Raw genomic sequence first — 114,148 nt, forward strand, 5'->3', positions numbered from 1 at the left:
CCGGCAGTCACAAAACAGTACCCGTCCGTAGGCCGGATAAGACGTTTCACGTCGCCATCCGGCAGTCACAAAACAGTACCCGTCCGTAGGCCGGATAAGACGTTTCACGTCGCCATCCGGCAGTCACAAAACAGTACTCGCCCGTAGGCCGGATAAGACGCTTCGCGTCGCTATCCGGCAATCAGATGAGCGTGATCAGGACACCAGCAACTGGTTCATACGGCGGATAAACTGGTTCGGATCTTCCAGCGTACCGCGTTCAGCGAACAGCGCCTGATCCAGCAGCAGCTCGACCCACTCTTTAAACTGCGCTTCATCCTCGGTATCGGCAGTGCGCTTGACCAGCACATGATCCGGGTTGAGCTCAAAGATGTATTTCACTTCCGGCACGGACTGACCGGCCGCGGCGAACAGTTTCGCCATCTGGGTGCTCATTTCATCCGCATCGGTGGTGACAATCGCCGGCGTGTCGGTTAAACGATGCGTCAGACGCACCTCTTTCACGCGATCGCCCAGCAGGGTTTTGACACGCTCCACGAATGGCTCAAGCGCCTTTTCCGCTTCTTTCGCGTTTTCGTCGACTTCATCCGCCAGTTTTTCGATGGACTCATCGGCTTTAGCGACCGACTGGAATGCTTTACCGTCAAACTCGGTCAGGTAGTTCATCATCCACTCGTCGATGCGATCGGAGAGCAGCAGCACTTCGATGCCTTTCTTACGCAGCAGCTCCAGGTGTGGGCTGTTTTTCGCCGCCGCATAGCTGTCTGCGGTGATGTAGTAGATTTTTTCCTGCCCTTCTTTCATCCGGGAGACGTAATCTTCCAGCGACACGGTCTGGGCGGAAGAGTCGGTATGGGTGGAGGCAAAGCGCAACAGTTTAGCGATCGCTTCCTGGTTGGCGTGATCTTCCGCCGGGCCTTCTTTCAGCACCAGACCGAACTGTTTCCAGAAGGTTTGATATTTTTCCGCGTCGTCTTTCGCCAGTTTTTCCAGCATTTGCAGAACGCGTTTGGTCAGGGCGCTGCGCAGATTACGCGTTACCGTGCTGTCCTGCAGGATTTCACGGGAGACGTTCAACGGCAGGTCATTAGAATCAATCAGGCCGCGCACGAAACGCAGATAGTTCGGCATGAACTGCTCGGCATCGTCCATAATGAACACGCGCTGTACGTACAGCTTCAGACCATGTTTGTGATCGCGGTTCCACAGATCCCACGGCGCCTGCGACGGGATATACAGCAGGCTGGTGTACTCCTGCTTACCTTCCACGCGGTTGTGGCTCCAGGTCAGCGGATCGGTGAAATCATGCGCGATGTGCTTGTAAAACTCGTTGTACTCGTCGTCTTTAATTTCCGACTTGTTGCGGGTCCACAACGCCTGGGCCTTGTTAATTTTCTCCCAGGAAATCACGGTTTCGCCGTCTTTTTCTTCCCGTTTTTCAATCTCTACCGGCAATGCGATGTGATCGGAATATTTGCTGATAATCGAGCGTACGCGCCAGTCATCGAGGAATTCATCTTCGCCTTCACGCAGGTGTAAGGTGATTTCCGTACCACGGTCATTTTTGGTGATATCGGCAACGGTGTATTCGCCTTCGCCTGCCGATTCCCAGAATACGCCATTTTCCGGCTTGTCGCCTGCCGCACGGGTACGTACGGTCACTTTATCGGCCACAATAAACGCGGAATAGAAGCCTACGCCAAACTGACCGATGAGCTGGCTATCTTTCGCCTGATCGGACCCCATTGATTCGAGGAAAGATTTGGTGCCGGACTTGGCAATGGTGCCTAAGTGGTCAATCACCTCATCACGATTCATCCCCACGCCGTTATCGGCAATGGTCAACGTACGCTTATCTTTATCGAAAGAGACGCGCACACGCAGCTCGCCATCTCCTTCATACAGGTCCGGGTTTGACAGAGCGCGGAAACGCAGCTTGTCCGCCGCATCTGAGGCGTTAGAGATGAGTTCACGCAGGAAGATTTCTTTATTGGAATAAAGAGAATGGATCATCAGGTGCAGAAGCTGTTTAACTTCTGACTGAAAACCACGCGTTTCTTGTCCTTTCATGTGGATAGACCTCAACAATGCCATTTTTAATGGTAAAAATACGTTGAGGGTGAGATGGGGACAAGCGGGTGTGATTTCAAGCGGAGGCCGCGAATGCCGCCTCCGTTTGTTCAGAAAATAATCTTATGGCGTCCCGCCAGCGAGTGGGACAGCGTCGTACCGTCGACCATCTCCAGTTCGCCGCCAACCGGCACGCCGTGGGCGATACGACTGGCTTCGACGCCGGCCTCCGCGCACAGCTCGGCAATATAGTTCGCGGTAGCCTCTCCTTCAACCGTCGGGTTGGTCGCGAGGATCAGCTCACTGATTTTTTCTGACGCCAGCCGCTGTTCCAGACGATCGAGACCGATATCATCCGGCCCGATGCCGTCCAGCGGCGACAGGTGGCCCATCAGCACGAAATACCGCCCGGAAAATTGCCCGGTCTGCTCAATGGCGTAGATATCCGCAGGACTCTCCACCACACAAATCTGGCCGTTTTCCTGACGCCGCGGGTTCGAGCAGATATTACAGACATCCTGCTCGGTAAAGGTGCGGCAGTCGGCGCAGTGGCCGATTTCCGACATCGCCCGGGTCAGCGCCTGCGCCAGGCGCATTCCGCCGCTGCGATCGCGCTGCAACAGGGTAAACGCCATCCGCTGCGCCGACTTAGGGCCAACGCCCGGAAGGCAGCGCAACGCTTCCATAAGCTGAGTTAACAGCGGACTGGTTTGCATCAGAATGGCATCTTAAAGCCTGGCGGCAGTTGCATACCGGAAGAGACGGAGGCCATCTTCTCTTTTTGCGTCTCTTCAATGCGGCGCGCCGCATCGTTAAAGGCCGCAGCGACCAGATCTTCCAGCATCTCTTTGTCATCTTCCAGCAGGCTTGGGTCAATTTCCACGCGGCGGCAGTTATGCGCGCCGTTGATGGTAACCTTCACCAGACCCGCGCCGGATTCGCCGGTCACTTCCAGCTGCGCAATCTCTTCCTGCATTTTCTGCATTTTTTCCTGCATCTGCTGGGCCTGCTTCATCAGATTGCCCAGACCGCCTTTTCCAAACATAAGCTCTCTCTCTTGATGGTTCACAATCGCAAGCCAGGCTTACGATCAAATGGGGCGGATACTCTCTTCATCCAGCTCGGCGTCGAAGAATCGACGCAGCGTCTGAATGTTATTATCCGCAATAATTGACTCACGCGCTTGCGCGAGTTTCTCTTCATAAATGGCCTGACGCCATTCCAGCGGCGTACGCACCGCGGGATTATCATCTTCAACGATGGTCAGTTCAACCGTCGTTCCCGTCAGATCGCTGAGCGCTTGCGCCAGCTTTTGCTGCGCGCCGCTGGAATTGAGGTGCCGCTGCGTCGAGCGCAGATGCAGACAAACCGCGTTGCCGTTCTGCTCCTTCCAGGCATTGAGCGCCACCTGCTCCACCAGCTTTGGCAAAGAAAGCTGGCTTACCTGCGCCGCCCACGGATCGCGCTCAATCGCTTCCGCCGCCAGTTTAGCCGCCAGCTCCGGCGTTTTTTCATGCTCCAGAGCTTTCTTAAGCGCTTTTGGCGTAGCCACCACTTCTTTGGTTTGTACTACCGGCGTGGTGGCCTTCCAGCGATAAGCCTCTTTCTTTACTGGCGCCGTTTCCAGCGCAGACGGCGCCGGGCGCGCCTGTACGCGCTCCGAAACCGAGGCCAGCCGCTCCAGCGCAGAGTTATTCACCGGCCGCGCGCGGGATGCGGCTGCCGGTTCACTCTTTTTTGTTTTGGTTACTCCCTGCGCGCGCTGTAGCTGATTGCGCGCCGCCAGCACCTGACTGGTAGACGCCGGCAGCGGCGCTGGCGATGTCTGCGGCGCGGGCGCCGACTGCTGCTGCACCTGTGGCGGCGTCATTACCGCCGTTGGGGCCACGGGCGCAAAAGACTGCCGCGGCGTTTCAGGCTCCGGCAAGGGCATACGCGGGTGAAACGCCAGCGCACGCAGTAACGTCATTTCAACGCCCATCCGCCGGTCCGGCGCCCAGGGCAATTCTTTGCGACCAATCAACAACGTCTGATAGTAGAGCTGAAGATCGCCGGGAGGCACCGTCCGGGCAAGTTCGCGCATCCGTTGCTCGATAGCCGCCATATCGCTGCCTAACGCGGCAGGCGAAAGTTGCACCATCGCAATACGGTGCAGCAGGCTAAGCATTTCGACCAGCAGCGCTTCCCATTCAATACCGCGCGCCGCCGCCTCGTTGATAAGCGACATGACGCGTTCGCCGTTAGCGTCAACCACTGCCTCGACTAATGACAAAGCCTGGTCGTCGTCCAGCGTACCGAGCATGGCGCTTACCGCCTGCGTCGAAACCTGCCCGTCGCCGCTGGCGATCGCCTGGTCAGTCAGACTTAATGCATCGCGCAGGCTGCCGTCAGCCGCACGTGATAACAACTGCAACGCGCGGGGTTCGTGAGCGATATGTTCCTCATTGAGAATATGCTCAAGCTGATGGCGAATCTGTTCAACATCCAGCGCTTTGAGATGAAACTGTAGGCAGCGCGACAAAATGGTCACCGGCAGCTTCTGCGGATCGGTGGTCGCCAGTAAAAATTTCACATGCGCTGGCGGCTCTTCAAGCGTTTTAAGTAGCGCATTAAAGCTGTGGCGCGACAGCATGTGGACTTCATCGATCAGATAGACTTTAAAGCGACCGCGCGCAGGCGCGTACTGGACGTTATCCAGCAGGTCGCGGGTGTCTTCGACTTTGGTACGCGATGCGGCGTCAATCTCAATGAGATCGACAAAACGCCCCTGCTCAATTTCCCGACAATTATCGCAAACGCCGCACGGCGTCGCGGTAATGCCGGTTTCGCAGTTCAGCCCCTTCGCCAGCAGTCGGGCGATAGAGGTTTTACCGACGCCGCGCGTGCCGGAAAAAAGATATGCGTGATGAATGCGCCCTAACGACAAGCCGTTCGCCAGTGCGGTCAGCACATGTTCCTGGCCGACGACGTCAGCAAAGGTTTGTGGGCGCCATTTTCTGGCTAAGACCTGATAACTCATTGGCAGGCTCTGAAACGCTGGAAGGTGGATTCATAGAAGGGTAATGCTAACACAACCTCGCCGATACAGCGAGGTTGTCTCTCTGGCTAAAATAGCAGTGCGAATAGCCTGAATCAATGCCCTGGAAACGGCACCAGGCTATAACAGGTAATCCCCTGCTTTTCCAGACGCTGCTCGCCGCCCAGATCGAACAAATTAATGATGAACGCCGCATCGGTGACTTTCCCGCCCAGACGACGGATCAGCTTCACGGTCGCCTCAATGGTGCCGCCAGTCGCCAGCAGATCGTCCACGACCAGCACGTTGTCGCCAGGTTTAATCGCGTCGACATGGATTTCCAGCTGATCGGTGCCGTACTCTAATTCATAGGTCTCGGCAATAGTTTCACGCGGTAATTTGCGCGGTTTACGTACCGGAACAAAACCAACGCCCAGCCCAAGCGCAACCGGCGCGCCAAACAGGAAGCCACGCGCTTCGGTGCCGACCACTTTGGTGATACCCGCATTTTTATAACGCTCAACCAACAGTTCAATACTGAGCGCGTAGGCTTTCGGGTCTTCCAGTAAGCTGGTGACATCACGGAAAAGAATGCCCGGTTTCGGGTAATCCTGAATGCTTTTGATGCTGTTTTTGAGAAACTCAAGCTGCTGTGCAGTCGCGGTCATGGATATATGCCTGCTAAGTACGGTGTTACTCACGGCGCAATACTTTTCAGTCAGGGGTAACGCTCGGTTACTCTTTGACCGCCTGCGCCTGTGCTCGAAAACGGTCGAATTTACTGGCTGTGAACGACAATTGCAACAGCGATTCGTGTGCTTCAGCGCTTTTGTTGCTTTTCATCAATCACCGGTATCCGCCACATAAAAATCAGCAGGCAGGCCAAAATAACCAATAGCAGCACCCGCACCCACATCATATTCACCAGCCACAGCGATATACCAAAGGTCAGCAATATCAACGCGATCGCTCGCGGTTTCGCTCCCGGCGGCATGGCCCGATAGCGCTGCCAGTGGCGCAGATAACCGCCAAACCATGAGCGGTATAACAACCAGGCATGGAAACGCGGCGACGAGCGGGCGAAACACCAGGCCGCCAGTAAAATGAACGGCGTTGTCGGCAACAGGGGCAAAACCACGCCCAATGTCCCTAATACTACCGCCAGCCAGCCAATGATGATTAAAATAGTACGTTGCATAATGCGAATCGTTATCAAACAGAAGGCTACTGTAGCACAGCCTGTCTTATTTTCATCGGGGTGTTGAATTGAAAACCGCTATGCTGTTACAGACGCTGGAAGAGAGGCTGGCGACGCTACGCCAACGCTGCGCGCCGCTGGCGCAACATGCGACGTTAAGTGCGCGCTTTGACCGACACCTTTTCCGTACCCGCAGTACTCTGTTGCAGGGATATCTGGAAGAGGCTGACGCCAATCTCGCCGCGTTACGTCAGGCGGTAAAACATGAGCAACTGCCGCAAGTCGCCTGGCTGGCGGAACATCTGGCTTCGCAACTGGAGGCGATATCGCGTGAAACCGCCGCCTGGTCGCTGCGCCAGTGGGACACCGCCGCGCCAGGGCTTGGCCGTTGGCAGCGCAGACGAATACAGCATCAGGAGTTTGAACGTCGACTACTGGCGATGACACAGGAGCGCAAAATTCGTCTGGCGCAGGCGACCGGCCTTGTCGAACAACAAACGCTGCAAAAGGAAGTCGAGATCTATGAAGGACGGCTGGCGCGCTGCCGACATGCGCTGGAGAAAATAGAAAACGTACTGGCGCGTTTAACCCGTTAATCCTGGAGAAAGTATGTCGCTTGAAAATGCCCCTGATGAAGTCAAACTGGCCGTGGATTTAATTGTGCTGCTTGAAGAGAATCGCTTACCGGCACGAACGGTGCTACGCGCGCTGGAAATAGTTATGCGAGATTATGAAAACAAGTTAAAAAGTACGGAAGACGACTCGCAAACAGAGTAATTGCCCTCTGGTTTGTCCTCGTTGTCGCTGACAGAGTGGTCGCTACAGTCAGGCAACAAGGGACGGGTCATGGAACGTCTACCCACCACGCCGCACGATGCGGTATTTCGACAGATGCTGATGCAAAAAGAGGTCGCCCGCGACTTTCTGGCTATCCACTTGCCAGAAGACTTTCTTGCAATCTGCGATCTGGATTCACTGAAGCTGGAGTCAGGGAGTTTTGTTGAAGACAATTTACGCAGCCGCTATTCAGATATCCTCTACTCTTTACATACCCAACACGGCCCCGGGTATGTTTACGCGCTCATTGAACATCAGAGCAAATCAGACCGGCTGATGGCTTTTCGCCTGATGCGTTACGCCATTGCCGCCATGCAGCGTCATCTGGATGCCGGTCATGATACCTTGCCGCTGGTGGTGCCAATCCTTTTTTATCACGGTCCGGAAAGCCCGTGGCCATATAGCCTTAACTGGCATAATATGTTTGTGAAACCGGATATGGCGAAGGCCTTATACAGCCGCGATTTTGCGCTGGTCGACCTGACGATAATGCCGGATAATCAGCTTTTGCAGCATCGGCGGATAGCGATGTTAGAGCTCCTGCAAAAACATATTCGTCAACGCGATTTAAGCGAACTGCTCGACCCCCTTATCACGCTTTTAACGCAGGATCATTTGACGGACACGCAGCTCAGTGTACTAATCAACTATATGTTGAAAGCAGGAAACGCCGCAGAACCCGGGGCGCTAATTCGTCAACTGGCGCAGGGCGCGCCGCAGTATAAGGAACAACTGATGACAATAGCGGAATGGCTGGAAGAAAAAGGCCGAACGGAAGGGTTGCAAAAAGGCCTTGAGCAAGGGTTAGCACAAGGCCGTGAGGCCGAAGCGCGCGCTATTGCCCGCAAAATGCTTGCCAACGGGCTGGAACCTGGGCTCATCGCCAGCGTCACCGGCATTACGCCGGAAGAGCTTTCTACGCTTTCGCATTAGCGGCGCCGCGCGCACTCATAAAGCGCGCGGCCCACCGCCTTTTAGCTTGCCGCCGGCGCCAGATCGCCGCCGTTGAGATCGCGCTTCACTTCAGTGACTTCGTCACCCTTCGCGTTATGCAGATGCACCTCAAGCTGGTTAAAGGCGATATTGATATCATTTTCACGGCACAGTCGATCAATCGCGCGGTTCAGTTCATCCACCGTATGGCTACGATCACGCAATTCACGCACGTACAGACGCAGTTCATGATCCAGAGTGCTGGCGCCAAAGGTGGTGAAGAATACGGCAGGTTCCGGATCGTGCATCACCTTCGGATGCTCCATCGCCGCCTGTAGCAGGACTCTTTTCACTTTTTCCAGATCCGAGCCATAGGCCACGCCAAGCCGGATCACCAGACGAGTCGTGGTATCGGAGAGGGACCAGTTAATCAGCCGCTCCGTTACGAACGCTTTGTTCGGAATGATCACTTCTTTACGATCAAAATCGGTAATAGTGGTAGCGCGAATACGAATCTTACTGACCGTGCCGGAGTAGGTGCCGATCGTTACCGTATCGCCAATGCGTACCGGACGTTCGAAGAGGATGATTAAACCCGAGACAAAGTTACCGAAGATCTCCTGTAGTCCAAAACCGAGACCTACCGACAACGCCGCCGCCAGCCACTGGAGTTTATCCCACGAGACGCCGAGCGATCCGAATACTGTCATCGCGCCAACAGCGATAATGACGTAGTTAAGGATCGTGGTGATCGCATACGAAGCCCCCTGGCGCATATTCAGACGTGAAAGCACCAGCACTTCCAACAGGCCGGGTAAGTTGCGGATAAGCGCCCAGGCCACCATCGCGGCAATAATGGCGAATAGCAAGCTGCCCATCGTCACGCTTTTCACCACCGCAGCGCCAGCTTCGGAGCCGTTGTAGTGCCACAGAGTGATGCTATCAAGATAGCTGAATACGGTGATCAAATCGGACCAAATCGCCCAGAACATAACGCCGAACAGGGCAAGCATTAGCAGCATCGTGATACGTAATGTTTGCTGGTTAATCTGCTCCAGCGCGATGGTGGGTTCTTCCTGTGGCTCCGCGCCTTCCGCTCCCTCTTTTACCAGGTTCTGACGACGAGCCAGCGCGCGTCGCCAGGCAATCCGGCGTGCCGCTACGCTTAACCCGCGCAGCACCGTTTGATAAAGCAGGTTCCAGATAATGACCAGATAGACGGTTTCAATCCAGCGTCCCGCCAGGCGCAGGGTGGTATAGAAATAGCCGGTCGCCGTTAATACCATTAACGCCACCGGAATGATGGAAAGAATCGTCACGGTCACCAGTCGAATGCCGTGAGATTCTTTATCGCGCCAGCTTTCCCGGCACAGTGGCCACACCAGCAATGTTATGACCAGCAGATTGAGGAAAATAACCGCCTGCCCCAGCACGTCATCCATCAGATTCAGCGGCGACAACTCCGCCACCACAGACCAAAAGTGCAGCGGCAGCAATGCGAGGCTAATGCGTACAATCTGGCGACGCCAGTGGCTGGTCAACTGCGCTGGCATACCAAAATGGCGTATCGCCACGCCCTCTTTTTCCAGCACCTTCCAGCACAGTCCAAAGACCAGCCAGAACATCGCGAGCTTTTTACTAAAGGCCCAGAGCAGATCGCTGATATTTAGCTGCATGGTCAGCAGGATCAGTCCAAGCGCGAGGATAATCAGGCACACCGGCAGCGCGCGGATCAGATCGATCAGAATAGCTTTTGGCGTATTGAGCTGACTATCGTTACGCAACGATCCCACGGCGGCGGCCAGCTTCTGTTGATACGCTTTTAACCATTTCAGACGCCAGCGGATTAAACCGGCGATGAGCAAGAGCGGCAACCCGGCCAAAAAAGCAATAAATACCGCGGGCCAGGCTTTTTGCCAGTTCACCGTGATTTTCATGGCGCTGAATTGCTCTTTTAACGTTTGGGGGAACGCTTTAAGCCAGTCCCAGTCCATAGGGCGGTTACTGTTCACCCAAAAAATCTGCTGCGTCAGAATGGCTTTCAGATTTTTCGAAACGCTCATCAACTGCTGCTGGTTAACTTGCAGGTTAATCGCCATCATCAGCTGGTTACCCAACTGTTTATTTAGCTGATCCAATAGCTCACGGCGCATCTCCACCACCTGAAGCAACGCATCATGAACTTCATCATTTACCTCGCTGGTATGCCCCTCCTCCAGCTTGTCGACAAAGGCATCGCTTTGGAATAAGGCATCACGCTGCTGGTTGATTTCAAACTGCTCCAGACGCAAATCCGCAATACGGTTGGTCATATCTTCGAGTTCGTCGGCGGAGGGCAGGGTTTGCTGCTGTTGATAAAGAATACGCGACAGCAACAGGCTGCCTTTTAAGACGGCAATCTGTTCTTTGATATTTCTTTCCGACTGCAGCGCGCGATCGAGCCAGTTTTTCACTTTAATGTTTTGCTGCATCAACATATTGCCGTTTTCGGTCGCGACAATCAGACGCTGGCTGAGTTGATGGTTAATATCCAGTTCCTGTTTTACCAGCGGGTTCGCCTGGATACGCGCCGTTTCGTCCGGCGAAATGGCCTCCTGGGCCGTTTTTTCCGTTAGCGTAAGTCGTTTACTGTTGACCGCCTCCTGTAAAAGTTGAAGCTGATGTTCAAGGCGATTACTGTTGGCCGTCACGTAATCGCGCTGTTTTTGCAGGGTGTCCTGCAAAACGGTATTCCCTTCAAGACTCTTACGTTGCTGGTCGATCTGCGCATTAAGCAGCGCCTGCTGTGCCTGTAATAACACCTGTTGGCTGGGGCGAAGCGCGGCTTCCCCGACGTTATTGCCGTCCAGACGGTTACGGATTTGCTGTATTTGCTGCGAGGCGGTATACATGGCGTTTTGCACGCGCTCAGGCTGGGTCTGTAGCGAAACAAGCTGGCTGTTATAAGCGGCAAGATCGTTTTGCGAATTTTGCAAATCATCCAGTACCTGCGCCACGCGCAGCTCAAGCTGACGTAGCGAAAGCGCACTCAGCGTTTTTCGCATTTCATCATCATTATCGACATCGCTCAGCGCATTCAACGCAGCCGTCGCCTGACGCATTTTTTCAGGCGCCTGCGCCACCTTCTGCCGTAGCTGTACGGTCTCCTCTTTCACCCGCTCGATTTTATCCAGCGTAGCTAACGTATCAATAAGGTCTTGCTGGACGAGCTTATCCTGGGCGGAGAGATCTTTTTGCTTATTCAGCGTATCCAGCTGGTTTTGCACATCCGCTTTTGACGGCAGGTCGCCATTCGTTTGCCCCCGGGCAAATGCCAGAGACTGACAGGACAGCAGGATAATAAGGACGCTAATTGTAATAAAAACAAAATGCTGTGAACGTTTATAAAGCTGCAACATAGTCATGAGAATGAAGTGTCTGAACCGGCAAGCAGACCGGAAATAATTGAGTCGCAAGAATATCACGCCTGTAACAAACAGAATAGCGACACAGAAAATGTCCAGGAGTTTTCCTGGAATATTATCAGCGGGAGCCGGTGACCGTCGACGCGCGCAGCGTCGGACACAATTGATACATCTCCAGCAGGATCGTGACGTAGGCGCGAGCTTCTTTTTTTAAATCAAACGATTGCGGAGCAAATAACCAGTTTTCCATGAGCCCTGAAATAAAGCTGCGCATCAGTATCGCCGCACGACGGGTCAGCAGATTTTCAGGCAGCATTTTAGCATTAATACAATGTTTTAACGTTTGTTCAATCCGATCGTAACTTTCCAGACAAAGGCTACGTTGCGCCTGTTGAACCACAACCATTTCTCCGACAAACTCACATTTATGGAATATAATCTCCATCAATAAGCGGCGTCGTTCTTCTGTTACAGTAGCTTCAAGAATATGAACTAAAATTTCTCTTAATACAGATAGTGGATCGTCGGGGAATTTTGCCTGATACTCAATCTCAAGCTCACCAATATTGGATTCTGATAGCTCCCAGATCTCACTGAATAAATCCGACTTATTTTTGAAATGCCAATAGATTGCGCCGCGCGTCACGCCAGCAGCGTTCGCAATCTCCGCCAGCGAGGTTGCCGATACGCCTTGCTGCGAGAACAAACGCAGGGCCACATCCAGGATGTGTTGTCGTGTCTCCAGCGCTTGTTGTTTGGTTTTTCGTGCCATATGTCGGTGAATTTACAGGCGTTAGATTTACATACATTTATGGATGTATGTACCATAGCACGACGATAATATAAACGCAGCAATGGGTTTAAGGACCTTTGACCATTGACCAATTTGAAATCGGACACTCGAGGTTTACATATGAACAAAAACAGAGGGTTAACGCCTCTGGCGGTCGTTCTGATGCTCTCAGGCAGCTTAGCGCTAACAGGATGTGACGACAAACAGGACCAGCAAGGCGGCCAGCAGATGCCAGAAGTTGGGGTTGTCACACTAAAAACGGAACCACTGCAAATCACAACTGAACTTCCGGGTCGTACCGTTGCTTACCGTATCGCCGAAGTTCGCCCGCAGGTAAGCGGCATTATCCTGAAGCGTAATTTCGTTGAGGGAAGTGATATCGAAGCGGGAGTCTCTCTCTATCAGATTGATCCTGCGACCTACCAGGCGACTTACGACAGCGCTAAGGGCGATCTGGCAAAAGCGCAGGCCGCCGCGAATATCGCTGAACTGACGGTGAAGCGTTATCAAAAGCTGCTGGGTACGCAGTACATCAGTAAGCAGGAATACGATCAGGCGCTGGCTGACGCGCAACAAGCGACTGCCGCCGTTGTCGCAGCAAAAGCCGCCGTTGAAACCGCACGTATCAACCTGGCGTATACCAAAGTCACCTCACCGATTAGCGGTCGTATTGGTAAGTCATCCGTAACGGAAGGCGCGCTGGTACAGAACGGTCAGGCGTCGGCGCTGGCGACAGTGCAGCAGCTGGACCCTATTTATGTCGATGTGACCCAGTCCAGCAATGACTTCCTGCGCCTGAAGCAGGAGCTGGCAAATGGTTCGCTGAAGCAGGAAAACGGCAAAGCGAAGGTCGATCTGGTGACCAGCGACGGTATCAAATTCCCGCAGTCCGGTACGCTTGAGTTCTCCGACGTGACCGTTGACCAAACCACCGGATCTATTACTTTGCGCGCCATCTTCCCTAACCCGGATCACACCTTATTGCCAGGAATGTTCGTTCGCGCACGTCTGCAGGAAGGGACAAAACCGACGGCATTACTGGTTCCACAACAGGGCGTTACCCGTACTCCACGCGGCGATGCCACGGTGCTGGTGGTTGGCGCTGATAACAAAGTGGAAACCCGCCAAATCGTCGCAAGCCAGGCGATCGGCGATAAGTGGCTGGTGACTGACGGGTTGAAAGCGGGCGACCGCGTAGTTGTCAGCGGGCTGCAAAAAGTACGTCCTGGCGCACAGGTTAAAGTGCAGGAAATTACCGCGGATAACAAACAGCAAGCCGCAAGCGGTGATCAACCTGCTCAGCCCAGGTCTTAACTTAAACAGGAGCCGTTAAGACATGCCTAATTTCTTTATCGATCGCCCTATATTTGCGTGGGTGATCGCCATCATCATCATGTTGGCAGGGGGGCTCGCGATCCTCAAATTGCCGGTAGCGCAATATCCGACGATTGCGCCACCAGCAGTGACGATCTCCGCAACCTACCCTGGCGCTGATGCGAAAACGGTACAGGATACCGTCACGCAGGTTATCGAACAGAATATGAACGGTATCGATAACCTGATGTATATGTCCTCCAACAGTGACTCCACGGGGACCGTGCAGATCACGCTGACCTTTGAATCCGGTACCGATGCGGACATCGCGCAGGTTCAGGTTCAGAACAAGTTGCAACTGGCAATGCCGTTACTTCCCCAGGAAGTACAGCAACAGGGCGTGAGCGTTGAGAAGTCCTCAAGTAGCTTCCTGATGGTAGTGGGCGTCATTAACACCGACGGCACCATGACCCAGGAGGATATTTCGGATTACGTTGCCGCCAATATGAAAGATCCGATCAGCCGTACCTCTGGGGTGGGCGACGTCCAGCTGTTTGGTTCGCAATATGCGATGCGTATCTGGATGAATCCGACAGAGCTGACCAAATACCAACTGACGCCGGTCGACGTGATTAACGCGATCAAAGCGCAGAACGCCCAGGTCGCAGCAGGTCAGCTCGGTGGTACGCCGCCGGTAAAAGGCCAGCAGCTTAACGCATCGATTATTGCCCAAACGCGTCTGACCTCAACGGATGAGTTTGGCAAAATCCTGCTGAAGGTGAATCAGGATGGCTCTCAGGTTCGTCTGCGGGATGTAGCGAAAATTGAGCTTGGCGGCGAAAACTACGACGTCATCGCGAAATTTAACGGTCAGCCAGCGTCAGGTCTTGGCATCAAACTGGCTACCGGCGCCAACGCGCTGGATACCGCTACCGCTATTCGCGCCGAACTGAAAAAAATGGAACCGTTCTTCCCGCCAGGGATGAAAATCGTCTACCCGTATGACACCACGCCGTTCGTGAAGATCTCTATTCATGAAGTGGTAAAAACGCTGGTCGAAGCGATTATCCTCGTGTTCCTGGTGATGTACCTGTTCCTGCAGAACTTCCGCGCGACGTTGATTCCGACTATTGCGGTTCCGGTGGTGTTGTTGGGAACCTTTGCCGTGCTTGCGGCATTCGGTTTCTCGATAAACACGCTGACGATGTTCGGGATGGTGCTCGCCATCGGCTTGCTGGTGGATGACGCCATCGTGGTGGTCGAGAACGTCGAACGTGTTATGACGGAAGAAGGCCTTCCGCCGAAGGAAGCGACGCGCAAATCCATGGGCCAGATTCAGGGCGCATTGGTGGGTATCGCGATGGTACTGTCGGCGGTATTTATTCCGATGGCCTTCTTTGGCGGCTCAACCGGGGCAATTTATCGTCAGTTCTCTATCACCATCGTATCGGCGATGGCGCTGTCGGTGCTGGTCGCGCTGATCCTGACGCCCGCGCTGTGCGCGACGATGCTCAAACCCGTCGCCAAAGGCGATCATGGCGAAGGGAAAAAAGGCTTTTTCGGCTGGTTTAACCGCCTGTTTGATAAGAGCACGCATCACTACACCGATAGCGTAGGGAATATTCTGCGCAGCACCGGGCGTTACCTGCTGCTCTATCTCATTATCGTCGTCGGTATGGCTTATCTGTTCGTTCGTCTGCCAAGCTCTTTCTTGCCGGATGAAGACCAGGGCGTATTCCTGACAATGGTCCAGCTCCCCGCCGGCGCGACGCAAGAGCGCACGCAAAAAGTGCTGGATGAGGTCACGGATTACTATCTGAACAAAGAGAAAGCCAACGTTGAATCGGTATTCGCCGTCAACGGCTTCGGTTTTGCAGGGCGCGGTCAGAATACCGGTATTGCATTCGTGTCGTTGAAAGACTGGGCCGATCGTCCAGGCGAAAAAAATAAGGTTGAAGCGATTACCCAGCGGGCAACCGCAGCGTTTTCACAAATTAAAGATGCGATGGTCTTCGCCTTTAACCTACCGGCGATTGTTGAACTGGGCACCGCAACCGGGTTTGACTTCGAGTTGATTGACCAGGCGGGACTTGGTCATGAAAAACTGACCCAGGCGCGTAATCAGTTGTTCGGCGAGGTGGCGAAATATCCTGATCTGCTGGTAGGCGTTCGACCTAACGGCCTGGAAGATACGCCGCAGTTTAAAATCGATATCGACCAGGAAAAAGCTCAGGCGCTGGGCGTGTCTATTAGCGACATCAATACCACGCTGGGCGCAGCATGGGGCGGCAGCTATGTAAACGACTTTATCGATCGCGGTCGTGTGAAGAAAGTTTACGTAATGTCCGAAGCGAAATACCGCATGTTGCCGGATGATATTAACGACTGGTACGTTCGTGGTAGCGATGGTCAGATGGTGCCGTTCTCCGCATTCTCCTCTTCCCGCTGGGAATATGGTTCGCCGCGTCTGGAACGCTATAACGGTCTGCCTTCGATGGAAATTCTGGGTCAGGCGGCGCCAGGCAAGAGTACTGGTGAAGCGATGGCGATGATGGAAGAACTGGCCAGCAAGCTGCCGTCAGGCATTGGGTATGACTGGACCGGGATGTCCTACCAGGAACGGTTGTCCGGCAACCAGGCCCCTGCCCTGTATGCTATCTCGCTGATCGTCGTCTTCCTGTGTCTGGCGGCATTGTATGAGAGCTGGTCTATCCCGTTCTCCGTAATGCTGGTTGTTCCGCTTGGGGTTATCGGCGCGCTGCTGGCTGCGACCTTCCGCGGACTGACTAACGACGTTTACTTTCAGGTGGGCCTGCTCACAACCATTGGGTTGTCGGCGAAGAACGCGATACTTATCGTCGAATTCGCCAAAGACTTAATGGATAAAGAAGGGAAAGGTCTGGTAGAAGCGACGCTGGAGGCCGTCCGGATGCGTTTGCGCCCGATTCTGATGACCTCGTTAGCGTTCATGCTGGGGGTTATGCCGCTGGTTATCAGTTCCGGCGCGGGTTCCGGCGCGCAGAATGCGGTAGGTACTGGCGTACTGGGCGGGATGGTAACGGCAACCGTACTGGCTATTTTCTTCGTACCGGTCTTCTTTGTGGTGGTACGCCGCCGCTTTAGCCGTAAAAGCGAAGATATTGAGCATAGTCATTCGACAGAACATCGCTGATTTGCTCACTGTTGATAAGGCCGCGCAAGCGGCCTTTTTTACGCAAAAATCATAAAATACGCTTATTGTTAGATTGATTATTTTTTGCCATATTAATAAAAGGTATAATCCTTACTGCGTTAAAGGCTTTTCTTAGGAAAGTTGGCCATTTCTTAATTCAGCCATTAATTAAGAAATATTAAGAATATTCCTGGCTATTTTCTCCTGTCAGAGTCTATTGTTTTAGCCTGAAAAGCTAAAAAACGTTAACCCAATGATTACACAAACAATAAAACTGGTTCCTTTTTAGGCGACCGACGATCACTGTTAAAATTCGAAAAAGTATGGCAACACGCGGCTTTCACGCAATTGTAATTTTTCGTAATATGACGATGAAAAGTTTTTTAGAGTAGATTATAGTTAAATCATAAGGTGATGTGGGAAGTACCAGGTTAGTTAGTTGTATCCATCCCGAAGGTGTTCGGTTAGTTTAAGCCACTAAAAAGGGGATGCATTATGGACGAATACTCACCCAAAAGACATGATATAGCACAGCTTAAATTTCTTTGCGAAACCCTGTATCATGACTGTCTTGCAAACCTTGAAGAAAGCAACCATGGCTGGGTTAATGACCCGACCTCAGCAGTCAACCTGCAGCTCAATGAGCTGATAGAACATATTGCAACTTTCGCGCTTAATTATAAAATTAAGTACAATGAAGACAATAAATTGATTGCGCAGATAGATGAATACCTGGACGACACCTTTATGTTGTTCAGCAGCTATGGTATTAATACGCAGGATTTGCAAAAATGGCGTAAATCGGGCAACCGCCTGTTCCGTTGTTTCGTCAACGCCACCAGGGCTAATCCTGTTAGTTTGTCTTGTTAAAAATTATTACAATCATAGGTAGAATTTATGTCTGATAAACCATTAACTAAAACTGATTATTTGATGCGTTTACGGCGCTGTCAGACAATTGACACTCTGGAGCGCGTCATTGAGAAAAATAAATATGAATTGTCCGACAATGAGCTGGCTGTATTTTACTCAGCTGCGGATCACCGTCTTGCAGAATTGACAATGAACAAACTCTACGACAAGATCCCCTCTTCAGTATGGAAATTCATTCGTTAATCACGCTACATTACTTTTTAGAGAACACGCAGGTGTTATCTGCCTCCTCGTTCTGGCTAATAACACAACGGGCTATTATAGAACAGTGATATAGATCACATACCAATAACAGGGAACGTTCCCTCTAATACTTTATTATTGCTTCTATTGCGATAATATCCACCAAGGGGAGCGCGCGATGAGTGACGAAAAACAAAAAATGATCGCTGGGGCACTGTATTGCCCGACCGATGAAACTTTATGCCAGGATCGACTGCGGGCGCGTCAACTCATCCATCAATACAATTATACTACGCCTGATGAAATAAATAAGCGTCAGGCGATTTTACGCGACCTGTTGGGTCGATGCGAAGACGCCTATATTGAACCTTCCTTTCGTTGCGACTACGGCTATAATATTTTTCTTGGTCACTCCTTTTACGCTAACTTCGACTGCGTCATGCTTGATGTTTGCCCAATTCATATTGGCGATAATTGTATGCTCGCGCCAGGGGTACATATCTATACCGCCACGCACCCGCTGAACGCCGTCGAACGCAACAGCGGCAGAGAATTCGGTAAACCCGTCACTATTGGAAATAACGTCTGGATAGGCGGACGAGCCGTCGTTAATCCTGGCGTAACCATCGGCGATAACGTCGTCGTCGCTTCAGGCGCTGTGGTGATAAAAAACGTACCGTCAGACGTCGTGGTAGGCGGAAATCCGGCGCGAATCATTAAAAAATTGTAGTCAAAATGATAACTGTTATGCTTATTCGTGGTTAATCTGTTACTTTTTTCACGTTACACCTCCCTTTAAAATGGGCTGTTATTACCCCCTATGTCGCAGAAATCATGAAGGCAAAAGATGACAGAGATACAGCGCCTGCTTAGCGAAACTATTGATGACTTAAACGTCCGTGAAAAACGCGATAACAGGCCGCGTTTTAGTATCAGTTTTATCCGCAAGCATCCTGGGTTATTTATCGCGATGTATGCAGCCTGGTTTGCGACGCTGGCGGTCATGCTGCAATCAGAAACGCTGGTGGGGTCAGTGTGGCTGTTAGTGGTGTTATTTATCGCATTTAATGGCTTCTTCTTTTTCGACATCGCCCCGCGTTATCACTATAACGACATCGATGTGCTGGACCTCCGGGTCTGTTACAACGGTGAATGGTACAACACCCGCTTTGTTCCCCCCACGCTCATTGAGACGATTCTTCAGTCTCCACAGGTGGATAATGAACATAAAGTCCAGCTGCAAAAAATGGTTGCCCGTAAGGGCGAACTTTCCTTCTACGATATTTTTACGCTGGCCCGCGCAGAAGCCAGCCGGTAATAAAAAAGTGCGCACCCTCCCTGGTACGCACTGCTTTCCCTGAACTGTTGGTTTTTTTAACGTCTTTTTTTACGCCCCTGAACCGCCTTAAAACGCGGATTTGTTTTACAAATCACGTATAAGCGTCCTTTGCGTTTGACTATCTGGCAATCCGGATGCCGTTGTTTTGCATTGCGAAGTGAGTTTAACACCTGCATTTCATTTACCCCTTTTAGCGCCGATAAAATGACCGAAACGTTTCTGGAAGCGTGCGGCGCTACTTTCGCTATCAAACGTTTTCTGTCTACCGGTATAAAAAGGATGCGATTTTGATGACACATCAATAGTGACATACGGATATGTCACGCCGTCCAGTTCGATTTCACGTTCAGTTTTGATAGTTGATCCCACTTTCACATATTCATTTACGCTGGTGTCATCAAATACGACGGTGCGGTATACAGGATGAATATCAGGTTTCATTGCGCCCTCTCAATTATGTTATAACATAACAATAAAATACGCTATCAACGTTCCTTTTTCAACCGGTAAACATTCACGATCTCTTCCTGGCGGCAAAAGCAATGTGGCGTAACGCGTTAGTCTGGCGCCTGAATCTGTAAAATCGATAAAATAGCTTTATCATTCGAGGGCGCGATTTACGATCGGATATACTTTCTCTACGCTGTGTTTATAAGGACATCACTGTGACAACACGACATCTGGTCAGCCTGGTAACGGGAGTGCTTATCCTGTCTGTCCTTTTCCCGATAGGATTGAGCCTGTGGCTGGCGCACCGTCAAGTTGAAAAAAGGTTTAACGAAGAGCTGGATATCTTCTCGTCCCGGGTGGCGCTACGTACAGAAAGGGTCAGTGACCAGGCAAAAGCCGCGTTAACGCATATTGCCTCCTTTAAAGGCGAGCCCTGCAGCAGCGCCCATTTACTCGCCATGCGCCGCGTGTCTTATAGCTTTCGGTATGTCCAGGAAGTTCTGTATCTTAAAAATTCGATTCCCGTTTGCTCCTCACTTGAAAAAGAGAGCCATATTCCCGCTTTCCCTCCGCCTATGAAAATCACTCGCGACGGTTATCGCGCCTGGTTTACGGCGCAAAACGATCTGGGTATAAAACGCTATATGGCGGCACTCGGGAGCGACAGCTATATCGTGATGATCGACCCGGCGTCCTTTATCGATGTGATTCCGTTTGGCGCATGGCCGATTGACGTCGCTATTATTGGCCGGGAACGCAATACTGTGGTTGCCAGCAGTGGTAACCTTGACCCCGCTATTCTTCCGCTCATTCACCATGAGACGCCCCTGCGGCTGGAAAACCGAGGCATTCAGTATGCTATTCACCCCTTTCCGGAAATGGGCATTACTATCGTAAGCTGGGCACCGACCGCTCCGCTGGAAAGGAGCTGGTATCGACAGGCATTTATCTGGCTACCGGCGGGCATCGTAACGGGTCTGCTGGCTGCGGCCTTTATTCTGCGTATTTTGCGTCGGCTACAGTCGCCCCGCCACCGTCTCCAGGATGCGATAGATAATCGCGAATTTAACGTACACTATCAGCCTATTGTCTCCCTGAGCAGCGGAAAAATTGTCGGTGCCGAAGCCTTAGCTCGCTGGCAACAGGCGGACGGCACCTTCCTTTCGCCGGAAATTTTTATCGCGCTGGCTGAACAAACCGGGCTCACGGAGCCGCTAACCCGGCTAATCATCGAAACCGTTTTTGAAGACATGGGGAGTTGGTTAAAGTCCCATCCCGAACAACATATTTCAATCAATCTTGAGGCATCCGATCTGGCGTCGGAAACGTTGCCGACGCTGTTAAGCACGCTGCTGAACCGTAGCCAAATTTCTCCGTCGCAAATCGCGCTTGAATTAACGGAGCGCGAGTTCGCCGATCCGAAAACCAGCGCGCCAATTGTCGCCAGATACCGTAACGCGGGACATTCAATTTATATTGATGACTTTGGCACCGGCTATTCCAGCCTCAGCTACTTACAAAATCTGGATGTGGATGTCCTTAAAATTGATAAATCTTTTGTCGATGCGCTGGAATATAAAAACGTCACGCCGCATATTATTGAAATGGCGAAAACGCTCAAACTTAAGATGGTCGCAGAAGGCATCGAAACAACCAGGCAAGAACAGTGGCTACGCCAGCATGGCGTACATTATGGTCAGGGCTGGTTATACAGTAAACCCCTACCCGCTACGGCATTTATTCTTTGGGCGGAACAGCGGCTATAACGTCGCACAGCAGAAAAGAACAGTGTGGAGAGGCACAAATGGGTGGGGGCCCTGCCAGCTACATCCCGGCACACGCGTCATCTGCCTTGGCTGCTTCCTTCCGGACCTGACCTGGTAAACAGAGTAGCGTTGCGGGAGAACCAACAGAGCCCCCATTGAGAGCGTTGTGAACCAACGCGCAGGCGCATTATCACTGCTATATCGTGCAATTGCAACCCATCAGGCATCGGATGCTGGTTTCTTGCGCATCCGGGCTTTCCTCCCCCCCTTATTCCAGATTATCCTGAAGCATTAACGCAGGATTCTATTATGGATATTCAGGACACATTTCCTCAACGCGTCTGGCAAATCGTCGCTTCGATCCCGGAAGGATTTGTCACGACCTACGGCGATGTCGCCCGGCTTGCCGGTTCGCCTCGGGCGGCGCGTCAGGTCGGCGGAGTTTTAAAACGTCTGCCGGAAGGCAGCACTTTACCATGGCATCGGGTGGTGAACCGCCACGGCGCAATATCACTTACCGGGCCGGATCTACAGCGGCAACGTCAGGCATTACTGGCGGAAGGCGTGGTGGTGTCGGGAAGCGGACAAATCGATTTACAACGCTATCGCTGGGTGTATTAACCCTCTCCGTAACGGAGAGGGTTGGCGCAGGATTAATACTGGGTAGGCGCAGGAACGGCAGAAGACGGATTGACCTGGGTCGGCGAAGTCGATGGAACCGTCGTCGTCGCACCACCGCTGGCCTGCACAGGCACCGCCGTTTGCTGTACCGGTACCAGCGTCAGATCCGCTTTAGTGCCGCCATTGTTAATCACCGGTTTCACGCTATCGGTAATAAATACCAGCTTATTATCAACGGTGATGGCCGCGCTCAGGAGAATGCGCGCGTTAGGTTGAATATCTGATGGGTTAAACGGCAACACAAAACTGAAAGGCGCCTGTTTACCTTCGGTACGTACCGCTTTTTGCGACAGCACCTTAGACGGCGCATCAGCCAGCGAAGCATCTGAAAGCGTCACGGTCAGCACCGCATCTGGCGGCAGAGCGACCTTCTGGCGGATCCAGACGGTACCGGAAACATTGGGTTGCTGAATAGTAGACTGGTTAGCTGTAATCGACATGTTAGGGTTTGGCGCAGGCGTCTGGATATCAGCGCTTTTATCAGCGCAGGCCGCCAGAGATATCGCAACCGCTAAACCACTTACGATGTGCACGAGTTTCATTCAATTCTCCTTATCATCAATGCACCAGCAGGCCTTTCCCCCCGCCGGAAGAGTGGTTAACAGAAACATAACGTGATTAAGTGTGGCACATGTCACTCATTTTTGCCTGGAATTGGTCTGTTATTCAGACTTTTGTACCCATCGGACCACTTGCAAAATTGCGTTATACTCTGCCCTACCTCGCTTCGGCATCGTTGTCACCTGGAGAGTATGTATGAGTCAGACACTGAATAATTTGCTGACATTATTGAATCTGGAAAAAATTGAAGAAGGACTCTTTCGGGGCCAAAGTGAAGACTTAGGGCTGCGCCAGGTATTTGGCGGTCAGGTGGTGGGCCAGGCGCTCTATGCCGCCAAAGAAACGGTGCCGGAAGCGCGACTGGTGCATTCATTCCACAGTTATTTTCTGCGGCCAGGCGACAGCCAAAAACCCATTATCTATGACGTAGAAGTGCTGCGCGATGGGAATAGCTTCAGCGCCCGCCGCGTTGCCGCTATTCAGAACGGGAAACCCATCTTTTACATGACCGCCTCATTCCAGGCACCGGAACCGGGTTTTGAACATCAAAAAACCATGCCGACGGCAGTCGGGCCGGAAGGACTACCGTCAGAAACGGAAATCGCGCAATCGCTGGCGCATTTACTGCCGCCGATTCTGAAAGAAAAGTTTCTCTGCGATCGCCCGCTGGAAATTCGTCCCGTCGAATTTCACAATCCGTTGAAAGGTCACGTCGCCGCGCCTGTGCGTCAGGTATGGATTCGCGCCAATGGCATCGTTCCGGATGACATTCGCGTCCATCAATATTTACTGGGATATGCCTCGGATCTGAATTTCCTTCCCGTCGCGCTTCAGCCTCACGGCATCGGTTTTCTGGAAAAGGGTATTCAGATCGCCACTATCGATCACTCTATGTGGTTCCATCGTCCGTTCAATTTTAATGAATGGCTACTTTATAGCGTGGAGAGCACTTCCGCCTCCAGCGCCCGGGGCTTTGTTCGCGGCGAGTTTTATACTCAGGATGGCGCGCTGGTCGCTTCAACCGTGCAGGAAGGGGTAATGCGTAATCACAATTAAAAAACATGCCGCTATGCGGCGTTAATGGCCTGATGACGCTGCGCTTATCCGGCCTACGGTAAACTGGATAAGCGCAGCGCCATCAGGCATGTTGCGCAATCACGCGTTATACGCATTCTCGCCGTGACTGTTCACATCCAGCCCCTCGCGCTCCTGCTCTTCCGGTACACGCAGTCCAACAAGGATATCCGCCAGTTTGTAACCAACAAACGCGACAATACCGGACCAGACGACCGTAATAGCAATACTTTCCAGCTGTACCATCACCTGATGTCCCATCGTAACGCCGTCGACAAAGCCAACGCCGCCCAGCGAACTGGCGGCAAAAACGCCGGTCAGGATACAGCCGATTATTCCGCAAACGCCGTGAACGCCAAATACGTCGCACGGATCATCTACCCGTAACAGACGTTTAAGCATGGTGACTCCCCACAATCCCGCCAGCCCCGCAATAACGCCGATAACCAACGCGCCGCCAACGCCAACATAGCCACAGGCTGGCGTCACGCCGACCAGACCGGCAATCGCGCCGGAACACGCTCCCAGCAGGGAAGGCTTACCGCGTAGCGTCCACTCGCCGATAATCCACCCCAGAATCGCGGCGGCGGTCGCCACCACGGTGTTCACAAAGGCCAGCGCTGCTATCTCGTTTGCGCTCCCCGCAGAACCCGCGTTAAATCCAAACCAGCCGATATACAGAATCGCAGTACCGGTAAAGACCATCGGCAGGTTATGGGGTTTAAATGCTTCTTTCCCAAAGCCGACGCGTTTGCCAATTAAATAAGCCCCCACCAACCCGGCGATAGCGGCGTTAATATGCACCACCGTACCACCGGCAAAATCCAGCGCGCCGTGAGCAGCCAGCAGGCCGCCGCCCCACACCATGTGCGCAATCGGAATATAAGAGAGCGTGAACCACACCACGACAAAAATCAGTACCGCCGAAAAACGAATACGCTCCGCCAACGCGCCGACAATCAGCCCGACGGTAATACAGGCGAAAGATCCCTGAAACGCGACATGAATATACTGATAAATCGTACCCGTTACCGCCGTCAACGCGATATTCTTCAACATCGCCCCATCGACATTACCGAAGAAATGATTCCCTTCGCCAAAAGCCAGCGAATAGCCGTACACCACCCATAAAATACAGACCAGCGCAAAGGTGACGGTCACTTGCGTTAACATTGACAGCACGTTCTTGGCGCGAATTAATCCGCCGTAAAACAGCGCGATACCCGGTATCGTCATGAACAGCACCAGCGCGGTGCAAATCATCATAAAAGCACTATCCGCTTTATCGGCAACCGCCGGCGCGGCTATCGTTAGCCCAGGCAGCAGCGCCAGTGAAGCCAGTGTGGTTTTTATCATCGCTATCTTCATTTTTTCATTTCCTGTTGCTGTGTGGCGGGTCTTACAGCGCTGCTTCGTCAGCTTCGCCGGTACGAATCCGAATAACGCGCATGAGCTCCGCGACGAAAATTTTGCCGTCGCCAATTTTTCCGGTGTAAGCCGCTTTACTGATGATATCGATCACCTCTTCCAGTTGGTCGTCGGCGATAGCCACATCAATTTTGACCTTCGGCAGGAAATTCACGCTGTACTCCGCGCCGCGATACAGTTCGGCGTGTCCTTTCTGACGGCCAAACCCTTTCACTTCGGTGACGGTCAGTCCCTGAATGCCAATGGAAGAAAGCGCCTCCCGCACGTCCTCCAGCTTGAACGGTTTGATAATCACGGTAACCAGCTTCATAGAACCCTCCAGTCAGAATTAGGTAACGGCTGCCGCCGCGCATGGACTCTTCAGAATGGATATTGCAAAGGATGTGCCAGAAGCTGGCGAGCGAGGAAAAGCGCGGTTAGCGGCGCGTCTTTATATTGACGCGCCCCAAAATCGAAGCAGGGAAAGAAAAACGCACCACGACGGTGCATAATGGGCGAGGCTTTGCCCTGTGGCGCCAAACCTTACGCCGCAGGGCCGGGTTCTTCGTGTACGCTGGCGGCTAACTCCTCGCCAACTAACTGTAATTGATACATTTGCCAGTAGCGCCCTTGCGCCGCCAGCAATTGTTGATGCGTCCCGCGCTCCACCGCCTGGCCGCGATGGAGAACCAGAATGGTATCCGCCTCCACGATTGTCGATAGCCGATGGGCAATAACCACCAGCGTGGTGCGCTCGCGAATCGCCGCCAGCGCCTGCTGTATCGCCTGCTCAGTGCCGGAATCGATGCTGGCCGTCGCTTCATCAAGAATTAATATTTGCGGGGCGTCAACCAGCACGCGCGCCAGCGCCAATAGCTGTTTTTGCCCGACGGACAGCGTATTTCCCTGCTCGCCGAGATGCGTATGCAGCCCGTCGCTCAGGCCGCGCGCCAGGTCTGCCAGTTGTACTGTTTCCAGCGCCTGCCACACCTGCGCCTCGGAGACATCGCGCCCCAGCGTCACATTAGCCAGAAAGGTATCCGCCATCACTACCGGGTCCTGTTGAACCATCGCCACGCCCTGGCGTAAAACGCGATGATTAAGAGAGGCGATTTCTCGCCCATCCAGCCGAATTTCGCCTTGTGTCAGGGGGTAATACCCCATTAATAAGCTGGCGAGCGTACTCTTCCCGCTGCCGGTGTGCCCCACCAGCGCCACAAAGCTACGGGACGGTACTGATAGCGTAATGTCCTGTAAAACAAGATTATCGTCGCGGTAAGCAAACGACAGATGATCAATATCAATCGCCCCGCTTTGTAACGGCCTGTCGTCGCTGCCATAGCGCTGGCGCGGGCGATCCATCAGTTCAAAAACACGCTCTCCCGCCACAACCGCCTGCTGTAGCATGGATTGCTGGGTGGTCAGTTCAATGAGCGGCTCGTTCAGACGTGACAAATAGCTAATGAACGCATACAGCACCCCGACCTCAATCGTGCCGGCAGACGTAAAGCTGAAAAGCATCAACAAACCGCATAAAATGAGCGCGGAAAAGAGGCTAAGCAGCGGACGCAATAAAAAGCCGTCCAAGCGCAGCGTCTGCATCCGCGCCATGTAGTGCGAGCGGCTGGCCTCGCCCATGCGTTCGCCGAAGCGCGCCTGCTGGCGAAACTGCTGGATTACGCTCATCCCGTTGATGATTTCGTTAAAGCCGTCGTTAATATCCGCCAGATATGCCCGCACGCGGCGTACAATCGGCGTGCTGTAGCGCTGATAAATGATCATCACGGTCAATACCGCCGGAAAAATCAAAATCGCCACCAGCGCCATCCGCCAGTCAAGGCTGAACATAGCGACCAGCATGGCACCGATCAACGCCGCGCTACGTAATACCGTTGCGACGACCGTGACGTACAGATCGCGGATGACTTCCGTATCGTTGGTCACGCGTGAAATTAATTGTCCGACAGGCTGCGTGTCGAAGGCGCTTAGCGGCTGGCGCAAGGCGGCATCCATGACGTCCGTGCGCAAGGACTGAACCACGCCAACGGCCGCCCGGTTAAATAATAAAGACTGGGCGTAATGCAGACCCGCCGCCAGAAACTGTAGCCCCACATAGGCGGCCGCCAGCCCCGCGACCTTGCCCAACGGTAAATGGTGGCGGGCCACCATGTTATCAATGAAATAGCTGATCAGCAGCGGACCGCTAACCTCCGCCGCCGCCGCAATCCACAGCATCATCACCGCGACAGAGAGCGGTTTTCGCCATGGCGAGCCATACGCCAGTAACCGTTTCAGCGTCGGCCATAGCTGTCCAAAACTACGCATTCACCGCCTCCTCGCCGCGTTCCGGCGCGTCATCCAGCGCGGCCTCCAGTTGCTGATAGCGATACATATCGCGATACCAGCCAATCTGCTGCGCCAGTTGATCGTGATCGCCGCGCTGAACAACATGACCATGTTGCATAACGATAATTTCATTGGCGTCGGTCAGCGCGGATAAACGATGCGCGCTGATGATGACCGTACGCCCTTCGCCCCACTGGCGCAAATTATGCAAAATCTGATGCTCCGTGCGGCCATCTACTGCTGAGAGCGCATCATCAAGAAGCAGAATTTCCGCATTCAACAGTAGCGCTCTGGCAATCGAGATACGCTGTTTTTGCCCACCCGATAACATGACGCCACGTTCACCTACCTGCGTGTCGTAGCCCTGAGGCAAACGGAGAATATCCTCATGTACGCTGGCTAAACGCGCCACCTGTTCAATCTCCTCCTGAGTCGCCTCCGGGCGTCCGAGCGCAATATTATTGGCAATAGAGTCCGAGAACAAAAACGGCGTCTGGCTGACGACCGCCAGTCGGCTACGCCAGCTATCCAGTTGCAGATGCGTCAACGGCACGTCATGGAAACGGATCTCTCCCTGCGTCACATCAAAATGGCGCTGGATAAGCGACAATATTGTGCTTTTCCCCGCGCCGGTCGGACCGCATATCCCCAGCATCTGACCCGGTTTAAGACGAAAGTTCACATTCTCCAGCGCCGGATGCGTCGTTTGCGGATAGCAAAACTCACGAATGGCCGCCGTCAGTTCGCCGCGCCCCGCCGGGACCGGCTCTTCGCCATCCTTAACTACCGGCGCTTCCGCCAGCATGGCGCGGATGCGGCTGTATGCGGCGCTACCCCGCTCCACGATATTAAACATCCAGGCCAGCGCCAGCATCGGCCAAATCATCAACCCCAGATACATCATAAAGCTGGTGAGTTCGCCCAGCGTCAGACTGCCGTTAACCACCATCCAGCTTCCGCCGCTAATCGCGAGCAGGTTCGCCATGCCAATGGCGATGTAAATGGTTGGATCAAAACGCGCGTCAATACGCGCCACGCGCATATTTTTCTTGCCGGTATCTTCGGCATCCGCCGCAAACAGCGAAGACTGGCGGTCCTCCAGACCAAACGCTTTGATCATGCGGATGCTGGTCAGACTCTCCTGCGTGCGGTCGTTCAGGCTGGAGAAGGCGGCCTGCGCCAGTTTGAAATAATCATGCAGCCGATCGCCGTAACGTTTGATCATCAGCGCCATAATCGGCATCGGCAACAGCGCTAATAGCGTTAGCTGCCAGCTAATTTGCGTCGACATGACAATCAGTACCGCGCAGCCCATTACCAGCGAGTCAACCAGCGTCAGAACGCCCTCACCCGCCGCAAATACGACGCGATCCACATCATTCGTCGCGCGCGCGATAAGATCGCCCGTTCGATGGCGCTGATAAAATTCAGGATGCTGACGGCTCAGCTGGCGATAATAATCTTCACGCAGTTCGACGGCTAATTGATAAGAAGCGCCAAATAGCAGCACGCGCCAGACATAGCGCAACAAATAGACCACTACGGCGATCAGGGCAATGGTGCCAATCCACATCGCTATTCGGCCTGGAGTAAAATGCTGTGCGGTTACGCCATCCACGACAATCCCCACCACTTTGGGCGGGATCAGCTGAAGCATCGCAATAAGCATAAGCAGGGCCACCGCGCCAAGATAGCGACGCCATTCCCGGCGAAAGTACCAGCTTAATTGAGCAAATAATCGCACGCGTTATTTCCTGATATGATTTCCGGCAATACCGGGAGAATTATTCAATGGGCAGAGAGGTGGTGTACTTAATCTGTTCCATCGCAAAACTGGAGGTGACGTCTGACAGTCCTGGGACGCTATTGACCAGACGTTTATAGAAGTCGTCATACCGCTTCATGTCGGCCACCTGAACTCGCATCAGATAGTCGTATTCCCCCGCCATCCGCCAGAAGCCTAGCACTTCCGGCATCTCAGAGACGACGGTCACGAACCGACAGTACCATTCACTGCTGTGGTGCTGCGTTTTTATCAACACAAAAGCGGTTAATCCCAGACCCAGTTTTTCCGGGTCCAGCAGCGCGACCCTGCCAAGCAGGATACCGTCATCTTCCAGGCGTTTAAGCCGCTTCCAGCAAGGCGTTGTCGTCAGATTAACGGCATCCGCCAGCGCCTGCAAAGAGAGGGTACAATCCTGCTGCAATAAGCAAAGCAGCTTACGGTCAATTTTATCTAACATACCCACTCCATAGAGAATATTTTTCTCCTTACATTGTAATTTAAAGGTCAAATAGCAACAATTTTTTCCGTACTTTTCGCTACTCTTGGCACAAAATGATAAATGGATATTAATGATGAGTAGCAATTGGGTTAAAAATGCCATTAATGAAATTAACGCTGACCACCAGCGCTCGGCGGATACGCATCTTATTCGTTTGCCCCTGTCGGCATTTCCAGGTATCCAGCTTTACCTGAAAGATGAAAGCACGCATCCCACCGGTAGCCTCAAGCATCGTCTGGCGCGCTCGCTGTTCCTTTATGGGCTGTGCAATGGCTGGATTAAAGAAGGCACTCCGATTATTGAAGCGTCATCAGGCTCAACGGCGATTTCCGAAGCCTGGTTCGCGCGTTTACTGGGACTGCCGTTCATCGCCGTCATGCCCGCCTGTACCGCAAAACGTAAAATCGAACAGATTCAATTTTACGGCGGCCACTGTCATTTTGTGGAGAGCGCCTGCGAAATTTATGCCGCCTCCGAGCGGCTGGCGCATGAACTGAACGGTCACTATATGGACCAGTTTACCTACGCAGAACGAGCTACCGACTGGCGGGGCAACAATAATATTGCCGACAGTATTTTCCGCCAGATGCGCAACGAACCCCATCCAGTACCGCGATTTATCGTCATGAGCGCCGGAACGGGCGGAACCTCTGCGACGATTGGGCGCTATATTCGCTGCCAGGGCTATGATACTCAGCTCATGGTGGTGGATCCGGAAAATTCCGTCTTTTTACCTTACTGGCAGGATCGCGACGCTTCATTACGCAGCCCGGTGGGCAGTAAAATTGAAGGAATTGGTCGTCCGCGAGTAGAGCCTTCTTTTATTCCGGATGTCGTGGATGAGATGCTGCGCGTGCCGGACGCCGCCAGCGTTGCCACCGCACACTGGCTGGAAACGCAGCTAGGCCGTAAAGTCGGCGCCTCTACCGGCACGAATATGTGGGGAGCGCTGCAGCTTGCGGCCCGGATGCGCGAGGCTGGAGAAACCGGCGCTATCGTGACGTTATTGTGCGATAGCGGCGATCGCTATCTGGATACCTATTACCATCCGTCCTGGGTTAGCGACCATATCGGCGATTTGACGCCGTGGTCAGCGGCCATCGAAAAATTACTTACCGGCGACTAGAAACAAAAAAAAGCCAGACTGAATGTCTGGCTTGCTGGAAGAGATCTCTCATTCGGGGGAATAAGGTAGATGCGGATTGTCCAGCCAATGCGTCAAAAAGTGTGATACCGCTTGATTACCACAATGTCCGATAACCGAAAGGTGTGGCAGCGCGGCGATAAGCTGCGGCATGGCATTGCCCATAATGAGCCCCCGCCCGACGCTGCCCAGCATTTCCCGATCGTTCATCGCGTCGCCAAACGCCATGCAATCTGCCAGTGAAAGCCCTAAATGGTTGCTCAATACCGCCAGCGCCGATCCTTTATTGCACCCCAGCGGTAGCACTTCCAGGCAGTCGACGGCAGAGAAACAGAGATGAGCGCGTTCTTCCAGCGCCTCATTGAGCTGAATGCGCAAACGGATCAGATCGTCATGATCGCCGCAAAAACAGATCTTCGTCACCTGATGGGCCGGAATGCTTTTTATATCGATAACCTGATAACGAAAGCCGCTGTAGACGTGCGCCTGGAGTAGCGCGGGGATCTCCTGGCCTGTAAACCAGCCGTTGTCATTAAACACATGCATACTGGCTCGGGTATCCCAGGCATGGTGCATCACCGTATCGGCAACCTGAGGATCGAGATCCTGACGATGCAGCACGTCGCCTTCCAGCGAGTGAATTCGCGTCCCGTTACCGGTAATAAGATAAGCATCCAGTGAAAGCGTCCCCAGAATATGCCGCATCTCCAGCACATGACGACCCGTAGCGAATGTCAGGGTGATATCGCGTTCGCGCAGACGCGACAGCGTGGCGATCGTTTCTCTACCCAAATGGTGATCGGGCATTAATAACGTGCCATCCATATCAAATGCTGCCAGACGGGCCATCTCTTTCTCCACACTGTGACGCGGTTAACTTGTTGTTCAGTATTACCTGAGATATACGGAAGTAATAGTGAACAGATAAAAGGAAGTGTTCCGGGTTTCTATGAGGCTACTGAATCGGCTTAATCAATATCAACGCCTCTGGCAGCCTTCCGCCGGGGAAACGCAACATGTCACCGTTAGCGAACTGGCCGAACGCTGTTTTTGTAGCGAGCGCCATCTGCGAACGCTGCTGCGTCAGGCCCAGCAGGCGGGTTGGCTAAGATGGGAGGCGCAGTCCGGACGCGGGAAACGTGGACGGCTCCAGTTTCTGGTCACGCCGGAATCGCTCCGCACCGCCATGATGGAACAGGCGCTGGAAAAAGGGCAGCAGCTCAACGTACTGGAACTGGCGCAGCTGGCGCCGGGCGAGTTACGGGCGATGCTCCAGCCTTTTATGGGCGGCCAATGGCAAAACGATACGCCGACATTGCGTATTCCCTACTATCGTCCGCTTGATCCGCTGCAGCCGGGTTTTCTGCCAGGACGCGCGGAACAGCATCTCGCAGGGCAAGTTTTTTCCGGGTTAACGCGCTTCGACCGCGATAGCCAATATCCTTGCGGGGATTTGGCGCATCACTGGAAGGTTTCCGCCGACGGTTTACGCTGGGATTTTTATATTCGCTCCACGCTGCACTGGCATAATGGCGATGCGGTGGATACCGCGCAGCTACACGAACGCCTGGAAAGGCTGCTTACCCTACCGGCGCTAAGCAAATTGTTTATTAGCGTCGCACGGATCGAAGTAACGCATCCTCAGTGCCTGACCTTTCTCCTTCACCGACCTGATTACTGGCTGGCGCATCGTCTGGCGAGCTATTGTAGCGGTCTGGCGCATCCTGACCTGCCGCTTATCGGCACCGGTCCTTTTCGCCTGGCGTTGTTCACGCCGGAACTGGTGCGTCTGGAAAGTCATGACCATTATCACCTCAGCCATCCGCTGCTGAAAGCGATTGAATTCTGGATCACCCCGCAACTGTTTGCCCAGGATCTGGGCACCAGTTGCCGCCATCCGGTGCAGATTGCCATCGGCAAACCGGAAGAGCTGGCGACGCTGAGTCAGGTAAGTAGTGGTATCAGCCTGGGCTTTTGTTATTTAACCCTCAAAAAGGGCTCACGGCTCAACGTACAGCAGGCGCGGCGTCTGATACATATTATCCATCATACTTCGCTGCTGAAAACCTTGCCGGTAGATGAGAACTTGATTATGCCAAGTCAGGGGCTGCTACCCGGCTGGACAATCCCGCAATGGCAGGACGTTGATGAAACGCCATTGCCGAAAAAACTTACCCTGGCGTATCACCTTCCCGTAGAGCTGCATACGATGGCGGAACAGCTTCGACATTACCTGGCGACGCTCGGCTGTGAGTTAACGTTGATTTTTCATAATGCCAAAAACTGGGATAACTGCCCTGCGTTGGCGCAAGCGGATCTGATGATGGGCGACAGGCTGATCGGCGAAGCGCCGGAATATACGCTGGAGCAGTGGCTACGTTGCGATCAGATCTGGCCGCATGTCCTTGACGCGCCTGCGTTTTCCCATCTGCAGGCTACGCTTGACGCTCTGCAAATTCAGCCCAATGAAAAAGATCGCCGCGCCGCGCTACAACAAGTTTTTGCCAACCTGATGGATGACGCCACACTTACGCCGCTGTTTAATTATCACTATCGCATCAGCGCCCCACCGGGCGTTAACGGCGTTCGACTGACCCCTCGCGGCTGGTTTGAATTTAGCGAAGCCTGGCTTCCGCCGCCTTCGCCGTGAAGAAGCTGGTCGGGATTATCCGTACGCGTTACCATATTGGTTTTCGTCATTGATCAGGATAACTATGAAACGCGCCGTTGTTGTATTTAGTGGAGGTCAGGACTCCACCACTTGTCTGGCGCAAGCGCGGCATCAGTATGATGAAGTGCATTGTGTCACGTTTGATTATGGTCAGCGCCACCGCGCAGAGATTGATGTCGCGCGCGCACTGGCGTTAAAACTTGGCGCACGCGCGCATAAAGTGCTGGATGTCACTTTGCTGAACGAACTGGCGGTCAGCAGCCTGACGCGGGATAGCATTCCGGTGCCGGACTATGAACCGAACGCTGACGGTATCCCCAATACTTTCGTACCGGGACGCAATATTCTCTTTCTGACGCTGGCGGCGATTTACGCTTATCAGGTCAAAGCCGAAGCGGTGATCACCGGCGTTTGCGAGACCGATTTTTCCGGCTATCCAGACTGTCGCGATGAGTTCGTCAAAGCGCTGAATCACGCGGTGAATCTGGGCATGGCGAAAGATATCCGTTTCGAAACGCCCTTAATGTGGATTGATAAAGCTGAAACCTGGGCGCTGGCCGATTATTGGGGCCAACTGGATTTGGTTCGCGAAGAGACGCTGACCTGCTATAACGGCATTAAAGGCGATGGCTGTGGTCATTGCGCGGCCTGTAATCTGCGCGCTAACGGCCTGAATCATTATCTGTCGAATAAAGCGGCGGTGATGACTGCAATGAAGCAAAAAACCGGGTTAAGGTGATTGTTTTGCCGGATGGCGGCGCACGCGCCTTATCCGGCCTGGCGATATGCACCATGGTCAATATCGCCAGGCCGGACAAGTTCAACGCCATCAGACAGCGAGGCGTTATTGCACCATCTGTTCCAGCTTTTCACGCAATTCGCCTTCCAGCGGCAGCGCTTTTTGCGTTTTTAAATCAATACAAACAAACGTGATGAGCGCATCGGCCACCACCTGCCCTTCTGGCTCCAGCGTAATCGTCTGGCTTAATACGCCGCTTTTACCGTTAAGCTGTTGTACCTGGCTGGTCACGGTCAGTAGATCGCTCAATACCGCCGGACGACGGTAATTTATATTGATGTTTACCACCACAAAGGCAATATTGCGGGCCGTCATCCACTGAAAGCTGTCGCTGTTTTCCAGCCCATCCCAACGGGCCTCTTCCAGAAACTCCAGATAGCGGGCATTATTAACATGTTGATAAACATCAAGATGATATCCACGAACTTTGATTTGTGTTTGCATAGCGCAATAACCTTACGTTGTTGTTATAAGTAAACGACAAGTACAGAGGTCATAACTGGTATGACCTCTACAGTCTGGCAAATTTTGGCCACTGTGCAAGTGATTACAATGTTAAAACTGCCAGATTACGCTCCACCAGCGCGCTTCCCATTCCCGGCACCTGCTTTAAATCATCCACCGTTTTAAAAGGACCATACTCCTCCCGATAGCTCACAATAGCCTGCGCTTTTTTCAGCCCAACGCCGTTCATCACCCGCGCCAGATCCTCCGCAGACGCGGTATTAATGCTCACCCTGGTACCTTCATCATCGCTGGCTTTAGCAGGTAATGCCGCTTTGGCGGAGGATGAAGAAGGCGTATCCGCTTTTGTTTCCACCGCTGCATTTTTTGCGACAGGCGTCGCCGCCAGCGCGCTATGGGCCATGCCCGCGCAGGTTAAAGAAAGTGTAATAAGCAGTGCTTTAATTCCGTGTTTCATACTGTTTTCTCCTTGTTTGTTAACAGTGCAGCCACGATAGCGGGGCGGAGAAAAACGAACAAACGGCAATTCTCAGAAATGGAAAAGGCCGCGAAAGCGGCCTTTGTGGGATACAACGTTTTGCAATTTTTTGCGAAGCGCCTCGACGATTACTGCTGTTCCAGAGCGTCGCCGATTTTGATTTTCGCCTCTTTACGCAGATTGCTCATCAGCGCCTCAAAGACAATTTGCGCATTGTTCTGCGTGATGCCCTGCACCATCGCTTTTTTCTGCGCTTCCGGCATGGCGCCCGCTTTCACCTCGTCAAACGCCAGCAGAACGACGTTACCCTGCATATCGTTCGCCACGCCATAAACTGGCTTATCTTTCGTCGGAAGGCTTAACGCAAAGGCCGCCTGACTCACCGGATCCTGACTGGTACGACTTAACGTTTTAGGCTCGCCAAAACTCAGACCCGCCGCTTTCATCGCTTCCGCGCCTTTGCCCGCTTTCAGCTCGACCAGCAGTTTTTCCGCATCCAGCTTCGCCTGTTGTTCCGCTTTGTTATGCTTCACCAGGGCAGTGACCTGTTCTTTCACTTCTGCCAACGGCTTCACGGCTTCAGGTTTATGTTCGCTCACGCGCACGACAAAAGCCCGGTCGCCATCCACGGTGATAATGTCTGAATTCGGCCCCGGCGTACCGTTTTCGCCCACCAGACCGCCATTAAAGATAGCATCGGCTACCGGTTTGAAGTTCAGCTCTTCCGGTAAGGTGTCACGGCTAAACCAGCCGGTTTCAACCGCTTTTACGCCAGCGACCTGTTCAGCGCCTGCTAACGACTCATTGTCGTTGCTTGCCGCATCGCTCACCTTCTGCTGCAACGCATAGTAAGCATCCAGCGCTTTTTCTTGTTTCACTTTCGCGGCAATGTCGTCGCGAACCTCGCTTAACGGTTTCACTTTGGCAGGCTGAATATCATCCAGACGCGCCACCAGAAAACCGACAGACGACTTAATCACGCCAGATATCTGACCTTTTTCTTTTAATCCGGCGTTTTTCAGTTCCGGCACCGTGGCAGACTCTTCCAGCCAGCCCATATCGCCGCCATTACGCGCAGAGATGATATCGGTGGATTTCTCTTTCGCCAGCGTGGCGAAATCTTCGCCCTTGTTCAGCGCATCCAGTACCGCTTTCGCATCATCTTCCGTTTTGGTCTGAATAATGCTGTAACGAATGCGCTCCGGCTGAGTAAACTGATCTACATGCTGGTCATAATAGGCCTGAATATCCGCATCGCTGACCGGTGCCTGCATCGTCGCGGCATCCAGCTTGATATAGCTTACGCGGAACTGTTCCGGCGTCATAAAGCGGGCTTTATTCTGATCGTAGTAGCTGGACACTTCCTGATCGGTCACCTGCTGCTTCGCCGCCAGCGCGTTGACATCAATAACGGCTTCACGCACCACGCGCTGTTGAGAGACTAATGCCGCCAGTTCGTCGGTTTCCCCTTTCAGCATAAAATCAGTACCGGCCACGCCGTTGATCAGTTGCTGAGTGGTAAGCTGGTTACGCAGCGCCTGAGCGTACTGATCGGCGGTCATTCCCATCTGATTCACAATCGCGTTATAGCGGTTGTTGTCAAACTTACCGTCCACCTGAAAAGCGGGAGTGGCGAAAATCGCCTGCTTTACCTGCTCATCGCTGATGCCCAGTTTCAGTTCGCGGGAATATTGATCCAACAGCGCTTCGTCTATCAGACGATTCAGCACCTGCTGGCGCAGGCTTTTCATATAACCTTCGTTGGCCGCCAGTTCAGAATACCTGTCGCCCAACTGCTGCTGCATACGGTTACGTTCGTTATTAAACGCATTCTCAAACTGTGCCCGGCTGATTTCCTGGCCATTCACTTTTGCGGCGTAGTTATTGCTTCCGCCAATCAGGTAACCACTAACGCCGGTCAAAATGAACGACACGATAATGATAACGAAAATAATCTTGAGCACGAGACTGTTTGCAGCCGTGCGTAAGCTGTCCATCATGGTGTAACCACACTCCGCTGTAGGTGACTTTACACTTTATCTTTCAGGCGGCTTCTCTGCTGGCTACCGAGTGATTCGCTCAGTTGCCGCGTCGACGCAACCTGAATGATTTGCGTATATAGACTTCACGCGCATCGCATTTTCTGAACGCGGCGCGCAAAAGCCTATTGTGACAAGAAACGAGGGCAATTGTCAGCCCGCAACGCGCAGAAAGTCCCGAATCGTCAATAAAAAAGGCACATCAGTTGATGCGCCCTTGTACTTTGTCACATCCCCCGAGGGGATCACGCTTAGTTTACCGCGTCTTTCAGCGCTTTACCTGCACGGAAACTAGGCACTTTGGCAGCGGCGATGGTGATCTCTTTACCTGTTTGCGGGTTGCGACCAGTACGGGCAGCACGCTCTTTAACAGCAAAAGTACCAAAGCCTACCAGTGCAACGTCATCCCCTTCTTTCAGAGATTCGGTAACAGAAGCAATAATCGCATCTAACGCACGTCCAGCCGCAGCCTTAGAGATATCAGCCCCTGCAGCAATTTTTTCGATCAGTTGAGATTTATTCACTCTTCTCTTCCTCTTTATAATTTATATCGCACCTGAATCCTTCGAAGTACGACCGCGCAGCAGTTATATCAGGCCTGCCACGCCCTTACAACACCCGTTAATGGTGGCAGACCCAATCAACCATCTAAATTAGCTATACAAAAAAAGGCTGGCAAGTCCGAAATAGCCTGCCAGCCCTGTTTTTATTAGCGCTATTTGCGCGAGGTCACTATTTTGCGGTTACAACCTGCATTCCAGACGGTTCGTTTTGCAGAGCAAGCGTCAGAACTTCCTCAATGCGCTTCACAGGATGAATATCCAGATCGGCAATCACGTTGTCCGGAATTTCCTCCAGGTCACGTTTATTTTCGAATGGAATTAAGACCGTTTTAATCCCGCCGCGATGCGCCGCCAACAGTTTTTCTTTCAGGCCGCCGATCGGCAACACCTGACCGCGCAGGGTGATCTCACCGGTCATTGCCACATCTGCGCGCACCGGATTACCGGTCAGGCAGGAAACCAGCGCGGTACACATCGCGATACCGGCACTTGGACCGTCTTTCGGCGTTGCGCCTTCCGGCACGTGAACGTGGATATCGCGTTTTTCGTAAAAGTCCGGATTAATACCCAGTTTTTCCGCGCGCGCGCGCACCACGGTCAGCGCCGCCTGAATAGATTCCTGCATCACTTCACCGAGCGAACCGGTGTAGGTCAACTTGCCTTTGCCCGGTACGCAGGCGGTTTCGATGGTCAACAGATCGCCGCCCACTTCCGTCCACGCCAGGCCCGTCACCTGACCTACGCGGTTTTCGCTATCCGCGCGGCCATAATCAAAGCGCTGCACACCGAGGTAGTCGTGCAGATTATCGCCGTTAATTTCGATATGTTTTAACGATTTATCTAGCAACAGTTGTTTAACCGCTTTGCGGCACAGTTTGGAGATTTCACGCTCCAGACTACGCACGCCCGCTTCACGCGTGTAATAGCGGATAATACCGATAATCGCGCTATCGTCGACCGTCAGTTCTCCTTTCTTCAGCGCGTTACGCTCGATCTGCTTCGGCAGCAGGTGACGTTTAGCAATATTCAGCTTCTCATCTTCGGTATAACCGGACAGACGGATCACTTCCATACGATCCAGCAGCGGCGCCGGAATGTTCATGGAGTTGGAGGTGGCGACGAACATCACATCGCTGAGATCGTAATCCACTTCCAGGTAATGATCGCTGAACGCCACGTTCTGCTCCGGATCCAGCACTTCCAGCAGTGCGGAAGCCGGATCGCCGCGCATGTCAGAAGACATTTTGTCGATCTCATCGAGCAGGAACAGTGGGTTTTTAACCCCCACTTTGGCCATTTTTTGGATCAGTTTACCCGGCATAGAGCCAATGTAAGTCCGGCGATGACCGCGGATTTCCGCTTCATCACGCACGCCGCCCAGCGCCATACGGATGTATTTACGCCCTGTTGCTTTAGCGATGGACTGGCCCAACGAGGTTTTACCTACCCCCGGCGGCCCCACCAGACACAGGATCGGCCCCTTGATTTTATTTACACGGCTTTGAACCGCGAGATACTCAAGGATGCGGTCTTTCACGCGCTCCAGACCATAATGGTCAGTATCGAGGATTTCCTGCGCCTGACGCAGGTCTTTTTTGACCTTGCTACGCGCATTCCACGGCACCTGCACCATCCAGTCGATGTAGCCGCGCACCACGGTCGCTTCCGCCGACATCGGAGACATCATTTTCAGCTTCTGCAGTTCCGCTTCCGCTTTCTCTTTCGCCTCTTTCGGCATTTTCGCCGCGTCGATTTTACGCTTCAGCGCTTCGTTTTCGTCCGGCGCGTCGTCCATCTCGCCAAGTTCTTTCTGAATCGCTTTCATTTGCTCGTTCAGATAGTACTCGCGCTGGGATTTCTCCATCTGCTTTTTCACGCGGTTGCGAATGCGTTTCTCAACCTGCAGCAGATCGATTTCAGATTCCATCATCGCCATCAGATATTCCAGACGTTCGTTAACGTCGGACATCTCCAGTACGGACTGTTTATCCGCCAGTTTCAGCGGCATATGCGCGGCAATGGTGTCAGCCAGACGTGCAGGGTCGTCAATGCTATTGAGTGACGTCAGCACTTCCGGCGGAATTTTTTTGTTCAGCTTGATGTAGCCTTCGAACTGGCTGATAGCGGTACGCACCAGCACTTCTTGTTCTCGCTCATCAATGGCTGGCGAATCAAGGTACTCCGCCTTCGCGGAGAAATGTTCGCCGTTGTCAGACAGCGCGGAAATACGCGCGCGCTGTAACCCCTCGACCAGCACTTTTACGGTGCCGTCAGGCAGTTTCAACATCTGCAAAATAGAGGCCACGGTCCCGACGGTGAAAAGATCGTTTACACCCGGCTCATCCGTTGATGCTTCCTTCTGGGCGACCAGCATGATTTTTTTATCATGGTCCATAGCCGCTTCCAGACAACGGATAGATTTTTCCCGCCCTACAAATAAGGGTATGACCATGTGCGGATAAACCACCACATCGCGCAACGGCAATACGGGGATTTCAATGCGTTCAGAACGCTCAGGATTCATAGAGCTCTCTCTTAGTTTAGTGTCCGCCAGGTAATCAGATAGTATAGCTGTGCTCCATACCACCTATAACATGTACGTCAGTATATGGGGATGTTTCCCACACATTCAACGGCGTGTTTACAGGAAAAACGAAAGGGGAGATAAAATCCCCCCTTTTTTGGCTAACTGATTGTATGAATGTTTAATTATTCGCCAGAAGCCTGCGCTTCCGGTTTGCCGTAAATCAGCAACGGCTTACTCTGACCGGCAATTACGGACTCGTCGATCACCACTTTTTCGACGTCTTCCATAGATGGCAAATCGTACATGGTATCCAGCAGCGCCGCTTCGACGATAGAACGCAGACCACGGGCACCGGTTTTACGCGCCATTGCTTTCCTGGCGATAGCGTCCAGCGCTTCGTCACGGAATTCCAGATCGACGCCTTCCAGGTTAAACAGCGCCTGATACTGCTTGGTCAGCGCATTTTTCGGCTCTTTCAGGATTTGAATCAGCGCTTCTTCGCTGAGTTCGTTCAACGTCGCCACCACTGGCAGACGACCGATAAACTCAGGAATCAGACCAAATTTGATCAAATCTTCCGGTTCAACCTGCGACAACAGCTCGCCTTCGCTGGCTTTGTCGGACTTCGCTTTCACCGTCGCGCCAAAACCAATGCCGGAGCCGGTTTCAACACGGTTAGCGATCACTTTATCCAGACCGGCAAACGCGCCGCCGCAGATAAACAGAATCTTAGAGGTATCTACCTGTAAGAACTCCTGCTGCGGATGTTTGCGACCGCCCTGCGGTGGAACCGCGGCGACGGTGCCTTCGATCAGTTTCAGCAACGCCTGCTGTACGCCTTCGCCGGAAACATCGCGGGTAATGGACGGATTGTCTGATTTACGCGAAATCTTATCGATTTCATCAATGTAGACAATCCCACGCTGCGCTTTTTGCACGTCGTAGTCGCATTTCTGCAACAGTTTCTGAATGATATTCTCGACGTCTTCACCCACGTAACCCGCTTCGGTCAGCGTGGTCGCATCCGCCATAGTGAACGGCACATCCAGCAAGCGCGCCAGCGTTTCCGCCAGCAGCGTTTTACCGGAACCGGTCGGTCCAATCAGCAGAATGTTGCTTTTGCCTAACTCGACGCCATTGCTGGTATCGCCGTTACGCAGACGCTTGTAGTGGTTATAGACCGCCACCGCCAGCACTTTTTTCGCCTGCTCCTGGCCGATAACGTAATCGTCCAGGTGAGTACGAATTTCATGCGGCGTCGGCAGCGCACTACGTTCACGGTGCGGAGCAACTTCTTTAATTTCTTCGCGAATAATGTCGTTACATAAATCGACGCATTCGTCGCAGATATACACGGATGGACCGGCAATCAGCTTGCGCACTTCATGCTGGCTTTTGCCGCAAAAAGAGCAGTACAACAATTTGCCCGAGCCATCTTTGCGTTTATCTGTCATGAGTCAAAACCTCTTCTTTGTTCTTTGTGCCGCACACGACGACGCAAATGCCATTCTCAGGCGCAAGCCGCTAATCAGCGTTGTGCCGCCCTTCATTAGTATATACACAAAATCATTCGAGCTACATCAAGGCGGCAACTCGGCGACTCCGCAGGCGCTTACATAAGTAAGTCACTGGGAGGCGCGCTGGCAACCAACACCGAGGTAGCGTGAAGGATGAAGTGTATAGCGGCACACTTGCGTCCAGGGCATCAATTACGATGGGTCAAAATTGAGTCAACCAAACCGTACTCTACCGCTTCAGGCGCGGAGAGGAAGCGATCGCGCTCAGTATCACGTTCAATCTGCTCAAGAGATTGACCCGTATGATGCGCCATAAGTTCATTCATGCGCCCTTTTACTTTCAAAATTTCGCGGGCGTGAATTTCAATATCCGTCGCCTGGCCCTGGTAGCCGCCCAGCGGCTGGTGGATCATGACGCGAGAGTTCGGCAAGCAGAAACGTTTGCCTTTCGCCCCGGCAGTCAGCAGAAACGCCCCCATAGAGGCCGCCTGTCCCATACAAATGGTGCTGACGTCTGGCTTAATAAACTGCATGGTGTCATAGATGGACATCCCCGCAGTAATTACGCCGCCAGGAGAATTAATGTACAGATAGATATCTTTTTCCGGGTTTTCCGCTTCCAGGAACAGCATCTGCGCCACGATCAAGTTAGCCATATGGTCTTCGACCTGGCCGGTCAGAAATATGACGCGTTCCTTAAGTAGACGAGAATAGATATCAAAAGAGCGCTCACCGCGTGAGGTCTGTTCAATGACCATCGGCACCAGCGCCATATGAGGGGCCAAATTATCTCGTTCTCCGCTGTATGACATTTCCGTCTCCTGGATAAAAATTGAAAAAACCTGCTGTACTGATTGTAACCTGATGGACGGATTATCAGCCAGTCCCTCTGTAATGGGTACGGCATCGCCATAATTCAAGCATAACAATCTTTTGCTCTAACGCTAACACTGAAACGCGGTTTTCGCACCCTTACCATGCAAAATGCGTGACAAAAAAAACCCGTCACTGAAAGGTGACGGGTTTTTGTGCAAATTTCGTGCTTTTAACGCGAAAAATTACGCCTGCTGGTTCATCAGCTCATTGAAGGAAGTGGCTTTTTCAGACACTTTCGCTTTTGCCAGAACCGCTTCAACAGCCTGTTCTTCCAGAGCGACGTTACGCATATTGTCCATCAGCTCTTTATTTTTGCTGTAGAACTCAATCACTTCTTTCGGATCTTCGTAAGCAGACGCCATCTCTTCGATCAGGCCTTTAACGCGTTCTTCGTCCGCTTTCAGCTCGTTGGTACGAATGACTTCGCCGAGCAGCAGACCTACAACTACACGACGCTTAGCCTGTTCTTCGAACAGTTCGCGCGGCAGCTCCAGAGCCTGTTTCTCGTTACCACCAAAACGCTGCGCAGCCTGACGACGCAGAACGTCGATTTCGCTGTCGATCAGCGCAGCCGGTACGTCGATGTCGTTAGCTTTTACCAGACCTTCGATCGCCTGAGACTTAACGCGGTTACGCACCGCGCCTTTCAGCTCGCGCTCCATGTTTTTACGTACTTCAGCGCGCAGACCGGCTACGGAACCATCTTCAACGCCGAAACGTTTGATGAATTCTTCGGTCAGTTCCGGCAGTTCGCGTTCTTCAACTTTCTTCAGGTTGATAACGAACTTAGCCGCTTTACCTTTCAGGTTTTCAGCGTGGTACTCTTCCGGGAAGGTCACATCGATAGTGAACTCTTCGCCAGCTTTGTGGCCTTTAACGCCGTCTTCAAAGCCCGGAATCATACGACCCTGGCCCATCGCCAGAACGAAATCGGTCGCTTTGCCGCCTTCGAACTCTTCGCCGTCTACAGAGCCGGTGAAGTCGATGGTCACGCGGTCTTCCGCATCCGCAGCGCCGTCTTTTTCTTTCCAGGTCGCCTGCTGCTTACGCAGGGTGTCCAGCATCACATCAACGTCAGCGTCGGTGACTTCAACAACCGGTTTTTCAACTTCGATGGACTCGAGGCCAGTCAGCTCAACTTCCGGATAGACTTCAAACTCGACGGAGTAAGTGAAGTCTTCACCCACTTTGTATTCGCCCGGAACATAGTTCGGCGCGCCTGCCGGGTTAATTTTTTCTTTGATGATCGCGTCAACGAAGTTGCGGCTCATCAGATCGCCCAGCACGTCCTGGCGAACAGAAGCGCCATAACGCTGAGCGACGATATTCATCGGTACTTTGCCTTTACGGAAGCCGTCAATACGTACTTTTTTCGCTACGTTGACCAGCTCGCTTTTTACAGCGGTCTCGATGCTGTCAGCAGCGATTGTAATCGTTACACGGCGGCCAAGGCCCTGAGTGGTTTCAACTGAAACTTGCATCTTGTTACCTCAAAAAATCACAGTGCTCGGTCAACTCTACTCCGCAAGCACGTGCTATTTGCTTCGCGGAACCGGGATGTTCTCATAATCAATCACATTCCCTGTCGTCAGAATCATCCCGAAGACGTTCATATATAAGACGGCGCATTATAGCGGCATCACTTTTGTGAGTCGAGAACGGTGATTGTGCGATGCTGCGGCGGTTTTCACAATTCTCGGCTAATTTTTGTCTGAATACTGTACGACACGCTCAAAATTCAGACAAAACAAAACGGCCCGCAGGCCGTTTTCACATAATTCTGTAGCAACATACTGGAAAAGCGGAGGTAGTTGCAAATCCGTTTTGCTACGCGATGCTTCCCGCGCCGCGACAAGGAGGCGACGCGAAGATAGTATCCTGCAACCCTTCCCACTCTTTGAGGGTATAAGTATGCAGTGCCAGCGCATGTACGGTTGTGGAGAGTTCCGCCGTTAACGTACCGTAAATCATCCGATGACGATTAAGAAAACGTTCGCCTGTAAAGCGATCGCTCACCAGCACGACCTTAAAATGGCTTTCCGATCCTGCAGGAACATTGTGACGATAGCTTTCATCCACAACTTCGAGAAACACGGGGTCGAACGCTGTCCTTAATTTTTCTTCTATTTGCTCACGTATCATCATGAAAATCTCCTCCGACAACGCTGTGATGTCACCCATCCCTTTAAATACTAGCCGCTTTTACCGTTTCCATTACAGCATGACAACAAAAATTTAGCTTTCGTCTGATTATTTCAGCCAAACGTATGAAGTTTACTGCCTTAATCATTCTTTTAGCGCTCAAAATCCCCGCTCGCGCCGTTATCAATACCAAATCGGACATTACGACGAATTTACCTGCGTTGACCACTTCCCCTCGCCGTTAGCGGTGTTATGATGGCGGGAATTTTTACCTATCACGTTTTAAGCGTCATTGAGAGCCTGAATATGTTAAAAAAACTTCTCTTTCCGTTAGTCGCTCTGTTTATGCTGGCAGGATGCGCCACACCGCCGACGACCATTGACGTCGCGCCGAAGATCACCTTGCCACAGCAGGACCCGAGCCTGATGGGCGTCACCGTTAGCATTACCGGCGCGGACCAACGCCAGGATCAAGCGTTAGCGAAAGTCACGCGTAACAACCAGCTGGTAACGTTAACCGCCTCCCGCGATTTACGCTTCCTGTTACAAGAAGTCCTGGAAAAACAGATGACGGCGCGGGGCTATATGATCGGGCCTAACGGCGCGGTTAATCTGCAGATTATTGTTAACCAACTGTATGCTGATGTTTCCCAGGGCAGCGTGCGCTACAACATCGCGACCAAAGCGGATATCGCGATTATTGCGACCGCGGCAAATGGCAGCAAGATGACCAAAAACTATCGCGCCAACTACTCTATTGAAGGGGCGTTCCAGGCCTCTAACCAGAATATTGCCGACGCGGTGAACAGCGTTCTGACCGATACCATTGCTGATATGTCTCAGGACACCAGTATTCACGATTTTATCAAGCAAAACGCCCGTTAATAGCAACAACAAGACCCGGCAGAAGCCGGGTCTGTAGATGCCTATGTCAAGTCAATATTTACGTATTTTCCAGCAACCGCGTTCAGCCATTCTGCTGATATTGGGTTTTGCCTCTGGCCTCCCGCTGGCGCTCACCTCCGGTACGCTACAGGCGTGGATGACCGTCGAGAATATCGATCTTAAAACGATTGGCTTCTTCTCGCTGGTTGGTCAGGCCTATGTGTTTAAGTTTCTCTGGTCCCCGCTGATGGACCGCTACACGCCGCCTTTTTTAGGTCGACGTCGCGGTTGGTTACTCGCCACCCAACTGTTGTTACTGGCGGCGATTGCGGCGATGGGCTTTCTTGAACCCGGCACGCAGCTACGCTGGATGGCGGCGCTGGCGGTGGTGATTGCTTTTTGCTCCGCCTCGCAGGATATCGTGTTCGACGCCTGGAAAACCGATGTTTTACCCGCAGAAGAACGCGGCGCTGGCGCGGCAATCAGCGTGCTTGGCTACCGGTTGGGGATGCTGGTTTCCGGCGGACTGGCGCTATGGCTGGCCGATCGCTGGCTCGGCTGGCAGGGCATGTACTGGCTGATGGCGGCATTGCTGATCCCCTGCATTATCGCCACCTTACTGGCGCCGGAACCGACCGATAGTATCCCGTCCCCGAAATCGCTGGAACAGGCCGTCGTCGCGCCGCTACGCGATTTCTTTGGCCGTAATAACGCCTGGCTGATTTTACTGCTCATTGTGCTTTATAAACTGGGTGACGCCTTCGCCATGAGCCTGACCACCACCTTTTTGATTCGCGGCGTCGGCTTTGACGCCGGCGAAGTCGGCGTGGTCAATAAAACGCTGGGCCTGTTGGCGACAATCGTCGGCGCGTTATACGGCGGCATATTAATGCAGCGTCTTTCGCTGTTTCGCGCGCTGCTGATTTTCGGCATTTTGCAAGGCGCGTCCAACGCCGGTTACTGGTTGCTCTCCATTACCGATAAAAACATGTTCAGCATGGGCGCGGCGGTCTTTTTCGAAAATCTGTGCGGCGGGATGGGGACTGCCGCCTTTGTCGCCTTATTAATGACGCTATGTAATAAGTCGTTTTCCGCAACACAGTTTGCCCTACTGTCGGCCCTCTCCGCAGTAGGCCGCGTTTATGTTGGTCCCGTAGCGGGCTGGTTCGTTGAAGCGCACGGCTGGCCGACATTCTACCTCTTCTCGGTTGTCGCCGCCGTTCCCGGGCTGTTACTGTTGCTGGTCTGTCAGCAAACGCTGGAATATAGCTGGCAGAGCGAGCGTTTCATTCCCCGCACGCAATACCGTGGCGCCTACAATTTCGCGCTTTCAATCCTGCTCGCGGGCGTCGCTTTGCTGGCGGTATGGGTACTCCTGCTGACCATGAACGCGGTGGATTACACTAACTTCTCATTCCTGCCCGGATTGCTTGAGACCGCGGTAGTGGTTGCCGTGTGCGGCATTGTCTTTGGCGGGTTGCTGGACTACCTGGCGCTACGAAAAACACGCCTGCTCTAAAACATTATTTGCCGTTGTAATAACGACCCGGAATTATAACGGCTAAATAACCATCAATTGATAAAAAATATATTTGTCTTTTTGTGCGCAACAGAATTTTGGAAATTATTGGTAATTTCTACGCTACCTATTTTCTTTACACGATTCAGCCGATTAAATTTAAATTTCTGCCGTTGATTGTCCTTTTATTGATAATAAATTGTTAAGTAATTGTTTTATTTTTACATTGGTTATACCAATTATCCCTCAACATCCCACTTACAGACCTCATCCGTTATAACGCAAAGTTTCAACAGTGTCTTAAAGTTATTTCGACATACTTGGCAACATATGTGACATGCGCGGCAGAACTTGGTAACACAGAACCAATCATGTTTACAGTAATGTAACCTTACCGTAAAATGCCCCTACACTTTAAACGCCACCAGGTCCCGTGGAATTGAGGTCGTTAAATGAGACTCAGGAAATACAATAAAAGTTTGGGATGGTTGTCATTAATTGCAGGCACTGCATTACTCAGTGGCTGTAATTCTGCGCTGCTGGATCCCAAAGGACAGATTGGACTGGAGCAACGTTCGCTGATACTGACGGCATTTGGCCTGATGTTGATCGTCGTTATTCCCGCCATCTTGATGGCTGTTGGTTTCGCCTGGAAGTATCGTGCGAGTAATAAGGATGCGAAGTATAGCCCGAACTGGTCACACTCCAATAAAGTGGAAGCTGTGGTCTGGACGGTGCCTATCTTGATCATCATTTTCCTTGCCGTACTGACCTGGAAAACCACGCACGCGCTTGAACCAAGCAAGCCGCTGGCGCATGACGAAAAACCGATCACCATCGAAGTGGTTTCCATGGACTGGAAATGGTTCTTCATCTATCCGGAGCAGGGTATCGCCACCGTCAACGAGATCGCCTTCCCGGCGAACACGCCGGTTTATTTCAAAGTGACCTCCAACTCCGTGATGAACTCCTTCTTTATCCCGCGTCTGGGTAGCCAGATTTATGCCATGGCCGGTATGCAAACACGTTTGCATCTGATCGCCAACGAACCCGGAACCTACGATGGCATCTCCGCCAGCTATAGCGGCCCGGGCTTCTCTGGTATGAAGTTTAAAGCTATCGCCACCAAAGACCGCGCAGAATTCGACCAATGGGTCGCAAAAGCGAAGCAGTCTCCGAACACCATGAATGATATGGCGGCGTTCGAGAAAGTGGCTATGCCAAGCGAGTACAACAAGGTGGAATATTTCTCCAGCGTGAAACCAGATTTGTTCAAGGACGTTATTAACAAATTCATGGACCACGGTAAGAGCATGGACATGACCCAACCTGAAGGTGAGCACAGCTCGCATGAAGGAATGGAAGGTATGGACATGAGCCACGCGGAATCCGCCAACTCCAAGGGTTGAGGAAGATAAGATGTTCGGAAAATTATCACTGGATGCAGTACCGTTCCATGAACCTATCGTCATGGTAACGATCGCTGCAATTATCGTCGGGGGACTGGCGATACTGGCAGCGATTACTTACTTCGGTAAGTGGACCTACCTATGGAAAGAGTGGTTAACGTCAGTTGACCATAAACGCCTCGGCATCATGTATATCATCGTCGCGATTGTGATGCTGTTACGTGGTTTCGCCGATGCCATCATGATGCGTAGCCAGCAGGCGCTTGCCTCCGCCGGCGAAGCGGGTTTTCTACCGCCGCACCACTACGATCAGATCTTTACCGCTCACGGCGTAATCATGATCTTCTTCGTGGCGATGCCCTTCGTTATCGGTCTGATGAACCTGGTGGTTCCGCTGCAGATCGGCGCGCGCGACGTTGCGTTCCCTTTCCTGAACAACCTGAGCTTCTGGTTCACCGTTGTCGGCGTTATCCTGGTTAACCTCTCGCTGGGCGTGGGTGAATTCGCGCAGACCGGCTGGCTGGCTTATCCGCCGCTATCGGGAATAGAGTACAGTCCCAGCGTCGGGGTCGATTACTGGATATGGGCGTTGCAACTCTCGGGTATTGGTACGACGTTAACCGGTATCAACTTCTTCGTGACGATCCTGAAGATGCGTGCGCCGGGTATGACGATGTTCAAGATGCCGGTCTTTACCTGGGCCTCTTTGTGCGCCAACGTACTGATCATCGCCTCTTTCCCGATTCTGACGGTTACCGTCGCGTTGCTGACCCTGGATCGCTATCTGGGCACCCATTTCTTTACCAACGATATGGGCGGCAACATGATGATGTACATCAACCTGATTTGGGCCTGGGGCCATCCGGAAGTGTACATTCTGATTCTGCCGGTCTTCGGGGTATTCTCCGAAATCGCAGCGACCTTCTCGCGTAAACGTCTGTTCGGCTATACCTCGCTGGTTTGGGCGACCGTCTGTATTACCGTACTGTCGTTTATCGTTTGGCTGCACCACTTCTTCACGATGGGCGCAGGCGCGAACGTTAACGCCTTCTTCGGTATCACCACCATGATTATCGCCATCCCGACCGGGGTGAAGATCTTCAACTGGTTGTTCACCATGTATCAGGGCCGTATCGTCTTCCATTCCGCAATGATGTGGACCATCGGCTTTATCGTGACCTTCTCGGTCGGCGGTATGACCGGCGTGCTGCTGGCGGTACCGGGCGCGGACTTCGTCCTGCACAACAGTCTGTTCCTGATTGCGCACTTCCATAACGTGATCATCGGCGGCGTGGTGTTTGGCTGCTTCGCGGGTATGACCTACTGGTGGCCGAAGGCGTTTGGCTTCAAGCTGAACGAAACCTGGGGTAAACGCGCCTTCTGGTTCTGGATTATCGGTTTCTTTGTAGCCTTTATGCCGCTGTACGTACTGGGCTTCATGGGCATGACCCGTCGCCTCAGCCAGCAAATTGATCCGCAGTTCCATACGATGCTGATGGTTGCCGCCGCCGGTGCCGCGCTGATTGCGCTGGGTATCCTGTGCCAACTGATTCAGATCTTCGTTTCTATTCGCGACCGCGATCAGAACCGCGATCTGACCGGCGACCCATGGGGTGGCCGTACGCTGGAGTGGTCAACCTCGTCTCCGCCGCCGTTCTATAACTTTGCCGTTGTGCCGCACGTTCACGAACGTGACGCCTTCTGGGAAATGAAAGAAAAAGGCGAAGCGTACCAACAGCCTGGACAGTATGAAGAGATTCATATGCCGAAAAATAGTGGTGCCGGTATTGTTATCGCCGCCTTCGCGACGGTATTTGGCTTCGCCATGATCTGGCATATCTGGTGGCTGGCGATAGTGGGTTTCGCAGGCATGATCATCAGCTGGATTGTAAAAAGCTTTGATGAAGATGTGGATTACTACGTGCCGGTCCCGGAAGTCGAAAAACTGGAAAACCAGCATTTCGATGAGATTACTAAGGCAGGGCTGAAAAATGGCAACTGATACTTTAACGCACGCGACTGCCCACGCGCACGAACACGGGCACCATGACGCAGGCCAGAACAAAATCTTCGGATTTTGGGTCTACCTGATGAGCGACTGCATTCTGTTCTCTATTCTGTTTGCTACCTATGCCGTTCTGGTGAACGGCACCGCTGGCGGCCCGACAGGTAAGGACATTTTCGAACTGCCGTTCGTTCTGGTTGAAACCTTCCTGCTGTTATTTAGCTCCATTACCTACGGCATGGCGGCGATCGCCATGCACAAGAACAACAAGAGCCAGGTTATCTCCTGGCTGGCGTTGACCTTCTTGTTTGGTGCCGGATTTATCGGGATGGAACTCTATGAATTCCATCACCTGATTGTTAACGGTATGGGCCCGGATCGCAGCGGCTTCCTGTCTGCGTTCTTCGCGCTGGTCGGCACGCACGGTCTGCACGTCACTTCCGGTTTGATCTGGATGGCGGTGCTGATGGTGCAAGTTGCCCGTCGCGGTCTGACCAGCACTAACCGTACCCGCATCATGTGCCTGAGCCTGTTCTGGCACTTCCTGGATGTGATTTGGATTTGCGTATTCACTGTTGTTTATCTGATGGGGGCGATGTAATGAGTCATTCTACCGAGAGCGGCGGCGCATCCCACGGCAGCGTAAAAACGTACATGACCGGCTTTATCCTGTCGGTCATCCTGACGGTTATTCCATTCTGGATGGTGATGACCGGCGCTGCCTCTCCGGCCGTTATTCTGGGATCTATCCTGGCAATGGCAGTGGTGCAGATTTTGGTGCATCTGGTGTGTTTCCTGCACATGAACACCAAATCTGATGAAGGCTGGAACATGACGGCCTTCATCTTTACCGTGCTGATCATCGCCATCCTGGTTGTGGGCTCCATCTGGATTATGTGGAACCTCAACTACAACATGATGATGCACTAAGAGCGGCGAGTATGATGTTTAAGCAATACCTGCAAGTAACGAAACCAGGCATCATCTTTGGCAACCTGATCTCGGTGATCGGGGGATTTCTGCTGGCCTCAAAGGGCAGCATTGACTATCCCCTGTTCATTTATACGCTGGTCGGGGTGTCACTGGTTGTGGCGTCGGGTTGTGTATTTAACAACTACATCGACAGGGATATCGACAGGAAGATGGAAAGGACCAAGAATCGGGTGCTGGTCAAAGGCCTGATTTCTCCTGGCGTCTCGCTGGTATACGCCACCCTGCTGGGTATTGCTGGCTTTATGCTGCTGTGGTTTGGCGCCAATCCTCTGGCCTGCTGGCTGGGAGTGATGGGCTTCGTGGTCTATGTTGGCGTGTACAGCTTGTACATGAAGCGTCACTCCGTCTACGGAACGCTGATTGGTTCTCTCTCCGGCGCAGCGCCGCCGGTGATTGGCTACTGTGCCGTAACGGGCGACTTTGACAGCGGCGCGGCGATCCTGTTGGCTATTTTCAGCCTCTGGCAGATGCCGCACTCTTACGCCATCGCCATTTTCCGCTTTAAGGACTATCAGGCGGCCAATATCCCGGTTCTGCCGGTGGTAAAAGGAATCTCAGTCGCTAAAAACCACATCACGCTGTACATCATTGCGTTTGCCGTTGCAACGCTAATGCTCACGTTGGGCGGTTATGCCGGTTACAAATACCTGGTGGTCGCCGCGGCGGTCAGCGTTTGGTGGCTCGGCATGGCGCTACGCGGTTACAAAGTGGAAGATGATAAGGTCTGGGCGCGCAAGCTGTTCGGCTTCTCTATCATTGCGATTACCGCGCTGAGTATCATGATGTCCGTTGATTTTATGGTGCCGAATTCGCAGAATCTGCTGACTTACGTCTGGTAAGTTCATCGTCACCTCCTCTATGCCGGATGGCGGCTTATGCCTTATCCGGCCTACAAAAGCACGTTACCTGTAGGCCGGATAAGCGACGTGAGTATCGCCATCCGGCATTTTTCGTCTCTCGTGGCCTACCCTCACCACCACAACATTTGTTAATAAAGCGCATATTTACCCAACCAACCTGGCGCTTTACACTAGGTGCGAATTTCATACAGAGGTGGCAATGAACGATTATAAAATGACGCCAGGGGAGCTGCGTGCCACATGGGGTTTAGGGACCGTCTTTTCGTTGCGTATGCTGGGCATGTTTATGGTTCTACCAGTACTGACCACATACGGTATGGCGCTACAGGGTGCCAGCGAAGCATTAATCGGCATTGCGATCGGCATTTACGGGCTGGCGCAGGCTATCTTTCAAATTCCCTTTGGGCTGCTGTCCGACCGCATTGGCCGTAAACCGCTGATTGTCGGCGGACTGGTGGTATTTGTCGCGGGTAGCGTCATTGCCGCGCTCTCCCACTCAATCTGGGGCATTATTCTGGGGCGAGCACTACAGGGGTCCGGCGCTATTGCCGCCGCCGTCATGGCGCTCCTGTCTGATCTCACCCGAGAGCAAAACCGTACCAAAGCGATGGCGTTTATCGGCGTCAGCTTTGGTATCACCTTCGCGATTGCAATGGTATTAGGGCCGATCGTTACCCATAGTCTGGGATTGAACGCGTTGTTCTGGATGATCGCCGCCCTCGCCACCCTGGGCATTATTTTGACGATCTGGGTGGTTCCCAACAGTACCAACCATGTGCTGAATCGCGAATCCGGGATGGTCAAAGGCAGCTTCAGTAAAGTGCTGGCGGAGCCGAGGCTGCTCAAGCTTAATTTCGGCATTATGTGTCTGCATATTTTATTGATGTCCACCTTTGTCGCCCTGCCTGGCCAGCTTGCCGATGCCGGTTTTCCTGCCGCCGAACACTGGAAGGTGTATCTGGCAACCATGGTGATCGCCTTTGCCGCCGTCGTGCCTTTTATTATCTATGCTGAAGTCAAACGGCGGATGAAGCAGGTATTCCTGTTCTGCGTGGGGCTCATTATCGTCGCGGAAATCGTGTTGTGGGGAGCGGGCCAGCATTTCTGGGAGCTGGTGATTGGCGTACAACTCTTTTTCCTTGCCTTTAATTTGATGGAGGCGCTGCTGCCTTCTCTTATTAGCAAAGAGTCGCCCGCGGGGTATAAAGGAACGGCGATGGGCGTCTATTCTACCAGTCAGTTTCTTGGCGTGGCGCTTGGCGGCTCGCTGGGCGGCTGGATAGACGGCACGTTTGATGGGCAAACCGTTTTTCTTGCCGGGGCCGTACTGGCGATGGTATGGCTGGCGGTGGCAAGTACCATGAAAGAGCCGCCCTATGTCAGCAGCCTGCGCGTGGAAATTCCAGCGGATATCGTTGCTGACAACAGGCTAAAACAACGACTGTTGGCAATGAAAGGCGTAAGCGAAGCGCTGATCGTGGCGGAAGAACATTCCGCTTACGTCAAAATCGACAGCAAAGTGACCAATCGCTTTGAAGTTGAACAGCTTATCAGCAAAGGATGAATGCTGTATTGCCGGATGGCGGCGAGGCTCTATCCGGCATAACAACTTAATCGCGGAAGTTTTTGAACTGGAACGGCTGGCCCAAATCGCCGCCGCGAACCAGCGCCATTACCGATTGCAGATCGTCACGTGATTTGCCCGTCACGCGAATCTCTTCCCCCTGAATTTGCGCCTGCACCTTCAGTTTGCTGTCTTTAATCAGCTTGACGATTTTCTTCTGCACGGCGCTTTCAATGCCCTGCTTCAGCTTCGCTTCCACATACCAGGTTTTACCGCTATGCACGAACTCGTCCGGTACATCCAGCGAAGCGCCTTCAATACCGCGTTTAAGCAGCTTGGCGCGCAGAATATCGAGCAACTGATTGACCTGGAAATCGGACTCGCTCAGCACCTTGATGGTTTTATTGGCATCGTTCAGTTCAATAGTCGCCTCTACGCCACGAAAGTCAAAACGAGACTCAACCTCGCGAACCGCGTTATCCACACCGTTACGCGCTTCCTGCAGATCAACTTCAGAAACAATATCGAAAGATGGCATCTTTTCTTCTCCCTTCATTTTCGTTGCGTTGCATAATACCTGCAACGAGGCTTAACGAGAAGCTTAGCTGATGACGCTATAATTAGCGCCATAACACCTGGCGCTGTTGCAGGTGAGGAGGAACAATGAAAATTACTGTACTGGGATGCGGAGCCTTAGGACAACTTTGGCTTTCGGCACTGTGCAAACACGGACATGACGTACAGGGCTGGCTACGGGTGCCACAACCTTATTGCAGCGTAAATCTGATCGATACCGATGGTTCCTTTTTCAACGAATCACTGACGGCAAACGATCCGGATTTTTTGGCGAAGAGCGAACTGTTATTAGTCACGCTGAAAGCGTGGCAGGTTTCCGACGCAGTACGAACTCTGGCGTCAACCTTACCGGTGACGTCGCCTATCCTGCTCATTCATAATGGAATGGGAACCATAGAAGAACTGCAAAATATCCAGCAGCCGATGTTGATGGGGACTATCACCCATGCTGCGCGCCGCGACGGTAATATCATTATTCATGTCGCTAACGGTACTACGCATATTGGCCCGGCGCGCGAGCAAGACGGCGATTACAGTTATCTCGCCGATATCCTGCAGGGGGTACTGCCCGATGTCGCCTGGCATAACAATATCCGCGCAGAGATGTGGCGCAAACTGGCGGTCAACTGTGTTATCAACCCGCTCACCGCGCTTTGGAACTGCCCGAACGGCGAGCTGCGCCATCATACTGATGAAATCAACGCGATTTGCGAAGAGGTCGCCGCCGTGATTGAACGTGAAGGCTACCACACATCGGCAGACGATTTACGCTATTATGTTGAGCAAGTGATTGACAGTACGGCAGAAAACATCTCATCCATGTTGCAGGACGTGCGTGCCATGCGCCATACCGAAATTGACTACATTACCGGTTATTTACTCAAGCGCGCCCGCGTGCACGGTCTCGCCGTTCCGGAAAATAGCCGCCTGTTTGAAATGGTAAAGCGAAAGGAGAGTGAGTATGAGCGCTCAGGCACTGGTATGCCTCGCCCCTGGTAGTGAAGAGACCGAAGCGGTCACCACTATCGATCTGCTGGTTCGCGGCGGAATCCACGTCACTACCGCCAGCGTCGCCAGCGATGGCAACCTGACGATTGTCTGCTCGCGCGGTGTAAAGCTACTGGCGGATGCGCCGCTGGTTGAAGTTGCCGACGGCGATTATGACATCATCGTGTTGCCCGGCGGAATTAAAGGCGCCGAGTGCTTTCGCGACAGCCCGCTGCTGGTCGAAACCGTAAAACAGTTTCACCGCTCCGGGCGCATTGTCGCAGCCATTTGCGCCGCAGCCGCCACAGTGCTCGTGCCGCACGATATCTTCCCTATCGGCAATATGACCGGTTTTCCGGCGCTGAAAGATAAGATCCCCGCCGAACAGTGGCAGGATAAGCGTGTGGTGTGGGATGCGCGGGTAAAATTATTAACCAGCCAGGGACCGGGTACCGCTATCGATTTTGGCTTGAAAATCATCGACCTGTTGGCCGGTCGTGAAAAAGCGCATGAAGTGGCTTCGCAACTGGTGATGGCGGCGGGGATTTATAACTACTACGAATAAGAATGATTGCCGGATGGCGGCGTAAACACCTTATCCGGCCTACAAAACGGTACAGTCTGTAGGCCGAATAAGCGGCAGCGCCATCCGGCAGTTATTTTACGGGCGTTCGCCCTGCGCCAGACGCGCATTAATATGCGCAATCACCCCAGGTAAATCCGCCAGTGAATCCACCACGTAATGCGCCCCGGCGGCGTACAGCTTGCTGGCCGCGTGCTCGCGACGGACTGCAACGTCCTCTTTCGACATTGTCTGATAGGCGTCCCATGTTGCGCCGAATTCGTTACCCGATACCGCCAGCCCCACCGTCCACATCCCCGCGTTAAGCCCCTCGCTAATGCCCGGCGCGGCATCATCTACCTTCACACAGTGCGCGACCGCATCAATGCCCAGCGCAATCACGTTTTGCAGCGCCATCCACGGCCCCGGACGACCACCCGCGGCCAGGTCGTCCGTTGCCACCCAATGATCCGGACAATAACCATGCCCGGCGGCGGCGGGGACCAGGCGCTCCATCACCGCTCGTGGGTAACCGGAGCAGGAGCCTATCTTGATACCCTCGGCTCGTAGCGCCGCGATCGTGTCGATAACTCCGGCAATAGGAGAAGAAAAATCGACAACTTTAGCAATCTGTAACGGCATGAAGGCGGCGTAGATGGCATCAATATCTGCTGCGCTCATGGAGCGGCCAAACTTTGCCTGCCAGCGCGCGTCAACAGCAGGTAATTTTCCCAGCGCTTCAATGTGTTGCCATTTACCCAGCCCCATTGGCACGCGTGCTTCGGCGAGGGTGATCTCCACATCAAATGCCTGACGGAACGCCTCGACGAAAATTTGCGTCGGCGCGAAGGAGCCAAAATCGACGGTGGTGCCCGCCCAGTCGAGAATAACAGCGTGAATACGGTTCATCATGGTTCCTTATTTCGTCCAGTACATGGCGGTACGAATGGCGGTCAGCAGGGCAGTGATATCGGCGGCATATACTTCACCAATGTTGCCGATGCGAAAGCAGTCGCTTTGCGACACTTTGCCAGGATAGATAACAAAGCCCTGCTCTTTGAGGCGGCGATAAAATTCGCTAAAGCGATACTGCGGGTCTTCCGGTGAATAAAAGGCGGTGATAATGGGCGAGTGAAGTTCGTCATCCAGCAGCGTGTTAAAGCCCAGCGCCCGCATTCCGGCCACCAGGCTGCGCTGATTTTGCTGATAGCGTTGATGACGTGCCGCCACGCCACCTTCTTCCGCCAGCTCTTTCAGCGCCTGGGCAAACGCCAGGACGGTATGTGTGGGCGAAGTAAAACGCCATTTGCCGTGGTTATCCTCCATGCAGCGCCACTGGGCGTAGAGATCTAACGACAGCGAGCGGGAACGCCCTTTGCACGCGGCCAGTTTTTGCTCGCGGGCAATCACGAAGGCAAAACCCGGCACGCCCTGAATGCATTTATTGGCGGAGCTGATCAGATAGTCGATGTGTAATGTTGCAATATCCATGGGGATGCCGCCGAAGCTGCTCATGGCGTCAACGATGTAGGTTTTGCCATAGCGATGCGCCAGAGCGCCCACCTCATCAATGGGGTTGAGCATCCCGGTGGTCGTTTCGCTATGCACCATGGCGATATGGCTGATCGTCGGGTCGGCGTTTAGGATCGCGTCGATCGCCTGCACGTCCGGGCGCGCAACTTCGCCGCAGTCGTAAGCGTGATGGGCGATACCCATAAGGCCGGCCATCTCGAGCATTCGTGCGCCGTATGCACCGTTGCTGACGATCAGCACCTTATCCTGCGGCCCCAATGCGCTGCCCAGTACGGCTTCCACAGCATAGCTGCCGCTGCCTTGTAGCAGTACGGAGGTGTAGCCTTCGGAGGCCGTTGCCAGTGCGGTCAGCTGCTGGCGGATCTGTTCTACCACGCCGATATTGTAATCATCATCCCAAGTACAGCTATCGAACAACATCGCTTCTTTCACGGTACGAGAGGTGGTGAGCGGGCCAGGAGTCAGCAGCAGATAGTTACGCGAAGTCATGTTATTTACCTTTGGTCTATACCAGATTGCATTTATCATGACGATCTTTGCCGCGACGGGTCAAAGAGAAAATCGCGCTGCAACAAAAAATTCATCTCTGCTTGTATAATGGCGGCAGGCAAAACGGAAGCGAGTAAGCATGAAATCTATCCCGGGCGATATCCCGCAGTACCTGTTGATCAAGGCGCAGCTTCAGGCGCGTATTCAGAGCGGTGCGTTGAAAAGCGGTGATAAACTGCCGTCTGAACGCGAACTGTGCGCGATCTTCAACACCACGCGCATTACTATTCGCGAAAGTCTGGCGCAGCTGGAGTCCAGTGGGCTTATCTGGCGCGCCGATCGTCGCGGTTGGTTCGTTACGCCGGAACGCCTGTGGCTGGATCCGACCCAGAATACCAACTTCCATAAGCTTTGCCGCGAGCAGGGGCGGGAGCCAAAAACCGCGCTACTGAGCGGCGTGTTAACCACCGTGCCTGTCGAGGTCATGGAGCCCCTCCAGCTCCAGCCGTTTGATCAAATCTATCTGCTGACCCGTCTGCGTTACGCCGATGGCCGCGCCGTGTGCTACTGCGAAAACCATTGTTTGCCCGCCCGCGTGCCTGAGCTGCTGCAGTACGATCTCAACGGCAGCCTGACCGAGATATACGAGTCGCACTACAACCTCGTCTATACCAGCATGCATCTGTCGTTCTACCCCACCGCCATGCCTGCGCAGGCCGCACAGGCGCTGGGAGTTATGGAAGGGCGCCCGGCGCTGTTGCTGCGCCGTCTGAACTACGATCAACACGGGCGAGTGCTGGATCTGGATATCGAATACTGGCGTCACGACAGCCTGCGCATTGAGGTAGATACCCACTAGCGGGTGCGCCGGATGTTGGCTGCGGGACTTATCCGGCCTGTCAATCGTATCGTCTCACGGCTATCCGGATAAGCGCAGCATCATCCGGCGTGGACTGATTTATTTCTCTTTCATCGTTTTGTCATATAAGCCGTTTAGCGTAAAAAGCAAACCTGGTATAGGCCAGAAAATGCAACGTACGCTATGAGGCTATTACGATGAAACTTTCCCGACTTGCTCTGCTGTCTGTCTTCGCTCTCGCCAGCGCCCCGTCATGGGCGGAATCGGTGGTCACGGTGTACTCCATCGACGGGCTGCACGATGGCGATAACAGCTGGTACCAGGTGCAGTTTGACGCATTCACCAAAGCGACCGGCATTACCGTACGCTATGTTGAAGGCGGTGGTGGCGTGGTAGTGGAACGTCTGGCAAAAGAGCGTACGAATCCGCAGGCCGACGTGCTGGTAACCGCGCCACCATTCATTCAGCGCGCCGCCGCCGAAAAGCTGCTGGCGAACTTTAACACCGACGCCGCATCGGCTATCCCCGATGCCAACAACCTTTATTCGCCGCTGGTAAAGAACTATCTGAGCTTTATCTACAACAGCAAGCTGCTGAAAACTGCCCCGGCGAGCTGGCAGGATCTGCTTGACGGTAAATTCAAAAATAAACTCCAGTATTCCACGCCAGGTCAGGCCGCTGACGGCACGGCGGTAATGCTGCAGGCTTTCCACAGCTTCGGCAGTAAAGATGCCGGTTTTGCGTATCTCGGCAAGCTGCAGGCCAATAACGTCGGGCCATCTGCCTCTACCGGCAAGCTAACCGCGCTGGTTAATAAAGGTGAAATCTACGTCGCTAACGGCGACCTGCAAATGAACCTCGCGCAGATGGAACGTAACCCGAACGTGAAAATCTTCTGGCCGGCCAACGACAAAGGCGAGCGCAGCGCGCTGGCCATCCCTTATGTCATTGGCCTGGTCCAGGGGGCGCCGCAGAGTGAAAATGGTAAAAAGCTGATTAACTTCCTGCTGAGTAAAGAAGCGCAGACTCGCGTCAGCGAACTCTCCTGGGGAATGCCAGTACGCAGCGACGTGACGCCGAGCGACGAACATTACAAGGCCGCCACTGCCGCGTTAGAAGGCGTGCAGAGCTGGCAGCCAAATTGGGATGACGTAGCCGTTTCGCTGTCGGCAGATATTAGCCGTTGGCACAAAGTGACCGAAAGCGAGTAAGCCTGATGCTGATGAAAACAACCGCCGTTCACGCCCCTGCATCGCAGGGGACATCGGGGATAGTCCTCGACTCGCTGCGCGTTGCGTATCACGGCAACGTGGTGCTTAAACCGCTCTCTTTGACGATTGAACCTGGCGAAGTGCTGGCGCTGATTGGCCCATCAGGATCTGGAAAAACGACGGTGCTGCGTGCGGTTGCGGGCTTTGTGCAACCTGCAGGCGGTCGTATTCTGATTGGCGATACGGACGTAACCCATCTGCCACCCTATAAACGCGGGTTGGCGATGGTGGTGCAGAACTACGCCTTGTTCCCGCATCTGAAAGTGGAAGACAACGTCGCTTTTGGCCTGCGTGCGCAGAAGCAGCCAAAGGCGCTAATTAATGAGCGTGTGACGCAGGCGCTGAAAACGGTTGGCATGAGTGATTACGCTACCCGTTATCCGCATCAACTTTCCGGCGGCCAGCAGCAACGCGTGGCCATCGCCCGCGCGATTGCCGTGCGCCCGCGCGTGCTGTTGCTGGATGAACCACTGTCAGCGCTGGACGCACAGATTCGTCATAATATGGTGGAAGAAATCGCCCGTCTTCACCGTGAGCTGCCGGAACTCACTATTCTCTACGTCACCCACGATCAAACGGAAGCGCTCACCCTGGCCGATAAAATCGGCATTATGAAGGATGGCTCGCTGATTGCTCACGGCGAAACCCGCGCGCTATATCAGCATCCGCCCAATCGTTTTGCCGCCGAATTCTTAGGTCGCGCCAATATTCTCTCCGCCATCGCGCTGGGGATAACGGAGGTTCCGGGGCTGGTGGACGTCAGCTGCGGCGGTGCGGTGATTCGCGCGTTCAGCCGGGGCAGCCACCACGGTTACAACAAACTGCTGTGCATTCGTCCTCAGCACCTCAGCCTGATGCCGCGTTCGGCCGACAGCAACCGCTTCAACGCCACACTGCAATCGGTGCACTGGCAGGGCGATTTAACCCATCTGTTGTGTGACGTTGCTGGCGAAACGGTGCGGATGGTGTTGACGCATGTCAATCCGCTGCCGCGCGTGGGCGACAAGCTGGCGCTGTGGTTCGAACCGGATGATGCGGTCCTGATTGAGGTATAACTATGTCACTCATTTTACCTCTGGAAAAACCGGCGCTTAACCTACGCCCGCTGCTGTGGCTGCTGCTCCCGTTGCTGGTGCTGGCGACGCTGTTTTTCTGGCCCCTGTCGCTCATCGTTGAACAGGCGCTACGCGGTGCCAATGGCGAGATCGGGCTCGAGACCTTCCGCCAGGTGGTCGACTCGAAACGCTTTGTCGGCGCGTTGCTGAACACGTTGCAAATCGCCTTTTTCGCCACCGCCGGTTGCCTGCTGCTGGGCAGCGTGATGTCGCTGATTCTGGTGTTTATTCCTTTCCCCGGCAGCGAGTTGATTGGTCGGGTCGTCGATACTTTTATTGCGCTGCCGACCTTCCTGATTACGCTGGCGTTCACCTTTATTTATGGGTCAGCGGGTCTGCTCAACGGTACGCTGATGAGCCTGTTTGCCTTTGAGCTACCGCCGGTGGATTTTCTCTACTCGATGCAGGGCGTCATTTTGGCGGAGATCACGGTGTTCACTCCGCTGGTGATGCGGCCACTGATGGCCGCGCTGCGGCAAATTGATAAAAGCCAGCTAGAGGCAGCCAGCATTCTGGGGGCGCACCCGTTACGGGTGATTGGGCAGGTGATTTTCCCGGCGGCGCTACCGGCGCTGATGGCTGGTGGCAGCCTGTGCCTGCTGTTGACCACTAACGAGTTTGGCATCGTACTGTTTATTGGCGCGAAAGGGGTTAACACCCTGCCGATGATGGTTTACAGCAAAGCGATTCTGGAGTCCGACTATACGGTCGCCTGCATGATTGCGTTGATTAACATTGTCTTGTCGCTGGGGCTGTTCTCCCTCTATCGCCTGGCGGCATCGCGTACCGGCGTAAGGAGCTAGCCATGCTAATTTGGTCACCTAAAGGACGCGCAGCGGCGGGCGTTGTGGCTAGCGTACTGTTTATCGTGTTCTTTTTCCTGCCGCTGGCGGTGATTCTGATGTCCAGCCTTAGCCAGCAGTGGAACGGTATTCTGCCGAGTGGCTTCACGCTGAACCACTTTGTTAACGCTCTGCACGGTGCGGCATGGGATGCCCTACTTGCCAGCCTCACGATTGGCTTTTGCGCCAGCCTGTTTGCGCTGCTTTGCGGCGTTTGGGCGGCGCTGGCGCTGCGTCAACATGGGGTGAAAGCGCAGAAATGGTTAAGTATGGTGTTCTATCTGCCGAGTGCGATTCCGTCAGTGTCCGTGGGCCTGGGCATTCTGGTTGCTTTCAGCCAGGGGCCATTGCAAATGAACGGCACCCTATGGATTGTGCTGACAGCGCACTTTGTGCTGATTTCCGCCTTTACCTTCAGTAACGTGTCGACCGGACTGGCGCGAATTTCCGCCGATATTGAAAACGTCGCGTCGAGTCTGGGGGCATCGCCCTGGTATCGTCTGCGTCACGTGACGTTGCCGTTATTGATGCCGTGGATGATGTCAGCGCTGGCGCTGAGTTTATCGCTCTCCATGGGGGAGTTGGGCGCGACGATGATGATTTATCCGCCGGGCTGGACGACGCTGCCGGTGGCTATCTTTAGCCTGACCGACCGTGGAAATATCGCCGACGGCGCGGCGCTGACCATTGTGCTGGTGGCCATTACGCTGCTGCTGATGATGAAGCTGGAGCGCATTGCAAAACGGTTGGGGCAGAAATAAAACGATAGGCCGGGTAGGACATAGCCGCCACCCGGCAAAGGAATTACGGGCGATACACCTTCACATTGGCAAACCCCTGCTCGCGTAGATAGAGCGCCTGCAGGCGACTCATTACGCCGCGTTCGCACCATAGCAGCCAGGTTTTGCTCTGATCGAGGTCGCCAAATTTAGTGCTCAGCTTGTAGAAAGGCAGCGAAACGACGTCGACGCCTTCCACTTTCAGCGGCTTGTCATCCTGCTCATCGACAGAACGGATATCCAGAATCACATCGTTGGCGCCAAAACCGCTCACAGTTTCAACTTCCACCACCTCCTGCTGGGTCTGCTGGGCGATTTCACGAATATCGACGTTGCTCGCTTCTTCTACCACCTTATCGAGAATACTGAAGTCGAAATTTTCTTCTTCGGCTTCAATTTTCGCTTTAATGGCTTTCACCGTCGGACTTTTTGAAATCACGCCACAGTATTCCGGCATCGTACGGGCAAAATCTTCCGTACCAATCTGGCGCGCCAGGTTGATAATGTGCTCTTTATCGTAAGAGATCAGCGGGCGCAGGATCAGCGTGTCAGACACGTTATCGATCAAGCGCAAATTGGTTAGCGTCTGGCTGGACACCTGGCCCAGCGCTTCGCCGGTCACCAGCGCCTGTACGCCGTAACGTTCCGCCACTTTCGACGCCGCGCGTACCATCATACGTTTGAGCACCACGCCCATCTGGCCGTCGTCAACTTTCTCCAGAATCTCGCCGACCACCGGTTCGAAGTTAATCGCCACAAAACGCACGCGATGGGAGCTGCCAAAGCGGTTCCACAGGTAATGCGCCACCTGGCGAACGCCGATTTCATGCGCCGCGCCGCCAAGGTTAAAGAAGCAGTAGTGTACGCGGCAGCCGCGACGCATCAGCATATAGCTGGAGACGCCGGAGTCAAAACCGCCGGAGATCAGCGACAGCACATCTTCCTGGGTGCCAATCGGGAAACCGCCAATACCTTCATAACGCCCTTTGATCAGCAGCAGGCGATCATCTTCCACTTCCAGATGCACCGTCACATCCGGGTTAGTGAGCTTCACGCGCGCCGATTCAATATGCTGATTTAATCCGCCGCCAACATAGCGCTCCACCTCAATGGAGCTAAACTCATGCTTACCGCGACGTTTTACGCGCACGCAGAAGGTTTTGCCTTCAAGCTGCTCGCGATACTGCGCCAACGCTTTCTCGAAAATGTCGTGCATATCGGTGAACGGCACATCTTCGACTTCAAGAATATGGTGAATCCCCGGAATGCGGGTCAGCGCGTCGCGAATCGCCAGACGCTGGTTTTCATCTTTGGCGCGAACTTCAATGTTATCCCAGTGACGGACAACCGCGAGGGTCTCATCGTAGTGCTTTAAAACGTTACGGATGTTCCCGGTTAAAATTTTTATAAAGCGCAAACGCACAGATTGGCTTTTGATAGTGATTTCCGGGAACAATTTAATGATAAACTTCATGGCGGCAATGGTTCTTTAGCAAGCTATCTAAGGCTTGTCGTGGAGAAATAGTACAGCAGCCCATACCTACGGCTGCATCCAGGCGCGGAAGTATATCACTATCACGGACATCTTGCGCATTTCCCCTTACCATTGCGCGTTATTTGCTTATCAGTGTGAGTCCGTTACCATAGACTTGTGCTGCCATTACAGAGAGTCAAACAGTCATCATGCCGAAGAAAAATGAGGCGCCCGCCAGCTTTGAAACTGCGCTGAGCGAGCTGGAACATATTGTTACCCGCCTGGAAAGCGGCGATTTGCCGCTGGAAGACGCGCTGAATGAATTCGAGCGCGGCGTACAACTGGCGCGTCAGGGGCAGGCAAAACTGCAGCAGGCGGAACAGCGCGTGCAAATTTTGCTGTCTGATAATGAAGAGGCTTCACCTGAGCCTTTTATCGCGGATAATGAGTAAATGGACTTTACGCAGCAGCTACAGGCTTGCGTAACGCAAGCGAATCAGGCGCTGAGCCGTTTTATCGCGCCACTGCCCTTTCAGAACACTCCCGTGGTCGAAGCCATGCAGTATGGCGCATTATTAGGCGGTAAACGCCTGCGGCCATTTCTGGTTTACGCCACCGGTCAAATGTTTGGCGTCAGTACGACAACGCTGGATGCGCCAGCTGCGGCGGTCGAATGCATTCATGCCTATTCGCTGATCCATGACGACCTGCCAGCAATGGACGATGACGATTTGCGTCGCGGCCTGCCGACTTGCCATATTAAATTTGGCGAAGCCAACGCAATCCTGGCGGGAGACGCGTTGCAGACGCTGGCGTTTGCCATTATCAGCGACGCGCCGATGCCGGAAGTCGCCGATCGCGATCGTATCGCGATGATCGCCGAACTGGCGAACGCCAGCGGCATCGCCGGTATGTGCGGCGGTCAGGCATTGGATCTGGCGGCAGAAGGCCAGCGGATCACTCTGGACGCGCTGGAACGCATTCATCGCCATAAGACCGGCGCGCTCATTCGCGCCGCCGTTAGACTTGGCGCGTTGAGCGCGGGCGATAAAGGACGGAATACTCTGCCGATACTTGACCGCTATGCAGAGAGTATCGGCCTTGCCTTCCAGGTTCAGGATGACATTCTGGATGTGGTGGGCGATACTGCAACGTTAGGTAAACGTCAGGGCGCAGACCAGCAGCTTGGCAAAAGTACCTACCCTGCACTTCTGGGTCTTGAGCAAGCCCGGAATAAAGCCCGGGACCTGATAGAGGACGCCCGTCAGTCGTTACATCAGCTGGCCGCGCAATCACTGGACACCTCGGCACTGGAAGCGCTAGCGAACTACATAATCCAGCGTGATAAATAAACCCCATATCCAATGAGCTTGCGATGAGTTTTGATATAGCCAAATACCCTACCCTGGCATTGGTCGACTCCACCCAGGAGTTACGACTGTTACCGAAAGAGAGTCTGCCGAAACTCTGCGACGAGCTACGCCGCTACTTACTCGACAGCGTAAGCCGTTCCAGCGGGCACTTCGCTTCCGGGCTGGGCACGGTAGAACTTACCGTGGCGCTGCATTATGTCTACAACACCCCGTTTGACCAGCTAATCTGGGATGTTGGACACCAGGCTTATCCACATAAAATCCTTACCGGTCGTCGCGACAAAATCGGCACCATTCGCCAGAAAGGCGGTCTGCACCCGTTCCCGTGGCGCGGAGAAAGCGAATACGATGTGCTGAGCGTTGGGCATTCCTCCACCTCCATCAGCGCCGGTATCGGCATTGCCGTGGCGGCGGAGAAAGAAGGCAAAGATCGCCGCACCGTCTGTGTGATAGGCGACGGCGCCATCACCGCCGGTATGGCGTTTGAAGCAATGAATCACGCAGGCGATATCCGGCCCGACATGCTGGTCATTCTGAACGACAATGAAATGTCGATTTCGGAAAACGTCGGCGCGCTCAACAACCATCTGGCGCAGCTACTTTCCGGTAAGCTTTACTCTTCTCTGCGCGAAGGCGGAAAAAAGGTCTTCTCCGGCGTACCGCCAATTAAAGAACTGCTCAAGCGTACCGAAGAACATATTAAAGGCATGGTTGTGCCGGGCACACTGTTCGAAGAGCTGGGCTTTAACTACATCGGGCCGGTCGATGGTCACGATGTCATGGGGCTTATCAGCACATTGAAGAACATGCGCGACCTGAAAGGCCCGCAGTTCCTGCATATCATGACCAAGAAAGGCCGCGGCTATGAGCCCGCGGAAAAAGATCCGATCACTTTCCATGCGGTGCCTAAATTTGATCCTTCCAGCGGATGTTTGCCGAAAAGCAGCGGCGGTCTGCCAGGTTATTCAAAAATCTTCGGTGACTGGCTGTGTGAAACCGCCGCCAAAGACAGCAAGCTGATGGCGATCACCCCAGCAATGCGCGAAGGTTCCGGCATGGTGGAATTTTCACGTAAATTCCCGGATCGCTATTTTGACGTCGCCATCGCCGAGCAGCATGCCGTCACCTTCGCCGCAGGTCTGGCGATTGGCGGCTATAAGCCCGTCGTGGCGATCTACTCTACTTTCCTGCAACGCGCCTACGATCAGGTCATCCATGACATCGCTATCCAGAAACTGCCGGTCATGTTCGCCATCGATCGCGCCGGTATCGTTGGCGCGGATGGGCAAACGCACCAGGGCGCGTTCGATCTCTCCTATCTGCGCTGCATCCCGGATATGGTGATCATGACGCCAAGCGACGAAAACGAATGTCGCCAGATGTTATTTACCGGGTATCACTATAACGACGGCCCGACGGCAGTACGTTATCCACGCGGTAATGCGCAGGGCGTGGCGCTAACCCCGCTGGAAAAACTGCCTATTGGTAAAGGCCTTGTGAAGCGTCATGGCGAAAAACTGGCGATTCTGAACTTTGGCACCTTAATGCCTGAGGCGGCGAAAGTCGCCGAAGCGCTGAACGCCACGCTGGTCGACATGCGCTTTGTTAAGCCGCTGGACGACACGTTAATTCTGGAGATGGCCGCGCAGCATGACGCGCTGGTGACGCTGGAAGAAAACGCCATTATGGGCGGCGCTGGCAGCGGCGTAAACGAAGTGCTAATGGCCCATCGTAAACCTGTACCTGTGCTGAATATCGGTCTTCCGGATTTCTTTATCCCGCAAGGAACGCAGGAAGAAGCCCGCGCGGAACTGGGGCTCGACGCCGCAGGCATTGAAGCCAAAATCAAGGCCTGGCTGGCATAATCCCCTCTTTGCTCCTGCTATGCTTGAAGAGTGACGGGTATAACAGGAGCGGAGTCATGCAATACAACACGTTAGGAAATACAGATCTTCGGGTATCCCGCCTTTGTCTGGGCTGCATGACATTCGGCGAGCCGAGTCGCGGCAATCACGCCTGGACGCTTCCCGAAGAGAGCAGTCGTCCCATCATCAAGCGCGCCCTGGAGGGCGGCATTAACTTTTTTGATACCGCCAACAGCTACTCCGACGGCAGCAGCGAAGAGATTGTCGGCCGCGCGCTGCGTGATTTCGCCCGGCGCGACGAGGTGGTGGTAGCGACGAAAGTCTTTCATCGCGTCGGCGATCTGCCGGAAGGATTGTCCCGCGCGCAAATCCTGCGCTCTATTGACGATAGCCTCACCCGTCTGGGAATGGAGTATGTCGATATCCTGCAAATCCACCGCTGGGATTACACCACGCCGATAGAAGAAACTCTGGAAGCGCTAAACGACGTGGTAAAGGCGGGTAAAGCCCGCTATATCGGCGCTTCCTCAATGCACGCCTCACAATTTGCCCAGGCACTGGCGCTACAAAAACAACACGGCTGGGCGCCGTTTGTCACCATGCAGGATCACTATAACCTGATCTACCGCGAGGAAGAGCGAGAGATGCTACCGCTGTGCTGGCAGGAAGGCGTCGCCGTGATTCCGTGGAGTCCGCTGGCGCGCGGGCGCTTAACTCGCCCCTGGGGAGAAACCACGGCCCGCCTGGTCTCGGATGACGTGGGTAAAAATTTATACGATGAAAGCGATAAAAATGATGCGCAAATAGCGGAACGGCTGGCTGGCGTCAGCGAGGCGCTTGGCGCAACGCGAGCGCAGGTTGCGCTGGCCTGGCTACTCAGTAAACGAGGCGTCGCCGCGCCGATTATCGGCACTTCGCGTGAAGAGCAGTTAGATGAGTTGCTGAATGCCGTTGATTTAACGCTCAAACCGGAGCAGATTGCCGAACTCGAAACGCCGTACAAACAGCATCCGGTGGTGGGATTTAAATAATCTGCCATTGCCCGATGGCGCGGCGCTTATCGGGCCTGCGAAATCGACATATTGTTCGGGGGTAGGCCGGATAAGGCATTTACGCCGCCATCCGGCAAACCCTTTAAATAATACCGAGCGGCCAGTGATGACCGATAAAATACAGTATGCCGGCGGATATCACCCCGGCGACGATATCATCGATCATAATCCCCATGCCGCCGTGCACGTTGCGATCAAACCAACGGATCGGCCAGGGTTTCCACATATCCAGAATGCGGAAAATAACGAACCCGGCAGCCACCCACTGCCAGTCCGTCGTCGGCAACGCCATTAGCGTTATCCACATACCGATAAATTCATCCCAGACAATACTGCCGTGGTCGTGTACGCCCATATCTTTCGCCGTCTGATGGCAAAGATAAACGCCAATGCAGATCCCAAACATCACGACCAGCGAATAAAGCTGCCACGGCAGAAACGTCATCAGATACCAGAAGGGGATCGCCGCCAGCGAGCCCATCGTGCCCGGCACCACGGGGCTCAGCCCGCTGCCAAAGCCGGTAGCGAGCAGATGCCACGGATTGCGCAAATTCAGGCGGCTTTTCGCAACATCTTTATGGCGTGGCAAAATGGTCATATCCTTTCCAGTCAAAGGTGACAGGCATTCCGTCACGTACAAAATTCAGCCCTTCAATATCTGCGCTCATTTGACCTATGCAGGTAAAGGGAACACCCAGTTGACCAATGGCGACATCCAGCGCGCCACGGTTCAGTTCCGGCACCGTAAAGCACAGCTCATAGTCTTCGCCGCCGGAAAGCGCCCAACGCAGCGCCTGCCCGTCATCAACATGGCGCATCATCGCATCGGATTTTGGCAGCGCATCAACATCTACTCTTGCCCCACAGCCGCTGGCCTTGACGATATGCCCCAGATCGGAAATCAAACCATCGGAAAGATCGATAGCCGCGCTGGCGATATCACGCAGCGCCTGGCCGTGTAAAATACGCGGCGTCGGGCGTAAATGCCGTTGAATTAAATAGTGAGCGTCTGTCTCCTCCGACACCTGTAGCCGGTTTTGCAAAACCGCCAGCCCGGCAGCGCTGTCGCCCGGCGTACCGGTGACATAAATCCAGTCGCCCGGCTTCGCGCCAGATCGCTTGAGCGCGCGCCCTGCCGGGATATAACCGTGGATACCCAGCGTCATCGACAGCGGTCCACGCGTGGTGTCGCCGCCAATGAGCTGCATATCGTAGTAATTCAATAGCGCAAACAGACTGTCGCTAAAAGCCTCCAGCCACGCCTCATCCACTTCCGGCAACGTTAACGCCAGCGTTAACCAGGCCGGATCGGCGCCCATCGCGGCCAGATCGCTTAAATTCACCGCCAACGCTTTATAAGCCAGATCGGCAGGATCGATATTGGGGAGGAAGTGGTTGCCCGCCACCAGCGTATCGGTACTGATCGCCAGGGTCTGCTTTTCAGGAATATTCAGGAGCGCGCAATCGTCGCCAATACCGGTTTCAACATCAAGACGAGAGCTTCTTACACGGTCAAAATAACGGGCAATCAGGGAAAACTCGCCACATGCCATACGTTATGCCTCAGCAGAAAAAAAGAAAAGGCCGGAGACGGCGGGTATCGATCGCCCGCTATCTTTCCGGCCTGTGAATCACTTTTTGTTGGGACGAATCACCGGAGCTGCTTTATCCAGTACGCCGTTGACGAATTTGTGGCTGTCTTCAGCGCCAAAGGTTTTCGCCAGTTCAATCGCTTCGTTGATGGCCACTTTATAAGGCACATCGCTGCGTTTTGACAGCTCAAACAACGCAATACGCAGCACGGCTTTTTCAACCTGTCCCAGCTCTTCAAGCAGGCGGGACAGATACGGTTTCATTAAACCATCCAGGTACGCGCTGTTAGTCGCCACCCCGGATAGCAGTTCACGGAAATAGAGAACGTCGACGTCTTTTACGTCCTGTTCCGCCAGGAACTGGTATTCAACATCAGCGATGTCGTTCTGGGACAACTGCCAGGAGTAAAGCGCCTGGACGGCACACTCACGGGCGCGGCGACGAGCAGCAGGTTTCACGGAATTCCCCTTACAAAAAATCAGGCCTTAATGGCTTTCAATACATTAATCATTTCAAGCGCGGTCAGCGCAGCTTCTGCGCCTTTATTACCGGCTTTTGTACCAGCACGTTCGATGGCTTGTTCAATACTCTCGGTGGTCAGAACACCAAAGGCTACCGGCACGCCACTGTCCTGGGCAACGCTTGCCAGGCCATTGCTGGCGCCGCCTGCCACATATTCAAAGTGCGCAGTCCCCCCGCGAATCACGGTTCCCAGCGCAACCACGGCGTCATATTTACCGCTTTTCGCCAGCGCTTCGGTCGCCAGCGGCAGTTCATAGGCGCCAGGCACCCACACTACGGTAATATTATCATCTTTTACCTGACCAATACGCGTCAGGGCATCAACCGCGCCATCCAGCAGGCTGTCGTTGATAAACTGATTGAAACGCGCAATAGTGATGGCGACACGAGCGTCAGGGGCTGCAACGTTAGCTTTAATAATGTTCATATTCTCTCTTCCAGGGTTCATTTGGCCCCGCAGGGGGGCGGATTTTATCATAATAATTTGAGCGCTGCTCCCCTTTCGACGGGAGAACTCATGCGCTCACCATATGCAGGCAAACATCCGGGCCGACATGACGTATTTCGCTGAAGGTAAATTGCGGCGCGTCGGCGAGCTTCTCAAGCCCCGGCAATTCGCATAATCCCCGCGCCTGGGTTCCCAACAATTTAGGCGCGACATAGACAATCAGTTCATCCACCAGCCCGGCTTGCAGCAACGCGCCCGCCAGTCCCGGTCCGGCTTCAACCCATATGCTATTAATCTGCTGCCTGCCTAACTGCATCATCAGCACAACCAGATCCAAATGTCCGTTGTGCGCCGGCACGCTGATAGTACGAACCGAATCGGGCCACGCGCGGCTATCTTCTTGGGTACGCGCGATCCACGTTTCGCCAGGCTGCTGCACAATACGATGCGCAGGCGTTACCCGGTTTTGGCTGTCGATAACAATTCGCACCGGCTGGCGCAGATTTTCCTGCGGGTAAGACGCCTGCGTAGAGGCATCTAACTCCGCCCAACGCACCGTCAAGGCCGGATCGTCAGCCAATACCGTCGCGCTACTGGTTAAGATAGCGTGACTTTGCGCACGCAAGCGCTGAACGTCGCGCCGGGCCTGCGGCGAGGTGATCCACTGGCTTTCGCCGCTGGCCATCGCCGTCCGTCCATCCACGGAGGCGCCCAGTTTAAGCTGAAGATAAGGGAATCCGGTACGCATCCGCTTGAGGAAGCCTTTATTGAGCGCCTCCGCTTCACTCATCATTAACCCGTGGCTGACCGCAATACCCGCCTGTTGCAGGCGATACAGCCCGCGCCCGGCGACCTGTGGATTTGGGTCCTGCATCGCGGCGACCACGCGCGCGACGCCGGCCGCAATCAGCGCATCGCAACATGGCGGCGTTCGCCCATGATGGCTACAGGGTTCAAGCGTGACATAGGCGGTTGCGCCTTTGGCTTTTGCGCCCGCCATCCGCAGCGCATGGACCTCGGCGTGCGGCTCTCCGGCGCGCTGGTGATAACCTTCGCCGACGATGTCGCCATTGTTAACAATGACACAGCCGACATTAGGGTTCGGGTGAGTGGTGAAACGCCCACGCTGCGCCAGTTTTAGCGCTCGCGCCATGTAAAATTCATCCTGCATGGCTTAGTCCTGTAGGCGAGCGATTTCTTCGCCAAAGTCTTTGATATCTTCGAAACTGCGATAGACGGAGGCAAAGCGAATATACGCGACTTTATCGAGTTTTTTCAGCTGCTCCATGACCAGGTTGCCAATCATCTTGCTGGGAACTTCACGCTCCCCAGTGGCACGTAATTGTGACTTAATATGGTTCAATGCCATTTCAACATCATCTGCGCTGACGGGTCTTTTTTCCAGCGCTCTCAACATGCCGCTACGCAGCTTATCCTCATTAAAGGGTTCGCGCACATCGTTGCTTTTTATCACGCGCGGCATGACCAGTTCAGCCACTTCAAAGGTCGTAAAGCGTTCATTACACACCAGACACTGCCGACGGCGGCGCACGGACGAGCCCTCGCCTACAAGACGAGAGTCAATGACTTTGGTATCTACGGCGAAACAAAATGGGCAATGCATACGGCGTCCTGACCAGATGATTTAGAAAACGCTATTTTACCCTGAACTGGCGCGACAACAAAGGCGGAGCGCTTTTGAGATAAAGGATCGGTGCCTTTGTGCGTATAGCGCACTACCATTACGCTATCGGACCACGAAGGAAATGATCGACATGACAAGACGTTACCTAAGAATTCTCCTGGTGGGAAGTCTCTTGAGCCTGACCGCCTGCGCGCCGCAGAGCGAAGTTCGCCAGATGCATCAAAGCATTAGCACCCTGAATAAAGAGATGACCCAACTGAATCAGGAAACGGTAAAAATTACCCAACAAAATAAGCTGAATGCGGAGTCAACCCGCGGCGTCTATTTGTTGCCTGGCGCCAATACGCCTGCCCGGCTGGAGAGTCAGATCGGTACGCTACGTATGACATTGCTGGAGATTACGCCTGACGCAGACGGCGCTCACGCAACGTTACGCATTCAGGGCGAGTCCCGCGATCCGCTGCCGGCATTCAGCGCTACCGTAGAGTACGGGCAAATTCAGGGCACTACGGAGAACTATCAGGAGGTGAATGCACAGAGCCTTCTGGTAAATGCCCCTGCCAGCTTGCTGGCGCCCAGTGATGTCAATATTTCGTTACCGTTGAAGGGGATCACTCCGGCGCAGTTAGGCTTCATTCGCATCCATGATATTCAGCCTGTTAATCAATAAACGTTCTGGCGGAGCGTTTTGTGCGTTCCGCAACATCCCCCGCGCGACTTTTGTTGCCCTACTGACATTTTCGTCATTTATGACATAGATTGGTAATATTCATGAAAGACAGTACTGTCGCCGCACCTAAAATGCGCAAACGTGAACGCAATCGATTACGTAAATGATAGATATGTGAAACAAGACATATTTTTGTGAGCAATGATTTTTATAATAGGCTCCGCAGAAACACGAAATATTTAGAAACGCAAATTGCGTTCTTTTCACTCCCGTAAGGGATTTCAAACAGTGGCATACATATGAAAAAAACTTTACTCGCAGTCAGCGCAGCGCTGGCGCTCACCTCATCTTTTACTGCTAACGCAGCAGAAAATGATCAGCCGCAGTATTTGTCCGACTGGTGGCACCAGAGCGTAAACGTGGTAGGCAGCTACCATACCCGTTTCTCGCCGAAATTGAACAACGACGTCTATCTGGAATATGAAGCATTTGCCAAAAAAGACTGGTTTGATTTCTACGGCTATATCGATATTCCCAAAACCTTTGATTGGGGTAACGGCAACGATAAAGGTATCTGGTCCGACGGTTCTCCGCTGTTCATGGAAATAGAACCGCGTTTCTCGATTGATAAGCTGACCGGCGCAGACCTGAGCTTCGGCCCGTTTAAAGAGTGGTATTTCGCCAACAACTACATCTACGATATGGGCGATAACAAAGCCAGCCGCCAGAGCACGTGGTATATGGGTCTGGGGACCGATATCGACACCGGCCTGCCGATGGGCCTGTCGCTGAACGTGTATGCGAAATATCAGTGGCAAAACTACGGCGCGTCCAATGAAAACGAATGGGACGGCTACCGTTTCAAAGTGAAATACTTCGTCCCCATCACCGATCTGTGGGGCGGTAAACTGAGCTATATCGGCTTTACCAACTTTGACTGGGGATCTGATTTAGGCGACGATCCGAACCGTACCAGCAACTCCATCGCTTCCAGCCATATCCTGGCGCTGAACTACGATCACTGGCACTACTCGGTCGTTGCGCGTTACTTCCATAACGGCGGACAGTGGCAGAATGGCGCAAAACTGAACTGGGGCGACGGCGATTTCAGCGCGAAATCTACCGGCTGGGGCGGCTACCTGGTCGTGGGTTACAACTTCTAAACCTGCAAAAAAGGCCAGAGGTCGCCCTCTGGCCCGTTTCGGGCGCATGCTGCCATGCGGCGGCGAGTCGCGCCCACTTCACATTACTTCCGGCGATGCCACCAGCCTAAAAACAGACCTGTCGCAATCCCGACCAGCGTTGGTGCCGCCAGATCGTGCCAGATAGTAATGCTCAACTCTGTGAGCGTCATATTGCCGCCTTTGTTGCAATGGCAACGGTTCGCGGCTATCCTCAACTTGTCTAGGGTCAAGTTAGCCCCCGTAATGTTGCCGGTGAATACCGAACAATGTGCGGGGGTTTTCTCTTTCCAGCGACAAGGCCACCGGGGATCAAGCCCCCGCAACATTGCGCCTCACCGGGTTGCCCCGGCTTACCGCTGATTCTACTCTGCTCGCCAGTATCGGCAGGACTTAAAAACAAAAAAATCCCAACCTTGCGATCGGGATTCCAGTGACAATGTATGCGTTACAGGACGTTTGGGGGCTGGCGACAAACTCCGGGGCTGAAAAAATGTCGGATTGCATCCGATCTACGAAAACCAATAGTTCATTTATATTGCGGATTCCGTTGGGTGGAGCGAAGCGTAACCTAACATTCAACAGCACCAACAACTTTGTCAGCAGCCTGCTTATTTCTTTTTGTTCATCATCGCTTTCAGATCGGCAAACGGGTTATAAGTCGCCTCGCCGACATCTTTTTGCGCATCTTCCCCGGCAATGACCGTCGAACCGTACTGATCGGCTTCGGTATATTTGGAATGCTCGTGATCGTGGCAGTAGAGGCACAATAGCTCCCAGTTGCTGCCGTCTTCCGGGTTATTGGTGTGGTCATGATCGATATGATGCACCGTCAGCTCACGCAGATTTGAATACACAAACTCACGGGAACAACGTCCGCACACCCACGGAAACAGCTTCAGCGCTTTTTCACGATAGCCGCTTTCCAGGCGCGCATAGTTTTTGGGGATGATAGCCATAATTAACAGGTACCTGAATAATACAAAGAGTTATGCGCAGTTTCCCGCGAAGCCGGGCTTTTAGCAATGATTCTGTGCAACTTATATATCCAGGTAAGGAAGGCTATTTCAGACAAACTGATGACCAATCAACCCGTTTTACAAGCGTTGGAGGTATCGCTATCACATCTTACGGCATTTTTTCGTGCTCAACTTTACGCAAAAAATCACGCAAAGAACGGTCGATTGTTTCACGAAATCGCCGGTTAAGCGGAGTAATTTGTAAACAGCGATCGAGGCGAAAACACCGATAGTCTTCCCGTCTCTCACACCAGGCAACCAGTAGCCAGTGCTCTCCCCAGAAAAACAATCCCAGAGGTTGTATATCCCGTGAAGAGAGATGCCCCGCTTCATCACGATAATGTAGCGCCAACACCTGCTGCGCCGAAACGGCCTGATGGATAAGATCAAACGCGCTGCGCGAATGTGGAGATGTACCCAACTCCGGAGCGTAAATCCGTGTCTGCTCCGCTTTACGACGGCTCTCTTCCGGTAAAATAGCCAACACTTTTTCCTGGGCGGATTCAAGCTCGCGCGATAGCGAATCGCCGCCCCAGGTTTTCAATAACCGTATAGCCACCATCAGTGCTTCCGATTCACGATGGGTAAGCATCAAGGGCGGCAGATCAAAACCCGCCATTAAACGGTATCCGCTCCCCGCTTCACCTTCGACAGGCACACCGGATAACGACAGATCGCGAATATCGCGATAAATCGTCCGTTCAGAAACCGCAAGCCGCTGTGCCAACAGCGCTGCCGTCGTCAGTCGTCTACCCCGCAAAATTTGCACGATCTGAAACAAACGGTCAGCGCGTCTGGTCATATTGACTCTCTACATTTAGCAAATATCACGCAGGTTGATGTAAACCTATTCGGTTACCTTCGCTGTCAATAAACAACGCGATGGTTCCAATATCATCTCCGGGAACCATGGGTTCCAGAACACACTTGCCACCGGCAAGGACGACACGTTCAATCGAGGCTAACAAATCGGCGGTATGCAGATAAATAACGACTCCCTGCGCAACTGGAGCGACATCATCCTGCTTTATCAGCGCTCCGCCGGGTCCGGGTTCAGCATACGGGAATACGGCCAGGTCCGCCCCATCCATGGTTTCCCGACGTAACGATATCTGCATCACTTGCTCATAAAAGGCGATTGCACGCGCCATATCAGTAACTGGAATTTCAAACCAGTTAATCAAGTTTTTCATACATCCTCCTGCGTGTGTGGATTAATTCATGAGGAGTGTATGACAGGGCTCCTGACAGCATACTGTCAGTAATGTTTATCGTCATGGTACATAAAAAAAATCCCGATCGCATGACCGGGATTCAGATAACACTTAAATACGTGTTTACGGCAGAATGGACGGCTGATCCGCCCCTTCTTTTTCGACTTTCTGCTGCAGCATATGCTCGCGCTTCATACCGAGTTTCAGCGCCAGCGCCGATGCGACATAGATAGAAGATGCCGTACCAATAGAGACACCGATCAGCATCGTCAGCGAGAAGCCTTCCAGTACCGGACCGCCGAAGAGGTACAGCATCAGAATTACCACTAACGTCGTACCGGAGGTAATCAACGTACGGTGTAGCGTCTGGGTCAGCGACACGTTAAAGATTTCGTAAGGCGTCCCGCGACGGATTTTGCGGAAGTTTTCACGAATACGGTCGGAGACCACGATACTGTCGTTCAGCGAGTAACCGATCACCGACATCAACGATGCCACAATGGTCAGGTCAATCTCGATATGGAAAAGCGACAGTATCCCCAGCGTAATGATCACGTCGTGCGCCAGCGCGATGACCACCCCTGCCGCCAGTCGCCACTCAAAGCGGAAACCGACATAAACGAGGATAGAGATCAACGCCACCAGCAGCGCCATGGCGCCGGTTTGCGCCAGATCGGCGCCCACGCTTGGCCCCACGAATTCAATACGCTTCACGGCCGCGTTCTGGTTGGTGGCTTCATTAATGATCGTCACCACTTTGCTACCCAGTACCTGACCGCCGGTTTCACCTTCGGTTGGCGGCATACGCACCATAATGTCGTGACTGCTGCCAAAGTTCTGCAACTGCGGCTCCTCATAGCCCGCTTTTTGCAGCGCTTCGCGCATCACGTCCATTTCAGCCGGTTTTTCCAGCGTGATTTCAATTACCGTGCCACCGGTGAAATCCAGCCCCCAGTTAAACCCGCGTACGCCCATAATGACAATGGCCGCGATCAGCAACAGCCCGGAGATGCCGAATGCCCAGAAGTCCCAGCGCATAAAGTCATAGACTTTACGGCCGTGGTTTAGTTGTTCAACAGTGTATTCCTGTGCCACATCGCACTCCTCAGATTGACAGCTTAGTGACGCGCTTGCCGCCATATAGCAGGTTTACGATAGCACGCGTACCGATAATCGCGGTAAACATCGACGTCGCCACACCGATACCGGTCGTAATCGCGAACCCTTTAATTGCCCCGGTACCGACAGCATACAGAATGATGACTTTAATCAGCGTCGTGATGTTCGCATCGAAGATGGAACTGAACGCGCCGGCATAGCCTTCGTTTATCGCCTGCTGTACCGTGCGGCCATTACTCAACTCTTCTTTGATACGTTCGTTAATCAGAACGTTGGCGTCGACCGCCACCGCAAGGGTTAACACGATACCCGCAATCCCCGGCATACTGAGCGTTGCCCCCGGCAACAGCGACATGATACCGACAATCAACACCAGGTTAGCCACTAACGCGCTGGTCGCAATCAGACCAAACTTCTTATAGAAGAAGATCATGAACAGGATGGAGACCACCAGACCGGCCAGACAGGCTTCCAGGCCCTGCTTAATATTTTGCATACCCAAAGTCGGGCCAATGGTGCGCTCTTCAACGATCTGAATCGGCGCAATCAGGGCGCCCGCACGCAGCAGCAACGAGAGCTGACGCGCTTCGTTCGGGTTGCTGATACCAGTAATACGGAAGCTGTTACCCAGCCGAGACTGGATGTTGGCAATGTTAATCACCTCTTCCTGTTTCACCAGTACGGCGCGACCGTTAGCGTCTTTCTTACCGCTGTCTTTATACTCCACAAACAGGGTCGCCATCGGTTTGCCGATATTGTCCTTAGTGAAGTTAGACATGATATTGCCGCCTGCGCTATCCAGCGAGATGTTAACCTGCGGTTGGTTATATTCATCCTGGCTGGACGTCGAGTCGGTGATATGGTCGCCGGTGAGGATCACGCGTTTGTACAATACCACCGGCTGACCTTCGCGGGTCTGTTTCACTTCGGAGTCACCCGGTACGCGCCCGGCAGCAGCGGCGGCCTGGTCAACGTTGGTATTCACCAGACGGAATTCCAGCGTCGCGGTCGCGCCGAGAATTTCTTTCGCGCGAGCGGTATCCTGGATACCCGGCAGCTCAACCACAATACGGTCTGCGCCCTGGCGTTGTACGACAGGCTCCGCGACGCCCAGTTGGTTAACACGGTTACGCAGAATATTAATGTTCTGCTGAACGGCGTATTCGCGCGCTTCGCTCAGGCGCGCATCGGTCATTACCGCGCGAAGTTGATTACCGCTCTGGCTGGAAATCACCAGGTCACGATGACGCGGCGTCAGATAGGCGATCGCCTCATCACGCGCTTTGCTGTCACGGAACGTGATGCTCAGCCCATAATTATTTTCTTTACGAACGGTGGTATAAGGAATGCCTTTCTCACGCAGATCGCTGCGCAGGCTATCGATATTTTGTTCCTGGAGTTTACCTAACGCGGTATCCATATCCACTTCCATCAGGAAGTGAACGCCGCCGCGCAGATCAAGACCGAGCTTCATCGGATCGGCGTGAATAGCCGCCAACCAGCGCGGCGTAGCCGGCGCAAGGTTAAGCGCCACGACATATTTATCCCCCAGCACGCTCATCAGCGCTTCACGGGCGCGTAGCTGGGTATCGGTGGTGTCGAAGCGCGCAAGAATAGCGCCCTCTTCCAGTGCCACAGACTTAGCGGGAATTTTTTCTTCTTGTAACGTTTTCTGGACCTGGATCAGCGTTTGCTCACTGGCGGCGACGCCGCGCACGCCAGTGATTTGAACAGCCGGATCCTCACCATACAGGTTGGGAAGTGCGTAAAGCAGGCCGACGATAATCACGACGACCAGCATGATGTACTTCCACAAAGGATAACGGTTTAACACGGCAGTTCCCTTTGGGAAAACGAAATATTACAGCGCCTTCATGGTGCCTTTCGGCAGAACGGCAGCTACGAAGTCACGTTTGATAACCACTTCCGTGGTGTCATTCAGCGCGATGGCAATGTAGCCGGCTTCCGCTACTTTGGTCACTCGACCGACCAGACCGCCATTCGTCAGAACTTCATCACCTTTCGCAATGGAGTCCATCAGCTTTTTGTGCTCTTTGGTGCGCTTCTGCTGCGGGCGCAGGATCATGAAATAGAAAATCAGACCAAACACCACCAGCATTAAAATCAGAGACATCGGGCTGCCCTGCGCTGGAGCACCTGTTGCCGCTACCGCATCAGAAATAAAAAAGCTCATTCAAATTCCCTCATTATTAAAATTAATCAACGTTCAAAGGTGGAACGGGTCGCCCCTGACGTTGGTAAAACTCGGTTACGAAGCTCTCTAATTTACCCTCTTCAATAGCCTTGCGTAAACCCGCCATCAAACGCTGGTAGTAACGCAAGTTATGAATGGTATTGAGACGCGCACCTAATATTTCGTTGCAACGGTCGAGATGATGCAAGTAAGCGCGTGAATAATTGCGACAGGTGTAGCAATCGCACTCGGCGTCAAGCGGGCTGGTGTCGCTTTTATGCTTTGCATTACGAATCTTCACCACGCCGTCGGTCACAAACAGATGACCATTACGGGCATTTCGCGTTGGCATGACACAGTCAAACATATCAATACCGCGACGCACCCCTTCCACCAGATCTTCCGGTTTACCCACGCCCATCAGGTAACGCGGTTTGTCAGCCGGGATCTGCGGGCAAACGTGCTCCAGAATGCGGTGCATATCTGCTTTCGGCTCACCGACAGCCAAACCGCCGACAGCGTAGCCATCAAAGCCAATCTCTACCAGACCTTTCACCGAGATATCGCGTAAATCTTCGTAAACGCTGCCCTGAATGATGCCAAAAAGCGCATTCTTATTGCCAAGGCTATCAAAACGGTCGCGGCTACGCTTCGCCCAACGCAACGACATCTCCATCGAGCGTTTAGCATAGTCCCAGTCTGCCGGGTACGGGGTACATTCATCAAAGATCATCACGATATCGGAACCGAGATCGTACTGGATCTCCATCGACTTTTCCGGATCGAGGAAAATCGGATCGCCGTTGATCGGGTTACGGAAGTGCACGCCTTGCTCGGTAATCTTACGAATATCGCCGAGGCTGAAGACCTGGAAGCCGCCGGAATCGGTGAGAATCGGCCCTTTCCACTGCATAAAATCGTGCAGATCGCCATGCAGCTTCATGATCTCCTGACCCGGGCGCAGCCACAGGTGGAAAGTGTTGCCGAGAATAATCTGCGCGCCGGTCGCTTCTACTTCTTCCGGCGTCATGCCTTTCACGGTACCGTAAGTACCCACAGGCATAAAAGCAGGCGTTTCCACTACGCCACGATCAAACACCAGACGACCGCGACGCGCGCGACCATCGGTGGTATCTAACTCAAATTTCATTATCACTCCTGCGTCAGAAAAACAGTCCGACGTTTAACGACTCGCTACGGAATGATTCCATAGCTAATAAATTCCCGAAGGCGTCATCGGCGCAGCCAGTTTGGGGTCGACCAGCGCACAACCACCGGAGCGTACACGCAGTACGTGAGGATGGCGAGCACTGCCCGGCGTCAAAATGGCAAGTGAGATAGCCTTCTTACGGACGCTCAGAAATAGCCTGCGGATTGTACGTGATAAACATCGCGTCCCCGTAGCTAAAAAAGCGATATTTTTGTTCTACCGCAGTCTTATAGGCATTCATGGTGTGTTGATAACCGGCAAATGCGGAAACCAGCATAATCAACGTCGATTCCGGCAGATGGAAGTTGGTGATCAGCGCATCAATCACTTTGTATTGATAACCTGGATAAATAAAGATTTGCGTATCGCCGAAGAACGGCTCTATCAAATCGCTTTTTGCCGCCTGCGCCGCGCTTTCCAGCGAGCGTACCGAGGTGGTGCCGACGGCGATAACCCGGTTGCCGCGCGCTTTCGCCGCCAGCACCGCGTCGACCACCTCTTGCGGCACCTCAGCATATTCGGAGTGCATGATGTGATCTTCAATGGTATCGACACGCACCGGCTGGAAAGTGCCCGCGCCTACGTGTAGCGTAACAAACGCCATTTCGACACCTTTCTCACGAAGCGCCGCCAGCAGCGGCTCATCAAAGTGCAGCCCGGCGGTCGGCGCGGCGACGGCGCCCGGTTTTTCACTGTAGACCGTCTGGTACAGTTCGCGGTCGGCGTCCTCGTCCGGACGGTCGATGTACGGCGGCAACGGCATATGGCCGATGGCGTTGAGAATATCCAGCACCGGACGCGGGTCATTAAACTCAACTTCAAACAGAGCGCCGTGACGCGCGGTCATGGTCGCGTGAATACTTTCGTCGTCGCCCAGTAGCAGTTCCGTGCCCGGTTTTGGCGCTTTAGAAGCGCGAATATGCGCCAGGATGCGTTTATCATCGAGCATACGTTCGACCAGCACTTCTATCTTGCCGCCGCTGGCTTTACGGCCAAAGAGCCGCGCCGGGATCACGCGGGTATTATTGAAGACCAGCAAATCGCCAGGGTTGAGCTTATCGAGCAGATCGGTGAAAGTACCGTGCGTCAGCGCGCCCGTCGGCCCCTCTAATGACAGCAAACGGCAGCGACTGCGTTCCGGCTGTGGGTAGTGGGCAATCAGGGATTCGGGTAGTTCAAAGGAAAAATCGGTAACGCGCATGACTCTGACTCAGACTAAAATAAGAGGCGGGTAGTCTAGTGCCGGGGCGTTCCCGCTGCAACCGTTACCCGCTTTTTGGACAGAGAATCAATAATGAATTTTCTTGCTCACCTGCATCTGGCGCACCTTGCCGACAGCTCGCTTTCCGGTAATCTTCTGGCCGATTTTGTCCGCGGTAACCCGGCAACACATTATCCTCCTGACGTCGTAGAGGGTATTTATATGCATCGGCGTATTGACGTCATGACCGACAACCTGCCGGAAGTTCGTGAGGCGCGAGAGTGGTTCCGCCATGAAACTCGGCGCGTGGCGCCCATTACGCTGGACGTCATGTGGGATCATTTTTTATCGCGCCACTGGACGCAAATCTCCCCTGATTTTCCACTTCAGGCGTTTGTCGGCTACGCCCATGCGCAGGTCGCGACGATTCTGCCCGACTCCCCGCCGCGCTTTGTCAACCTGAATGATTATCTTTGGTCAGAAAAATGGTTAGAGCGGTATCGCGATATGGATTTCATTCAAAACGTGCTGAATGGCATGGCGAATCGCCGTCCCCGGCTGGATGCCTTGCGTGATTCCTGGTACGATCTGGACGCGCACTACGACGCGTTAGAAGAGCGCTTCTGGCATTTTTATCCGCGTATGATGGCACAGGCCGCCCGCAAAGCGCTGTGACGGCCTGATAGCGAGGGCGTGCGTCAGATCCGCCGTTGGCAGAAAGATCGTTCGCTGTCATAAAGGGGTCATCATTACGATTTATAATGCCCCGATCGATAGGCAAAAGCTGTCTCATTGATTGTCAAGACCGCATTGTTTTGTCGCTTCGCCCTCCCTATACTGCCCGCGTTGCGTTCTAAAACCCTTAATATTGCAGGAGAATTATTATGGTACTGGTTACTCGTCAGGCCCCGGATTTCACCGCTGCGGCGGTACTGGGTAGCGGTGAGATTGTTGATAAATTCAACTTCAAACAGCACACCAATGGTAAAACGACCGTTCTGTTCTTCTGGCCGATGGACTTCACTTTTGTTTGCCCGTCTGAGCTGATCGCCTTTGATAAACGTTATGAAGAATTCCAGAAGCGCGGCGTTGAAGTAGTCGGCGTTTCTTTCGACTCTGAGTTTGTCCACAACGCATGGCGTAACACCCCTGTCGATAAAGGCGGCATTGGCCCGGTGAAATACGCAATGGTCGCCGACGTGAAGCGTGAAATTCAGAAAGCTTACGGTATCGAACATCCGGACGAAGGCGTTGCGCTGCGCGGCTCTTTCCTGATTGACGCAAACGGTATTGTTCGCCACCAGGTCGTAAACGATCTGCCGCTGGGTCGTAACATCGACGAAATGCTGCGTATGGTCGACGCGCTGCAGTTCCACGAAGAGCACGGCGATGTCTGCCCGGCGCAGTGGGAAAAAGGCAAAGAAGGCATGAACGCCTCTCCGGACGGCGTGGCTAAATACCTGGCTGAGAACATTTCCAGCCTGTAAGTCAGTGCATTGATAAAAGGCTCGCGAATGCGAGCCTTTTTTATGCGTGAGGTGTTACGAACCACCTCGCCTCAACGGTTCATCCATACCGTCGCGGAAATCGCGGGTAAACGAAGTCTTCCCTCGCGGATGTCACCGCTTCCCGTTTTACATTGCCATCCGGCCACGTTCAGCAACGATAACGCTTCCAGCGCCACTTCACAGGCCTCGCCCCGGTTAATCGCCACCAGCGCCCGCTGCTGCTGATAAACTCGCACGAATACCACTACGTCACCTTCGGCATACAGCGCCTGGCATCCGCCACGACGCAGCGCCAGGCTGCGCTGACGCAGTTTCGCCATACGCTGGTACAGCGCCAGCAAGTTGCCGTCCTGCTTGCGTTCATCCCACGGGAACGGTTTGCGGCACATAGGGTCATTTGCGCCGTCCACGCCGACTTCATCGCCGTAATAAATACATGGCACGCCGGGCCAGGTAAACAGCCAGACCACCGCCAGCGGCAGGCGCGCCGCGTCTTTACCGAGCAAGGTTTTAAAGCGCGCAGTATCATGGCTGTCGAGTTGATTAAACATGCGTAGTTGCTGCTGGTGCGATAATCCGGCGCGGTAGTTATCCATCCACGCGATACAGGTCCGGGCATCAATATGCTGTGGTTCGTAAGCGATATCAGTATTGGCGAGAAATCCCCACAGCGGGAAGGTGAAGCCGCGATAATTCATGGCGGCATCTTCCGCATCGGCCTGTAGCCATTGCCGCGCATCGCCGAAATGTTCCCCCACAATATAGGCTTCGGGCTGCGCCTCTTTTGCCGCCCGGGTAATACCGGCGACGTGCTGCAAATTGTGGCGCGCCCCGCCCGCCTCGCCCAGCATATGTACGACATCCAGCCGCCAGCCGTCCATATTCCACGGAGCCTTTAGCCAGTGACGAACGATACTGTCCTCACCGCGATAGATCTCATCCACTAGCGTTTCTGATTGATAATCGAGTTTCGGCAGGCTCGGATAACCCAGCCAGTCCAGCGCCACGCCTTGTGGTGAAAAGGAGTACCAGTCGCGCCACGGCGAGTCCGGGTGATGGCACGCGCCGCCAGTGCTGCGGTTATGCCTGTCAAACCACGCATGCGAGTCGCCACTATGATTAAACACGCCATCCAGCACCAGCCTCATGCCCTGCGCCTGGGTTTCACGCCGCAGGCGTAGCAGCGCCCGATCGCCGCCAAATTGCGGATCGACATGACGATAATCTTCCGTGTCGTACTTATGGACGCTCGGCGCGGTAAATACCGGATTCAGATATAGCGCTGTGACGCCCAGTTTTTTCAGATACGGCAGCTTCTCACAAATGCCATTCAGACAGCCGCCGTAAAAGGTGGAACCGCCCGCCTGGGGGGTTAAAGGATCGTCCCAGTCGCGCAGCACAATCTCCTGACCTGCGGCATGATGGTAGTACACCCGGTCCTGATCGGCTTCACGCGTCGCGCTGCGGGCAAAACGATCCGGGAAGATCTGATAAAAAATTTGATCGGCGACCCACTGCGGGCCGCTGTCCGGAACATCAACGGCAAATTGTTCCAGACGCGCAGGCGGAAAGCGGCTAAATCCCTGCGGCGTGAACCAAAGCTGGCGGTCATGCCAAAGCAATTTAAAGCTGTAACGGCGACGGGGTTGCCCTAACGCGATATTGAGCGTCGCTCGCCACGCCGTCACGCCCGGCTGCGGCTGGCGGCGCTGTTTACGCATCGCCAGTGAGATTTCTTCATTATCGAATTCTGAGCGCAACGTCACGCGAGACGGCGGATTTTCTCCGCTCAGCCACAGCGTAATGGTTAATTTATCGTTATGTTGCTTCACAAATGGGGCAACCGGTAAGTGCCAGGCATTCAACATCTCGTATCCCCTCTACTGAAAATGGGGCCACCTTGCCACAGAGATTTAAAGGATAACTCATCATCCAGGGGTTTATTAGGGGAGGAGACTCCAGGAGGAGAAGCGGCTCCGCTTATCCGGCCTGCCGTTGCCTGCAGACCGGATAAGGCAGAGAAAAACGACTACGCCTGCGCCAATTGACGGTCGCGACGGCGTTTAAACATCCAGCCAATCAACAGCAGAACTATCCAGGCAAAGCCCACGTACAGTGAGATGCGGGTATCCGGATGGTAGCCGATAAGCGCAATAATGAAGACCAGGAAAATCAGACCCGCTATCGTCGTTACGACACCGCCCGGCACCTTAAATTTCAGCGCTTTTACCTCTTCCGGCGGTAAACGACGACGGAAGGCGATTTGCGACAGCAGGATCATGATCCATACCCATACCGTCGCAAACGTCGCCAGCGAAGCAATCACCAGGAAGACGTTTTCCGGCATGATGTAGTTCAGGTAAACCGCAAACAGCAGCGCAATCGTCATCACCAGCACAGTAACCCACGGAATACCACGGCGTGACGTTTTGGCAAAAATTTTCGGCGCGCTCCCCTGCTCCGCCATACCATGCAGCATACGGCCTACGCCAAACACATCGGAGTTGATAGCGGAAAGCGAGGCGGTCAATACCACAAAGTTCAGAATGCTGGCGGCAAAGGTAATCCCCATATGCTGAAACGTCAGCACAAATGGGCTGCCGTTTGTGCCGACCTGATTCCACGGATAGATAGACATAATGACGAACAGCGTGCCGACATAAAATACCAGGATACGCATCGGTACTGAGTTAATGGCGCGCGGAATGGATTTCTCCGGGTCTTTCGCTTCCCCGGCGGTGATACCGATAATCTCAATCCCGCCGTAAGCGAACATCACCATTTGCAGCGACATGATCATTCCCAGCCAGCCATTGCTGAAGAAGCCGCCGTTGCTCCACAGGTTATGAATGCCGGTCGGCTGCCCGCCGTTGCCAATTCCCCACACAATGATGCCGATACCCGCGACAATCATGATAATAATGGTGGCGACTTTGAAGAAGGAGAACCAAAACTCCAGCTCGCCGAACACCTTGACGCTCATCAGGTTGATGGCGCAAATGATCAGCACCACGCTAAGTACCCAAATCCAGTGCGGCACGGCGGGGAACCAGACTCCCATGTAAATGCCGAACGCGGTCACGTCGGCAATGGCGACGATCAGGATCTCAAAACAGTAGGTCCAGCCGGTAATGTAGCCCGCAAGCGGGCCGAGGTTTTCCTGCGCATAGCGCGAAAATGAGCTGGCGGCAGGGTTGTGAACGGACATTTCCCCCAATGCGCGCATAATGATATATGCCGCGACCCCGCCAATAATATAGGCCAACAGCACGCTCGGCCCCGCCATTTTGATGGCGTCCGCCGAGCCGTAAAACAGGCCGGTGCCGATTGCCGAACCTAATGCCATAAAGCGAATGTGCCGGGTGCTCAGCCCACGCTTTAGCTTATTATTGCTTTCCATCAATTTCTGACCTATCAACACAATAAAAAACCACGGGGCGTTAAGCCCCGTGGTGTACACATATGTCAGCGATTTTAGTGAGCGCTGGAGGTCACCTGCCGACCCGCCGCGCGATCCCAGATAATCGCCAGGATCACCATCACCACCGTTGGCATCAACCACGCCAGTCCCTGTTCCGCCAGCGGTAAACGCTGACTCCAGGCTGGCAGCATATCGCCAAAGGCAGATGCTTTGATGCCGTCAAGGATACCAAAAAGCAGACTGATAAACATGGCCGGCGCGATGATACGGGTGGAATTATGCCACCATGAGCGGGTAAAACTTAATACAACCAGTGCGATACACGGCGGATAGATAGCCGTCAGCACCGGAATGGAGATTTGAATCAGATGGCTCAGTCCAAGGTTTGACACCACCATAGAGAAGCCGCCGAGAATAAAGACCAGCGTGCGGTAAGACAGCGGAATATACTGCGCGAAAAACTCAGCGCAGGCGCAGGTCAGCCCCACCGCCGTCACCAGACACGCGATAAAGATCAGCGCCGCCAGCAGGAAGCTTCCCGCGCCGCCAAAGGTATGCTGAACGTAGGCATGAAGAATCGCCGCGCCGTTCGCTGACTGATCGACCAGCGTCGCGCTATCAGAACCTAAGCGGAACAAGGCAAGGTAAAGCAGCGTCAGCCCCACGCCCGCCATCAGGCCGGCCCAGACCGTGTAACGCGTCAACAGGCGCGCTTCGGTCACGCCGCGAGAACGCGCCGCGTTCACAATAACGATACCAAACACCATCGCGCCCAGCGTATCCATCGTCAGATAGCCGTTCACAAATCCGTTAGAAAAGGCCGCATTCTGATAAGCGTCCAGGGCGTTGCTGATTGGACCGGCAGGCCAAACGATAGCCGCGACGGAAAGGATGACCAGCGCAATAATTTTCAACGGCGCCAGGAAATTCCCCACCGTATCCAGCAGCTTACCCGGATAGAGGGAAACCAGAATAACGATAGCGAAATAGACCACGCTGTAAATCAGCAACGGCATTGCAGAATCGCCGGTCAACGGAGCGATACCGACCTCAAACGACACCGTCGCGGTACGCGGCGTCGCAAATAACGGCCCGACGGCCAGATAGCAAACGGTCGCCAGCAGGAGTCCCGCCACTTTACCAATCGGCGTACTGAGGCTGTCTACGCCGCCGCCGACTTTCGCCAGCGCCACAACAGTAAGAACCGGTAGCCCTACGGCGGTAATCAGAAAACCAATAGCGGCTGTCCAGACGTGTTCACCCGCCTGCAAACCGACCATAGGAGGAAAGATAATATTGCCTGCGCCAACGAACAGCGCAAATGTCATAAAGCCCAGGGCGATGATATCGCGCGATTTTAACTGATGGGTCATAAAGTCTTACTGCCTGTGGATGGTGATGTTGTAAACATTAAAATTTTTGCCTTTCCCGGAGGATTATAAAGCGGCGTTTTTTATCAATTTCAGCGGGAAAAGCTCCCGGACCGATGCGGCGAAGAATTGTTTTTCGATTTACCGCGCAAATGCAGTCGTAATGACAGCACCTGAAGCGCAATTTAAACGCTTATAACGTTTTAAAGCAAGGTGGGATCTAAAAACCAGATGAATATAGCGATATGAAATTTACAACCAGAATAAAACACCATTCTCATGAAAAAGTTATGGCTAATCATGCGAACAAAAAATCACCAAACGTTGAATGTTTCAACGAGCCCGTCTTAACTGCAAAGAAAATAAGCCAGCATCCGCTGGCTTATGGAAAGTTATACTTACGAAAGGCAATTAATCGCTATTTTTGGCAATTAAACGTTCCGGCAGCACAAAGCTAAATCGCGTTCCTTTGCCAGGCGAACTGTCGATTTCAAGGCGGCTTTCATGGTGATTCAACGCATGTTTCACAATCGCCAATCCCAGGCCGCTGCCGCCCGTTTGCCGCGAACGCGCTTTATCGACGCGGTAGAAGCGTTCGGTCAGACGAGGAATATGCTCGGCAGCAATCCCCGGACCGTTATCTTGAATGCAAAATTCAGCGCCATGCGCGGCACGTCGCCAGCTCACCGTAATATGCGTTCCCGCCGGCGTATGGTTTACTGCGTTATACACCAGGTTTGAGATCGCGCTACGTAGCTGCTCTTCATTGCCCAGAACGCTAAGACTATCGTCGACCTCAAACGTAAAGGTATGTTTCTGCTGGCTGAGCGTCTGCGCTTCACGCTCCACGACCCGCAGCATCATCGGTACATCCACTTTTTCATTTAATAACAGCGCCGGGGCCGCCTCAATTTTAGACAGCGTAAGCAGTTGTTTTACCAGCCCTTCCATACGATACGTTTGCTCGCGCATCGTATGCAGCGCTTTCTCTCGCGTCGCCCCCTCCAGCGCCTGTTCCTGCATCATTTCCAGATAGCCTTGCAATACCGTCAAGGGCGTACGCAACTCATGGCTAACGTTGGCGAAAAAGTTACGTCTGGCGCCTTCAAGCTGATGCATTTGCGTCACATCGCGCGCCACCATCAGGAGTTGTTTATCGGTATAAGGCATGACGCGGATCTCCAGGTGCCGCCCGGTATTGAGCACCAAATGAAGCGGACGGGTGAAATCACGCGTTTTTAAATACTGGGTAAACTCCGGATAACGCAGTAGATTGAGAATATTCTGCCCGTTGTCATCCGGCCAGCGTAGCCCCAGTATCTGTTGCGCCAAACCGTTACACCAAAAAATGCCGCCCTCTTCTGTGGTCAGTACCACGGCATCAGGCAGCGACTCCGCGCCGCTGCGAAAACGTTTAATCAGGTTCCCCAGCTCGCGACGACGCTTCTTATTTCGCAACTGCATCTGGTGTAAACCGTATAACAGCGGTTCCCAACTTCCCCGTCCCGGCGGCGGCGTCATACTTCTGTCGACCCAAAGCCACCAGGAGAGGCGTAATAAATTCCAGAAATGCCAGACAAGCAGTCCCGTCACCGCCGCCAGTAAAAACCACGGCAGATAACCAAAAAAAGCGCTAAGGATAAGCGCGGGGATGCAACAGAGCACCAGCTCCAGCACCAGCCTTTTCCATGACAGCCGTTCCAGCACGCGTCATACTCCCTCAAGAATGGAAAGCCTTCTCCGCCAGAAACCTGTGATCAACTGGCGGAAAAGGCATTAAAAGCGGGTCGAAAAACGATACCCTGTCCCGCGTACCGTTTGCACCATCCGGTCGTGGCCGCTGTGCTCCAGCGCCTTACGCAAACGGCGAATATGCACGTCGACCGTCCGGTCTTCAACGTACACATTGGTGCCCCAGACATGATTGAGCAGCTGTTCGCGGCTATAAACCCGTTCCGGGTGCGTCATAAAGAAATGGAGTAATTTAAATTCGGTCGGCCCCATATCCAGCGGGCTGCCGCCGGTCATCACGCGGTGAGAGCCAGGATCAAGGCTCAGTCCCTGCATCTCGATCACCTCTTCGACCGCCATCGGCGAGATGCGCCGCATAACGGCTTTAATGCGCGCCACCAACTCCTTGGGGGAAAACGGCTTGGTAATGTAATCGTCAGCGCCGGTTTCCAGCCCGCGCACGCGATCTTCTTCCTCACCTCTTGCGGTCAGCATAACCACCGGAATATCCCGGGTCATGGCTTCACGTTTGAGATGTTTAATAAACTGTAACCCTGACCCGCCGGGCAACATCCAGTCAAGAAGGATGAGATCCGGCCAGGGTTCATTAAGTTTATTCACCGCACTGTCATAATCTTCGGCTTCTACGGGCTGAAAGCCATTTTGTTCGAGCACGAAGCACACCATTTCACGGATCGGCGCCTCATCTTCTACGACCAGAATACGTCTCGCCATAATTTGCCCTGTTAGTCGTTAGTTATCAATGCCGCGCCATTATGCGTCAGATTTATGACAGATTTATGAAAAAAAAAGGCGGCATTGACAGCATGTTGATGATTTATGACACCGGTGAAACCGTGCATTACCGTGTACCGGCGGTAAATTGCGCCCAAAAATGGAGGGGATGACGTGTATAATCCCGTTCACGCTTTTTTTGCATGGAACAATTATGCGCATCCTCCACACCTCTGACTGGCATCTGGGACAAAACTTCTACAGTAAAAGCCGCGCCGCGGAGCATCAGGCTTTTCTGGACTGGCTGCTGGAGACCGCGCAGGCCCATCAGGTGGATGCCATTATTGTCGCTGGCGATATTTTTGATACCGGTTCGCCGCCAAGCTATGCCCGAGAACTTTATAACCGTTTCGTCGTTAATTTACAGCAAACGGGCTGTCATCTGGTGGTGCTGGCCGGTAATCATGATTCCGTCGCCACACTAAACGAGTCACGCGACATTCTGGCGTTTCTTAATACAACCGTGATCGCCAGCGCGGGCTATGCGCCGCAGCTACTTCATCGTCGCGACGGTTCTCCAGGCGCCGTACTGTGCCCCATTCCCTTTTTGCGCCCGCGCGACATTCTTACCAGTCAGGCGGGATTATCCGGCAGCGAGAAACAGCAGCAACTTCTTCATGCGATTGCCGATTATTATCAACAGCAATATCGGGAAGCGTGCCAGCTACGCGGCGAACGAAAGCTGCCGGTTATCGCGACGGGGCATTTAACCACCGTCGGCGCCAGCAAAAGCGATGCGGTTCGCGACATTTATATCGGTACGCTGGATGCCTTTCCGGCGCAGCATTTCCCCCCAGCGGATTATATCGCATTGGGACACATTCACCGCGCGCAATGTGTCGGCGGCACAGAGCATATCCGCTATTGCGGCTCACCCATCGCCCTCAGCTTTGATGAGTGCGGCAAAAGCAAATGCGTGCATCTGGTGACCTTCGAGCAGGGGAAATGGCAAAGTACCGAAAGTCTGGCTGTCCCCGTGACTCAACCGCTGGCGGTTTTAAAAGGCGACCTGGCGTCAATTACCGAACAGCTTGAGCAGTGGCGCGGCGTGGAGCAATCACCCCCCGTCTGGCTGGATATTGAAATCACCACCGATGATTATCTGCACGATATCCAACGCAGAATACAGACGCTAACGGAGTCGCTACCCGTAGAGGTATTACTGGTGCGCCGTAGCCGCGAACAGCGCGAGCGCTCGCTGGCGAACGAGCGGCGGGAAACATTAAGCGAGCTTAGCGTGGAGGAGGTTTTTGCGCGGCGTCTGGCGCTGGAAGCGTTAGATCCCCCGCAGCGCGAGCGCCTGAATCAGCTCTTTTCCAGCACGCTCTACGCGTTGAATGAGGAACATGAGGCATGAAAATTCTCAGTTTGCGTCTGAAAAACCTGAACTCGCTGAAAGGAGAATGGAAGGTCGATTTTACCGCCGAACCGTTTGCCAGTAACGGGTTATTCGCCATTACCGGCCCGACCGGCGCGGGAAAAACCACCTTGCTTGACGCCATCTGCCTGGCGCTGTACCACGAAACGCCGCGCCTGAATACGGTATCGCAGTCGCAAAACGATTTGATGACGCGCGATACGGCGGAATGTCTGGCCGAAGTGGAGTTTGAGGTAAAAGGCGAAGCCTGGCGCGCGTTCTGGAGCCAGAACCGAGCCCGAAATCAGCCTGACGGCAATCTCCAGGCCCCACGCGTGGAGCTGGCGCGGTGTTCAGACGGAAAGATCTTTGCCGATAAGGTAAAGGATAAACTGGAGATGATCGCCACGTTGACCGGGCTGGACTACGGGCGCTTCACCCGTTCGATGTTGTTATCACAGGGGCAGTTCGCCGCCTTTCTTAACGCCAAAGCGAAAGAGCGCGCAGAGCTTCTGGAGGAGCTCACCGGCACTGAGATTTACGGGCAGATCTCCGCACAGGTATTTGAAAAACATAAATCAGCCCGTCTCGAACTGGAAAAGTTACAAGCGCAGGCCAGCGGCGTCGCCCTATTGGCGGACGAACAGTTACAGCAACTGGAAGCTAGTTTGCAGGCGCTTACTGACGAAGAGAAACGCCTTCTGGCCGACCAGCAGGTACAGCAGCAGCACCTTCACTGGCTGACCCGAAAAAACGAGCTCCACACTGAATTACACGCCCGGCAGCAGGCGCTGTACGCAGCGCAAGAGGCGCGAGAAAAAGCGCAGCCGCAGCTCGCGGCGTTGACTCTGGCGCAACCCGCTCGCCAGTTGCGCCCGCATTGGGAGCGCATTCAGGAACAAACCCGTGCCGTTGAGCGTGTTCGCCAGCACAGTGATGAAGTGAATGCTCGCTTACAAAGCGCGTATCGCCTGCGCCAGCGTATCCGCGCCTGCGCGCATCGACAATTCACGCAACTGAACGCCACAGGGCAGCGATTGAAGACATGGCTGGCGGAACACGACGGCATCCGCGTCTGGCGCAGCGAACTGGCGGGGTGGCGAGCATTATTAACACAACAATCCCACGATCGGGCGCAACTGAGCCAATGGCAACAGCAGTTGCTGAGCGATACGCGTCAGCGTGATGCGCTACCGCCGCTCACGCTCGACCTCACGCCACAGGCGCTGGCGGAAGCCAGAGCATTGCATACCCGACAGCGTCCGCTACGCCATCGTCTCGCCGCGCTTCAGGGGCAAATTATCCCGAAACAAAAGCGTCAGGCGCAGCTACAGGCAGCTATCGCGCGTCATCATCAGGAGCAGGCGCAATACACCCAACGTCTGGCGGATAAGCGTCTGAGTTATAAGACTAAAGCGCAGGAGCTTGCGGACGTTCGCACTATTTGCGAGCAGGAGGCGCGCATCAAAGATCTGGAAAGCCAGCGGGCGCACTTACAGTCCGGCCAGCCGTGTCCGCTTTGCGGCTCGACGACACACCCCGCCATCGCCGCCTATCAGGCGCTGGAACTGAGCGCGAATCAAACCCGCCGCGACGCGCTGGAAAAAGAGGTCAAAACGCTGGCGGAAGAAGGCGCCGCGCTGCGAGGACAGTTAGATGCCTTAACGCAACAATTACAGCGGGATGAAAGCGAGGCGCAGTCGTTGTTGCAGGAGGAGCAAGCGCTTACTGAGGAATGGCAAACGCTGTGCGCTACGCTGGGCGTTCAGCTCCAGCCGCAAGAAGACCTCGCGGGCTGGCTGACCGCCGCGGAAGAACATGAGCAACAGTTGGATCAGCTCAGCCAGCGTCATGCTCTACAAACGCAAATCGCGGCGCATACTGAACAGGTAGCGCGCTTTACCGCGCAGATTGCGCAGCGTCAGGCGTCGCTGACGGCTGATTTGGCGCAGTATACGCTTTCCCTTCCTGCCCCAGAAGACGAAGCCTCATGGCTGAATGAGCGCGCCGACGAAGCGAAAATATGGCAACAGCGTCAGACTGAGTTCGCGGATTTGCAAACGCAGATCGACAGGCTTGCCCCGTTGCTGGAGACGCTACCGCAAACGGATACCGCGGATTCCGACGACGACGTGCCGCTGGATAACTGGCGGCAGGCGCATGATGAGTGCGTGTCATTACAAAGCCAGTTGCAAACCCTGCAGGAACAGATGACGCAGGAGCAGCAGCGCGCCGCCGAGGCGATAGCGCACTTTGATGCGGCGTTAAAAAATAGCCCGTTTGACAGCCAGGCAACGTTCCTGGCGGCGTTGTTGGATGAAGAGACCGTGACCCGTCTGGAAAAACAACAACAAACGCTGGAAAGTCAGCTACAACAAGCGAAGGCGTTAAGCGCGCAGTCCGCGCAGGCGCTGGCTGACCATCAGCAACAGCCGCCCGTCGGTCTGGACCCAACGTGTACGGCGGAGCAGCTCGCGCAGCGGCTGGCGCAGTTGGCGCAACAACTGCGTGAAAACACGACACGCCAGGGGGAAATCCGCCAGCAAATTAAACAGGATGCAGATAATCGGCAGCGCCAACGGGCGCTGATGGCGGAAATGAAACAAGCCTCTCAGCAAGTGGAAGACTGGGGCTATCTCAATGCGCTGATCGGCTCTAAAGAAGGTGATAAGTTCCGCAAATTCGCCCAGGGACTGACGCTGGATAATCTGGTCTGGCTGGCGAATCATCAGCTCACCCGCCTGCATGGCCGCTATTTATTGCAGCGCAAAGCCAGCGACGCGCTGGAACTGGAGGTTGTCGATACCTGGCAGGCCGACGCCGTGCGCGATACGCGAACGTTATCAGGCGGCGAAAGTTTCCTGGTCAGCCTGGCGCTGGCGCTGGCGTTATCAGATTTGGTCAGCCATAAAACGCGCATTGATTCTTTGTTCCTCGACGAAGGCTTCGGCACGCTTGATAGCGAAACGCTGGACGCCGCGCTGGATGCGCTCGACGCGCTGAATGCCAGCGGGAAGACTATCGGTGTGATTAGCCACGTGGAAGCCATGAAAGAACGTATCCCCGTGCAGATAAAAGTGAAAAAAATCAATGGGCTTGGTTATAGCAAACTGGACAAAGCGTTTGCTGTTGAGTAACGCGAGTGTCATCCTGCGCACAGCATACTGTCATGACATAGCATAATAATGAATACACAAAGACGGATAAGGAATGGTATTACCTCGCGCTTATCCGCAAGCTATACGTTGATTGGCTGTGACAATTCACAGCCACAGCGCGCAACATGCGCCTTTATTTTCGGCAGGTGGTATGAAAAAAGTTATTTTTTCTTTGGCGCTGGGTACGTTCGGCCTGGGGATGGCCGAGTTTGGCATTATGGGCGTGCTGACGGAGCTGGCACGCGATGTCGGGATAACGATTCCCGCCGCCGGGCATATGATCTCGTTTTACGCCTTCGGCGTCGTGCTGGGCGCTCCCATTATGGCGCTCTTTTCCAGCCGCTTTTCGCTTAAACATATATTGCTGTTTCTGGTCATGCTGTGCGTGATGGGCAATGCCATATTTACCTTTTCCTCGTCATATCTGATGCTCGCCGTCGGCAGACTGGTTTCCGGCTTTCCGCACGGCGCCTTTTTTGGCGTCGGCGCCATTGTCTTGTCAAAGATTACCCGCCCCGGGAAGGTCACCGCCGCCGTCGCGGGTATGGTTTCAGGGATGACGGTGGCGAATCTGGTGGGCATTCCGGTCGGCACTTACCTGAGCCAGGAATTTAGCTGGCGCTACACCTTTTTATTGATCGCGGTTTTCAACATCGCTGTGCTCACCGCAATTTTCTTCTGGGTGCCGGATATCCGTGACAAAGCCCAAGGCAGCCTGCGCGAGCAGTTCCACTTCTTGCGTAGTCCTACGCCGTGGCTCATTTTCGCCGCCACGATGTTCGGCAATGCGGGCGTTTTTGCCTGGTTCAGCTATATCAAGCCATTTATGATGTACATCTCCGGTTTTTCGGAGACGAGCATGACGTTTATTATGATGCTGGTCGGGCTGGGGATGGTGTTAGGCAATCTGTTAAGCGGCAAACTCTCCGGCAGATATACGCCGCTGCGCATCGCGGTAGTGACTGACCTCGTTATCGTGCTCTCTCTCATGGCGCTCTTTTTCTTCAGCGGATACAAAACGGCATCGCTGACTTTCGCGTTTATCTGCTGCGCTGGTCTGTTTGCGCTCTCTGCGCCGCTGCAAATCCTGCTACTGCAAAACGCCAAAGGCGGCGAACTGCTGGGCGCGGCGGGAGGGCAAATCGCGTTTAATCTCGGTAGCGCGATTGGCGCCTGGTGCGGCGGGCTGATGCTGACGCTAGGTTTTACGTACCACTACGTGGCGCTTCCCGCCGCCCTGCTCTCGTTTTCCGCCATGTCGTCGTTGCTGGTATACGGACGTCTAAAACACAAGCAGCCATCGGTCACGCCGGTTGCCGGATGACGTCATCCGGCTAGAAACGTTACGCCAGCGGCCACAGCCAGGCCGCGCCGCGCACGCCGCTCGAATCGCCATGCCGCGCCTTACGTACCGGCGTCTCGCACTCGCCGCCAAAAACAAACGATTTCATCAGCGACGGAACCGTCTTGTACAGGCGCTCAACATTGCTCATACCGCCGCCCAGCACAATGACATCCGGATCCAGAATATTCACGACATGAGATAATGCTTTCGCCAGCCGCAGCTCATAACGGCTTAACGCCAGTTCCGCCACGGCGTCCTGCGCGTCGACCAGACGAATAATCTCATCGCCTTTTAGCGCGTTACCGCTCAAACGCTGGTAATCCGTAGCAAATCCCGTACCGGAAATAAAGGTTTCGATACAGCCTTGTTTACCGCAATAACAGGGAATTTCTTCGCGGTAACGCAACTCATCGTCATCCATCCACGGCAACGGATTGTGGCCCCATTCACCTGCCGTACCGTTGCCGCCGATGTGCGCCCGGCCATTTAGCGCTACGCCCGCGCCGCACCCGGTACCGATAATCACCGCAAATACCGTTTGCGCCCCCGCTGCCGCGCCATCTACCGCCTCTGATACCGCCAGGCAATTGGCATCGTTGGCTAACCGCACTTCACGCTTCAGACGACGGCTCACATCGCTATCGAACGGCTGGCCGTTAAGCCACGTAGAGTTAGCGTTTTTTACCACGCCGGTGTAAGGCGAGAGAGAACCGGGAATGCCAATGCCAACGCTACCGGTCTGGCCGGTCGCCTGTTCCGCCATGTCGACCAGCGTAGCGACGGTTTCTATCGTTTGCTGATAATCCTCCCGCGGCGTAGGCAGACGATGGCGAAACCGCTGCTCTCCTGCATCATCAAGCGCAATGACTTCCATTTTTGTGCCGCCTAAATCGATACCAATACGCACATACCGCTCCTCATTTTTTGGGAATATCAACAGGGTAGAATTCACCGTTCTGATTGGCAATGCAAGCCTGCCGACAATTCGTTACTATACCGCCTGGATTTAACGACAAGGCCGTGGAAATTATCATGCTGTGGTTCAAAAATTTAATGGTTTACCGTCTTAGCCGCGATATCACATTACGCGCCGAAGAGATGGAGAAACAGCTCGCCTCAATGACGTTTACCCCATGCGGTAGCCAGGATATGGCCAAAATGGGCTGGGTTCCGCCGATGGGCTCTCACAGCGATGCGTTAACGCACACCGCCAATGGCCAAATTATTATTTGCGCGCGCAAAGAAGAGAAAATCCTGCCATCGCCAGTGATCAAACAGGCTCTGGAGGCGAAAATCCAGAAACTAGAAGCCGATCAGGGACGCAAGCTGAAGAAGACGGAAAAAGATTCCCTGAAGGATGAAGTGTTGCATTCGTTGCTGCCGCGCGCGTTTAGCCGCTTCAGTCAGACAATGATGTGGATTGATACCGTTAACGGCCTGATTATGGTTGACTGCGCCAGCGCGAAAAAAGCGGAAGATACTTTGGCGCTACTGCGTAAAAGTCTTGGCTCGCTGCCGGTCGTCCCGCTGGCGCTGGAAAATCCAATTGAGCTGACGCTCACCGAGTGGGTGCGCTCCGGTACGGTCGCTCAGGGTTTCCAGTTGCTGGACGAAGCCGAATTGAAAGCGATGCTGGAAGATGGCGGCGTGATCCGCGCGAAAAAGCAGGATCTGGTCAGCGACGAGATCGCCGTTCATATTGAAGCGGGTAAAGTGGTCACGAAGCTGGCGCTCGACTGGCAGCAGCGTATTCAATTCGTCATGTGCGACGACGGCTCCATTAAGCGTCTGAAATTCTGCGACGAGCTGCGCGATCAGAACGAAGATATCGACCGGGAAGATTTTGCCCAACGTTTTGACGCGGACTTTATCCTGATGACCGGCGAGCTGGCGGCGCTGATTCAAAGCCTGGTGGAAGGATTAGGCGGCGAAGCGCAGCGCTAACCAGAGGGTCCCTCTCCGCCGGAGAGGGGACTCACCGTTACAAATAGCGGCACAGATACGAGGTGGGCTCAGCAACCTGTAGATGAAACTCGCTGTGGCCAGGCACGTTAAACACCTCACCGGCTGTATACACTTTCCATTCGACGGTTCCCGGCAACAGTACCTTCAACGCGCCGCTCACAACCGTCATCTCTTCGGGTTCGGCGGTGCCAAAGGTATACTCCCCTTCCGCCATCACACCAACGCTGGCCCGGCCGGTGCTACTGCTGGTAAATCCAATAGACTTCACTTTCCCGGAAAAGTATTCATTGCTTTGTAGCATAATCAGGCCCCGTCTCATTATTAAATTAACACCCAATATAGAGTCCTGACGTTCGGCCTGTCACGTAAAATTAGACAAGCAGTTCTGAAGCTAACCGCGCAATCAAAACATTAGAGAGTAAAACCGGCACATCCAGCGCCTGCTGTAAAATATCCCGATGACGCTGATGAAAACCCAGACAATCCAGCATAATGACGTCCGCGCCTTGATCCAATAGCGCCTGCCCGGCATCAATTAACTGTTGCTCAGAACCGTGAACCGGATTCGCCAGCGAATACACCGGCGGCATTTGCAATACCTGCCATTTTTTCTCCTGGGCCGCCAGAAGTTCTGCAACAGGCACAATCACGCCCACCTGATGCCCATCCACAATAGAGGCGACAAGCGGTGGAATAATACGCAGCGGTTCAAGCAAAATAGAATTACGGGCTGCCATACTTTTAATCGCCGCGGTGCTCATCAGTATAATGACGTCATAACCCTGGTTATCCAGCACCTCGACAACGCTCTGTAAATCTCGCTCCACTTTCTGGCGGGAAACATGGGCTATCTGGTTATCATTCAGCAACGTCAAAAGCGGATCGTCGCCAGGCTCTACAGCGTAATCCGCCATAACGTCTTCCCGGCTCATTTTTCCCAGCAGGCTATGATGGGTGATGTGTTGTTCGTCGATGTATTCCGTCAGAAGCGGTAACACTTCGCTCATTGGCACAACGCCGATTGTGAGGATTGCCAACGACGCACTCATTTTTATTCCACCTTATTACTTCGTCGTAATTCCCGGGCAAATATTCACACGCTCACCGCGCTACCTGCCCTACAAATCTCAGAAAGCGTAGCAGCAGATGAGCAACGTATTGTGTAAAGATTCCAAATAACTCCAATATTGTATTGTTATCGCTTAATTTACGGTTTTAGTTGCCAGTATAAATGTTTCAAGAATGTGATGGAGATACAATTTAGGGGTACCCGGAATCCCTTCCGAGTGGTTCATGCGTCTATGATTTATCCGGATCTTCGTAACGTTTTTTCGCATCCATCGCTTCTTCTGCGGTCGGATGCTCGCTGATGAGCGAATCAGGTTTCGGATGGTCAGCCCGTAGCTGATACCACGTCACCGTCTGGCCCGGCGTGCCTTTTTCAATGGTGACGATATAAGCTTCCCGCGGATAAGGTGGTCTGGTTGGCATAGCGTTTCCTTTATTCTGGGTGAGCGTTAAGTATAGACATCTCCCTGTAACCGTTGCGTCGACGGCGGCAGCGCCGCAATAATTTCAGAAACGACCTGGGCCGGCGCTTTCGTCGCGTCAATGATGTAATGCGCCGTTTCGCGATACAACGCGTCACGCTGCTCAAGCACTTCCCGAACCTCTTCGCTCAACGGCTTGCCGGTGAGGGTCGGGCGCAGATCCGCTTCAGGTTCAGCCTCAAGCCGGTTAACCAGCGTGGATACCGGCGCGCACAGATAAATCACTACGCCAACACGGTGCATATAACGTCGGTTATACTCCGTGAGAATAATACCGCCTCCCGTCGCCACGACAGTCGAAGGCGCGCTTACCGCCTCCAGGGCCGCGGTTTCCCGGGCGCGGAACCCTCCCCAGCCTTCTTTTTCAACGATATCAGCGACGCTCATCTGCACGTGCGATTGCAGCCAGCGGTCGGTATCTGCAAACCGGAAACCGGTTGCCTGCGCCAGCGCCATACCGATGGTGGTTTTCCCACAGCCCCGCGGGCCAACAAGATAAAGAGGTTGCATCATAGCAGGCGTTCCCCCAGGAACTGCGCATACGCAGGATTTGATATCAGCAATGTTATAATCATATCATCTAACTAGTACAACGCATAAATGTAAATAATAATTTACACAAAGGTACTAAAGTCACAATATTAGTACTATAGCAAGAATCAGAAATGAATAAACTGTAAATTTTTCATTACACGATTTATTTTTTACGCTGGCTTTCCAGCCACCACTTATCCAGCTCGGCGGCAAAATGCTGACGATCGCGCGGCGAGAGAGTGTTTGGTCCCCCCGTTTGTACGCCGCTGGCGCGTAGCGTGTCCATAAAGTCACGCATCGTCAGACGTTCGCGAATCGTGGCGTCGCTATAGCGTTCTCCCCGGGGATTAAGAGCCGCAGCGCCTTTTTCCAGCACTTCAGCCGCCAGCGGAATATCCGCGGTAATAACCAGATCGCCCGCTTCGCATTGACGCACGATTTCGTTATCCGCCACGTCAAACCCGGCGGCCACGCGAAGCGTGCGGATAAAACGCGAAGGCGGCACGCGCAAGGCCTGATTGGCAACCAGAATAAGCGGCAACTGCATCCGCTCGGCGGCGCGGTACAAAATTTCTTTAATGACATTCGGACACGCATCCGCATCCACCCAGATGGTCATAATGTCTCCCGTACGGTATACAATCTTTTATTGTCTCGCGCTTTTGCCTTTCATCAAAGTGCTGTTTCTCCTTCTGCCCGTTTTCAATCCGCGTTAAGCTAACCATTCCCCATAACACACAAACATAGGGAGTGACGAGATGGAGAAGAAAATCGGTTTTATTGGCTGCGGTAATATGGGCAAGGCTATTCTTGGCGGACTGATTGCCAGCGGTCAGGTACTTCCCGGCCAGATCTGGGTCTACACCCCCTCCCCCGATAAAGTTGCCGCCCTGCATGACCAGTACGGCATTAATGCGGCGCAAAGCGCGCAGGAGGTCGCTCAGGTCGCGGATATCGTTTTCGGCGCGGTAAAACCGGGCATTATGGTGAAAGTGCTCAGTGAAATCTCCTCCAGCCTGAACAAAGACTCGCTGGTGGTCTCTATCGCCGCAGGCGTAACGCTTGATCAGCTTGCGCGCGCGCTGGGACACGACCGTAAAATCATTCGCGCTATGCCGAATACGCCGTCGCTGGTCAACGCAGGAATGACCTCCGTCACGCCCAACGCGCTGGTCACACCGGAAGATACGGCTGATGTGCTGAATATTTTCCGCTGCTTTGGCGAGGCGGAAGTAATTGCTGAGCCGATGATCCATCCGGTGGTTGGCGTGAGCGGATCTTCGCCGGCCTATGTCTTTATGTTTATCGAGGCGATGGCGGACGCAGCCGTTCTGGGCGGTATGCCTCGCGCTCAGGCTTATAAATTCGCCGCGCAGGCCGTCATGGGATCGGCGAAAATGGTACTCGAAACCGGAAAGCATCCCGGCGAACTGAAAGATATGGTGTGCTCGCCTGGCGGAACGACGATTGAAGCCGTACGCGTTCTGGAAGAACGTGGCTTCCGCGCTGCGGTAATAGAAGCGATGACGAAGTGTATGGAAAAATCAGAGGCGCTCAGTAAATCCTGAGGCCCGGCTGGACGTCATGCCGCCACTTCGGTGCGGTTACGTCCGGCATTCTTTGCTTTATAAAGCGCCATATCCGCAGACTTTAGCCATTCCCGATAATGACCGATTTGTGGCGTTAACGGCGCCACGCCCACGCTGATACGTAACATGACCTGCGGCGCGCCCGGCAAGCGTAAGGTATTTAGCCGTTCATGCACTCGCGACATGGCGGTAATCGCGCTGTCTGCCGGCGTTCCGCACATAATCACCGCGAATTCGTCGCCGCCAAAGCGCCCGATAATATCACTCCCGCGTAGCGTTATCTGTAATTGACGCGTCAGGGCGATAATAGCCTCATCCCCAACATCATGCCCCCAGGTGTCGTTAATGCTCTTAAAATGATCGATGTCGATAATCAACAATGTCGCCTCCCGATGGTGGCGTCGGCTGTGATCGAATTCATTACGTAATAAAATTTCCCAGTGGCGTCGGTTATAGACGCCGGTCATGCCATCCCGCGAGCTCATCGCCTGCAAGCGTCGCTTATGTTCCGCTAATTTAATGGCCGTTTGATAACTTACCCAGGCGAACAGAAGCGGATACAACATAATGACGGGCAAAGAGAGCGTAACTTCCAGCGACGAGCTTCGCATAGCGACGGGTAGCCCGGTAAGCTGCAACGTCACCAGACATGACGCCAGCAAAAGCCCCATTCCGGCAGTGAATAGCCGCCGCCCGCCAGCCCCCATCAGATTCATGCTCATCATCATAAACAGCGCGGCGGCAGGCAACATATTGACGCCCATCAGCGCGATCCACATGCCGGAGAGGATCGCATCCACTTTCAGGTTGTAAATTTCCTGACGTAGCGGATCAAGGGCTTTCGCCGACCACTGCCACGCCAGATGCGGCCAGACAAAAGACCAGCCGACCAGCAACAGCCACCAGCCGCCAAAGACAGGTTGCGTCACTAACACGGCGGCCACCGGTAAAAACATCCCCCCTAACCCCACCGCGCGCGGTAGCCTGATGCGCCGGGCGAAGCGCAACCCGGAGCGCTGACGATCATCAGGAGGGTCAGGCGGCGCTACCGCCTGTTCAACTGCTTTTCGGTAAAAATTTTCATCATTCATTATTTTTGGGAACATTTAGAAACAATTTTCCCAAATTATAGAAACAGAGCGCATGGAGGGAGTATGAAATTTCGGGTGAGTGTTTTTCAGGGCTCACCCGATAGCACTACGCCGCTTTTTTCAGGCAGGCGCTCATAAACTTGCTACGGTCATCGCCTTTCAGGGATTGTTCCGTCGCCTGAACATTGCATTCACGCATTTTCTGCTGTTGCGGCGTCAGGCTTTTCTCGCCAGGGGCCGACTTACTGTTTTTCAGGCAGTCGCTAAGGTAGGTTTTACGCGCATCGCCTTTCAACGCTTGCGCTGTCGCCTGCTGATTACAGGTCGTCATGCGCTGCTGTTGCGGCGTTAACGGTTTCTCGGTTGCGCCGACGGCGGTTAAAAAGACCAGGCCAAAAAGTAAAGTCACCAGTAATGTTATTTTCATAGCACCATCCTTTTGTCAGTGTACACATTACACGTTGTCCCTTTGGGAAATATCCCAGGGACTTTATATAAGTCTGGCTGTTACTGGCAAAAATACCACCCGGCTGTAAAAGTATTACTTACCGTTAGCAATAGATGTTTTATTGATTGACAAACCGTAGGCTAATGTGCAATTCGATTATCCACAGTCACACTGGCAGGATGCAGAAGAACAGCGCATAGCGTTACACTGTTATTACCATAGCCGCTTCGTTTTTATTTTCTTCTGGTTAATACAGAGCAAAATAAAAACGAAGCGGCTATGTTATTTCATAAAAGTAACGTTATAACACCTGTGTTGTTTTAAATACGATTAGTGCCGGGGGTGTCTCAGCAACTTTTTTACATATTGGCGCAGCAATTCCGTATCGTGATCAGGAACGCTGGCATCCGGCTTTACGCCTTCAAGTGCCCCCTCTACCTGACGTATCAACATCTCCTGCTCGTTTTGCGCCATGTTACGTAACATTGCTGTGACGATAATCTCTAACGCTTCTACCTGAGCAACCAGTTCTTTCGACTCTTCTTCTTTTTGGGCTAGCTTAAGCAACAACTCTGCTATGAGATTTTTCATGACCATATTTCCTTATTAGTTCCAGGGTGACGTTATCACTATGAAGAACCACTGCCTAGAGGCTGAAAGTACTATTTTTATGATACAGGAAGAACTTTACACAAATAATTATCACTGTCGCCGCAGCGAAACGTTTCTCAGACCGAAAACGAGACGATAATAAACCATCAAAAAACAATAATCACGCTATATCATAATTTAAGGTTATGCCATCTATAGAAAAACTTCACGGATAAAGAATATATCTTTTAATTTAAACCATATCGTAACGGCAGAAGCGCCGTTACGATGCACCGCTATTGGCCTTTCGCTTTTTGCGCGTTACGCCGACGACGTAACGCCAGGGTCAGTTGCCCAATATTGATTAACACGATCGCCGCCGTAGCGATAAAAACCCAGCGGAAACCGGCCATCGCCGATACCGTCGCGCCCATCAACGGCCCAACCACGTTGCCCAGGTACATAAATGACTGGTTGTAGCCAAAAATACGTCCGGTAATTTGGTCGCTGGAGTATTTCACCAATAACGTTTGTACGGCGGGTAACATCGCGCCATCGGCAAAGCCCAACAAGAAACGCAACAGTCCCAACTGGAACGGCGTGGTGACCCAGGACATCGCGAAGAAAAGCAGCACTGCGCAGATAAGCGTGGCCATCAGAATTCTTTCCGTGCCGATTCTGTCGCCAAGTTTTCCCAGGCGAGGCGCGGAGATAAGCGCGGAGATACCGGGCACCGAGGCAATTAACCCGCTAAGAAAGGCGATGTTATTACTGTCCGGCATCATTGATTTGATAAACAGCGCCAGGATTGGACTGATGGAACCATTACAGAGTTGAATGACCATCGTGGTAAAAAACAAGCTGATCACCAGCGCAGGATAAGGTAACGACGCAAAAACGGCTTTACCGCTCAGGCGTTCGCTTTTCCTGATGACCGGACGCACGCCTTCTTTAATTAAAAATAGCGTGACCAGAAAGCTCACCACCAACAGCATGGCGGTAATCAGAAATACCGCCCGCAGCCCGATATGATCCGCGACAAAGCCGCCCATTAACGGCCCGCCGATAACGCCGCTGATCTGCGCGGTAGAAAGCGTACTGAGCGCCCAGCCGCTACGTTCGCGCGGTACCTGAGAGGCTACCAGCGCCATGGCATTGGGGATATAGCCTGACGTTAACCCCATGATTCCGCGCAGCAGGAAAAGTTGCCAGACATGGGTCGCAAATGCCTGCAGTAGAATAGCTATCGCCATCCCGAGCGACGCGCGCAATAGCATCAGTTTACGCCCTTTACGATCGGCGAGACTGCCCCACATCGGCGACACAATGGCGGAAATAAGAAACGTGATGCTAAACGTTAACCCGGACCACATTGATAACGCTTCATGGGAAGAGACGCCAAGCTGGGAAATATAAAGGGGTAAGAATGGCAGGATTTGGCTGATTGCCAGCCCGGTAAAAAAACATCCAAACCAAACGGAAATTAGATTAACTTTCCAGGATTCCATAAGACTCGTAACGGTAAGTAGCTGAAAATACGCGTTAGCTTAGCAAGTTCTCTTTTTCCTGGTGGTTCCAGAGGTGCGATACGTCACACTTTGCTATTTTGTCTCCCCGTTCATCATTTTTGTGAAACATGTCACATTATATAGCCGCGCAAGGCAGACGTTTATGCTTTAACGACACACGCCGTAGCCCCGCATTCCAAGATGAAAATGGTTAGCATGAGCAGCGTTATAGTCAGGCCCGAGCCCATTGCCATAATAATGGCAACTGGCGTTTAACATAGCGCGTAACCAGGGCCCCGTCTCATCGCGCTCCCAGCCGCGCAGGATAGTGATTTTTCGGCCATCCGATAGCTGAAACCCGCTGACATCCAGCGCTTCTGCGCTGGCATGTTCACTGCGACGCGCATCCGGGCGGTGATAAATATTACGGCAGGCATAGCTGCCCAGATGTTCGATGCGGGTCAGGCGGCGCTTCATCCACGTTTCTGTTAAAGGTTTTACCTGCTGTTCGACAAACAGCGCGGAGCGCAGCGCCAGCGGGCAGGAGGCTAAAAAACTGCTGCTCAGTTTGACCTGGCCAAAATCTCTGACGCGCACAACATGGGACAAGGGACATTCACCAGCGCTATCCGCAACAGGTTGTGATGAAATTAATCCCTGTTGATTGGCCGCCGTCAAAAGCTCCCGGCACTGCGACGGCGTAAGGCGCTGTAGTTTGAAGGTCGTGATCCAGCCTGGCGGATCGGCAAGTTGTAGCGGAGCAAAAGGATTATAATAAGAGGGAAGATAACGATATCCCAGCCCGCCAATGCCGCCCAACAGCACAATAATCAGAAAACCCTTACCTCTCACGCGGCCTCCGTTCTCACATCCCATAAACATTATGGCAGAAGCCCGCGAAACCCGCGTTTTGTCGTGGTAATGTATACGCTTTGCATTCGATGGAATGGGTTTTTAAGATGGCGAAATTGCGGGTAGGAATAGTATTTGGCGGTAAGTCGGCGGAACATGAAGTGTCTTTGCAATCAGCGAAAAATATCGTTGATGCGATCGATAAAACCCGCTTCGACGTGGTGCTGTTAGGGATAGATAAGGCAGGACAATGGCATGTTAACGATGCGGAAAATTATTTGCAGAATGCAGACGATCCGGCACATATCGCGCTACGTCCTTCGGCAATCAGTCTGGCCCAGGTGCCTGGCAAACATCAACACCAATTGATTAACGCCCAGAACGGGCAGCCGCTACCGACGGTAGATGTTATTTTTCCTATCGTCCACGGTACGCTGGGCGAAGACGGCTCATTGCAGGGGATGCTGCGCGTCGCAAACTTACCGTTTGTCGGTTCAGACGTGCTGAGCTCCGCAGCCTGCATGGATAAAGACGTCGCCAAACGACTGCTACGCGATGCAGGACTGAATATCGCCCCGTTTATTACACTCACCCGAACGAATCGTCACGCGTTTAGTTTTGCCGAGGTTGAATCCCGTCTGGGACTGCCGCTGTTCGTTAAGCCCGCCAATCAGGGCTCTTCGGTCGGCGTTAGTAAAGTCGCTAACGAAGCGCAATATCAGCAGGCGGTCGCGCTGGCTTTCGAATTCGATCATAAAGTGGTGGTGGAGCAAGGGATCAAAGGGCGCGAGATCGAATGCGCCGTATTAGGTAACGATAACCCACAGGCCAGTACCTGCGGCGAAATCGTACTGAATAGCGAATTTTACGCCTACGATACTAAGTATATTGATGATAACGGCGCACAAGTTGTCGTGCCTGCGCAGATCCCTTCCGAGGTGAATGACAAGATCCGCGCGATCGCGATCCAGGCTTATCAGACGCTGGGGTGCGCGGGTATGGCGCGTGTCGATGTCTTCTTAACGGCAGACAATGAGGTCGTGATTAACGAGATTAATACGCTGCCAGGTTTTACCAATATCAGTATGTATCCAAAACTCTGGCAGGCGAGCGGATTGGGCTATACCGATTTGATCAGCCGCCTGATTGAGCTGGCGCTGGAACGCCATACGGCGAATAACGCCTTAAAAACCACGATGTAATAGCGCACGCCCGATAGCGCAACGTTTATCGGGCGTCTTTTACCTCATCCTCTTCGCGCCGGCGAATGATGAACCCCGCCAGCCAGAAGCTGATAATCCACGTTACCAGCCCAACGCCATAGGTTTGCCATCCTTTCGCCTCAAAACCCAGCAATCCTACGACGCCATTCAAAATAAAGATAAGGCCAATAGAGAAGGCATAGTAGTGCCAGTCACGACGAATTTTTACAGGCAAACGCATAACGACTCCGACGTATTAACAGCAACAAAAACGTATTTTTGCATACTTCTGGCGAGCGAGTCTGTGGGGGATACGGAATTTCTTAAATGTTAATTGATTTTGATAAAAGTGATCGTTTTGTGACAACTAACAAAAATTTACGCGATGGATACATTCCGTATGTGAAATTACCATGATTCTGATATTGACAAACACAATGACCTGTCAGACTTCACAGTAAGCCGATGGCATAACGCCAGATCGTAGCCGATCATCCTGGAGGTCTTTATGGCTGATTTCACTCTCTCAAAATCGCTGTTCAGCGGGAAGCATCGAGAAACCTCCTCTACGCCCGGAAATATTGCTTACGCCATATTTGTACTGTTTTGCTTCTGGGCCGGAGCGCAACTCTTAAACCTGCTGGTTCATGCGCCGGGCATCTATGAGCATCTGATGCAGGTACAGGATACAGGTCGACCGCGGGTAGAGATTGGGCTGGGCGTCGGGACGATTTTTGGCCTGGTGCCCTTCCTCACGGGCTGCCTCATTTTCGCCGTTATCGCCGCGTTTTTACGCTGGCGTCACCGTCACCAATAAACCTTAGCGCGCTGGAGAAAATATCCCAGCGCGAAATTTATCGCCCCATACACCGCGCCCGCCGCTCATCAACTCGTTTAGCAAACCAGGCGGTCGTCAGCTTACGTGTGATCTTCGGACTTTCCAGTTGAATACCGGGCAACATTTCCCGCGCAAGCGTCTTGCCCGTTTTGGCCTCGGCCAGTTTATAGACTTTCTTGTAGAGCGCCGTTTTTTCAAACGCCAGGCTATCGCCTTTCTCCAGTTGGCTGCGAATTTCACGCTCACTCATTCCCAACTGCCCTGCCAGTTTGCGCACCGCTAACTCTGTTTTGCCCGGTTCCTTGCTGTTATAACGAATCAGATCGCCATCCAGCGCCAGTTTTACCCCACTGGCTTTACTGACGGCATTCTGGAACGCAGCGTTACGGCTGGCGTACCATCCCGCGTTGAAGTCGGCGAAGCGGAAAACAGGCGCGCTGTAGTTCGCCGGGTAATTCAGCAAATGGTAGGTTCCAAACCACAACCCGCCACGGCGCGTAAAGACCTCCTGACGTACCGTACCCGTCATCTTCCACGGATAGCCTTTCGCGTGCTGTTCGGCAAAGGCAATGCTGACCTGCATCGGGCCGCCCGTATGCACCGGGTTATATGAGCCAAATAGCGTCTGCCCCATAGGAACCATATTGATAAAATCGTCAAAAATAGCGCTAAGCTGTTTTTCGGTTTTTACCGTGTCCAGGCGCTCGCTATAGCTCTTGCCGTTGGGGGAGTTAATTTTCAGCGCGGTGTGCACCAGAAACAGCGGAATGTGTAGTCGTTCAGCGCGGCGATCAATCTCCTGCCAGGCGATTTTACTTAGCCCCGGCACGACAGGATCCGCCTGATAACCGGACTCCTGCTGGGCGACAGCCAGCACCGAACAGATATTTTCTACCGTCGGCGCCAGCCCCTGGCTCTTAAACGTTGTCGCGATATCTTTCGCCCAGGCCTCTCTGTCTTTGACACTGGCCGGCATTTTCTGACGTACTACGCTTGCCACGTCGACAGGCTTCTCGCCCTTGCTCACCGGCTGCCCGGATTGACTACTACAGCCAGCCAATATGGCGACCGCCAGAAAAGGCAGAGGGTAAAGACGGGACGCCGCCGACATAACGTTTCCTTCTGTTAGCTAAAAGAGTGGGTCACTTCCTGAACTGGCTGACCATCCAACTGACGTTCAAAGCTACGTAAACGTTTATAAATAGACATCAGCTCCACCAGCGTCGTCCAGGAGTTAATCAAATACTGGAACGAACCGCGCACCTGACCAAACACGTTGGTGATTTGCGTCATCAGCCCCAGCGTAATCGTACCGGCAACAATGGAAGGAAACAGCAGGAACAAACCGAAAACGTTATCGACCTGCAAATAGAGAATGCGCGCGATGTTGAAATACATATAGTGAAAGTAGAGACGGAAGTAGTTATGGCGCACTGCGCTAAACAGTTCACGGACGGTGGGCGGCGTGGCGCGGCTGGCGTCATCTTCACCATAGACCAGCTCCTTACGATAAGCGGCTTCCACTCGCTGATTTTTAAATTCCAGCCCCGGCAATTTGATCCCGACGACCGCCAGCAGGCCCGTCCCCATTAATGACCAGACTATAGCGGCAATGACCAGGCCGTAAGGGATATGTCCTACAATGGGTAAATCCGGCACATGCGCTGACAGGGTGACTAACACCGGCAGAAAGGCGATAAGCGTCATGATGGCATTGATAAAACTCACGCCCATGTTCTCCAGTGTAGAGGCAAAACGCATGGTGTCTTCCTGCACACGCTGGGCGGCCCCTTCGATATGGCGCAGGTACTGCCAGTGCGCCATATAGTGCTCATTCATTGCGGTACGCCAGCGAAATACATAGTGGCTGACAAAGAAGTTGTTCAGCACACCGATCACCACGGCAATAAGCGCAATGCCGAGAAACACCCCCACTTCATGATAAAATTGACCAAGAGTGACCTTGTGCGGCGAGCTGAGCGCCGTTTGAATCAAATCATAGAACGGCGCGTACCAGGCGTTAACCGCGACGCCAACCTCCACCAAAAACCAGGTGACAAAAATAATGAGCGAGGTGCCAAGTATCGACCAGTACTGCCAGCGGTGCGGGCTATAGATGAACCAGAACGTTGCAAATAATCCCACGCAAATCAGGTAATAAGCATAAAAAATCAGATAGTCCAGCGACCAAAAGCGCGCTGCGCTGATAGGCACTTCATCGGATGCCCCTACAAGTCGCGCCACCCAATCTCCTCCTCCCGCCTGCCAGAAAATGACGGCGATCAGCGCCCAAACAAACGCCGACATGAAAAACGGCCCTGGCTTTGGGAAAAAAGATTTAAACATCATGCTCTCCTGCTAACTTCTTATCTTTATTACGGCTGCTGTGACGGCGGCAATATCACGCCATGCCCACGCAAATGAAAGGGCTAAACCAGGCATTGTGACCTACGTTGTGACGCTTAGTTCGCATTTCTGCTCAACAGAATTGTTTCGACGAGTTTCATACACAGCAGGCACGCTGACGCTATCAGGTTATCACAAGCGCTCTATCACAAAAGTAAACATTCTCCATCACGAAAACCCGCCGTTACGTTTTTTCACCCACTTTTTTCTCTTTAACGTTTTGCAATGTGCCGCCGGGTAGTATAAATACGCATAACCACCGTTATTTCACTTATGGACATCACCGTTGAAACGTAGTCTGCTTTTTACTGCCATGCTGTTTGCGGCATCACTTACTTCTGTCCAGGCGGCTCAGCCGATTGCCGATCCGGTTTTTGCCTCTGATATCGTTGATCGTTATGCCGAGCATATCTTTTATGGTAGCGGCGCCACGGGCATGGCGCTGGTGGTGATCGACGGCAATCAACGCGTGTTTCGTAGTTTCGGTGACACCAGACCGGGAAATAATGTTCGTCCACAGCTTGATTCGGTCATTCGTATCGCTTCTCTCACCAAGCTCATGACCAGTGAAATGTTGGTAAAATTGCTCGATCAGGGAACGGTAAAATTAAACGATCCGCTCAGCAAATATGCGCCTCCCGGCGCGCATGTCCCGACGTATCAAGGCACGCCGATTACGTTGGTCAACTTAGCGACCCATACCAGCGCGCTTCCGCGAGAACAGCCCGGCGGCGCGGCGCATCGTCCGGTATTTGTCTGGCCAACCCGCGAACAACGCTGGAACTGGCTCTCCACAGCAACGTTAAAAGTCGCGCCCGGTTCACAGGCGGCCTATTCCAATCTGGCGTTCGACCTGTTAGCCGACGCGCTGGCGACCGCCTCCGGCAAACCTTATACGCAACTGTTTGAAGAAAAGATTACCCGCCCGCTGGGAATGAAAGACACCACGTTTACCCCTTCTCCCGATCAGTGTAAGCGTCTGATGGTGGCAGAAAAAGGCGCAAGCCCCTGTAATAATACGCTGGCTGCCATTGGCAGCGGTGGGGTCTATTCTACGCCAGGAGATATGATGCGCTGGATGCAACAGTATCTGTCGTCAGATTTCTATCACCGTAGCCAACAGGCCGATCGTATGCAAACGTTGATTTATCAGCGCACACAGTTAAAGAAAATCATTGGGATGGACGTACCGGGTAAAGCCGACGCGCTCGGTCTGGGTTGGGTCTATATGGCGCCAAAAGACGGACGTCCTGGCATTATCCAGAAAACAGGAGGCGGCGGCGGTTTTATTACCTATATGGCGATGATCCCGCAATATAATATTGGCGCTTTTGTGGTCGTAACCCGTTCCCCCCTCACTCGTTTTACCAATATGAGCGACGGGATTAACGATTTGGTTACTGAGCTAAGCGGCAATAAACCGATTGCTATTCCTGCATCCTGAGTCGTCGCGCCTCGCGCTATATCAGACGAGGCGCAACCTTTTGTTAATATTCGGAGGGCAAACGGTTAATACTGATCAGTTTGCCTTTATTCATTTCAATGTAATTACCCTTACGCAGGGCCGCGAGAACTTCCGCCACCACCGATCGCGATACGCGCGTTCGTTGATGAATATAATTCATAACACCAATACGTGAGCGAAGTTCTTCATCCCACTCAATCATTGTCATTAACGTCGCACGAATCTGGTCGTAAGAATTATTACCAATGAGCTGCTTGTCACGAAGTTCCAGTACCTGACTTTTCCATACTATCCAACAGAAGGCTTCACGCCACAGTTGGTTCTGCTCAATGATGGCGAGAGTTTGTGATGATGAGAGGCGATAACCGATGCAACCGCTCTCCGCAATTAATTTATATTGTGCCTCTTTTTTC

110 protein-coding genes, 1 other RNA gene, 3 pseudogenes and 1 other annotated feature (1 of these 115 running past the window's edge) are annotated in these 114,148 nt (G+C 53.4%); of the genes and pseudogenes, 47 read left to right on the top strand and 67 right to left on the bottom strand.

Annotated elements, in window-relative coordinates; translation table 11 throughout:
* Positions 1-195: 195 nt before the first annotated feature.
* The 6 genes from htpG to ACLJZ5_RS06260 form a co-directional block, all read right to left on the bottom strand.
* The gene (gene htpG, locus ACLJZ5_RS06235; protein ID WP_001523272.1) at positions 196-2,070 is read right to left on the bottom strand and encodes a molecular chaperone HtpG; all 1,875 of its coding nucleotides are present in this window, start codon (positions 2,068-2,070) and stop codon (positions 196-198) included.
* 110 nt (positions 2,071-2,180) lie between these two features.
* Complete coding sequence (gene recR / locus ACLJZ5_RS06240; protein WP_001195023.1) at positions 2,181-2,786, bottom strand: recombination mediator RecR; 606 nt, start codon at positions 2,784-2,786, stop codon at positions 2,181-2,183.
* Positions 2,786-3,115, bottom strand: a complete 330-nt coding sequence (locus ACLJZ5_RS06245; protein WP_000467098.1) for a YbaB/EbfC family nucleoid-associated protein — start codon at positions 3,113-3,115, stop codon at positions 2,786-2,788. Before ACLJZ5_RS06245 ends, recR begins: the two co-directional genes overlap by 1 nt.
* A 45-nt stretch (positions 3,116-3,160) precedes the next feature.
* Positions 3,161-5,089 (bottom strand): DNA polymerase III subunit gamma/tau, encoded by a 1,929-nt coding sequence (gene dnaX / locus ACLJZ5_RS06250; RefSeq protein WP_023214890.1) that lies wholly within the window; start codon positions 5,087-5,089, stop codon positions 3,161-3,163.
* Positions 3,764-3,828 (bottom strand) — a sequence feature (DnaX frameshifting element). It overlaps the preceding gene by 65 nt.
* Positions 5,090-5,202: 113 nt before the next feature.
* A complete protein-coding gene (apt, locus tag ACLJZ5_RS06255) occupies positions 5,203-5,754 on the bottom strand; it encodes an adenine phosphoribosyltransferase (RefSeq protein ID WP_000127350.1) in 552 nt (183 codons plus the stop codon).
* Positions 5,755-5,906: 152 nt separating this feature from the next.
* A complete protein-coding gene (locus ACLJZ5_RS06260) occupies positions 5,907-6,284 on the bottom strand; it encodes a DUF454 family protein (RefSeq protein ID WP_001189860.1) in 378 nt (125 codons plus the stop codon).
* Between the two features lie 68 nt (positions 6,285-6,352).
* Here ACLJZ5_RS06260 and priC point away from each other — a divergent pair, with 68 nt between their 5' ends.
* From priC to ACLJZ5_RS06275, 3 genes are all read left to right on the top strand, one after another.
* On the top strand, positions 6,353-6,880 hold the full coding sequence (gene priC, locus ACLJZ5_RS06265) for a primosomal replication protein N'' (protein ID WP_001519637.1): 528 nt from the start codon (positions 6,353-6,355) through the stop codon (positions 6,878-6,880).
* 13 nt (positions 6,881-6,893) lie between these two features.
* On the top strand, positions 6,894-7,061 hold the full coding sequence (rsmS, locus tag ACLJZ5_RS06270) for a pleiotropic regulatory protein RsmS (protein WP_000051161.1): 168 nt from the start codon (positions 6,894-6,896) through the stop codon (positions 7,059-7,061).
* A 69-nt stretch (positions 7,062-7,130) separates the two neighbouring features.
* Entirely contained in the window at positions 7,131-8,054 is a 924-nt protein-coding gene (locus ACLJZ5_RS06275) for an Rpn family recombination-promoting nuclease/putative transposase (protein WP_000440518.1), read from the top strand.
* 41 nt (positions 8,055-8,095) lie between these two features.
* Here ACLJZ5_RS06275 and mscK read toward each other — a convergent pair whose 3' ends face one another.
* Complete coding sequence (mscK, locus tag ACLJZ5_RS06280; RefSeq protein WP_023216294.1) at positions 8,096-11,458, bottom strand: mechanosensitive channel MscK; 3,363 nt, start codon at positions 11,456-11,458, stop codon at positions 8,096-8,098.
* A 118-nt stretch (positions 11,459-11,576) separates the two neighbouring features.
* Positions 11,577-12,230, bottom strand: coding sequence for a multidrug efflux transporter transcriptional repressor AcrR (gene acrR / locus ACLJZ5_RS06285; protein WP_023219728.1), 654 nt, complete (start codon positions 12,228-12,230; stop codon positions 11,577-11,579).
* 141 nt (positions 12,231-12,371) lie between these two features.
* On the opposite strand from acrR, the gene acrA reads away from it, so the two are divergent.
* From acrA to ACLJZ5_RS06315, 6 genes are all read left to right on the top strand, one after another.
* On the top strand, positions 12,372-13,565 hold the full coding sequence (gene acrA, locus ACLJZ5_RS06290) for a multidrug efflux RND transporter periplasmic adaptor subunit AcrA (protein WP_001039202.1): 1,194 nt from the start codon (positions 12,372-12,374) through the stop codon (positions 13,563-13,565).
* Positions 13,566-13,587: 22 nt separating this feature from the next.
* Positions 13,588-16,737 (top strand): efflux RND transporter permease AcrB, encoded by a 3,150-nt coding sequence (gene acrB, locus ACLJZ5_RS06295; RefSeq protein WP_001132508.1) that lies wholly within the window; start codon positions 13,588-13,590, stop codon positions 16,735-16,737.
* Positions 16,738-17,232: 495 nt separating this feature from the next.
* On the top strand, positions 17,233-17,607 hold the full coding sequence (tomB, locus tag ACLJZ5_RS06300; protein WP_000344807.1) for an Hha toxicity modulator TomB: 375 nt from the start codon (positions 17,233-17,235) through the stop codon (positions 17,605-17,607).
* Positions 17,608-17,634: 27 nt separating this feature from the next.
* A complete protein-coding gene (locus ACLJZ5_RS06305) occupies positions 17,635-17,853 on the top strand; it encodes an HHA domain-containing protein (RefSeq protein ID WP_001280991.1) in 219 nt (72 codons plus the stop codon).
* 178 nt (positions 17,854-18,031) lie between these two features.
* Positions 18,032-18,583: a maltose O-acetyltransferase gene (gene maa / locus ACLJZ5_RS06310; RefSeq protein WP_023219729.1), complete on the top strand. Its 552-nt coding sequence runs from the start codon at positions 18,032-18,034 to the stop codon at positions 18,581-18,583.
* A 117-nt stretch (positions 18,584-18,700) separates the two neighbouring features.
* Complete coding sequence (locus ACLJZ5_RS06315) at positions 18,701-19,171, top strand: YlaC family protein (RefSeq protein WP_000136183.1); 471 nt, start codon at positions 18,701-18,703, stop codon at positions 19,169-19,171.
* Between the two features lie 56 nt (positions 19,172-19,227).
* Here ACLJZ5_RS06315 and ykgO read toward each other — a convergent pair whose 3' ends face one another.
* Positions 19,228-19,368: a type B 50S ribosomal protein L36 gene (gene ykgO, locus ACLJZ5_RS06320; RefSeq protein WP_001197749.1), complete on the bottom strand. Its 141-nt coding sequence runs from the start codon at positions 19,366-19,368 to the stop codon at positions 19,228-19,230.
* A 1-nt stretch (position 19,369) separates the two neighbouring features.
* Entirely contained in the window at positions 19,370-19,633 is a 264-nt protein-coding gene (locus tag ACLJZ5_RS06325; RefSeq protein WP_410958893.1) for a type B 50S ribosomal protein L31, read from the bottom strand.
* A 224-nt stretch (positions 19,634-19,857) separates the two neighbouring features.
* On the opposite strand from ACLJZ5_RS06325, the gene ACLJZ5_RS06330 reads away from it, so the two are divergent.
* Positions 19,858-21,408, top strand: coding sequence for an EAL domain-containing protein (locus ACLJZ5_RS06330; protein WP_024797537.1), 1,551 nt, complete (start codon positions 19,858-19,860; stop codon positions 21,406-21,408).
* Between the two features lie 49 nt (positions 21,409-21,457).
* Here ACLJZ5_RS06330 and ffs read toward each other — a convergent pair.
* An RNA gene (gene ffs, locus ACLJZ5_RS06335) (signal recognition particle sRNA small type) lies at positions 21,458-21,554 on the bottom strand.
* 84 nt (positions 21,555-21,638) lie between these two features.
* Between ffs and ACLJZ5_RS06340 the strand changes: the two are divergent.
* A pseudogene (locus tag ACLJZ5_RS06340) lies at positions 21,639-22,029 on the top strand (MGMT family protein).
* Positions 22,030-22,061: 32 nt separating this feature from the next.
* Here ACLJZ5_RS06340 and ACLJZ5_RS06345 read toward each other — a convergent pair.
* Positions 22,062-22,631, bottom strand: coding sequence for a YbaY family lipoprotein (locus tag ACLJZ5_RS06345; protein WP_000779802.1), 570 nt, complete (start codon positions 22,629-22,631; stop codon positions 22,062-22,064).
* Positions 22,632-22,845: 214 nt separating this feature from the next.
* Between ACLJZ5_RS06345 and tesB the strand changes: the two genes are divergently transcribed.
* On the top strand, positions 22,846-23,706 hold the full coding sequence (tesB, locus tag ACLJZ5_RS06350) for an acyl-CoA thioesterase II (protein WP_024797536.1): 861 nt from the start codon (positions 22,846-22,848) through the stop codon (positions 23,704-23,706).
* 99 nt (positions 23,707-23,805) lie between these two features.
* Here tesB and amtB read toward each other — a convergent pair whose 3' ends face one another.
* The 5 genes from amtB to decR form a co-directional block, all read right to left on the bottom strand.
* Positions 23,806-25,092 (bottom strand): ammonium transporter AmtB, encoded by a 1,287-nt coding sequence (gene amtB / locus ACLJZ5_RS06355; RefSeq protein WP_024797535.1) that lies wholly within the window; start codon positions 25,090-25,092, stop codon positions 23,806-23,808.
* Between the two features lie 31 nt (positions 25,093-25,123).
* Positions 25,124-25,462, bottom strand: a complete 339-nt coding sequence (glnK, locus tag ACLJZ5_RS06360) for a P-II family nitrogen regulator (protein ID WP_000780341.1) — start codon at positions 25,460-25,462, stop codon at positions 25,124-25,126.
* A 212-nt stretch (positions 25,463-25,674) separates the two neighbouring features.
* Complete coding sequence (locus ACLJZ5_RS06365; protein WP_001256070.1) at positions 25,675-27,456, bottom strand: SmdB family multidrug efflux ABC transporter permease/ATP-binding protein; 1,782 nt, start codon at positions 27,454-27,456, stop codon at positions 25,675-25,677.
* On the bottom strand, positions 27,449-29,221 hold the full coding sequence (locus tag ACLJZ5_RS06370) for a SmdA family multidrug ABC transporter permease/ATP-binding protein (protein ID WP_001235566.1): 1,773 nt from the start codon (positions 29,219-29,221) through the stop codon (positions 27,449-27,451). Before ACLJZ5_RS06370 ends, ACLJZ5_RS06365 begins: the two co-directional genes overlap by 8 nt.
* Positions 29,222-29,261: 40 nt before the next feature.
* Positions 29,262-29,720 (bottom strand): DNA-binding transcriptional regulator DecR, encoded by a 459-nt coding sequence (gene decR / locus ACLJZ5_RS06375; RefSeq protein ID WP_000884593.1) that lies wholly within the window; start codon positions 29,718-29,720, stop codon positions 29,262-29,264.
* 112 nt (positions 29,721-29,832) lie between these two features.
* Between decR and cdsH the strand changes: the two genes are divergently transcribed.
* Complete coding sequence (cdsH, locus tag ACLJZ5_RS06380) at positions 29,833-30,888, top strand: cysteine desulfhydrase (RefSeq protein ID WP_000987851.1); 1,056 nt, start codon at positions 29,833-29,835, stop codon at positions 30,886-30,888.
* 48 nt (positions 30,889-30,936) lie between these two features.
* Here cdsH and cof read toward each other — a convergent pair whose 3' ends face one another.
* Positions 30,937-31,755, bottom strand: coding sequence for an HMP-PP phosphatase (gene cof / locus ACLJZ5_RS06385; protein ID WP_000113040.1), 819 nt, complete (start codon positions 31,753-31,755; stop codon positions 30,937-30,939).
* A gap of 100 nt (positions 31,756-31,855) precedes the next feature.
* Here cof and ACLJZ5_RS06390 point away from each other — a divergent pair, with 100 nt between their 5' ends.
* Complete coding sequence (locus tag ACLJZ5_RS06390) at positions 31,856-33,556, top strand: SgrR family transcriptional regulator (RefSeq protein ID WP_001238174.1); 1,701 nt, start codon at positions 31,856-31,858, stop codon at positions 33,554-33,556.
* A gap of 64 nt (positions 33,557-33,620) precedes the next feature.
* Positions 33,621-34,316 carry a 7-cyano-7-deazaguanine synthase QueC gene (queC, locus tag ACLJZ5_RS06395; protein WP_000817202.1) on the top strand — a complete coding sequence of 232 codons (696 nt, stop codon included), beginning with the start codon at positions 33,621-33,623 and terminating at the stop codon, positions 34,314-34,316.
* Between the two features lie 105 nt (positions 34,317-34,421).
* Here queC and fadM read toward each other — a convergent pair whose 3' ends face one another.
* The 9 genes from fadM to bolA form a co-directional block, all read right to left on the bottom strand.
* A complete protein-coding gene (gene fadM, locus ACLJZ5_RS06400; protein ID WP_001194543.1) occupies positions 34,422-34,820 on the bottom strand; it encodes a long-chain acyl-CoA thioesterase FadM in 399 nt (132 codons plus the stop codon).
* A gap of 103 nt (positions 34,821-34,923) precedes the next feature.
* Entirely contained in the window at positions 34,924-35,298 is a 375-nt protein-coding gene (locus tag ACLJZ5_RS06405; RefSeq protein ID WP_000680322.1) for a helix-hairpin-helix domain-containing protein, read from the bottom strand.
* Positions 35,299-35,447: 149 nt separating this feature from the next.
* A complete protein-coding gene (gene ppiD / locus ACLJZ5_RS06410) occupies positions 35,448-37,319 on the bottom strand; it encodes a peptidylprolyl isomerase (RefSeq protein ID WP_000969425.1) in 1,872 nt (623 codons plus the stop codon).
* A 290-nt stretch (positions 37,320-37,609) separates the two neighbouring features.
* Complete coding sequence (gene hupB / locus ACLJZ5_RS06415; protein WP_254888479.1) at positions 37,610-37,900, bottom strand: nucleoid-associated protein HU-beta; 291 nt, start codon at positions 37,898-37,900, stop codon at positions 37,610-37,612.
* Between the two features lie 190 nt (positions 37,901-38,090).
* On the bottom strand, positions 38,091-40,445 hold the full coding sequence (gene lon / locus ACLJZ5_RS06420) for an endopeptidase La (RefSeq protein ID WP_001067723.1): 2,355 nt from the start codon (positions 40,443-40,445) through the stop codon (positions 38,091-38,093).
* Positions 40,446-40,630: 185 nt separating this feature from the next.
* A complete protein-coding gene (gene clpX, locus ACLJZ5_RS06425; RefSeq protein ID WP_000130314.1) occupies positions 40,631-41,902 on the bottom strand; it encodes an ATP-dependent protease ATP-binding subunit ClpX in 1,272 nt (423 codons plus the stop codon).
* 251 nt (positions 41,903-42,153) lie between these two features.
* On the bottom strand, positions 42,154-42,777 hold the full coding sequence (gene clpP, locus ACLJZ5_RS06430) for an ATP-dependent Clp endopeptidase proteolytic subunit ClpP (RefSeq protein ID WP_000122257.1): 624 nt from the start codon (positions 42,775-42,777) through the stop codon (positions 42,154-42,156).
* 246 nt (positions 42,778-43,023) lie between these two features.
* Entirely contained in the window at positions 43,024-44,322 is a 1,299-nt protein-coding gene (tig, locus tag ACLJZ5_RS06435) for a trigger factor (protein WP_001198403.1), read from the bottom strand.
* A 346-nt stretch (positions 44,323-44,668) separates the two neighbouring features.
* The gene (bolA, locus tag ACLJZ5_RS06440; protein ID WP_000973433.1) at positions 44,669-44,986 is read right to left on the bottom strand and encodes a transcriptional regulator BolA; all 318 of its coding nucleotides are present in this window, start codon (positions 44,984-44,986) and stop codon (positions 44,669-44,671) included.
* 303 nt (positions 44,987-45,289) lie between these two features.
* Here bolA and ACLJZ5_RS06445 point away from each other — a divergent pair, with 303 nt between their 5' ends.
* From ACLJZ5_RS06445 to ACLJZ5_RS06480, 8 genes are all read left to right on the top strand, one after another.
* Entirely contained in the window at positions 45,290-45,868 is a 579-nt protein-coding gene (locus tag ACLJZ5_RS06445) for a lipoprotein (protein WP_001537832.1), read from the top strand.
* 43 nt (positions 45,869-45,911) lie between these two features.
* Positions 45,912-47,387, top strand: coding sequence for a muropeptide MFS transporter AmpG (ampG, locus tag ACLJZ5_RS06450; protein ID WP_024797534.1), 1,476 nt, complete (start codon positions 45,912-45,914; stop codon positions 47,385-47,387).
* Between the two features lie 452 nt (positions 47,388-47,839).
* Positions 47,840-48,796 carry a cytochrome o ubiquinol oxidase subunit II gene (gene cyoA / locus ACLJZ5_RS06455; RefSeq protein ID WP_001239448.1) on the top strand — a complete coding sequence of 319 codons (957 nt, stop codon included), beginning with the start codon at positions 47,840-47,842 and terminating at the stop codon, positions 48,794-48,796.
* A gap of 10 nt (positions 48,797-48,806) precedes the next feature.
* Positions 48,807-50,798, top strand: a complete 1,992-nt coding sequence (gene cyoB, locus ACLJZ5_RS06460; protein ID WP_000467158.1) for a cytochrome o ubiquinol oxidase subunit I — start codon at positions 48,807-48,809, stop codon at positions 50,796-50,798.
* The gene (locus tag ACLJZ5_RS06465; protein WP_000179833.1) at positions 50,788-51,402 is read left to right on the top strand and encodes a cytochrome o ubiquinol oxidase subunit III; all 615 of its coding nucleotides are present in this window, start codon (positions 50,788-50,790) and stop codon (positions 51,400-51,402) included. Before cyoB ends, ACLJZ5_RS06465 begins: the two co-directional genes overlap by 11 nt.
* Complete coding sequence (locus ACLJZ5_RS06470; RefSeq protein ID WP_000019878.1) at positions 51,402-51,731, top strand: cytochrome o ubiquinol oxidase subunit IV; 330 nt, start codon at positions 51,402-51,404, stop codon at positions 51,729-51,731. The genes ACLJZ5_RS06465 and ACLJZ5_RS06470 overlap by 1 nt, the downstream gene beginning before the upstream one ends.
* 11 nt (positions 51,732-51,742) lie before the next feature.
* The gene (gene cyoE / locus ACLJZ5_RS06475) at positions 51,743-52,633 is read left to right on the top strand and encodes a heme o synthase (RefSeq protein ID WP_000971352.1); all 891 of its coding nucleotides are present in this window, start codon (positions 51,743-51,745) and stop codon (positions 52,631-52,633) included.
* A 220-nt stretch (positions 52,634-52,853) separates the two neighbouring features.
* Positions 52,854-54,218, top strand: coding sequence for an MFS transporter (locus ACLJZ5_RS06480; RefSeq protein WP_024797533.1), 1,365 nt, complete (start codon positions 52,854-52,856; stop codon positions 54,216-54,218).
* A 46-nt stretch (positions 54,219-54,264) separates the two neighbouring features.
* On the opposite strand, the gene ACLJZ5_RS06485 is transcribed toward ACLJZ5_RS06480, so the two are convergent.
* Entirely contained in the window at positions 54,265-54,756 is a 492-nt protein-coding gene (locus ACLJZ5_RS06485) for a YajQ family cyclic di-GMP-binding protein (protein ID WP_001138913.1), read from the bottom strand.
* A 125-nt stretch (positions 54,757-54,881) separates the two neighbouring features.
* Between ACLJZ5_RS06485 and panE the strand changes: the two genes are divergently transcribed.
* Together panE and yajL are read left to right on the top strand one after the other, a co-directional pair.
* Entirely contained in the window at positions 54,882-55,793 is a 912-nt protein-coding gene (gene panE, locus ACLJZ5_RS06490; RefSeq protein WP_000705816.1) for a 2-dehydropantoate 2-reductase, read from the top strand.
* The gene (yajL, locus tag ACLJZ5_RS06495; RefSeq protein WP_001275807.1) at positions 55,756-56,346 is read left to right on the top strand and encodes a protein deglycase YajL; all 591 of its coding nucleotides are present in this window, start codon (positions 55,756-55,758) and stop codon (positions 56,344-56,346) included. The genes panE and yajL overlap by 38 nt, the downstream gene beginning before the upstream one ends.
* Before the next feature lie 8 nt (positions 56,347-56,354).
* Here yajL and ACLJZ5_RS06500 read toward each other — a convergent pair.
* The 3 genes and pseudogenes from ACLJZ5_RS06500 to phnW all read right to left on the bottom strand — a co-directional run.
* A pseudogene (locus ACLJZ5_RS06500) lies at positions 56,355-56,437 on the bottom strand (hypothetical protein); the annotation flags it as partial.
* Positions 56,438-56,442: 5 nt separating this feature from the next.
* Complete coding sequence (phnX, locus tag ACLJZ5_RS06505) at positions 56,443-57,252, bottom strand: phosphonoacetaldehyde hydrolase (RefSeq protein ID WP_023195353.1); 810 nt, start codon at positions 57,250-57,252, stop codon at positions 56,443-56,445.
* A 9-nt stretch (positions 57,253-57,261) separates the two neighbouring features.
* Positions 57,262-58,365, bottom strand: a complete 1,104-nt coding sequence (gene phnW / locus ACLJZ5_RS06510) for a 2-aminoethylphosphonate--pyruvate transaminase (protein WP_024797532.1) — start codon at positions 58,363-58,365, stop codon at positions 57,262-57,264.
* Positions 58,366-58,504: 139 nt separating this feature from the next.
* Between phnW and phnR the strand changes: the two genes are divergently transcribed.
* The 5 genes from phnR to phnV all read left to right on the top strand — a co-directional run bounded on the left by phnR (position 58,505) and on the right by phnV (position 63,213).
* On the top strand, positions 58,505-59,224 hold the full coding sequence (gene phnR / locus ACLJZ5_RS06515) for a phosphonate utilization transcriptional regulator PhnR (RefSeq protein ID WP_000836265.1): 720 nt from the start codon (positions 58,505-58,507) through the stop codon (positions 59,222-59,224).
* 197 nt (positions 59,225-59,421) lie between these two features.
* Entirely contained in the window at positions 59,422-60,435 is a 1,014-nt protein-coding gene (phnS, locus tag ACLJZ5_RS06520) for a 2-aminoethylphosphonate ABC transporter substrate-binding protein (RefSeq protein WP_000778008.1), read from the top strand.
* 5 nt (positions 60,436-60,440) lie between these two features.
* Positions 60,441-61,550, top strand: coding sequence for a 2-aminoethylphosphonate ABC transport system ATP-binding subunit PhnT (gene phnT, locus ACLJZ5_RS06525; RefSeq protein ID WP_024797531.1), 1,110 nt, complete (start codon positions 60,441-60,443; stop codon positions 61,548-61,550).
* A gap of 2 nt (positions 61,551-61,552) precedes the next feature.
* Positions 61,553-62,413 carry a 2-aminoethylphosphonate ABC transporter permease subunit gene (gene phnU, locus ACLJZ5_RS06530; RefSeq protein WP_000052716.1) on the top strand — a complete coding sequence of 287 codons (861 nt, stop codon included), beginning with the start codon at positions 61,553-61,555 and terminating at the stop codon, positions 62,411-62,413.
* A gap of 2 nt (positions 62,414-62,415) precedes the next feature.
* On the top strand, positions 62,416-63,213 hold the full coding sequence (phnV, locus tag ACLJZ5_RS06535; RefSeq protein WP_024797530.1) for a 2-aminoethylphosphonate ABC transport system, membrane component PhnV: 798 nt from the start codon (positions 62,416-62,418) through the stop codon (positions 63,211-63,213).
* Between the two features lie 43 nt (positions 63,214-63,256).
* On the opposite strand, the gene thiI is transcribed toward phnV, so the two are convergent.
* Positions 63,257-64,705 carry a tRNA uracil 4-sulfurtransferase ThiI gene (thiI, locus tag ACLJZ5_RS06540; RefSeq protein WP_000668655.1) on the bottom strand — a complete coding sequence of 483 codons (1,449 nt, stop codon included), beginning with the start codon at positions 64,703-64,705 and terminating at the stop codon, positions 63,257-63,259.
* Between the two features lie 209 nt (positions 64,706-64,914).
* Here thiI and xseB point away from each other — a divergent pair, with 209 nt between their 5' ends.
* The 5 genes and pseudogenes from xseB to ACLJZ5_RS06565 all read left to right on the top strand — a co-directional run.
* Positions 64,915-65,157, top strand: a complete 243-nt coding sequence (gene xseB / locus ACLJZ5_RS06545) for an exodeoxyribonuclease VII small subunit (RefSeq protein ID WP_001124944.1) — start codon at positions 64,915-64,917, stop codon at positions 65,155-65,157.
* The gene (ispA, locus tag ACLJZ5_RS06550; protein WP_024797529.1) at positions 65,158-66,057 is read left to right on the top strand and encodes a (2E,6E)-farnesyl diphosphate synthase; all 900 of its coding nucleotides are present in this window, start codon (positions 65,158-65,160) and stop codon (positions 66,055-66,057) included. It abuts the gene before it with no gap.
* A gap of 23 nt (positions 66,058-66,080) precedes the next feature.
* Positions 66,081-67,943 carry a 1-deoxy-D-xylulose-5-phosphate synthase gene (gene dxs / locus ACLJZ5_RS06555; RefSeq protein ID WP_024797528.1) on the top strand — a complete coding sequence of 621 codons (1,863 nt, stop codon included), beginning with the start codon at positions 66,081-66,083 and terminating at the stop codon, positions 67,941-67,943.
* 56 nt (positions 67,944-67,999) lie between these two features.
* Positions 68,000-68,974: an aldo/keto reductase gene (locus ACLJZ5_RS06560; RefSeq protein ID WP_001199874.1), complete on the top strand. Its 975-nt coding sequence runs from the start codon at positions 68,000-68,002 to the stop codon at positions 68,972-68,974.
* A gap of 7 nt (positions 68,975-68,981) precedes the next feature.
* Positions 68,982-69,073 (top strand): annotated as a pseudogene (locus ACLJZ5_RS06565) (hypothetical protein); the annotation flags it as partial.
* A 4-nt stretch (positions 69,074-69,077) separates the two neighbouring features.
* On the opposite strand, the gene pgpA reads toward ACLJZ5_RS06565, so the two are convergent.
* The 6 genes from pgpA to nrdR all read right to left on the bottom strand — a co-directional run bounded on the left by pgpA (position 69,078) and on the right by nrdR (position 73,182).
* On the bottom strand, positions 69,078-69,593 hold the full coding sequence (pgpA, locus tag ACLJZ5_RS06570; protein ID WP_000154063.1) for a phosphatidylglycerophosphatase A: 516 nt from the start codon (positions 69,591-69,593) through the stop codon (positions 69,078-69,080).
* Positions 69,571-70,548 carry a thiamine-phosphate kinase gene (gene thiL, locus ACLJZ5_RS06575; protein ID WP_023207506.1) on the bottom strand — a complete coding sequence of 326 codons (978 nt, stop codon included), beginning with the start codon at positions 70,546-70,548 and terminating at the stop codon, positions 69,571-69,573. The genes pgpA and thiL overlap by 23 nt, the downstream gene beginning before the upstream one ends.
* Before the next feature lie 78 nt (positions 70,549-70,626).
* A complete protein-coding gene (nusB, locus tag ACLJZ5_RS06580; RefSeq protein ID WP_000801129.1) occupies positions 70,627-71,046 on the bottom strand; it encodes a transcription antitermination factor NusB in 420 nt (139 codons plus the stop codon).
* A gap of 20 nt (positions 71,047-71,066) precedes the next feature.
* Entirely contained in the window at positions 71,067-71,537 is a 471-nt protein-coding gene (gene ribE / locus ACLJZ5_RS06585) for a 6,7-dimethyl-8-ribityllumazine synthase (RefSeq protein WP_001021372.1), read from the bottom strand.
* 88 nt (positions 71,538-71,625) lie between these two features.
* Positions 71,626-72,729 (bottom strand): bifunctional diaminohydroxyphosphoribosylaminopyrimidine deaminase/5-amino-6-(5-phosphoribosylamino)uracil reductase RibD, encoded by a 1,104-nt coding sequence (ribD, locus tag ACLJZ5_RS06590; protein ID WP_001150229.1) that lies wholly within the window; start codon positions 72,727-72,729, stop codon positions 71,626-71,628.
* Between the two features lie 3 nt (positions 72,730-72,732).
* On the bottom strand, positions 72,733-73,182 hold the full coding sequence (gene nrdR / locus ACLJZ5_RS06595) for a transcriptional regulator NrdR (RefSeq protein ID WP_000543533.1): 450 nt from the start codon (positions 73,180-73,182) through the stop codon (positions 72,733-72,735).
* Positions 73,183-73,333: 151 nt separating this feature from the next.
* On the opposite strand from nrdR, the gene ACLJZ5_RS06600 reads away from it, so the two are divergent.
* Positions 73,334-73,873 carry a DUF3251 domain-containing protein gene (locus ACLJZ5_RS06600; RefSeq protein ID WP_024797527.1) on the top strand — a complete coding sequence of 180 codons (540 nt, stop codon included), beginning with the start codon at positions 73,334-73,336 and terminating at the stop codon, positions 73,871-73,873.
* A 299-nt stretch (positions 73,874-74,172) separates the two neighbouring features.
* On the top strand, positions 74,173-75,036 hold the full coding sequence (locus tag ACLJZ5_RS06605) for a nucleoside-specific channel-forming protein Tsx (RefSeq protein WP_000752021.1): 864 nt from the start codon (positions 74,173-74,175) through the stop codon (positions 75,034-75,036).
* An 83-nt stretch (positions 75,037-75,119) separates the two neighbouring features.
* On the opposite strand, the gene ACLJZ5_RS06610 is transcribed toward ACLJZ5_RS06605, so the two are convergent.
* The 9 genes from ACLJZ5_RS06610 to queA form a co-directional block, all read right to left on the bottom strand.
* Entirely contained in the window at positions 75,120-75,227 is a 108-nt protein-coding gene (locus ACLJZ5_RS06610) for a type I toxin-antitoxin system toxin Ldr family protein (RefSeq protein WP_000176312.1), read from the bottom strand.
* Positions 75,228-75,665: 438 nt separating this feature from the next.
* On the bottom strand, positions 75,666-76,013 hold the full coding sequence (gene yajD / locus ACLJZ5_RS06615) for an HNH nuclease YajD (protein ID WP_000974818.1): 348 nt from the start codon (positions 76,011-76,013) through the stop codon (positions 75,666-75,668).
* A gap of 169 nt (positions 76,014-76,182) precedes the next feature.
* Positions 76,183-76,875 carry a helix-turn-helix transcriptional regulator gene (locus ACLJZ5_RS06620; RefSeq protein ID WP_023202234.1) on the bottom strand — a complete coding sequence of 231 codons (693 nt, stop codon included), beginning with the start codon at positions 76,873-76,875 and terminating at the stop codon, positions 76,183-76,185.
* Between the two features lie 25 nt (positions 76,876-76,900).
* On the bottom strand, positions 76,901-77,266 hold the full coding sequence (locus ACLJZ5_RS06625) for a VOC family protein (protein ID WP_000793035.1): 366 nt from the start codon (positions 77,264-77,266) through the stop codon (positions 76,901-76,903).
* Positions 77,267-77,410: 144 nt separating this feature from the next.
* A complete protein-coding gene (gene secF, locus ACLJZ5_RS06630; protein ID WP_000046629.1) occupies positions 77,411-78,382 on the bottom strand; it encodes a protein translocase subunit SecF in 972 nt (323 codons plus the stop codon).
* 10 nt (positions 78,383-78,392) lie between these two features.
* The gene (gene secD, locus ACLJZ5_RS06635; RefSeq protein WP_000934811.1) at positions 78,393-80,240 is read right to left on the bottom strand and encodes a protein translocase subunit SecD; all 1,848 of its coding nucleotides are present in this window, start codon (positions 80,238-80,240) and stop codon (positions 78,393-78,395) included.
* A 27-nt stretch (positions 80,241-80,267) separates the two neighbouring features.
* The gene (yajC, locus tag ACLJZ5_RS06640; RefSeq protein ID WP_000007628.1) at positions 80,268-80,600 is read right to left on the bottom strand and encodes a preprotein translocase subunit YajC; all 333 of its coding nucleotides are present in this window, start codon (positions 80,598-80,600) and stop codon (positions 80,268-80,270) included.
* Positions 80,601-80,622: 22 nt separating this feature from the next.
* Positions 80,623-81,750: a tRNA guanosine(34) transglycosylase Tgt gene (gene tgt / locus ACLJZ5_RS06645; RefSeq protein WP_000667305.1), complete on the bottom strand. Its 1,128-nt coding sequence runs from the start codon at positions 81,748-81,750 to the stop codon at positions 80,623-80,625.
* 196 nt (positions 81,751-81,946) lie between these two features.
* Positions 81,947-83,011 carry a tRNA preQ1(34) S-adenosylmethionine ribosyltransferase-isomerase QueA gene (queA, locus tag ACLJZ5_RS06650; RefSeq protein WP_001266530.1) on the bottom strand — a complete coding sequence of 355 codons (1,065 nt, stop codon included), beginning with the start codon at positions 83,009-83,011 and terminating at the stop codon, positions 81,947-81,949.
* 93 nt (positions 83,012-83,104) lie between these two features.
* On the opposite strand from queA, the gene acpH reads away from it, so the two are divergent.
* The gene (acpH, locus tag ACLJZ5_RS06655) at positions 83,105-83,686 is read left to right on the top strand and encodes an ACP phosphodiesterase (RefSeq protein WP_001009858.1); all 582 of its coding nucleotides are present in this window, start codon (positions 83,105-83,107) and stop codon (positions 83,684-83,686) included.
* 209 nt (positions 83,687-83,895) lie between these two features.
* The gene (locus ACLJZ5_RS06660) at positions 83,896-84,498 is read left to right on the top strand and encodes a peroxiredoxin (protein ID WP_000244731.1); all 603 of its coding nucleotides are present in this window, start codon (positions 83,896-83,898) and stop codon (positions 84,496-84,498) included.
* 71 nt (positions 84,499-84,569) lie between these two features.
* Here the strand turns inward: ACLJZ5_RS06660 and malZ are convergent, their stop codons facing one another.
* The 5 genes from malZ to phoB form a co-directional block, all read right to left on the bottom strand.
* A complete protein-coding gene (gene malZ, locus ACLJZ5_RS06665; RefSeq protein WP_024797526.1) occupies positions 84,570-86,387 on the bottom strand; it encodes a maltodextrin glucosidase in 1,818 nt (605 codons plus the stop codon).
* Between the two features lie 161 nt (positions 86,388-86,548).
* The gene (gene proY / locus ACLJZ5_RS06670; protein ID WP_001727981.1) at positions 86,549-87,919 is read right to left on the bottom strand and encodes a proline-specific permease ProY; all 1,371 of its coding nucleotides are present in this window, start codon (positions 87,917-87,919) and stop codon (positions 86,549-86,551) included.
* A 74-nt stretch (positions 87,920-87,993) separates the two neighbouring features.
* On the bottom strand, positions 87,994-89,313 hold the full coding sequence (gene brnQ / locus ACLJZ5_RS06675) for a branched-chain amino acid transporter carrier protein BrnQ (RefSeq protein WP_000149625.1): 1,320 nt from the start codon (positions 89,311-89,313) through the stop codon (positions 87,994-87,996).
* Positions 89,314-89,721: 408 nt separating this feature from the next.
* Positions 89,722-91,017 (bottom strand): phosphate regulon sensor histidine kinase PhoR, encoded by a 1,296-nt coding sequence (gene phoR, locus ACLJZ5_RS06680; protein ID WP_000893642.1) that lies wholly within the window; start codon positions 91,015-91,017, stop codon positions 89,722-89,724.
* A 69-nt stretch (positions 91,018-91,086) separates the two neighbouring features.
* Positions 91,087-91,776 (bottom strand): phosphate response regulator transcription factor PhoB, encoded by a 690-nt coding sequence (gene phoB / locus ACLJZ5_RS06685; protein ID WP_024797525.1) that lies wholly within the window; start codon positions 91,774-91,776, stop codon positions 91,087-91,089.
* A gap of 214 nt (positions 91,777-91,990) precedes the next feature.
* Here phoB and sbcD point away from each other — a divergent pair, with 214 nt between their 5' ends.
* The 3 genes from sbcD to araJ all read left to right on the top strand — a co-directional run bounded on the left by sbcD (position 91,991) and on the right by araJ (position 97,675).
* Complete coding sequence (sbcD, locus tag ACLJZ5_RS06690) at positions 91,991-93,193, top strand: exonuclease subunit SbcD (protein ID WP_001221249.1); 1,203 nt, start codon at positions 91,991-91,993, stop codon at positions 93,191-93,193.
* Complete coding sequence (sbcC, locus tag ACLJZ5_RS06695; RefSeq protein ID WP_024797524.1) at positions 93,190-96,330, top strand: exonuclease subunit SbcC; 3,141 nt, start codon at positions 93,190-93,192, stop codon at positions 96,328-96,330. The genes sbcD and sbcC overlap by 4 nt, the downstream gene beginning before the upstream one ends.
* A gap of 172 nt (positions 96,331-96,502) precedes the next feature.
* A complete protein-coding gene (gene araJ / locus ACLJZ5_RS06700) occupies positions 96,503-97,675 on the top strand; it encodes an MFS transporter AraJ (protein WP_024797523.1) in 1,173 nt (390 codons plus the stop codon).
* 19 nt (positions 97,676-97,694) lie between these two features.
* Here the strand turns inward: araJ and mak are convergent, their stop codons facing one another.
* A complete protein-coding gene (mak, locus tag ACLJZ5_RS06705; protein ID WP_024797522.1) occupies positions 97,695-98,603 on the bottom strand; it encodes a fructokinase in 909 nt (302 codons plus the stop codon).
* A 125-nt stretch (positions 98,604-98,728) separates the two neighbouring features.
* On the opposite strand from mak, the gene rdgC reads away from it, so the two are divergent.
* Positions 98,729-99,640: a recombination-associated protein RdgC gene (rdgC, locus tag ACLJZ5_RS06710; protein WP_000964305.1), complete on the top strand. Its 912-nt coding sequence runs from the start codon at positions 98,729-98,731 to the stop codon at positions 99,638-99,640.
* A gap of 37 nt (positions 99,641-99,677) precedes the next feature.
* On the opposite strand, the gene ppnP is transcribed toward rdgC, so the two are convergent.
* From ppnP to ACLJZ5_RS06735, 5 genes are all read right to left on the bottom strand, one after another.
* Positions 99,678-99,962 carry a pyrimidine/purine nucleoside phosphorylase gene (ppnP, locus tag ACLJZ5_RS06715; RefSeq protein WP_000941953.1) on the bottom strand — a complete coding sequence of 95 codons (285 nt, stop codon included), beginning with the start codon at positions 99,960-99,962 and terminating at the stop codon, positions 99,678-99,680.
* A 70-nt stretch (positions 99,963-100,032) separates the two neighbouring features.
* Positions 100,033-100,710 carry an AroM family protein gene (locus ACLJZ5_RS06720; RefSeq protein WP_001276437.1) on the bottom strand — a complete coding sequence of 226 codons (678 nt, stop codon included), beginning with the start codon at positions 100,708-100,710 and terminating at the stop codon, positions 100,033-100,035.
* 250 nt (positions 100,711-100,960) lie between these two features.
* Positions 100,961-101,152 carry a protein YaiA gene (gene yaiA, locus ACLJZ5_RS06725; protein WP_001143161.1) on the bottom strand — a complete coding sequence of 64 codons (192 nt, stop codon included), beginning with the start codon at positions 101,150-101,152 and terminating at the stop codon, positions 100,961-100,963.
* 26 nt (positions 101,153-101,178) lie between these two features.
* Positions 101,179-101,724: a shikimate kinase AroL gene (gene aroL / locus ACLJZ5_RS06730; RefSeq protein ID WP_000983569.1), complete on the bottom strand. Its 546-nt coding sequence runs from the start codon at positions 101,722-101,724 to the stop codon at positions 101,179-101,181.
* Positions 101,725-101,908: 184 nt separating this feature from the next.
* On the bottom strand, positions 101,909-102,364 hold the full coding sequence (locus tag ACLJZ5_RS06735) for a YaiI/YqxD family protein (protein WP_000158137.1): 456 nt from the start codon (positions 102,362-102,364) through the stop codon (positions 101,909-101,911).
* A 139-nt stretch (positions 102,365-102,503) separates the two neighbouring features.
* Here ACLJZ5_RS06735 and proC point away from each other — a divergent pair, with 139 nt between their 5' ends.
* Positions 102,504-103,313, top strand: coding sequence for a pyrroline-5-carboxylate reductase (proC, locus tag ACLJZ5_RS06740; protein WP_000412193.1), 810 nt, complete (start codon positions 102,504-102,506; stop codon positions 103,311-103,313).
* A gap of 14 nt (positions 103,314-103,327) precedes the next feature.
* Here the strand turns inward: proC and adrA are convergent, their stop codons facing one another.
* From adrA to ACLJZ5_RS06765, 5 genes are all read right to left on the bottom strand, one after another.
* The gene (gene adrA, locus ACLJZ5_RS06745) at positions 103,328-104,440 is read right to left on the bottom strand and encodes a diguanylate cyclase AdrA (RefSeq protein ID WP_000484093.1); all 1,113 of its coding nucleotides are present in this window, start codon (positions 104,438-104,440) and stop codon (positions 103,328-103,330) included.
* Between the two features lie 91 nt (positions 104,441-104,531).
* Positions 104,532-104,852, bottom strand: coding sequence for a phosphate starvation-inducible protein PsiF (psiF, locus tag ACLJZ5_RS06750; protein ID WP_000705162.1), 321 nt, complete (start codon positions 104,850-104,852; stop codon positions 104,532-104,534).
* A gap of 351 nt (positions 104,853-105,203) precedes the next feature.
* Positions 105,204-105,464, bottom strand: a complete 261-nt coding sequence (iraP, locus tag ACLJZ5_RS06755) for an anti-adapter protein IraP (protein WP_001518423.1) — start codon at positions 105,462-105,464, stop codon at positions 105,204-105,206.
* 296 nt (positions 105,465-105,760) lie between these two features.
* Positions 105,761-106,972, bottom strand: coding sequence for a multidrug efflux MFS transporter (locus ACLJZ5_RS06760; protein WP_000446772.1), 1,212 nt, complete (start codon positions 106,970-106,972; stop codon positions 105,761-105,763).
* A gap of 168 nt (positions 106,973-107,140) precedes the next feature.
* The gene (locus tag ACLJZ5_RS06765; RefSeq protein ID WP_023197126.1) at positions 107,141-107,854 is read right to left on the bottom strand and encodes an extensin family protein; all 714 of its coding nucleotides are present in this window, start codon (positions 107,852-107,854) and stop codon (positions 107,141-107,143) included.
* A gap of 77 nt (positions 107,855-107,931) precedes the next feature.
* On the opposite strand from ACLJZ5_RS06765, the gene ddlA reads away from it, so the two are divergent.
* Positions 107,932-109,026: a D-alanine--D-alanine ligase gene (gene ddlA / locus ACLJZ5_RS06770; protein WP_001096588.1), complete on the top strand. Its 1,095-nt coding sequence runs from the start codon at positions 107,932-107,934 to the stop codon at positions 109,024-109,026.
* Positions 109,027-109,051: 25 nt separating this feature from the next.
* Here the strand turns inward: ddlA and ACLJZ5_RS06775 are convergent, their stop codons facing one another.
* The gene (locus tag ACLJZ5_RS06775) at positions 109,052-109,267 is read right to left on the bottom strand and encodes a DUF2754 family protein (RefSeq protein WP_001239243.1); all 216 of its coding nucleotides are present in this window, start codon (positions 109,265-109,267) and stop codon (positions 109,052-109,054) included.
* 267 nt (positions 109,268-109,534) lie between these two features.
* Here ACLJZ5_RS06775 and ACLJZ5_RS06780 point away from each other — a divergent pair, with 267 nt between their 5' ends.
* Positions 109,535-109,843 carry a YaiY family protein gene (locus ACLJZ5_RS06780; protein ID WP_000763139.1) on the top strand — a complete coding sequence of 103 codons (309 nt, stop codon included), beginning with the start codon at positions 109,535-109,537 and terminating at the stop codon, positions 109,841-109,843.
* 37 nt (positions 109,844-109,880) lie between these two features.
* Here ACLJZ5_RS06780 and yaiW read toward each other — a convergent pair whose 3' ends face one another.
* Together yaiW and sbmA are read right to left on the bottom strand one after the other, a co-directional pair.
* Complete coding sequence (yaiW, locus tag ACLJZ5_RS06785) at positions 109,881-110,975, bottom strand: surface-exposed outer membrane lipoprotein YaiW (protein ID WP_001271421.1); 1,095 nt, start codon at positions 110,973-110,975, stop codon at positions 109,881-109,883.
* 14 nt (positions 110,976-110,989) lie between these two features.
* Positions 110,990-112,210: a peptide antibiotic transporter SbmA gene (sbmA, locus tag ACLJZ5_RS06790; RefSeq protein WP_000477023.1), complete on the bottom strand. Its 1,221-nt coding sequence runs from the start codon at positions 112,208-112,210 to the stop codon at positions 110,990-110,992.
* 346 nt (positions 112,211-112,556) lie between these two features.
* Here sbmA and ampH point away from each other — a divergent pair, with 346 nt between their 5' ends.
* Positions 112,557-113,714, top strand: a complete 1,158-nt coding sequence (gene ampH, locus ACLJZ5_RS06795) for a D-alanyl-D-alanine-carboxypeptidase/endopeptidase AmpH (protein ID WP_000830777.1) — start codon at positions 112,557-112,559, stop codon at positions 113,712-113,714.
* A 43-nt stretch (positions 113,715-113,757) separates the two neighbouring features.
* On the opposite strand, the gene iprA is transcribed toward ampH, so the two are convergent.
* On the bottom strand, positions 113,758-114,148 hold the 3' portion of the coding sequence (iprA, locus tag ACLJZ5_RS06800) for a hydrogen peroxide resistance inhibitor IprA (protein WP_000950242.1). 233 nt of this gene lie beyond the right edge of the window; the window shows 391 of its 624 coding nt (coding positions 234-624); the start codon falls outside the window, past its right edge; the stop codon is at positions 113,758-113,760.

The organism is Salmonella sp. 5800 (genome assembly GCF_046558195.1).
Lineage (GTDB): Bacteria > Pseudomonadota > Gammaproteobacteria > Enterobacterales > Enterobacteriaceae > Salmonella > Salmonella enterica.

Excerpts from the sequence above, each read along its gene's own strand:
- proC (WP_000412193.1), top strand. The coding sequence starts at position 102,504 with ATGGAGAAGAAAATCGGTTTTATTGGCTGCGGTAATATGGGCAAGGCT.
- ACLJZ5_RS06465 (WP_000179833.1), top strand. The coding sequence starts at position 50,788 with ATGGCAACTGATACTTTAACGCACGCGACTGCCCACGCGCACGAACAC.
- phnT (WP_024797531.1), top strand. The coding sequence starts at position 60,441 with ATGCTGATGAAAACAACCGCCGTTCACGCCCCTGCATCGCAGGGGACA.
- ppiD (WP_000969425.1), bottom strand. The coding sequence starts at position 37,319 with ATGATGGACAGCTTACGCACGGCTGCAAACAGTCTCGTGCTCAAGATT.
- ACLJZ5_RS06735 (WP_000158137.1), bottom strand. The coding sequence starts at position 102,364 with ATGACCATCTGGGTGGATGCGGATGCGTGTCCGAATGTCATTAAAGAA.
- phnW (WP_024797532.1), bottom strand. The coding sequence starts at position 58,365 with ATGACTTCGCGTAACTATCTGCTGCTGACTCCTGGCCCGCTCACCACC.
- acrA (WP_001039202.1), top strand. The coding sequence starts at position 12,372 with ATGAACAAAAACAGAGGGTTAACGCCTCTGGCGGTCGTTCTGATGCTC.
- ACLJZ5_RS06625 (WP_000793035.1), bottom strand. The coding sequence starts at position 77,266 with ATGAAAAACTTGATTAACTGGTTTGAAATTCCAGTTACTGATATGGCG.
- phnV (WP_024797530.1), top strand. The coding sequence starts at position 62,416 with ATGCTAATTTGGTCACCTAAAGGACGCGCAGCGGCGGGCGTTGTGGCT.
- ACLJZ5_RS06260 (WP_001189860.1), bottom strand. The coding sequence starts at position 6,284 with ATGCAACGTACTATTTTAATCATCATTGGCTGGCTGGCGGTAGTATTA.
- phnX (WP_023195353.1), bottom strand. The coding sequence starts at position 57,252 with ATGAACCGTATTCACGCTGTTATTCTCGACTGGGCGGGCACCACCGTC.
- phoB (WP_024797525.1), bottom strand. The coding sequence starts at position 91,776 with ATGGCGAGACGTATTCTGGTCGTAGAAGATGAGGCGCCGATCCGTGAA.
- tig (WP_001198403.1), bottom strand. The coding sequence starts at position 44,322 with ATGCAAGTTTCAGTTGAAACCACTCAGGGCCTTGGCCGCCGTGTAACG.
- thiI (WP_000668655.1), bottom strand. The coding sequence starts at position 64,705 with ATGAAGTTTATCATTAAATTGTTCCCGGAAATCACTATCAAAAGCCAA.
- ACLJZ5_RS06480 (WP_024797533.1), top strand. The coding sequence starts at position 52,854 with ATGAACGATTATAAAATGACGCCAGGGGAGCTGCGTGCCACATGGGGT.
- ACLJZ5_RS06315 (WP_000136183.1), top strand. The coding sequence starts at position 18,701 with ATGACAGAGATACAGCGCCTGCTTAGCGAAACTATTGATGACTTAAAC.
- queA (WP_001266530.1), bottom strand. The coding sequence starts at position 83,011 with ATGCGCGTTACCGATTTTTCCTTTGAACTACCCGAATCCCTGATTGCC.
- lon (WP_001067723.1), bottom strand. The coding sequence starts at position 40,445 with ATGAATCCTGAGCGTTCTGAACGCATTGAAATCCCCGTATTGCCGTTG.
- yajL (WP_001275807.1), top strand. The coding sequence starts at position 55,756 with ATGAGCGCTCAGGCACTGGTATGCCTCGCCCCTGGTAGTGAAGAGACC.
- panE (WP_000705816.1), top strand. The coding sequence starts at position 54,882 with ATGAAAATTACTGTACTGGGATGCGGAGCCTTAGGACAACTTTGGCTT.
- ribE (WP_001021372.1), bottom strand. The coding sequence starts at position 71,537 with ATGAACATTATTAAAGCTAACGTTGCAGCCCCTGACGCTCGTGTCGCC.
- cyoB (WP_000467158.1), top strand. The coding sequence starts at position 48,807 with ATGTTCGGAAAATTATCACTGGATGCAGTACCGTTCCATGAACCTATC.
- ACLJZ5_RS06305 (WP_001280991.1), top strand. The coding sequence starts at position 17,635 with ATGTCTGATAAACCATTAACTAAAACTGATTATTTGATGCGTTTACGG.
- ACLJZ5_RS06605 (WP_000752021.1), top strand. The coding sequence starts at position 74,173 with ATGAAAAAAACTTTACTCGCAGTCAGCGCAGCGCTGGCGCTCACCTCA.
- mscK (WP_023216294.1), bottom strand. The coding sequence starts at position 11,458 with ATGACTATGTTGCAGCTTTATAAACGTTCACAGCATTTTGTTTTTATT.
- ddlA (WP_001096588.1), top strand. The coding sequence starts at position 107,932 with ATGGCGAAATTGCGGGTAGGAATAGTATTTGGCGGTAAGTCGGCGGAA.
- ACLJZ5_RS06405 (WP_000680322.1), bottom strand. The coding sequence starts at position 35,298 with ATGAAACACGGAATTAAAGCACTGCTTATTACACTTTCTTTAACCTGC.
- tesB (WP_024797536.1), top strand. The coding sequence starts at position 22,846 with ATGAGTCAGACACTGAATAATTTGCTGACATTATTGAATCTGGAAAAA.
- yajC (WP_000007628.1), bottom strand. The coding sequence starts at position 80,600 with ATGAGCTTTTTTATTTCTGATGCGGTAGCGGCAACAGGTGCTCCAGCG.
- sbmA (WP_000477023.1), bottom strand. The coding sequence starts at position 112,210 with ATGTTTAAATCTTTTTTCCCAAAGCCAGGGCCGTTTTTCATGTCGGCG.
- rsmS (WP_000051161.1), top strand. The coding sequence starts at position 6,894 with ATGTCGCTTGAAAATGCCCCTGATGAAGTCAAACTGGCCGTGGATTTA.
- clpX (WP_000130314.1), bottom strand. The coding sequence starts at position 41,902 with ATGACAGATAAACGCAAAGATGGCTCGGGCAAATTGTTGTACTGCTCT.
- ACLJZ5_RS06610 (WP_000176312.1), bottom strand. The coding sequence starts at position 75,227 with ATGACGCTCACAGAGTTGAGCATTACTATCTGGCACGATCTGGCGGCA.
- adrA (WP_000484093.1), bottom strand. The coding sequence starts at position 104,440 with ATGTTCCCAAAAATAATGAATGATGAAAATTTTTACCGAAAAGCAGTT.
- cyoA (WP_001239448.1), top strand. The coding sequence starts at position 47,840 with ATGAGACTCAGGAAATACAATAAAAGTTTGGGATGGTTGTCATTAATT.
- ACLJZ5_RS06245 (WP_000467098.1), bottom strand. The coding sequence starts at position 3,115 with ATGTTTGGAAAAGGCGGTCTGGGCAATCTGATGAAGCAGGCCCAGCAG.
- ACLJZ5_RS06760 (WP_000446772.1), bottom strand. The coding sequence starts at position 106,972 with ATGGAATCCTGGAAAGTTAATCTAATTTCCGTTTGGTTTGGATGTTTT.
- ppnP (WP_000941953.1), bottom strand. The coding sequence starts at position 99,962 with ATGCTACAAAGCAATGAATACTTTTCCGGGAAAGTGAAGTCTATTGGA.
- rdgC (WP_000964305.1), top strand. The coding sequence starts at position 98,729 with ATGCTGTGGTTCAAAAATTTAATGGTTTACCGTCTTAGCCGCGATATC.
- apt (WP_000127350.1), bottom strand. The coding sequence starts at position 5,754 with ATGACCGCGACTGCACAGCAGCTTGAGTTTCTCAAAAACAGCATCAAA.
- psiF (WP_000705162.1), bottom strand. The coding sequence starts at position 104,852 with ATGAAAATAACATTACTGGTGACTTTACTTTTTGGCCTGGTCTTTTTA.
- clpP (WP_000122257.1), bottom strand. The coding sequence starts at position 42,777 with ATGTCATACAGCGGAGAACGAGATAATTTGGCCCCTCATATGGCGCTG.
- nrdR (WP_000543533.1), bottom strand. The coding sequence starts at position 73,182 with ATGCATTGCCCATTTTGTTTCGCCGTAGATACCAAAGTCATTGACTCT.
- acpH (WP_001009858.1), top strand. The coding sequence starts at position 83,105 with ATGAATTTTCTTGCTCACCTGCATCTGGCGCACCTTGCCGACAGCTCG.
- brnQ (WP_000149625.1), bottom strand. The coding sequence starts at position 89,313 with ATGACCCATCAGTTAAAATCGCGCGATATCATCGCCCTGGGCTTTATG.
- ACLJZ5_RS06560 (WP_001199874.1), top strand. The coding sequence starts at position 68,000 with ATGCAATACAACACGTTAGGAAATACAGATCTTCGGGTATCCCGCCTT.
- aroL (WP_000983569.1), bottom strand. The coding sequence starts at position 101,724 with ATGATGCAACCTCTTTATCTTGTTGGCCCGCGGGGCTGTGGGAAAACC.
- tgt (WP_000667305.1), bottom strand. The coding sequence starts at position 81,750 with ATGAAATTTGAGTTAGATACCACCGATGGTCGCGCGCGTCGCGGTCGT.
- ACLJZ5_RS06775 (WP_001239243.1), bottom strand. The coding sequence starts at position 109,267 with ATGCGTTTGCCTGTAAAAATTCGTCGTGACTGGCACTACTATGCCTTC.
- phnS (WP_000778008.1), top strand. The coding sequence starts at position 59,422 with ATGAAACTTTCCCGACTTGCTCTGCTGTCTGTCTTCGCTCTCGCCAGC.
- sbcC (WP_024797524.1), top strand. The coding sequence starts at position 93,190 with ATGAAAATTCTCAGTTTGCGTCTGAAAAACCTGAACTCGCTGAAAGGA.
- ACLJZ5_RS06445 (WP_001537832.1), top strand. The coding sequence starts at position 45,290 with ATGTTAAAAAAACTTCTCTTTCCGTTAGTCGCTCTGTTTATGCTGGCA.
- dxs (WP_024797528.1), top strand. The coding sequence starts at position 66,081 with ATGAGTTTTGATATAGCCAAATACCCTACCCTGGCATTGGTCGACTCC.
- amtB (WP_024797535.1), bottom strand. The coding sequence starts at position 25,092 with ATGAAGATAGCGATGATAAAAACCACACTGGCTTCACTGGCGCTGCTG.
- ACLJZ5_RS06660 (WP_000244731.1), top strand. The coding sequence starts at position 83,896 with ATGGTACTGGTTACTCGTCAGGCCCCGGATTTCACCGCTGCGGCGGTA.
- ACLJZ5_RS06780 (WP_000763139.1), top strand. The coding sequence starts at position 109,535 with ATGGCTGATTTCACTCTCTCAAAATCGCTGTTCAGCGGGAAGCATCGA.
- tomB (WP_000344807.1), top strand. The coding sequence starts at position 17,233 with ATGGACGAATACTCACCCAAAAGACATGATATAGCACAGCTTAAATTT.
- yaiA (WP_001143161.1), bottom strand. The coding sequence starts at position 101,152 with ATGCCAACCAGACCACCTTATCCGCGGGAAGCTTATATCGTCACCATT.
- dnaX (WP_023214890.1), bottom strand. The coding sequence starts at position 5,089 with ATGAGTTATCAGGTCTTAGCCAGAAAATGGCGCCCACAAACCTTTGCT.
- ACLJZ5_RS06720 (WP_001276437.1), bottom strand. The coding sequence starts at position 100,710 with ATGAGTGCGTCGTTGGCAATCCTCACAATCGGCGTTGTGCCAATGAGC.
- yajD (WP_000974818.1), bottom strand. The coding sequence starts at position 76,013 with ATGGCTATCATCCCCAAAAACTATGCGCGCCTGGAAAGCGGCTATCGT.
- iraP (WP_001518423.1), bottom strand. The coding sequence starts at position 105,464 with ATGAAAAATCTCATAGCAGAGTTGTTGCTTAAGCTAGCCCAAAAAGAA.
- fadM (WP_001194543.1), bottom strand. The coding sequence starts at position 34,820 with ATGCAAACACAAATCAAAGTTCGTGGATATCATCTTGATGTTTATCAA.
- bolA (WP_000973433.1), bottom strand. The coding sequence starts at position 44,986 with ATGATGATACGTGAGCAAATAGAAGAAAAATTAAGGACAGCGTTCGAC.
- cof (WP_000113040.1), bottom strand. The coding sequence starts at position 31,755 with ATGGCCCGTCTGGCAGCATTTGATATGGATGGCACGTTATTAATGCCC.
- ACLJZ5_RS06600 (WP_024797527.1), top strand. The coding sequence starts at position 73,334 with ATGACAAGACGTTACCTAAGAATTCTCCTGGTGGGAAGTCTCTTGAGC.
- araJ (WP_024797523.1), top strand. The coding sequence starts at position 96,503 with ATGAAAAAAGTTATTTTTTCTTTGGCGCTGGGTACGTTCGGCCTGGGG.
- ribD (WP_001150229.1), bottom strand. The coding sequence starts at position 72,729 with ATGCAGGATGAATTTTACATGGCGCGAGCGCTAAAACTGGCGCAGCGT.
- ACLJZ5_RS06765 (WP_023197126.1), bottom strand. The coding sequence starts at position 107,854 with ATGTTTATGGGATGTGAGAACGGAGGCCGCGTGAGAGGTAAGGGTTTT.
- yaiW (WP_001271421.1), bottom strand. The coding sequence starts at position 110,975 with ATGTCGGCGGCGTCCCGTCTTTACCCTCTGCCTTTTCTGGCGGTCGCC.
- ispA (WP_024797529.1), top strand. The coding sequence starts at position 65,158 with ATGGACTTTACGCAGCAGCTACAGGCTTGCGTAACGCAAGCGAATCAG.
- xseB (WP_001124944.1), top strand. The coding sequence starts at position 64,915 with ATGCCGAAGAAAAATGAGGCGCCCGCCAGCTTTGAAACTGCGCTGAGC.
- pgpA (WP_000154063.1), bottom strand. The coding sequence starts at position 69,593 with ATGACCATTTTGCCACGCCATAAAGATGTTGCGAAAAGCCGCCTGAAT.
- phnU (WP_000052716.1), top strand. The coding sequence starts at position 61,553 with ATGTCACTCATTTTACCTCTGGAAAAACCGGCGCTTAACCTACGCCCG.
- acrB (WP_001132508.1), top strand. The coding sequence starts at position 13,588 with ATGCCTAATTTCTTTATCGATCGCCCTATATTTGCGTGGGTGATCGCC.
- sbcD (WP_001221249.1), top strand. The coding sequence starts at position 91,991 with ATGCGCATCCTCCACACCTCTGACTGGCATCTGGGACAAAACTTCTAC.
- malZ (WP_024797526.1), bottom strand. The coding sequence starts at position 86,387 with ATGTTGAATGCCTGGCACTTACCGGTTGCCCCATTTGTGAAGCAACAT.
- ykgO (WP_001197749.1), bottom strand. The coding sequence starts at position 19,368 with ATGCAGGTGTTAAACTCACTTCGCAATGCAAAACAACGGCATCCGGAT.
- cyoE (WP_000971352.1), top strand. The coding sequence starts at position 51,743 with ATGATGTTTAAGCAATACCTGCAAGTAACGAAACCAGGCATCATCTTT.
- acrR (WP_023219728.1), bottom strand. The coding sequence starts at position 12,230 with ATGGCACGAAAAACCAAACAACAAGCGCTGGAGACACGACAACACATC.
- recR (WP_001195023.1), bottom strand. The coding sequence starts at position 2,786 with ATGCAAACCAGTCCGCTGTTAACTCAGCTTATGGAAGCGTTGCGCTGC.
- ACLJZ5_RS06275 (WP_000440518.1), top strand. The coding sequence starts at position 7,131 with ATGGAACGTCTACCCACCACGCCGCACGATGCGGTATTTCGACAGATG.
- ACLJZ5_RS06470 (WP_000019878.1), top strand. The coding sequence starts at position 51,402 with ATGAGTCATTCTACCGAGAGCGGCGGCGCATCCCACGGCAGCGTAAAA.
- decR (WP_000884593.1), bottom strand. The coding sequence starts at position 29,720 with ATGTTAGATAAAATTGACCGTAAGCTGCTTTGCTTATTGCAGCAGGAT.
- ampG (WP_024797534.1), top strand. The coding sequence starts at position 45,912 with ATGTCAAGTCAATATTTACGTATTTTCCAGCAACCGCGTTCAGCCATT.
- maa (WP_023219729.1), top strand. The coding sequence starts at position 18,032 with ATGAGTGACGAAAAACAAAAAATGATCGCTGGGGCACTGTATTGCCCG.
- ACLJZ5_RS06390 (WP_001238174.1), top strand. The coding sequence starts at position 31,856 with ATGAGGCTACTGAATCGGCTTAATCAATATCAACGCCTCTGGCAGCCT.
- ACLJZ5_RS06485 (WP_001138913.1), bottom strand. The coding sequence starts at position 54,756 with ATGCCATCTTTCGATATTGTTTCTGAAGTTGATCTGCAGGAAGCGCGT.
- glnK (WP_000780341.1), bottom strand. The coding sequence starts at position 25,462 with ATGAAGCTGGTTACCGTGATTATCAAACCGTTCAAGCTGGAGGACGTG.
- ACLJZ5_RS06365 (WP_001256070.1), bottom strand. The coding sequence starts at position 27,456 with ATGCGTAGTTTTGGACAGCTATGGCCGACGCTGAAACGGTTACTGGCG.
- htpG (WP_001523272.1), bottom strand. The coding sequence starts at position 2,070 with ATGAAAGGACAAGAAACGCGTGGTTTTCAGTCAGAAGTTAAACAGCTT.
- thiL (WP_023207506.1), bottom strand. The coding sequence starts at position 70,548 with ATGGCATGTGGCGAGTTTTCCCTGATTGCCCGTTATTTTGACCGTGTA.
- queC (WP_000817202.1), top strand. The coding sequence starts at position 33,621 with ATGAAACGCGCCGTTGTTGTATTTAGTGGAGGTCAGGACTCCACCACT.
- ACLJZ5_RS06345 (WP_000779802.1), bottom strand. The coding sequence starts at position 22,631 with ATGAAACTCGTGCACATCGTAAGTGGTTTAGCGGTTGCGATATCTCTG.
- phnR (WP_000836265.1), top strand. The coding sequence starts at position 58,505 with ATGAAATCTATCCCGGGCGATATCCCGCAGTACCTGTTGATCAAGGCG.
- ACLJZ5_RS06620 (WP_023202234.1), bottom strand. The coding sequence starts at position 76,875 with ATGACCAGACGCGCTGACCGTTTGTTTCAGATCGTGCAAATTTTGCGG.
- ACLJZ5_RS06325 (WP_410958893.1), bottom strand. The coding sequence starts at position 19,633 with ATGAAACCTGATATTCATCCTGTATACCGCACCGTCGTATTTGATGAC.
- proY (WP_001727981.1), bottom strand. The coding sequence starts at position 87,919 with ATGGAAAGCAATAATAAGCTAAAGCGTGGGCTGAGCACCCGGCACATT.
- cdsH (WP_000987851.1), top strand. The coding sequence starts at position 29,833 with ATGATGAGTAGCAATTGGGTTAAAAATGCCATTAATGAAATTAACGCT.